At 61.1% G+C, this 110,823-nt stretch carries 113 protein-coding genes; 62 read left to right on the top strand and 51 right to left on the bottom strand.

The window, feature by feature from the left end; translation table 11 throughout:
* From WCT10_01875 to WCT10_01865, 3 genes are all read left to right on the top strand, one after another.
* Nucleotides 1-1,679 (top strand): hypothetical protein (locus WCT10_01875; protein MFA6603574.1); only part of this gene is annotated, 1,679 nt, incomplete at its 5' end.
* A gap of 14 nt (nt 1,680-1,693) precedes the next feature.
* Nucleotides 1,694-2,311 (top strand): hypothetical protein, encoded by a 618-nt coding sequence (locus WCT10_01870; GenBank protein ID MFA6603573.1) that lies wholly within the window; start codon nt 1,694-1,696, stop codon nt 2,309-2,311.
* Nucleotides 2,312-2,461: 150 nt separating this feature from the next.
* The gene (locus WCT10_01865; GenBank protein ID MFA6603572.1) at nt 2,462-2,806 is read left to right on the top strand and encodes a hypothetical protein; all 345 of its coding nucleotides are present in this window, start codon (nt 2,462-2,464) and stop codon (nt 2,804-2,806) included.
* Between the two features lie 114 nt (nt 2,807-2,920).
* Here WCT10_01865 and WCT10_01860 read toward each other — a convergent pair whose 3' ends face one another.
* On the bottom strand, nt 2,921-4,363 hold the full coding sequence (locus WCT10_01860; GenBank protein ID MFA6603571.1) for a hypothetical protein: 1,443 nt from the start codon (nt 4,361-4,363) through the stop codon (nt 2,921-2,923).
* A 109-nt stretch (nt 4,364-4,472) separates the two neighbouring features.
* Between WCT10_01860 and WCT10_01855 the strand changes: the two genes are divergently transcribed.
* Genes WCT10_01855 through WCT10_01820 form a run of 8 tightly spaced genes read left to right on the top strand, consistent with a single transcriptional unit; the run spans nt 4,473 to nt 10,668 of the window.
* The gene (locus WCT10_01855; protein ID MFA6603570.1) at nt 4,473-4,904 is read left to right on the top strand and encodes a cupin; all 432 of its coding nucleotides are present in this window, start codon (nt 4,473-4,475) and stop codon (nt 4,902-4,904) included.
* 49 nt (nt 4,905-4,953) lie between these two features.
* Nucleotides 4,954-5,370, top strand: a complete 417-nt coding sequence (locus tag WCT10_01850) for an Rrf2 family transcriptional regulator (protein ID MFA6603569.1) — start codon at nt 4,954-4,956, stop codon at nt 5,368-5,370.
* A gap of 4 nt (nt 5,371-5,374) precedes the next feature.
* Entirely contained in the window at nt 5,375-6,781 is a 1,407-nt protein-coding gene (gene sufB / locus WCT10_01845) for a Fe-S cluster assembly protein SufB (GenBank protein MFA6603568.1), read from the top strand.
* 3 nt (nt 6,782-6,784) lie between these two features.
* The gene (locus tag WCT10_01840; GenBank protein MFA6603567.1) at nt 6,785-7,936 is read left to right on the top strand and encodes a SufD family Fe-S cluster assembly protein; all 1,152 of its coding nucleotides are present in this window, start codon (nt 6,785-6,787) and stop codon (nt 7,934-7,936) included.
* Nucleotides 7,933-9,168: a cysteine desulfurase gene (locus WCT10_01835; protein ID MFA6603566.1), complete on the top strand. Its 1,236-nt coding sequence runs from the start codon at nt 7,933-7,935 to the stop codon at nt 9,166-9,168. Before WCT10_01840 ends, WCT10_01835 begins: the two co-directional genes overlap by 4 nt.
* Nucleotides 9,165-9,611 carry an iron-sulfur cluster assembly scaffold protein gene (locus tag WCT10_01830; protein ID MFA6603565.1) on the top strand — a complete coding sequence of 149 codons (447 nt, stop codon included), beginning with the start codon at nt 9,165-9,167 and terminating at the stop codon, nt 9,609-9,611. Before WCT10_01835 ends, WCT10_01830 begins: the two co-directional genes overlap by 4 nt.
* Nucleotides 9,608-10,375, top strand: a complete 768-nt coding sequence (gene sufC, locus WCT10_01825; GenBank protein ID MFA6603564.1) for a Fe-S cluster assembly ATPase SufC — start codon at nt 9,608-9,610, stop codon at nt 10,373-10,375. Before WCT10_01830 ends, sufC begins: the two co-directional genes overlap by 4 nt.
* A 2-nt stretch (nt 10,376-10,377) precedes the next feature.
* Nucleotides 10,378-10,668 carry a metal-sulfur cluster assembly factor gene (locus WCT10_01820; protein MFA6603563.1) on the top strand — a complete coding sequence of 97 codons (291 nt, stop codon included), beginning with the start codon at nt 10,378-10,380 and terminating at the stop codon, nt 10,666-10,668.
* 93 nt (nt 10,669-10,761) lie between these two features.
* On the opposite strand, the gene WCT10_01815 is transcribed toward WCT10_01820, so the two are convergent.
* On the bottom strand, nt 10,762-11,877 hold the full coding sequence (locus WCT10_01815) for an amylo-alpha-1,6-glucosidase (GenBank protein MFA6603562.1): 1,116 nt from the start codon (nt 11,875-11,877) through the stop codon (nt 10,762-10,764).
* Nucleotides 11,878-11,957: 80 nt separating this feature from the next.
* Here WCT10_01815 and WCT10_01810 point away from each other — a divergent pair, with 80 nt between their 5' ends.
* Nucleotides 11,958-13,466 carry a leucyl aminopeptidase gene (locus WCT10_01810; protein MFA6603561.1) on the top strand — a complete coding sequence of 503 codons (1,509 nt, stop codon included), beginning with the start codon at nt 11,958-11,960 and terminating at the stop codon, nt 13,464-13,466.
* A 19-nt stretch (nt 13,467-13,485) separates the two neighbouring features.
* A complete protein-coding gene (locus tag WCT10_01805) occupies nt 13,486-13,725 on the top strand; it encodes a glutaredoxin domain-containing protein (GenBank protein ID MFA6603560.1) in 240 nt (79 codons plus the stop codon).
* Between the two features lie 52 nt (nt 13,726-13,777).
* Here WCT10_01805 and WCT10_01800 read toward each other — a convergent pair whose 3' ends face one another.
* A complete protein-coding gene (locus tag WCT10_01800) occupies nt 13,778-14,368 on the bottom strand; it encodes a Fe-Mn family superoxide dismutase (protein ID MFA6603559.1) in 591 nt (196 codons plus the stop codon).
* Nucleotides 14,369-14,535: 167 nt separating this feature from the next.
* Between WCT10_01800 and WCT10_01795 the strand changes: the two genes are divergently transcribed.
* The 7 genes from WCT10_01795 to WCT10_01765 all read left to right on the top strand — a co-directional run bounded on the left by WCT10_01795 (nt 14,536) and on the right by WCT10_01765 (nt 21,440).
* A complete protein-coding gene (locus WCT10_01795; protein ID MFA6603558.1) occupies nt 14,536-15,531 on the top strand; it encodes an SPFH domain-containing protein in 996 nt (331 codons plus the stop codon).
* 116 nt (nt 15,532-15,647) lie between these two features.
* Nucleotides 15,648-16,862 (top strand): tRNA uracil 4-sulfurtransferase ThiI, encoded by a 1,215-nt coding sequence (gene thiI, locus WCT10_01790; GenBank protein ID MFA6603557.1) that lies wholly within the window; start codon nt 15,648-15,650, stop codon nt 16,860-16,862.
* 33 nt (nt 16,863-16,895) lie between these two features.
* Nucleotides 16,896-17,579 carry a 16S rRNA (cytidine(1402)-2'-O)-methyltransferase gene (gene rsmI / locus WCT10_01785; protein ID MFA6603556.1) on the top strand — a complete coding sequence of 228 codons (684 nt, stop codon included), beginning with the start codon at nt 16,896-16,898 and terminating at the stop codon, nt 17,577-17,579.
* Nucleotides 17,580-17,627: 48 nt separating this feature from the next.
* Nucleotides 17,628-19,172, top strand: coding sequence for a methionine--tRNA ligase (gene metG / locus WCT10_01780; GenBank protein ID MFA6603555.1), 1,545 nt, complete (start codon nt 17,628-17,630; stop codon nt 19,170-19,172).
* 10 nt (nt 19,173-19,182) lie between these two features.
* Entirely contained in the window at nt 19,183-19,695 is a 513-nt protein-coding gene (locus WCT10_01775; GenBank protein ID MFA6603554.1) for a CvpA family protein, read from the top strand.
* 31 nt (nt 19,696-19,726) lie between these two features.
* The gene (locus WCT10_01770) at nt 19,727-20,566 is read left to right on the top strand and encodes a TatD family hydrolase (GenBank protein MFA6603553.1); all 840 of its coding nucleotides are present in this window, start codon (nt 19,727-19,729) and stop codon (nt 20,564-20,566) included.
* A 1-nt stretch (nt 20,567) separates the two neighbouring features.
* Nucleotides 20,568-21,440 (top strand): TatD family hydrolase, encoded by an 873-nt coding sequence (locus WCT10_01765; protein MFA6603552.1) that lies wholly within the window; start codon nt 20,568-20,570, stop codon nt 21,438-21,440.
* A 137-nt stretch (nt 21,441-21,577) separates the two neighbouring features.
* Here WCT10_01765 and WCT10_01760 read toward each other — a convergent pair whose 3' ends face one another.
* Nucleotides 21,578-22,948: a J domain-containing protein gene (locus WCT10_01760; protein MFA6603551.1), complete on the bottom strand. Its 1,371-nt coding sequence runs from the start codon at nt 22,946-22,948 to the stop codon at nt 21,578-21,580.
* Nucleotides 22,949-23,275: 327 nt separating this feature from the next.
* On the opposite strand from WCT10_01760, the gene WCT10_01755 reads away from it, so the two are divergent.
* Both WCT10_01755 and WCT10_01750 read left to right on the top strand, forming a co-directional pair.
* A complete protein-coding gene (locus WCT10_01755; protein ID MFA6603550.1) occupies nt 23,276-25,075 on the top strand; it encodes a hypothetical protein in 1,800 nt (599 codons plus the stop codon).
* 128 nt (nt 25,076-25,203) lie between these two features.
* Entirely contained in the window at nt 25,204-25,674 is a 471-nt protein-coding gene (locus WCT10_01750; GenBank protein ID MFA6603549.1) for a hypothetical protein, read from the top strand.
* Nucleotides 25,675-25,986: 312 nt separating this feature from the next.
* Here the strand turns inward: WCT10_01750 and WCT10_01745 are convergent, their stop codons facing one another.
* Nucleotides 25,987-26,328: a response regulator gene (locus WCT10_01745; protein MFA6603548.1), complete on the bottom strand. Its 342-nt coding sequence runs from the start codon at nt 26,326-26,328 to the stop codon at nt 25,987-25,989.
* A gap of 76 nt (nt 26,329-26,404) precedes the next feature.
* Between WCT10_01745 and WCT10_01740 the strand changes: the two genes are divergently transcribed.
* From WCT10_01740 to WCT10_01660, 17 genes are all read left to right on the top strand, one after another.
* Nucleotides 26,405-29,380, top strand: coding sequence for a UvrD-helicase domain-containing protein (locus tag WCT10_01740; protein ID MFA6603547.1), 2,976 nt, complete (start codon nt 26,405-26,407; stop codon nt 29,378-29,380).
* Nucleotides 29,381-29,489: 109 nt separating this feature from the next.
* On the top strand, nt 29,490-29,873 hold the full coding sequence (locus WCT10_01735) for a hypothetical protein (GenBank protein ID MFA6603546.1): 384 nt from the start codon (nt 29,490-29,492) through the stop codon (nt 29,871-29,873).
* A 114-nt stretch (nt 29,874-29,987) separates the two neighbouring features.
* The gene (locus tag WCT10_01730; protein MFA6603545.1) at nt 29,988-31,046 is read left to right on the top strand and encodes a rod shape-determining protein; all 1,059 of its coding nucleotides are present in this window, start codon (nt 29,988-29,990) and stop codon (nt 31,044-31,046) included.
* 71 nt (nt 31,047-31,117) lie between these two features.
* On the top strand, nt 31,118-31,930 hold the full coding sequence (mreC, locus tag WCT10_01725; GenBank protein MFA6603544.1) for a rod shape-determining protein MreC: 813 nt from the start codon (nt 31,118-31,120) through the stop codon (nt 31,928-31,930).
* A 10-nt stretch (nt 31,931-31,940) separates the two neighbouring features.
* Nucleotides 31,941-32,468, top strand: a complete 528-nt coding sequence (locus WCT10_01720; GenBank protein MFA6603543.1) for a hypothetical protein — start codon at nt 31,941-31,943, stop codon at nt 32,466-32,468.
* Entirely contained in the window at nt 32,465-34,438 is a 1,974-nt protein-coding gene (gene mrdA / locus WCT10_01715) for a penicillin-binding protein 2 (protein MFA6603542.1), read from the top strand. The genes WCT10_01720 and mrdA overlap by 4 nt, the downstream gene beginning before the upstream one ends.
* Nucleotides 34,439-34,662: 224 nt before the next feature.
* Nucleotides 34,663-35,121, top strand: coding sequence for a transcription elongation factor GreA (gene greA, locus WCT10_01710; protein ID MFA6603541.1), 459 nt, complete (start codon nt 34,663-34,665; stop codon nt 35,119-35,121).
* 20 nt (nt 35,122-35,141) lie between these two features.
* Nucleotides 35,142-36,623: a lysine--tRNA ligase gene (gene lysS, locus WCT10_01705; protein ID MFA6603540.1), complete on the top strand. Its 1,482-nt coding sequence runs from the start codon at nt 35,142-35,144 to the stop codon at nt 36,621-36,623.
* A 392-nt stretch (nt 36,624-37,015) separates the two neighbouring features.
* Entirely contained in the window at nt 37,016-38,284 is a 1,269-nt protein-coding gene (gene serS / locus WCT10_01700) for a serine--tRNA ligase (protein ID MFA6603539.1), read from the top strand.
* 40 nt (nt 38,285-38,324) lie between these two features.
* Nucleotides 38,325-39,479: an alanine racemase gene (alr, locus tag WCT10_01695; protein ID MFA6603538.1), complete on the top strand. Its 1,155-nt coding sequence runs from the start codon at nt 38,325-38,327 to the stop codon at nt 39,477-39,479.
* Nucleotides 39,476-40,603: a D-alanine--D-alanine ligase family protein gene (locus tag WCT10_01690; protein ID MFA6603537.1), complete on the top strand. Its 1,128-nt coding sequence runs from the start codon at nt 39,476-39,478 to the stop codon at nt 40,601-40,603. The genes alr and WCT10_01690 overlap by 4 nt, the downstream gene beginning before the upstream one ends.
* Nucleotides 40,600-41,634 carry a hypothetical protein gene (locus WCT10_01685; GenBank protein ID MFA6603536.1) on the top strand — a complete coding sequence of 345 codons (1,035 nt, stop codon included), beginning with the start codon at nt 40,600-40,602 and terminating at the stop codon, nt 41,632-41,634. Before WCT10_01690 ends, WCT10_01685 begins: the two co-directional genes overlap by 4 nt.
* 120 nt (nt 41,635-41,754) lie before the next feature.
* Complete coding sequence (gene ftsH / locus WCT10_01680; protein MFA6603535.1) at nt 41,755-43,581, top strand: ATP-dependent zinc metalloprotease FtsH; 1,827 nt, start codon at nt 41,755-41,757, stop codon at nt 43,579-43,581.
* Nucleotides 43,582-43,848: 267 nt separating this feature from the next.
* Entirely contained in the window at nt 43,849-44,457 is a 609-nt protein-coding gene (locus WCT10_01675; protein MFA6603534.1) for a hypothetical protein, read from the top strand.
* A gap of 122 nt (nt 44,458-44,579) precedes the next feature.
* The gene (locus WCT10_01670) at nt 44,580-44,843 is read left to right on the top strand and encodes a hypothetical protein (GenBank protein MFA6603533.1); all 264 of its coding nucleotides are present in this window, start codon (nt 44,580-44,582) and stop codon (nt 44,841-44,843) included.
* A 135-nt stretch (nt 44,844-44,978) separates the two neighbouring features.
* Nucleotides 44,979-45,425, top strand: coding sequence for a hypothetical protein (locus WCT10_01665; protein ID MFA6603532.1), 447 nt, complete (start codon nt 44,979-44,981; stop codon nt 45,423-45,425).
* Between the two features lie 163 nt (nt 45,426-45,588).
* Nucleotides 45,589-46,458: a hypothetical protein gene (locus WCT10_01660; GenBank protein ID MFA6603531.1), complete on the top strand. Its 870-nt coding sequence runs from the start codon at nt 45,589-45,591 to the stop codon at nt 46,456-46,458.
* 133 nt (nt 46,459-46,591) lie between these two features.
* On the opposite strand, the gene WCT10_01655 is transcribed toward WCT10_01660, so the two are convergent.
* From WCT10_01655 to WCT10_01640, 4 genes are all read right to left on the bottom strand, one after another.
* Nucleotides 46,592-46,822: a hypothetical protein gene (locus tag WCT10_01655; protein ID MFA6603530.1), complete on the bottom strand. Its 231-nt coding sequence runs from the start codon at nt 46,820-46,822 to the stop codon at nt 46,592-46,594.
* A gap of 122 nt (nt 46,823-46,944) precedes the next feature.
* Nucleotides 46,945-48,228, bottom strand: a complete 1,284-nt coding sequence (locus tag WCT10_01650; GenBank protein ID MFA6603529.1) for a peptidoglycan DD-metalloendopeptidase family protein — start codon at nt 48,226-48,228, stop codon at nt 46,945-46,947.
* Complete coding sequence (gene gltX, locus WCT10_01645) at nt 48,225-49,724, bottom strand: glutamate--tRNA ligase (GenBank protein MFA6603528.1); 1,500 nt, start codon at nt 49,722-49,724, stop codon at nt 48,225-48,227. The genes WCT10_01650 and gltX overlap by 4 nt, the downstream gene beginning before the upstream one ends.
* Nucleotides 49,725-49,739: 15 nt before the next feature.
* Nucleotides 49,740-50,486, bottom strand: a complete 747-nt coding sequence (locus WCT10_01640; protein ID MFA6603527.1) for a WecB/TagA/CpsF family glycosyltransferase — start codon at nt 50,484-50,486, stop codon at nt 49,740-49,742.
* A gap of 196 nt (nt 50,487-50,682) precedes the next feature.
* Here WCT10_01640 and clpB point away from each other — a divergent pair, with 196 nt between their 5' ends.
* A complete protein-coding gene (clpB, locus tag WCT10_01635; GenBank protein MFA6603526.1) occupies nt 50,683-53,310 on the top strand; it encodes an ATP-dependent chaperone ClpB in 2,628 nt (875 codons plus the stop codon).
* 257 nt (nt 53,311-53,567) lie between these two features.
* Here clpB and WCT10_01630 read toward each other — a convergent pair whose 3' ends face one another.
* Together WCT10_01630 and lexA are read right to left on the bottom strand one after the other, a co-directional pair.
* A complete protein-coding gene (locus WCT10_01630) occupies nt 53,568-53,765 on the bottom strand; it encodes a hypothetical protein (protein MFA6603525.1) in 198 nt (65 codons plus the stop codon).
* Nucleotides 53,766-53,874: 109 nt separating this feature from the next.
* Entirely contained in the window at nt 53,875-54,510 is a 636-nt protein-coding gene (gene lexA / locus WCT10_01625; GenBank protein ID MFA6603524.1) for a transcriptional repressor LexA, read from the bottom strand.
* 174 nt (nt 54,511-54,684) lie between these two features.
* On the opposite strand from lexA, the gene amrB reads away from it, so the two are divergent.
* The 4 genes from amrB to fmt all read left to right on the top strand — a co-directional run bounded on the left by amrB (nt 54,685) and on the right by fmt (nt 57,354).
* On the top strand, nt 54,685-55,479 hold the full coding sequence (gene amrB / locus WCT10_01620; protein MFA6603523.1) for an AmmeMemoRadiSam system protein B: 795 nt from the start codon (nt 54,685-54,687) through the stop codon (nt 55,477-55,479).
* Nucleotides 55,480-55,550: 71 nt separating this feature from the next.
* Nucleotides 55,551-55,832, top strand: a complete 282-nt coding sequence (locus WCT10_01615; protein MFA6603522.1) for a hypothetical protein — start codon at nt 55,551-55,553, stop codon at nt 55,830-55,832.
* Nucleotides 55,833-55,929: 97 nt separating this feature from the next.
* Entirely contained in the window at nt 55,930-56,382 is a 453-nt protein-coding gene (gene def, locus WCT10_01610; GenBank protein MFA6603521.1) for a peptide deformylase, read from the top strand.
* A 6-nt stretch (nt 56,383-56,388) separates the two neighbouring features.
* On the top strand, nt 56,389-57,354 hold the full coding sequence (fmt, locus tag WCT10_01605; GenBank protein ID MFA6603520.1) for a methionyl-tRNA formyltransferase: 966 nt from the start codon (nt 56,389-56,391) through the stop codon (nt 57,352-57,354).
* Here the strand turns inward: fmt and WCT10_01600 are convergent.
* From WCT10_01600 to WCT10_01580, 5 genes are read right to left on the bottom strand one after another with little or no spacing between them, the layout of a single operon-like run.
* The gene (locus WCT10_01600) at nt 57,351-58,943 is read right to left on the bottom strand and encodes an O-antigen ligase family protein (GenBank protein ID MFA6603519.1); all 1,593 of its coding nucleotides are present in this window, start codon (nt 58,941-58,943) and stop codon (nt 57,351-57,353) included. The two genes, fmt and WCT10_01600, sit on opposite strands and share 4 nt — an antisense overlap.
* Entirely contained in the window at nt 58,940-59,797 is an 858-nt protein-coding gene (locus tag WCT10_01595; protein MFA6603518.1) for a glycosyltransferase family 2 protein, read from the bottom strand. The genes WCT10_01600 and WCT10_01595 overlap by 4 nt, the downstream gene beginning before the upstream one ends.
* Nucleotides 59,798-59,799: 2 nt before the next feature.
* Nucleotides 59,800-60,528 carry a glycosyltransferase family A protein gene (locus WCT10_01590; protein MFA6603517.1) on the bottom strand — a complete coding sequence of 243 codons (729 nt, stop codon included), beginning with the start codon at nt 60,526-60,528 and terminating at the stop codon, nt 59,800-59,802.
* A 4-nt stretch (nt 60,529-60,532) separates the two neighbouring features.
* A complete protein-coding gene (locus WCT10_01585) occupies nt 60,533-61,699 on the bottom strand; it encodes a glycosyltransferase family 4 protein (protein ID MFA6603516.1) in 1,167 nt (388 codons plus the stop codon).
* Nucleotides 61,696-63,162 carry a flippase gene (locus tag WCT10_01580; GenBank protein ID MFA6603515.1) on the bottom strand — a complete coding sequence of 489 codons (1,467 nt, stop codon included), beginning with the start codon at nt 63,160-63,162 and terminating at the stop codon, nt 61,696-61,698. Before WCT10_01580 ends, WCT10_01585 begins: the two co-directional genes overlap by 4 nt.
* A gap of 206 nt (nt 63,163-63,368) precedes the next feature.
* Here WCT10_01580 and WCT10_01575 point away from each other — a divergent pair, with 206 nt between their 5' ends.
* Nucleotides 63,369-63,869: a hypothetical protein gene (locus tag WCT10_01575; protein ID MFA6603514.1), complete on the top strand. Its 501-nt coding sequence runs from the start codon at nt 63,369-63,371 to the stop codon at nt 63,867-63,869.
* A complete protein-coding gene (locus WCT10_01570) occupies nt 63,866-64,351 on the top strand; it encodes a hypothetical protein (protein MFA6603513.1) in 486 nt (161 codons plus the stop codon). Before WCT10_01575 ends, WCT10_01570 begins: the two co-directional genes overlap by 4 nt.
* A 51-nt stretch (nt 64,352-64,402) precedes the next feature.
* On the opposite strand, the gene WCT10_01565 is transcribed toward WCT10_01570, so the two are convergent.
* Nucleotides 64,403-65,041 (bottom strand): NAD(P)H-dependent oxidoreductase, encoded by a 639-nt coding sequence (locus tag WCT10_01565; protein MFA6603512.1) that lies wholly within the window; start codon nt 65,039-65,041, stop codon nt 64,403-64,405.
* Between the two features lie 268 nt (nt 65,042-65,309).
* Between WCT10_01565 and WCT10_01560 the strand changes: the two genes are divergently transcribed.
* Together WCT10_01560 and WCT10_01555 are read left to right on the top strand one after the other, a co-directional pair.
* Nucleotides 65,310-65,843, top strand: a complete 534-nt coding sequence (locus tag WCT10_01560; protein MFA6603511.1) for a hypothetical protein — start codon at nt 65,310-65,312, stop codon at nt 65,841-65,843.
* Nucleotides 65,813-66,490, top strand: a complete 678-nt coding sequence (locus WCT10_01555) for a hypothetical protein (GenBank protein MFA6603510.1) — start codon at nt 65,813-65,815, stop codon at nt 66,488-66,490. Before WCT10_01560 ends, WCT10_01555 begins: the two co-directional genes overlap by 31 nt.
* Nucleotides 66,491-66,642: 152 nt before the next feature.
* Here the strand turns inward: WCT10_01555 and WCT10_01550 are convergent, their stop codons facing one another.
* Entirely contained in the window at nt 66,643-67,143 is a 501-nt protein-coding gene (locus WCT10_01550; protein MFA6603509.1) for a leucine-rich repeat domain-containing protein, read from the bottom strand.
* A 186-nt stretch (nt 67,144-67,329) separates the two neighbouring features.
* Between WCT10_01550 and WCT10_01545 the strand changes: the two genes are divergently transcribed.
* Entirely contained in the window at nt 67,330-67,896 is a 567-nt protein-coding gene (locus tag WCT10_01545; protein MFA6603508.1) for a hypothetical protein, read from the top strand.
* 117 nt (nt 67,897-68,013) lie between these two features.
* Entirely contained in the window at nt 68,014-68,340 is a 327-nt protein-coding gene (locus tag WCT10_01540) for a hypothetical protein (GenBank protein MFA6603507.1), read from the top strand.
* A gap of 175 nt (nt 68,341-68,515) precedes the next feature.
* On the opposite strand, the gene rpsI is transcribed toward WCT10_01540, so the two are convergent.
* From rpsI to secD, 23 genes are all read right to left on the bottom strand, one after another.
* Complete coding sequence (rpsI, locus tag WCT10_01535; protein MFA6603506.1) at nt 68,516-68,896, bottom strand: 30S ribosomal protein S9; 381 nt, start codon at nt 68,894-68,896, stop codon at nt 68,516-68,518.
* Nucleotides 68,897-69,096: 200 nt separating this feature from the next.
* On the bottom strand, nt 69,097-69,468 hold the full coding sequence (rplM, locus tag WCT10_01530; protein ID MFA6603505.1) for a 50S ribosomal protein L13: 372 nt from the start codon (nt 69,466-69,468) through the stop codon (nt 69,097-69,099).
* Nucleotides 69,469-69,479: 11 nt separating this feature from the next.
* Nucleotides 69,480-69,830: a 50S ribosomal protein L17 gene (gene rplQ / locus WCT10_01525; protein ID MFA6603504.1), complete on the bottom strand. Its 351-nt coding sequence runs from the start codon at nt 69,828-69,830 to the stop codon at nt 69,480-69,482.
* A gap of 41 nt (nt 69,831-69,871) precedes the next feature.
* Nucleotides 69,872-70,738 carry a DNA-directed RNA polymerase subunit alpha gene (locus WCT10_01520; protein MFA6603503.1) on the bottom strand — a complete coding sequence of 289 codons (867 nt, stop codon included), beginning with the start codon at nt 70,736-70,738 and terminating at the stop codon, nt 69,872-69,874.
* Between the two features lie 42 nt (nt 70,739-70,780).
* Nucleotides 70,781-71,410, bottom strand: coding sequence for a 30S ribosomal protein S4 (rpsD, locus tag WCT10_01515; protein MFA6603502.1), 630 nt, complete (start codon nt 71,408-71,410; stop codon nt 70,781-70,783).
* An 11-nt stretch (nt 71,411-71,421) separates the two neighbouring features.
* Nucleotides 71,422-71,889 carry a 30S ribosomal protein S11 gene (gene rpsK, locus WCT10_01510; protein ID MFA6603501.1) on the bottom strand — a complete coding sequence of 156 codons (468 nt, stop codon included), beginning with the start codon at nt 71,887-71,889 and terminating at the stop codon, nt 71,422-71,424.
* A 30-nt stretch (nt 71,890-71,919) separates the two neighbouring features.
* Nucleotides 71,920-72,306: a 30S ribosomal protein S13 gene (rpsM, locus tag WCT10_01505; GenBank protein ID MFA6603500.1), complete on the bottom strand. Its 387-nt coding sequence runs from the start codon at nt 72,304-72,306 to the stop codon at nt 71,920-71,922.
* 38 nt (nt 72,307-72,344) lie between these two features.
* Nucleotides 72,345-72,458, bottom strand: coding sequence for a 50S ribosomal protein L36 (rpmJ, locus tag WCT10_01500; GenBank protein ID MFA6603499.1), 114 nt, complete (start codon nt 72,456-72,458; stop codon nt 72,345-72,347).
* Between the two features lie 120 nt (nt 72,459-72,578).
* Nucleotides 72,579-72,770 carry a translation initiation factor IF-1 gene (gene infA / locus WCT10_01495; GenBank protein ID MFA6603498.1) on the bottom strand — a complete coding sequence of 64 codons (192 nt, stop codon included), beginning with the start codon at nt 72,768-72,770 and terminating at the stop codon, nt 72,579-72,581.
* Between the two features lie 228 nt (nt 72,771-72,998).
* Nucleotides 72,999-74,882 (bottom strand): alanine--tRNA ligase, encoded by a 1,884-nt coding sequence (locus WCT10_01490; GenBank protein ID MFA6603497.1) that lies wholly within the window; start codon nt 74,880-74,882, stop codon nt 72,999-73,001.
* 1 nt (nt 74,883) lies between these two features.
* On the bottom strand, nt 74,884-75,519 hold the full coding sequence (locus WCT10_01485; protein ID MFA6603496.1) for a hypothetical protein: 636 nt from the start codon (nt 75,517-75,519) through the stop codon (nt 74,884-74,886).
* Nucleotides 75,520-75,699: 180 nt separating this feature from the next.
* Nucleotides 75,700-75,978, bottom strand: a complete 279-nt coding sequence (locus WCT10_01480) for a hypothetical protein (protein ID MFA6603495.1) — start codon at nt 75,976-75,978, stop codon at nt 75,700-75,702.
* 52 nt (nt 75,979-76,030) lie between these two features.
* Nucleotides 76,031-77,131, bottom strand: coding sequence for a tRNA 2-thiouridine(34) synthase MnmA (gene mnmA, locus WCT10_01475; GenBank protein MFA6603494.1), 1,101 nt, complete (start codon nt 77,129-77,131; stop codon nt 76,031-76,033).
* 30 nt (nt 77,132-77,161) lie between these two features.
* Nucleotides 77,162-77,722 (bottom strand): hypothetical protein, encoded by a 561-nt coding sequence (locus tag WCT10_01470; GenBank protein MFA6603493.1) that lies wholly within the window; start codon nt 77,720-77,722, stop codon nt 77,162-77,164.
* A gap of 110 nt (nt 77,723-77,832) precedes the next feature.
* On the bottom strand, nt 77,833-78,549 hold the full coding sequence (locus WCT10_01465; protein ID MFA6603492.1) for a hypothetical protein: 717 nt from the start codon (nt 78,547-78,549) through the stop codon (nt 77,833-77,835).
* A gap of 89 nt (nt 78,550-78,638) precedes the next feature.
* The gene (locus WCT10_01460) at nt 78,639-79,688 is read right to left on the bottom strand and encodes a C45 family peptidase (GenBank protein MFA6603491.1); all 1,050 of its coding nucleotides are present in this window, start codon (nt 79,686-79,688) and stop codon (nt 78,639-78,641) included.
* A 5-nt stretch (nt 79,689-79,693) separates the two neighbouring features.
* Nucleotides 79,694-80,380: an alpha/beta fold hydrolase gene (locus tag WCT10_01455; protein ID MFA6603490.1), complete on the bottom strand. Its 687-nt coding sequence runs from the start codon at nt 80,378-80,380 to the stop codon at nt 79,694-79,696.
* Nucleotides 80,377-81,297: a serine protease gene (locus tag WCT10_01450; GenBank protein ID MFA6603489.1), complete on the bottom strand. Its 921-nt coding sequence runs from the start codon at nt 81,295-81,297 to the stop codon at nt 80,377-80,379. The genes WCT10_01455 and WCT10_01450 overlap by 4 nt, the downstream gene beginning before the upstream one ends.
* 62 nt (nt 81,298-81,359) lie before the next feature.
* On the bottom strand, nt 81,360-83,771 hold the full coding sequence (locus WCT10_01445; protein MFA6603488.1) for a type IV secretion system DNA-binding domain-containing protein: 2,412 nt from the start codon (nt 83,769-83,771) through the stop codon (nt 81,360-81,362).
* Nucleotides 83,772-83,776: 5 nt separating this feature from the next.
* On the bottom strand, nt 83,777-85,195 hold the full coding sequence (locus WCT10_01440; protein ID MFA6603487.1) for a hypothetical protein: 1,419 nt from the start codon (nt 85,193-85,195) through the stop codon (nt 83,777-83,779).
* A 155-nt stretch (nt 85,196-85,350) separates the two neighbouring features.
* The gene (locus WCT10_01435) at nt 85,351-85,680 is read right to left on the bottom strand and encodes a hypothetical protein (GenBank protein MFA6603486.1); all 330 of its coding nucleotides are present in this window, start codon (nt 85,678-85,680) and stop codon (nt 85,351-85,353) included.
* A gap of 117 nt (nt 85,681-85,797) precedes the next feature.
* Nucleotides 85,798-86,691 (bottom strand): protein translocase subunit SecF, encoded by an 894-nt coding sequence (gene secF, locus WCT10_01430; protein ID MFA6603485.1) that lies wholly within the window; start codon nt 86,689-86,691, stop codon nt 85,798-85,800.
* Between the two features lie 15 nt (nt 86,692-86,706).
* Nucleotides 86,707-88,833, bottom strand: coding sequence for a protein translocase subunit SecD (gene secD, locus WCT10_01425; GenBank protein MFA6603484.1), 2,127 nt, complete (start codon nt 88,831-88,833; stop codon nt 86,707-86,709).
* A gap of 249 nt (nt 88,834-89,082) precedes the next feature.
* Between secD and WCT10_01420 the strand changes: the two genes are divergently transcribed.
* On the top strand, nt 89,083-89,349 hold the full coding sequence (locus WCT10_01420) for a hypothetical protein (protein ID MFA6603483.1): 267 nt from the start codon (nt 89,083-89,085) through the stop codon (nt 89,347-89,349).
* 181 nt (nt 89,350-89,530) lie between these two features.
* Here WCT10_01420 and WCT10_01415 read toward each other — a convergent pair whose 3' ends face one another.
* From WCT10_01415 to WCT10_01400, 4 genes are all read right to left on the bottom strand, one after another.
* Nucleotides 89,531-91,429 (bottom strand): ABC transporter ATP-binding protein, encoded by a 1,899-nt coding sequence (locus WCT10_01415; GenBank protein ID MFA6603482.1) that lies wholly within the window; start codon nt 91,427-91,429, stop codon nt 89,531-89,533.
* Nucleotides 91,430-91,546: 117 nt separating this feature from the next.
* A complete protein-coding gene (locus WCT10_01410) occupies nt 91,547-91,951 on the bottom strand; it encodes a hypothetical protein (GenBank protein ID MFA6603481.1) in 405 nt (134 codons plus the stop codon).
* An 11-nt stretch (nt 91,952-91,962) separates the two neighbouring features.
* Nucleotides 91,963-92,538 carry a Maf family protein gene (locus tag WCT10_01405; protein ID MFA6603480.1) on the bottom strand — a complete coding sequence of 192 codons (576 nt, stop codon included), beginning with the start codon at nt 92,536-92,538 and terminating at the stop codon, nt 91,963-91,965.
* Nucleotides 92,539-92,916: 378 nt separating this feature from the next.
* Entirely contained in the window at nt 92,917-93,255 is a 339-nt protein-coding gene (locus WCT10_01400; protein MFA6603479.1) for a hypothetical protein, read from the bottom strand.
* Nucleotides 93,256-93,345: 90 nt separating this feature from the next.
* Between WCT10_01400 and WCT10_01395 the strand changes: the two genes are divergently transcribed.
* Entirely contained in the window at nt 93,346-93,576 is a 231-nt protein-coding gene (locus tag WCT10_01395; GenBank protein MFA6603478.1) for a hypothetical protein, read from the top strand.
* Between the two features lie 17 nt (nt 93,577-93,593).
* Here the strand turns inward: WCT10_01395 and secA are convergent, their stop codons facing one another.
* The 5 genes from secA to WCT10_01370 form a co-directional block, all read right to left on the bottom strand.
* Nucleotides 93,594-96,341, bottom strand: a complete 2,748-nt coding sequence (gene secA / locus WCT10_01390; protein MFA6603477.1) for a preprotein translocase subunit SecA — start codon at nt 96,339-96,341, stop codon at nt 93,594-93,596.
* Between the two features lie 27 nt (nt 96,342-96,368).
* Complete coding sequence (gene raiA / locus WCT10_01385; protein ID MFA6603476.1) at nt 96,369-96,695, bottom strand: ribosome-associated translation inhibitor RaiA; 327 nt, start codon at nt 96,693-96,695, stop codon at nt 96,369-96,371.
* A 284-nt stretch (nt 96,696-96,979) separates the two neighbouring features.
* On the bottom strand, nt 96,980-97,966 hold the full coding sequence (murB, locus tag WCT10_01380) for a UDP-N-acetylmuramate dehydrogenase (protein MFA6603475.1): 987 nt from the start codon (nt 97,964-97,966) through the stop codon (nt 96,980-96,982).
* Complete coding sequence (murC, locus tag WCT10_01375; protein ID MFA6603474.1) at nt 97,963-99,366, bottom strand: UDP-N-acetylmuramate--L-alanine ligase; 1,404 nt, start codon at nt 99,364-99,366, stop codon at nt 97,963-97,965. Before murC ends, murB begins: the two co-directional genes overlap by 4 nt.
* Nucleotides 99,367-99,471: 105 nt before the next feature.
* On the bottom strand, nt 99,472-100,227 hold the full coding sequence (locus WCT10_01370) for a class I SAM-dependent methyltransferase (protein ID MFA6603473.1): 756 nt from the start codon (nt 100,225-100,227) through the stop codon (nt 99,472-99,474).
* On the opposite strand from WCT10_01370, the gene WCT10_01365 reads away from it, so the two are divergent.
* The 5 genes from WCT10_01365 to WCT10_01345 all read left to right on the top strand — a co-directional run bounded on the left by WCT10_01365 (nt 100,196) and on the right by WCT10_01345 (nt 105,155).
* Entirely contained in the window at nt 100,196-101,875 is a 1,680-nt protein-coding gene (locus WCT10_01365; protein MFA6603472.1) for a tRNA uridine(34) 5-carboxymethylaminomethyl modification radical SAM/GNAT enzyme Elp3, read from the top strand. The two genes, WCT10_01370 and WCT10_01365, sit on opposite strands and share 32 nt — an antisense overlap.
* A 170-nt stretch (nt 101,876-102,045) precedes the next feature.
* Nucleotides 102,046-102,360: a hypothetical protein gene (locus WCT10_01360; GenBank protein ID MFA6603471.1), complete on the top strand. Its 315-nt coding sequence runs from the start codon at nt 102,046-102,048 to the stop codon at nt 102,358-102,360.
* A 154-nt stretch (nt 102,361-102,514) separates the two neighbouring features.
* The gene (locus tag WCT10_01355) at nt 102,515-102,880 is read left to right on the top strand and encodes a hypothetical protein (protein MFA6603470.1); all 366 of its coding nucleotides are present in this window, start codon (nt 102,515-102,517) and stop codon (nt 102,878-102,880) included.
* Nucleotides 102,881-103,024: 144 nt separating this feature from the next.
* Nucleotides 103,025-104,317 (top strand): serine hydroxymethyltransferase, encoded by a 1,293-nt coding sequence (gene glyA / locus WCT10_01350; GenBank protein MFA6603469.1) that lies wholly within the window; start codon nt 103,025-103,027, stop codon nt 104,315-104,317.
* Between the two features lies 1 nt (nt 104,318).
* The gene (locus WCT10_01345; protein ID MFA6603468.1) at nt 104,319-105,155 is read left to right on the top strand and encodes a bifunctional 5,10-methylenetetrahydrofolate dehydrogenase/5,10-methenyltetrahydrofolate cyclohydrolase; all 837 of its coding nucleotides are present in this window, start codon (nt 104,319-104,321) and stop codon (nt 105,153-105,155) included.
* A gap of 78 nt (nt 105,156-105,233) precedes the next feature.
* Here WCT10_01345 and WCT10_01340 read toward each other — a convergent pair whose 3' ends face one another.
* Nucleotides 105,234-106,394, bottom strand: coding sequence for an aromatic amino acid transport family protein (locus WCT10_01340; protein MFA6603467.1), 1,161 nt, complete (start codon nt 106,392-106,394; stop codon nt 105,234-105,236).
* A 115-nt stretch (nt 106,395-106,509) separates the two neighbouring features.
* On the opposite strand from WCT10_01340, the gene WCT10_01335 reads away from it, so the two are divergent.
* The 5 genes from WCT10_01335 to WCT10_01315 all read left to right on the top strand — a co-directional run bounded on the left by WCT10_01335 (nt 106,510) and on the right by WCT10_01315 (nt 110,711).
* Nucleotides 106,510-107,127, top strand: a complete 618-nt coding sequence (locus WCT10_01335; GenBank protein ID MFA6603466.1) for a hypothetical protein — start codon at nt 106,510-106,512, stop codon at nt 107,125-107,127.
* A gap of 250 nt (nt 107,128-107,377) precedes the next feature.
* Nucleotides 107,378-108,799: a replicative DNA helicase gene (gene dnaB, locus WCT10_01330; protein MFA6603465.1), complete on the top strand. Its 1,422-nt coding sequence runs from the start codon at nt 107,378-107,380 to the stop codon at nt 108,797-108,799.
* A 39-nt stretch (nt 108,800-108,838) separates the two neighbouring features.
* A complete protein-coding gene (locus WCT10_01325) occupies nt 108,839-109,141 on the top strand; it encodes a YbaB/EbfC family nucleoid-associated protein (GenBank protein ID MFA6603464.1) in 303 nt (100 codons plus the stop codon).
* Nucleotides 109,142-109,194: 53 nt separating this feature from the next.
* A complete protein-coding gene (recR, locus tag WCT10_01320) occupies nt 109,195-109,833 on the top strand; it encodes a recombination mediator RecR (protein ID MFA6603463.1) in 639 nt (212 codons plus the stop codon).
* A 146-nt stretch (nt 109,834-109,979) separates the two neighbouring features.
* Complete coding sequence (locus WCT10_01315) at nt 109,980-110,711, top strand: serine protease (GenBank protein ID MFA6603462.1); 732 nt, start codon at nt 109,980-109,982, stop codon at nt 110,709-110,711.
* Nucleotides 110,712-110,823 lie beyond the last annotated feature (112 nt).

Below are 110,823 nucleotides of genomic sequence, written 5' to 3'. Positions count from 1 at the left end.
CTTTGGAGGTCAAATTGACGGCCGCCATCGAGAATGACGATGAAGCCGCGATCCAGAAAGCGCTCAATGATTTCCGCCAGAAGTGGGAGGATTTCCGCGCCAACGCCGAGCGGGCCGCCACGGTCGGTCTGGCCAAAGGCTGCACCATCGCAAAGGAACAGTTCGCCATCGCCCGCGCCAAGATCCAGGAGAACAGCGCGAAGATCGCCGGAGTCGTGGCGCCCTGCGAAGCGAGCACTAGCGAAGAATGCCAGATCGTGAACGAGTTCGCCCCGCGCTTGGGCGAATTGGGCCAGAAACTGGACGATCTGCAGTTCGGGATGGAGATGGCGGAAAAGCTCTGCCAGGATCCGGAAAACACCGACCGCAACGAACTGATCGGCGTGCTGCAGCAGGTCAAGACTGACGCCGAGGACGTGAAGGTCTTCGGCGAGGCTTTGGAGGCCGACAAGAATAAAGTCCTGGCCGAGACCGGCGATCAGATCTGCCGGCAGGTCCTGCCTCAGCTCCAGGCCGCCGTCAAGGAGATCGCCGGCAGCGACATCGCCGCGCTTCGCAATAACATCTGGCGCTGCGGCGACCAGTACGGCGCGGTCAAGAAGAACATCGCTTTCTGCGCCGACGTCAAGGCTAACGAGAACAAGTTCAAGCGGGTCGAGGCCATGACCAGTAACTTCGTCAAGGACGTCGAATTGGTCGACAGCATCTGTCAGCAGGCCACGCCTGAGGACGGTCTTGAGCGGCTGACAGCGACCCTTAACCGGCTGAAGCAGTCCGGTGACGAGCTGCGCCGGGAGGCCAAGGAATTGCGCGCGGTCACGGAACAGAAATTGAGCTCCCAGGCTTTCTGCCGGTCCGTGAGCGGTCTGCTCGACGAGATGACGGCCGGGATCAGCGCTGGTCTCGCCGAACTCCGGTCCATCGACGAGAAGCTCATCAAGCCGGCTTGTAAGGACCAGATGGCGAACGATTGCAACCGGATCAACAGCGCGATCGGCAAGGATGTCTACATCACTTTCGAACATGATGCCAAGCCCGTGCTCGACAAGATTGCCGCGCTCCGGGCCGATTGCGCCCAGGCCGACGCCTCGCCGCCCAAGGGCTTCATGGTGACCAGTTTCGACGAGCTCATCCCGAAAGCCAAGGGACTCCAGGATCGCGCCGCCACAATTAAGAAGAACGCCTCCAAGCTGGCCGGGACTGGCAAGGTCGCGGTCTGGATCGAGGCCGAGGATGCCGCGAGATTCAACGTCCGGACCGGCGTGAGCGACCCGATGGCTCGCGAGGTCAATCCTTCTTGGCGGCCGCCGTACTTCGGCAATGGCAGCTGGTACATGGGCCGCGCCAAGGACTATCTCGAATACGACATCAAAGTTCCAGCCGCCGGCACCTACAAGGTCTGGGTCCGCGATCTGGCTTCGGCCATCTCGTCACAGTGGGGCGTCCGGCGCATCTACATCTACTTCGACGGCAAACGCTTCGGTCCGTTCGAGGAGAACGCCGCCGCCCGCTCGATCAAATATCCGCCGGGCGGATTCCGCTGGCACAAGGTCGTTGACGTGACACTGACCGCCGGCGACCACAAGATGCGCGTCGAGAAGGTCGAATCCAGCAACGGTGCCGCCGATCTCGACGCTTTCTACCTGACCACCGGCGCCGACACGCCGGCCGAGAAATAATTCCCGCCATCCCTATGAAATACCCTTACTCGAATGTCCGCCTGAATCGCGGGATCGCGCCGCTGATCATCCTGATCATTGCGGCCGCGCTGCTCGCCGCGGCTGGCGGCGGTTATGTCATCATGACCAAGACTGACGCGGGCAAGAAATTGATCGCGAAGATCGAACAGGTGAAATCGGGCGCGGAAAAGAAAGCCGACGGTTCCGCTGACACGGCGGCGACTGGCGTCGATTCCATCCAGATTGCCGCGCCGTCCTTTGATTTCTCCTTCTCGCCGGTCCCGTCGCTTGACGCCTCGGCCTTCAACGTCGGTTCGCCGTACGTCGCTTCGGCCGCCGGCGCTTTCACCGGCCTCAGCTTCAAGACCGATCTGTCGGTCGATACCGATCTGAATGTCGAACTGCCGGCGATCAACGCCGATGAGCTTAAGCCAAAAACATTGGCTCAGCCAGCCGCGCCGCCTGCCGCACAACCGCCCGCGGCCCAACCGCCGAGCGGTGACCAGGGTACCACCGTCAACCAAACCACTTGCGCACAATTCGCCAGCATGCCGAGCGCCCAATATTGCAGCCAGGTCGGCGATGCCAACGGCCGCACGCTTTGCGAACAGTGCAAAGCCGCTGGTTTCTAGCTAGCTGGAAAGAAAAGAATATCCCGAAAAGACCGCCTGAACGGGCGGTCTTTTCGTCAGTCATGAGCGCACACTGGAGGGGGATTGACCGGAACCGGAGTTTCTGCTACATTCCGCGAGCTCTTTCAGACGACCAGGAGGAAAGAAAGAATGAACACCAAGAAGCTGACCGCTTTGCAGGCTGACGCACTCGCTGACGATTGCATTACTTTCGCCGCCCAGCACGGCCGGACGGAAAGACGGGAGGATTCGCCGGTTCATTCCGTTCGGCAGTTGCGATATGACGGCGGCGGACTGACCATCAAGGTCTTGGTCTCGTCCAATGCCTGCGGCAACGGCGGGTTCACTGTCACAGTGAGCGAACGCCGACGGGTCTTGTTCGCGGCCAGCGGCAATTACAAGGTCAGGCCGTTCAAGACCGAGTGTCAGACCTTCGAACGCGGTCCATGGATCCGTATGATCCGGAACGGCGGAATCGGACAGACGGATCGTTGATCACGGAGATCAGGACTTTCTTCACGCGCCTATAACGGCGCGTTTTTTATTGTCCGTACGAAAAATCCGGGCGCCAGCCCGGATCGGATGAGTCCTCTCTCGTGAGCCGCCGGTTCACAGACCGACCATCGTCGCCGTGACCGTCTCGCTGACCAGCATCAGCGGTTCGCCGGTCTCATGGAGTTCCAGGACTCGCGCTGGCGCGGTGATGATATTCTCCCACTTATAACCGTAAGCGACGAAAACTTCTTCCGTGGGGATCGGCAGCTTTTTGCCGTTCGAAATGACGAAGACCGAGGGTTGGTCCGGAGTTTTGACCAGGACGCCGTCCGCCAGTCTGACCGGCTCGCCCAAGACCAGTTTTTCAAGTTCAGCGGGGGACAGCGCTTGGATCTTTCGGCCGGGGTAATTCGCCGCCAGCACGGCCTTATCCCAGATCGGATGTTTCACTCCGGCTTCGGCGTAATAGACGCCGCCGGTCTCGTTGTTCTGGACGAGCTGGCCGGTCGGATAGGCGGAAGCGAGCGTGATCGGTTCGGCGGTCAGATAATCTTCGAGATCCGCGGCGGCGGCCTCTTCGACCTCCTCCGGATTGAAACCGATCGCGGCGAACACCGCGGCCGAAGCGATCGGGCGTTTGGCGGCGCCCAGCAGCAGGTAGATCGTGCCGTCCTCGACGCGCAAGAGCGACAGATCGGCGAATTTGACCGGCTTGCCAGCGGCGTTATCCTGCAGGACCCCGAAATCGTATTCATTGAGATCGATCGCGATCGCGGCGTTGAACCGGGATTCGAGGACCGACCGGCTCGTGATCGGACGGAACTTGCCGTTCTGGATCAGCGCGACCGCGCCGGTCTTCTCGTTCCGCACGAGCGTACCATCCGGAAAACGCAGCCCCAGATTGTCGCCGAACCAGCGGTTCCAGATGCTCCACAGGAGCCGGTTGCCGTGCAGGTGCGGCGTGTAATTGTAAAGTGCGGCGGTCGTCAGATTGACCGGAGTGACCTTGGTGCGGCTGATGGTCACGGTCTCGCCCGGCTGGACCATGTGGCCGAGTTGTTCATGGTTGTCCATGAACCAATCCATCCAGCCGGCGCCGACATCGATCTGTTTGCCCAGACCCTTGTATTTGACGGCCAGCGGGCTGGTCTTTTTGCAGCCGTCGCAGAGGGCGTAGCCGGCCGCCCAGTCGAGCTGCTTCTGGTTCGGTTTGGTTGATTCGACAGCGCTCGATTCTTTCTGGATCAGCGCCAAAATATATTTGGGATTGATCTCGTAACGCTGGGCGGCGTCCGCCACGAGCTGAGCCGTCCCCTTGAGCAGGCCGTCGATCGCGTCGGCATCGAAACAGGATCCGAAACCACCCTTGGAATTCAAGAAATCCGCGATCTCGGAATAGGACAAAGCGTCAGCGTCGCGCATCTCCGCGTCCGTCAGGATCAGCTGGGGATTGAAGATCGAGGTCGCGAGCGCCGGTGCGGGCAGGACTAAAATCAGCGCAAATAGAGCGCTGGCAGCCTGAGATAAGCCTGATCTGCCTTGTTTTTCTTCTTGCATACTGAAAGATATTATAACCACACTGCCAGCGATTTCACAAACCGAAGAACATTTGGTTGGTCAAACTTTTGGCTGGGTTATGCTATCATTAGGCTTGATCCGCTAGCCTATGAATTACCCGAACAAGCCGTTCCAAAAACGCGTCGAGAAGCCGTGGGGCTTCGAAGTTATCTACACGCCGCCGGACCTGGAGCGGACCGGCAAGATCCTGTCCGTGCGCGGCGGCCAACGGCTGTCGCTCCAATATCACGATCAGAAAGAAGAGACCGTGTGCCTCATTTCCGGCCAGGGTGCGATCTGGCTGGAGAACGGGATTGGAGAGCTGGACCGGCTGCCGATGGAGCCGCTTCGGGGTTACACGGTCGCTGTCGGCCAAAAACATCGCCTCGAAGCCGTGACCGACGCCCTGTTCACCGAAGTTTCCGGTCCGGAAAAGGGCACTACGTTCAGGCTGGACGATGACTACGCGCGGCCGGATGAGACCGAGGCTGTCCGAGGGTCGGCTGGCCGCGGTTGGAACCAAAATAGCCGGCCACATTGACCAATTGAGGAAGAATTGTTAGAATCCTATCATCTAAATAGGATTCATCATGTTCCTGAAAGTTCCGCAAAAACTCCATCACGCTTTGCTTCTCGTGAGCGAACTGGCCGCTGCCGGCCGGTCTTCTTTGTCGTTGGCCGAGGTCGGGGAGCGGATCGGGGTGACGCAGGGGTATCTGGAACAGATCGCTGGACCGCTCCGCTCGGCGGGTCTGATCCGGGGCCAGCGCGGCGCGGGCGGCGGTTACCGGCTGGCGTTGCCGGCCGCGAAGATCAGCGTGGCGGCCGTCGTCCAGGCCATCGAAGGCCCGATCGCCGTGATCGGCTGTCTCCAGGGTCCGGGCACCTGTCTCCTGAGCCGCAATTGCCGCAGCCGCGACGTCTGGCAGGAAGTCCAGACGCTCATCCTCGGCTCGCTGAAAAAAGTGACCGTCAGACAATTGGTCGGACGCCGGCGCATTTGCTGACCCTATGGCCAAGACCAGTCGCCGTTCCAAAAATCTGATCTCTGAACTCGACCGCCCCGACCGCGTCACGGCCGGATATTCGGCCGGCCCCGGACTCAGCCAGCAGGTCGTCTTGGAGATCTCGCGGCAAAAAAATGAACCGCGCTGGATGCTCGAGAAGCGCCTGCAGGCGCTGGAACTTTACCAGCACACCCCGCTGCCGGCCTGGGGGCCGGATCTGGCCAGACTCGATCTTGAACATATCGTCTATTACAGCCGCCCGGACGCGACCGAGGCCCAGAACTGGAAAGACGTGCCCAGCGACATCCGCCGCACTTTCGATCTCCTAGGCATCCCTGAAGCCGAGCACCACGCCTTGTCCGGCGCCGGCGCGCAATACGATTCCGGCGTCATCTATCACCGGCTCAAGAAAGAGTGGGGGCGCCAGGGCGTCATTTTCGAGAACCTCGACGTCGCGGTGCGCAAATATCCCGAACTCGTCCGCCGTTATTTCATGACCGACTGCGTTCCCGTGAGCAATCATAAATTCACCATGCTGCACGCCGCGGTCTGGAGCGGCGGCACTTTCATCTATGTTCCGCCGCGCGTCAAAGTGACGCGGCCGCTGCAAGCCTACTTCCGGATGAATCTGGAGCGCGGCGGCCAGTTCGAACACACTCTGATCATCGCGGACGAAGGCAGTGAGGTCGAATATATCGAAGGCTGCAGCGCGCCGCGCTATGCCGCGAGTTCGCTGCATGCCGGCTGCGTCGAGCTGCACCTCAAGGCTGGCGCCCGGGTGAAATATTCCAGCGTCGAGAACTGGAGCAAGAACACCTACAACCTGAACACCAAGCGCGCCGTAGTCGACCGCGACGCTTCGATCGAATGGCTGAGCGGCAATCTCGGTTCCGGCGTCACCATGCTGTATCCGGCGTCCGTCCTCCGGGGCGACCGCGCCCGTTCCGATTCCCTGAGCGTGGCTTTCGCCGGCCCCGGCCAGGAACTCGACACTGGTTTCAAAGCCGTCCACGCCGCGCCCGGCACGATGTCGGTCTCGCGTTCGAAGAGCCTCTGCCGCGGCGGCGGCACGACCGTTTATCGCGGCTTGGTGCGCGTCACGGCGGCGGCCCGGGATTCCAAGGCTGCGGTGACCTGCGATTCGCTGCTGCTCGACCGGCGCTCGACCGCCAAGGCGTATCCGCGCGTCAGGGTCGACAACAACTCGAGCGAAGCGGTCCACGAGGCCACGGTCGGCCGGATCGGGGAAGAGGAGATCTTCTACCTGCGCAGCCGGGGGCTTTCCGAAGAACGGGCCCGCAAGATGATCGTCGGCGGTTTCGTCGAGCCACTGGTCAAGCGTTTGCCGCTCGAATACGCAGTCGAGATGAACAAACTGATCGAACTGGAAATGGACCGCAAGGTCGCCTGAGTTATGCTGATTCGCCATCAAGATGAAAATCCGATCGTCGGTCGACCAGAACCGCGCTGGCTCCGCGCCCGACGGCTGGCCGCCTGGCAGCGCTTCCAAAAGCTCGCTGACCCTGATTTCCGTTATGGCCAAGGGACCGGTTTCGACCCGAAAACCATCCGCCTGCCTTATCAAGCGATGACCCGCGGCGAAAAATTGCCCGCCATGGCCGGGTCAGTTCCGGCTGGACTGGAATCAGGACTGAAAGCGTTCCCGGTCAGCGAACTGGATCGGCTCTGGAGCTGGCACGCGGCGACCGCCTCGCGAATCCGCGTCATCACGGCTGCCAAGGATGAACATCTGAAAAGCCCGCTCCGTCTGGAGACCAAACTGCTCTCTAATAAGAGCGCGCAAGAACTGACGGTCGTGAATGCCGCGGCCGGCAGCGAACTGGCGATCATTGAACATGTTTCCGGCGCTGGCGAACGCGCCGCCGCGACGTTCGTGAACGCCGGCGACAACGCCAAGGTCACGATCATTTCGATCCGCGACCTGGAGCGCCACAGCACGGAATTCGTCCGGTGCGACGCCAAGCTTGGCCGGAATGCCAGGGTCGTCTGGCTGGAGTGCGTGCTGGGCGGATCTTTCGCCTCGAGCTCGATCACGAACCGCCTGCTCGGGCGGGGAGCGGCGGCCGTGGCCCGCACGATCTTCTGCGGCAGCGGCTCCTCGCGCTTCGAATTGACCCAAACGGCGCAGCATCAGGCCGACACCACCTCTTCGGACCTCCTGGCCCGCGGCGTGCTGGATGGCGCGGCCCGGTCGCTTTATCGCGGCCACATTTCCGTCGCGCGCGGCTGTCCGGGTTGCGAAGCACATCAAAAAGAGGATACACTACTCCTCGGCGAGCGCGCGGAAAGCAGTGCAATCCCTATTTTGGAGATCGAGACGGATGAGATCGAATGCGGCCACGGCTGCACGGTCGGCCGGCTCGAACGCGACCAGTTGTTCTACCTGATGTCCCGCGGCCTCGACGAACGGACCGCGACGAAACTGCTGGTCGAGGGTTTTTTTCAGCCAATCGTCTCCGGCATGCAGCATTTCGGGCTTGAAGAGATGGTCTCTTGTCTCATCGCCGGCCAACTGGCTCCAGCCACATCCTACCCATGCCTATGAAAGGAATGTTATCGAAAAAAGAGGTCCGGCAGTTGCGCCGGGAATTCCCGATGTTCGCGGCCCAGAGCCGCAAGCCTTTCGTATACCTGGATTCCGCGGCTTCGTCGCAGACCCCGCGTGCGGTCCTCGCGGCCATGGATGGTTTTTATAAGAAGTATCGGGCCAACGTCCATCGCGGCATGTATCCCGCTAGCCTTCGGGCCACGGAAACGTACGAAGCGGCCCGGATCCCGGTCGCCAAACTCATCGGCGCCGATCCCCGGGAGATCGTCTTCACCCGCGGCGCGACCGAATCCCTGAATCTGCTGGCCTACACGCTGAGCCGCAGACTCGGCCCGGGCGACGAGGTGGTCGTTTCGATCATGGAACATCACAGCAATCTGGTGCCGTGGCAGCAGCTCGCCCGCGAGCGCGGTTTTGCCGTGAAATTCATCGGGGTCACTCCCGACTTCCAGCTCGACCTCGCGGCGGCGGCCAAACTCATCACGCCCGCGACCAAAGTGGTCTCGGTGATGCACGTTTCGAACGCCCTGGGCACGGTGAATCCGGTCGAAAAACTCGCCGCTCTGGCCCACAAGCAGGGCGCGATCATGATCGTCGACGCCGCGCAATCGGCCGGCCATCGTCCGCTCGACGTCAAAAAAATGGATTGCGATTTCCTGGCTTTCTCCGGCCACAAGATGTTCGGGCCGACTGGCAGCGGCGTGCTTTACGGCAAGCGCAGCCGCCTCGAAGAACTGCCGCCGTTCCTTTATGGCGGCGACATGATCCTGGAAGTTACGCGGGAGAACGCCGTCTGGAACGAAGTGCCGTGGAAGTTCGAAGCCGGTACGCCGAACATCGCCGGCGGCATCGGTCTGGGCGCCGCCGCCGAGTTTGCGATCGCTCTGGATCCGGCCGTCATCCACGAGCATGAGCTGGCGCTGGCCAGGATCGCGATGGCGGAACTGTCCAAGATCCCCGGCGTCAAACTCTACGGCCCGCCGGCGGGATCCGAACGCGGCGGCGTGGTCTCGTTCACGCTCGGCGACATCCACGTCCACGACATGGCCAACATTCTCGGCGACCAGGGCGTCTGCGTGCGCGGCGGCCATCACTGCGCCATGCCGCTCATGCGGCAACTCGGCATCAATGGGACCACGCGCGCGAGTTTTTCGATCTACAACGATACCGACGATATCGCGGCGCTCGCCGCCGCTGTCCGTCGCGCCAAGAAGCTGTTCAAATTATGAGTCCGCGGGCCAAGAAAAAAACCGCCGCGCCGCCGCGAGCGACGGCGAACACCGACATCGAAGCGATGTACCGCGAGAACATCCTCGATCACTACCGGTCGCCGCGCAATTTTGGCGAACTGCCGCACCCCAGCTTCCGCCAGCGCGAGGCTAATTTCAGCTGCGGCGACGACGTGGATATCCAGGTGCTCGTCGATCAGAAACAGCGGATCTCCAAGGTCATGTTCAACGGCCGTGGCTGCGCCGTGAGCCAGGCCGCGGCTTCGCTGCTCACCGAGAACGCTGTCGGTCTGACGTTGGTCGAAGCCTCCAGACTCGGACTCAGCGACATCGCGGGCTGGCTGGGCGTTGACATCGGGCCGGCCCGGATCAAGTGCGCCACCCTTGCGCTCAAAGCGCTGCAGGCCGGCATCACGGACTACCAGAAGAACCACGGCTTATGAAGACCACCGCTCTCGAGATCAAAAAAATAACGGTCAGCCGCGAGGGGCGGGAGATCATCCGCGGCCTCGATCTGAAACTGCCGGCCGGCGAACTGCACGCGCTCATGGGACCGAACGGATCCGGCAAGAGCACGCTCGCGAACGCGCTCATGGGCCATCCGAAATACGCCGTGACCGCCGGCAAGCTCGCGCTGGATGGCCGGGACATCACCAAGCTCGCGGCTGATGAACGTTCGCTCGCCGGTCTCTTCCTGTCCGTCCAGAATCCGCCCGAGGTCGCCGGCGTGAGCGTCTCTTCGTTCCTGCGCGCGGCGGTGAACGTCCGGCGGACGAAGCCTTTAAGCGTCGTCGAGTTCCACGCCCTGCTGAAACAGAAGATGGCCGGACTGAACATGCCGGACAGTTTCGCGTCCCGCGGGGTCAACGAAGGTTTCTCCGGCGGCGAACGGAAGCGCCTGGAGATGCTGCAGCTCCTGCTGCTCGAACCGCGCTATGTACTGCTCGATGAGATCGATTCCGGACTCGACGTCGACACCCTGAAAATCATCGCTGCGACCATCGAGGCGCTGCGCCGCGCCGGCACCGGCGTGCTGCTCATCACGCATTCCACGCGCCTGCTCGAATATCTCAAACCTGATCGCGTCCACGTCCTGGCCGCCGGCCGGCTGGTCGCGAGCGGCGGAGCCGAGATCGCGGCTCAGATCGAAACAGCGGGATTCGAAGGTTTCACCAAGGCGCCGGTGAGCGGCCGCTGCAAAAAATGACCATGGTCACTGAAGCCCAGATCATCGAAGTCTTGAAGAGTCAGCTCGATCCTGAGCTGGGTATTGATATCTATACCCTCGGATTCATCTACAAGCTCGATTTCGATCAGAAAAAACAGGCTGTGGCGCTGACTATGACTTTCACGACGCCGCTGTGTCCGTTCGGGCCGGCGATGGTCAAGGAGATCACGAAAAAATTGAGCGCCCTGGGACTGAAAAAAGTCTCGATCCGGGTCGTCTTCGATCCGCCCTGGAAACCGAGCGCTGAGGTCAGACAGATGTTGGGGTTGTAGAAAGCTCAGAAGTCAGGGAGAGACGGAGCGAATAAAAATAGGGGACCGCGCGGTCCCCATTTTTGTTCACGGCTTCCTGATCGCCGCCGTTCCTTAATCTTCCAGCAGCCCCAAAAGCGCCGCCGACGCGCAAGCGTGCGGACATGGCACTTCCGGTATCTCGCTCAGCTGACCGGCGGGGCTCACGGCATAATATTCCGGCAGGCGGCCGAGTTCGCGATACGCGCGCAACAGCCCGGTCTTGATCAGCGTCTGTTCGCGCCGCCGGCCGGCGAGGCGCAGGCCCTCGCTGATGATCCAGTTGTCGAGCGGTCGGACCGCGCCCTGCTGGGGCAAGGATGCACCAAAAGACCGATCAGCGCTCGATCTGGTCCGGATGCCGTACGGCGTGAAGAGATCCGCGCGGAACAACCGGCGAATGATCTGCTCAGTCTGGACCTTGTTCAGGATTCCGGTGAACAGGAGCTGGCCCGGAAACGACGTGACCGCCGCGTCCATGTTCCGGCCTTTCATGGCCAGGGCGAAGTACCGGTCTTTTCTGATCCAAAAATCGCTGGATAATTTTTTTTGCAGACCGGCAGCCAGGCCGTTCCAAGTGTCCGCTGCGTCGGCTTCGCTGAACCGCTCAGCCAGGGCCGCGGCGCGCCGTAGAGCGGCGTAAGCATAACCCTGGATCTCCACCGCGGCGACGGTAGCGGGACGGATCTTCTTGCGGTGGTTCAGGACAAGCGTTCCTGGCTTGTCGCCAGCTCGGAAGAGCAGTCCGGAATCGCCGGTCCGGATATTCTCGTTGATCCAGCCGCAGGCGCGGCTGATCAGCGGCCATAACAGGTCTCGCAGCGTCCGATCTTTGGAATCGGCAAGCAGGCGGCAGGCGATCAGGATGAAAAGTGGCGTGGTCTCCAGGACCTGAAAATCCGAGGTCAGCCACGGCGACCAAGGCGTGAGTTGCGGCCGGCACGAAGACGGGATCATGCCCGGAGCTTCGCCATTCACCGGATCATGGACCTGCCCCTGAAAATCCTTGAGCGTCAGCAGGGCGAGGCGAGCCGATTCCGGTTCCCGCTCGAGCCTTTGCCAGGCCAAGAACAGCGAGTCCAGCGCGTTAAGGCGTCCGGGATCGGTCTCCGCGTGCAGACAACCCGAAGACGGGTCGCGCAAGCTGTCGACTTCGGTCCGGAGTCTGGCGGTGATCTCTTCGTACGCCATAGGTCAAGTGGCGTCATTGTAACACGTAATCGGTCGTATCTGTTATAATTCATTCATTAATAATCCGCCAACCCGAAATTATGCTATTAGAAACCAAGGTCGTGGCCTCGCTCGCCGCGCTCGAAACCGGGCTGCTCGTCATTCCGCTGCCGCTCGGCGCGAAAACATTGCCGCGAGCCGCCGTGGAGATCGACAAGCAGCTGCACGGCCGTTTGACCAAGCTGCTGGTCGAGGAAAAACTGACCGGCAAAGAAGGCGAGTCGGCCTGGCTCACCGCCGACGGCGCGTCGAAGATCAGGAAGATCCTGCTGCTCGGCACCGGGGTGAAAGCGTTCACTGCCGGCGCGGCCCGGCGTTTCGCCGCCACGGTCCTGGGACAGACCCGGGCGCTCAAAGCCGCCGATACAGCTCTGCTCCTGCCGGAGACGCTCGGTTCGCCGCTCCGCGAGGTGGCGGCCGCCGTGAGCGAAGGCGCGAGGTTAGGGGATTATCGTTTCCTCAAATACAAGGAGGTCGAAGCGAAAAAACGCGCCGACCGCGAACCCAAGATCCTGCAACTGCTGCTCGCAAACAAAAAATTGGTCCTGACCGCCGAGCGAGGCCTCGAAGACGGCGAACTGAACGCCCGCGCCACGATCTTCGCACGCGACCTGGTGAACGAACCGGCTTCCGTGACCACGCCGAAATATCTGGTCGGCGTCGCCGAGACGATCGCCGCCGCGGACCCGAAGCGCCTCAGCCTGAAGATCCTGGAGAAAGACCAGCTCCAGGAACTCGGTTTGGGCGGCCTCTTGGCCGTGGCCCGGGGCTCGGACGAACCGCCGTACCTGATCCATCTGACCTATAAACCGGCCGGTAAGCCGCGCAAACACCTGGCGCTCGTCGGCAAAGGCCTGACCTTCGACTCCGGCGGCTTGTCGCTCAAGCCGTCCGATTCCATGGAAGACATGAAGATCGACATGGCCGGAGCGGCCGCCATGCTCGGCGTCATGAGCGTCATCGCCGAGCTCGCGCCGGACATCGAGGTTCACGGCATCGCCGGCGTCTGCGAGAACATGCCTTCGGGCAAAGCCGTCCGTCCCGGCGACGTCGTGAAGACCATGTCCGGCAAGACGGTCGAGATCCTGAACACCGACGCCGAAGGCCGCGTGACGCTCGCGGACACGCTTCATTACGCGCTGCAGCTCAAGCCCGATCAGATCGTCGATCTCGCGACGCTCACCGGCGCCTGCATGACCGCCCTGGGTCAGGAAGTGGCCGGCGTGCTCGCGAATTCCAAACCGCTCGCGGCCAAGATCATGAATTGCGCCGCTGCCGCCGGCGAGCTCCTCTGGCAGCTGCCGCTGCAGCCGGAATACGCTGACAGCCTCAAGAGCCGGGTCGCGGACCTGAAGAACATCAGCGGCACCCGCTACGGCGGCGCGATCACGGCCGGGCTGTTCCTCAAGGAATTCGTCGGCGACGCACCCTGGGCGCACCTCGATATCGCCGGACCGGCCTGGGCCGAAAAAGAATCCGTCCCGCACCAACCGCTCGGCGGCACTGGTTTTGGAGTCCGGACCATGATAAAATTGATCCAGAGTCTCTAATCACTGAGCGACCAGACCTATGGCCAAAACCGTGACCGTTTATTCGACCCCGACCTGCCCCTACTGCAAGATGGCGAAAGCCTATCTCGAGGAGCATCAAGTGAGCTTCAAAAACATCGACGTTTCGACCGATCGCGAAGCCGCCGCGGTCATGGTCGAAAAGTCCGGCCAGATGGGCGTGCCGGTTCTCGACATCGAAGGCCAGATCATCGTCGGCTTCGACAAGGAAGCGATCGCTCAGGCGCTGGAACTTAAATGACAGCATTCAAAAATCCGCCCGGTTCAACTGGGCGGATTTTTTGCTGCTCCGGCTACAGGTTGAACTTGCCGAGCAGGCCGTTCGGCACCGACCAATCCAGGTTCGCAAGGAAAGTCTCGATATATTTCTTGCGCGCCGTGGCGTAATCCAGGAAGTAGGCGTGTTCGTAAACGTCGAGGACTAGGAGTGGAATAGCGCCCCAGACGCCGCCCTGGTTATGGACGTCGCAGACGTAATTGTGGAGCCGGCCGTCGTTCAGATCATAAGCCAGCACCACCCAGCCGCGCGCCGCGAGGCCGCAAGCCGCGACCTCGGCCGCCCATTTCTCATAGGACCCGAAATCGCGCGCCAGGAGTTCGGCGATGCGACCCTCGGGTTTCGAACCGCCGGCCTTGAGATTGTCGAAGTAGCGTTCATGCAGCACTGCGCCGTTCAGAGCGAAAGTCTCTTCAACCTTGAGTTCGCGCAGGTCACTGTGCGTGGCGTTGGCCTTGGCGAGGTCGACGGCGGCGAGCGCGGCGCGGATCTCACCGATCTTTTTGACGTAGCCGGCGTAGAGGACGTCGTGATGCTCGGCGAGCTGGCGTTCGGATAGGCCGGGCAATTCCTTGTATTTGAGCGGCTGCAGGACGATGTCGTTCATATGGTACCGATAAGGTTATTGATCTTCCGACGCCGGCATTTTAGCACATCCGCAGGGGAAAAGAACGGTTGACAAACGGCCGCGCTTGAAATAAGTTGCCGAGCATCACCGTCGACAGGCCGCATCACGCGGCCGGACGGCGACGATCCTTTCCAAAAGGAGGAGTCATGTCCGAGTGGTCAGCGTCCGATTACGTCCTGCTCGCCGCCGGCATCGTTGCCGGCATCTTTGCCCTCATCACTTTTCTCGGCTCGTTCTTCACCGTCCCGCAGCAAAGAGTGGCGATGGTCACCCGGTTCGGCAAGTTCGTCCGGGTCGCCCACGCCGGCCTCAACTTCAAGATCCCCTGGATCGAAAGCGTTGCCGGCTGGATGACCCTGCAGTACTGCGAACTGAAGGTCGAGGTCGAGACCAAGACCCAGGACAACGTCTTCGTCAAAGTGATCGTCGCTGTCCAGTACTATGTGCTGGAAGACCGCGTCTACCAGGCTTACTACAAGCTACGCGACGCGACGAAGCAGATCACTTCATTCGTCTACGACGTCGTCCGGGCGCGCGTGCCCAAGATGAAGCTCGATGACGTCTTCGAAAAGAAGGATGAGATCGCCGACGCGGTCAAGACCGAACTCGCCGAGATCATGGACGACTTCGGCTACGGCATCCTGAAGGCGCCGGTGACCGACATCGATCCGGACGCCAAGGTCAAGACGGCCATGAACGAGATCAACGCCGCCCAGCGCGAACGCGTCGCGGCCGCTGAGAAAGGCGAGGCGGAGAAGATCCTTCAGGTCAAGAAAGCCGAGGCCGAAGCCGAGAGCAAGAAGCTCCAGGGCGAAGGCATCGCCAATCAGCGCAAGGCCATCGTCAACGGCCTGCGCGAATCCGTGGAGGCTTTCACGCAGTCGGTCGACGGCACCACGGCGAAGGATGTCATGCAGCTCGTGCTCATGACCCAGTACTTCGACACCCTGAAGGATATCGGCGCGAGCGCCAAGACCAGCGCGGTCTTCGTGCCGCATTCGCCGGGCGCACTGGCGGATCTCTCGAGCCAGATGCGCGATGCCGTCATCGCCGGCAATCAGGTCGGCGGCGCGCCGAACGCTCCGGCTGCCGATCCGAAGAAGAAGTGCGGCGGCGATTGCGGCAACTCTTCCGGCTGCTGACCGGCGCCGAACGGATTCAAAGCTTACGTACGCTGGAGGCATTCGCGATGAATGCCTCTTTTTTTGATCAGCGCCGATTGCCAGATGCGGCGGCTTCTGCTAAATTAGGCGAAATTATGTTCGACACGATCATCATCCGCACCGCCGAGGTCTGTCTGAAGGGCGGCAATCGCGGTCTGTTCGAAAAACAGCTGCTTCGCAACCTGCGGGACCGGCTCGCGGGACTGGCCGAACTCCGCTGGCAGCGCTCTCAAGGACACATCGCCGCCACCGCGCCGGGCGGACTCAGCGCGGAGCTGGCTGCCAGACTCGGCGAGCGCATCCGCCAGGTCTTCGGCGTCGCGAATTATTCTTTCGCCGAGCGCTGTCCGGCCGACCTCGCGGCCATCGGGGCGCTTGCCGCCGCCAAACTCCAGGGCGCGAGCGGCACTTTCAAAGTGCGCGCCCGGCGTTCGGATAAATCCTTTCCGCTGGCCTCGCCCGAGATCGGCGCCCGCGTCGGCGCCGCGATCCTTGAAGCCCATCCCGAGCTCCGCGTGCAAATGGATGATCCCGATCATCTGGTCCAGGTCGATGTCGAACCCGGAGCTGCGTTGATCTCCGCCGGCCGCCTGTCGGGCCCGGGCGGCTTGCCGGTCGGCACGGCCGGCCGGGTCATGGCCCTACTTTCGGGCGGCATCGATTCGCCGGTCGCGGCCTGGAAAGTGATGCGCCGCGGCTGCCGCGTCGACCTCGTGCATTTCCACAGCTATCCCTACACCGGCCGCGAAGCCATCGACAAAGCACGCCGCCTCGCAGCGGTCCTCGCCGACTGGCAGGGCCCGACCGCGCTCTGGCTCGTGCCCATCGGCGACCTGCAGCGCGAGATCGCGGTCAAGACCGACCAGGCGCTCCGCATCATCCTGTACCGCCGGTCCATGATCCGCCTCGCGGAGCAAGCGGCCAAGCAGACCGGCGCGCTCGGCCTCGTCACCGGTGACAGCATCGGCCAGGTCGCTTCCCAGACGCTCGAGAATCTCGCCACGGTCTCGGCCGTGGCGTCGCTGCCGATCTACCGTCCGCTCGTCGGCGACGACAAGCAGGATATCAGCGACCAAGCGAAACGCATCGGCACTTTCGGCATCTCCATCGAACCGCACGCGGATTGCTGCAGCCTGTTCCAGCCGGACCGGCCGGCGACGCGAGCCAGCGCGGCGTTCGCCGCCGCTGAAGAAGCCAAGTTCGATCTGGCGAATCTGCTCGAGATCTCCTGGAAAGGCGCCGAGAAGATCATCGTTGACCCGACCTGGGCGCAGCCGAGGATCGATCGCCAGACGCCGCCGCGACAGTAGTTTTTCCGCCTTATTGATGTTATACTGGCCGCCATGGGCACGCTTTATCTCATCGCCACGCCAATCGGCAACCTGGAGGACGTGACCGTCCGCGCTTTGGCCGTGCTCGGCCAGCTCGACCTGCTGCTCTGCGAAGACACGCGCGTGACCGTGCGGCTTCTCGAACGCTATAACCTCTCGATCCCGCTTGAATCCTACCGCGACGAGGTCCACCGCCAGCGCATCGACCGCATCGCCGGAATGCTCCGCGAAGGCAAGAAGATCGGCTTCGCTTCGGACGCCGGCACGCCCGGCATTTCCGACCCCGGCGCCTGGCTCGTCCGCGACCTCTTGGCGCTCGCTCCGGAGACGCAGATGATCCCGATCCCCGGACCGTCCGCTGCGGCCGCCGCGCTGTCCATCGCCGGCTTCCCGGCCGACGAATTCGTCTTCTTCGGATTCCCGCCGCACAAGAAAGGCCGCCAGACGTTCCTGCGCGAGATCCTGGATCAGCCGCGCACGGCGGTCGTCTACGAATCCACGCACCGGATCGAAAAACTGCTCACCGCGTTCGCCGAACTCGATCCCGACCGCGATCTCTGCGTCTGCCGCGAACTCACCAAGATCCATGAGACCGTTTATCGCGGCAAAGCCGCCGAGGTCCTGGAGGCTCTGGCGAAGACCAGCACCAAAGGCGAATTTGTCATCGTCATCGACAAGAAAAGAGACCGGAAATGACCCGCTGCTCCCATGAGCTGCGTCCGCTCCGGCCAACTGACCGAACCTATGACCGCGAATAAAAAATTCTACATCACGACGCCGATCTACTACGTCAACGACCGGCCGCACATCGGCCATACTTACACGACCGTCGCGGCCGACGTGCTGGCGCGCTACCACCGGCTCCTGGGCGAGGAGGTTTTTTTGCTGACCGGCACGGATGAGAACAGCCAGAAGAACGTCGCAGCCGCGGCCAAGGCCGGCGAGAGCGACATCGGCAAATATCTCGACGAGATGAGCGGCGTCTGGCGGCAGACCTGGTCCGAGCTCGGACTGACCTTCGACGGCTTCATCCGCACGACCGAGCCGCGCCATATCGCCGCGGTCAACAAATTCTGGGAAGCGGTCAAGACCAACCAGCCGGACGACATCTACCGCGGCGAGTACAGCGGCTTCTACTGCGAAGGCTGCGAGGCGTTCGTCACGGAGACTGATCTCATCGACGGCGACTGTCCGATCCACAAGAAACCGCCGAAACAGATCCGGGAAAAGAACTGGTTCTTCCGCCTGTCCAGCTACCGCCAGAGGCTGCTCGACCACATCGACAGCCACCCGGATTTCATCCGGCCGGAATCGCGGCGCAACGAGGTCCGGAGCTACGTCGACAAGTTCATGGCTGACATCAGCATTTCCCGCGAATCGGTGAAGTGGGGGATCCCGGTTCCGGGCGATCCGAAGAGCGTCATCTACGTCTGGTTCGACGCGCTCATCAATTATCTCTCCGGCATCGGCTACGGCACGGACGACGCGCGCTTCGCCAACTTCTGGCCGTCCCAGGTCCATCTCGTCGGCAAGGACATCATCAAATTCCATTGCGCCCTCTGGCCGGCGATGCTTATGGCCGCCGGACTGCCGCTGCCCGAACAGGTTTTCGCCCACGGTTTCTTCACGATCAACGGCGACAAGATCTCCAAATCTCTGGGCAATGCCATCGACCCGCGCGAGCTGGTCAAGAAGTTCGGTTTCGATCCGATCCGCTACTTCCTGCTGCGCGAGATCAATTTCGGCCAGGACGGCGACTTCTCGTTCGAACGCCTGAGCGGCCGCTACCAAAACGATCTGGGCAACGAACTCGGCAACCTGCTCCACCGCGTCCTCTCCATGACCGAGAAATATTTCGACGGCCTCGTGCCCGCGGACGGCGGCGGCTGCGCCGAAGCTCCGATCGACCAGGCCAAAGACTGGGCGGACTACGAAGCCGCCCTAAGCCAGGCCGATTTCGGCGCCGCGCTCGAGGTCATCTGGGTCGGCCTGCGCTGGGACAACAAACACATCGACGAGACCAAGCCCTGGGCGCTCGCGAAGACCGACCGCCCGGCGCTCGCGAAGACCATCTACTACCTGCTCGAGCACCTGCGCCAGACCGCCTGGATGCTCCGGCCTTTCATGCCCGACGTTTCCGCCCGGATGCTCGAACAGCTGGGCGCGGCCGCCGCGGACGCCAAAAAATCCTGGTCCGAGGCCAAGGTCTGGGGCGGTTTGCCGGAAGGTGCTAAGATAGCGAAAGGCGAGCCGCTTTTCCCGCGGATCGAAAGCGAGAACAAGGCTTAACTCGACGCTTATGTCGGTGATCGATATCGCGATACTGGTCCTGCTCGGCGGGTTCATCCTGGCCGGCTTCTGGTTCGGTCTTATCCACATGGTCGGCGCCCTGGTCGGCCTGTTCGTCGGCGTGGCCGTGGCCGGGCATTATTACGCCGGCGTCGCCGCCTGGCTTTCGCCCCTCATCGGCGACAACCTCAGCCTGGCTTCGATCCTCTCGTTCCTGTTCCTCTTCCTGCTCACGGGAAAACTTTTCGGGCTGCTCCTCAGCCTCATCGACAAGGTCTTCAAGATCATCGCCATCATCCCGTTCACCAAGACCATCAACCGCCTGCTGGGCGCCGCCTTCGGTTTGCTCGAGGGCACCCTGTATCTCAGCGTCGCCGTCTACTTCATCAGCCGCTTCCCGGTGAGCGTGGCTTTCGATCTCCTGCTGCAGAATTCGCCGTTCATCCGGCCGCTCGCGCTCATCGGTTCGCTGTTCTCGCCGCTGCTGCCGGAAGCCGTCCGGCTCCTCAACTCCGTGATCTAACTTCGGACCGTTCCGCGCCGGCTCGCGCCTTATGCCCAAATACATCGACACTCACGCCCACCTGGATTCGGACATCTACGCCCAGGATCTCGACATCGTCGTGAAGCACGCCCAGCAGAACGAGGTCTGGGCGATCACGCTCGGCAGCGACTACGCTTCGTCGAAACGCGCGGTGGAGATCGCCGAGCGCTACCCGAACGGCGTCTACGCGGCCATCGGCCTGCATCCGCTCAAAGTGAGCGCCGAAGAACTGGCGGAGGACAAGCTGCTCGACCTGGAAAAATTCTCCGAGCTGGCCCGGCATCCGAAGGTCGTCGCGCTGGGCGAGTGCGGACTCGACTATCACGAACTGCCCGACGTGCCGCGCCGCCACCCGCAGGCGCACCTCGCGGAACTCATCAAAGCGAACCAGAAAAAGGTCCTCCGCAAATTCCTCCAGCTGTCGGAAGAGCTGCGGCTGCCGCTCCTTCTGCATTGCCGCGAGGCGCACGACGATCTGCTCGAACTCCTCGAGACCTGGGACAAGACCTCGCGCGGCTTCGACTGCCGCGGCATCGTCCACTGCTATTCCGGCAACTGGAAACAGGCGCGCCGCTATTTCAACGTCGATTTCATGCTGTCACTCACCGGACTGCTGACCCACGGTTCCTATCAGACCGAGATCATCAAGAAAGCGCCGCTCACTAGACTGGTGCTCGAAAGCGACTGTCCGCACCTGACGCCGGACCCGTTCAGCATCCGCCGCAACGAACCGAGTTATCTGCTCTCCGTGGCCGCCGCCGTGGCCGGGATCCGCGGCGCGAGCATCGAGGAGGTCTCCAGAACCACGACCGATAACGCGCTCAAGGTCCTGAATAAATTGCGTCCCTAGTATGGCCCCGGCCCAACTCAAACTCATCGACGCGCATTGCCACGTCAATTTCAACGCGTACCAGGACGACGCCGAAGCGGTCATCCGGCGTTCTTTGGAGCAGGGGATCGGCCTCATCACGGTCGGCACGCAGCGCGACACGAGCGCGGCGGCGGTCGACCTGGCGGAGAAATACGACGGCGTCTGGAGCATCATCGGCCTGCACCCCATTCATCTGTTCGAGCGGGAGGCCGACGAGGAAGAGACCTCCGCTCAGGGCAGCGAGGAGATTTTTGACGCCGCGCGTTACCGCGAACTCATCGGCCGCTCGTCGAAAGTCGTCGGCCTCGGCGAATGCGGCCTGGATTATTTTCATCGTCCCAAAAATGTCGCTGAAGCCGAATTCAAGGCCCGCCAGGCGCGGGTCTTCCGGTCGCATCTCGACCTGAGCCTCGAGACCGGGCTGCCGGTCATGATCCACTGCCGCGACGCGCACGACGACGTCATCGCCATCCTCGAAGAGTATCGCACCGCCGGCCGCCCGGTGCGCGGCGACATCCATTGTTTCACCGGCTCCTGGAAGGACGCGGCGCGCTATCTGGATCTCGGATTCTATATTTCTTTCACCGGCATCGTGACCTATCCGCCGCGGGCCGCGGACAAAGCCAAAGGCGAGGTGTTGGCCGACATCGCGCGGCAGGTACCGCTCGACCGACTGATCGTCGAGACCGACGCACCGTATCTCGCGCCTGTGCCGCATCGCGGCGAACGCAACGAGCCCGCGAACGTGAGATTCGTGGCGGCCGAGATCGCCAGGATCAGGCAGTTGCCGGTCGAGGAGGTCGCGGCGCGGACTTTGAAGAATACGGTGGGATTATTTGGGTTGAAAGTATGAACAGAGACGAAGTCATGGAGTTACGAAGAGACGAAGCCATCTGACTCCGCAACTTACCAAAATGTAAAAGCGGCCCGACGAGTGTCGGGCCGCTTTATTAGGCGAGAAAGAACTGGGTAGGATGATGATCGCTTCGGCTACTGGCCGAGTTTCAGGCTCTGAAGCTGCTCGGCGAGCGACTTCTGGCCATTCTCCTCGACCGGCTTGGCCTCGACCTTGGCCTGCTTGGAGGCTGCGGCCGTGGTCTTCGCCTTGTCGCCGTACTTGGCTTCGAACTTCTCCTTGGCGGTCATCGCGCTCATGTCCTTCTTGGCGGCTTCGGCCTTAGCTTTGGCTCTGGCCTTCTTGGCGGCTTCGGCCTTGGCCTTAGCCTTGGCTTCAGCAGCTTCCTTGACGGCGACGCGCTTGTCCCGCTCGACCTCATCAGCCAGGTCCTTGGTGGAACTCACGCCGCAGACAGCGGCGACGAGCATCTCAGCGATGTCCTCGACGCCGGGCTTCACGACGACCGACGATCTCGGCTTCGCCACGGGCTTCGGAGCTTCGGTCTTGACCACGGGGGTCGCGACCTTGGCTGTTTCGGCCTTGGGCTTGTTCGCCGCGACCGGCTTCTCTGCGCTCCGACCGCGCCGCTCGATGAGTTCGAGAGCCCGTTCGTGCGCCTCGGTGAGCGCCGCGAAGTAATTCTCGGCATTCTTGCGGACCAAGACCGGAGCCTTGTCCTTGCCTCCGAAAGCCTGGAGTACGCGATCCGGATGGACCGCTGGCGCCTTGGACTTGTACGCGCGCCGGATCTCATCGGCTGTCGCTGTTTCCGGAACCCCGAGGATCTCGTAGATGTTGCGATACCGCCGGACATCCTCGACATCGCTTTCGCTGCGCGGCGTGCCGAGCGTACCCAGCTTGGCCATCGTATCGCGAACGATGACGAAAGCCAGATCCTTGAGACTGAGCTCACCGGCCACTTCCGCCAACGTTACGAGACCGGTCTGTGAGGTTTGAGCCTCGATCGTGAGCGGCAGCGCGAACGCCACCGTTCCCGCCTCGCGCAACAGACAGGTAACCGGCTTCTCGACCGGCATCTCGACGCCGTCGTCGGGGAACACGGCCTGGCCGTTGTCCCAGGCGATCAGCCGCACGCTTTCCTGGCCGTTCCGGTCCTGACGATTCTGCTTGCGGAACGTCAGCGTGGCCACGAGGCAGGTGCGGAGCTCGCTGGCAGCGACCCACTCGCTGGGGGACAGCGTGTAGGGCAGCGCCGGCTTGGCAAGACCGACCTTGCCGCGACCGACGGATCTCACGGAGCAGAGATACTTGGTGCCGGCCTTGGGGTGGAACCGGCGCGTGCCGGGGTGGACCACCGTACCGTCGCCCAGGTAGCTGATCATCCGTTTGTGGCCGTCGAACGTCTGTTCGGCGAAGACGATCTCGATCTGCTGGCAGTTCTTGCCGTTACCGGCGTTGACTTGGGCGCGCTGCTGATTCTTCTGGTTGCGGTTCTGGCTCATCTGACTCTCCTTAGCGCCGAAGCGCTTCCGTGCCCTCCGTAGAGGGGTGAGTGGCGCCGCAGTTCCCGACGGGACCAGCGGCGTGAATCGCGCGACAGCCCCACCATGGAGCCGCCGCTTATCGCTATTGTGCTCTATGTGAAACGTCCTTGGCCGCCGCTTACGCGATGGCTCGGAACGCTTAGTGCGATCATCAATTATGAAGGAACGATAACGGCTTAATATAGCACAAAATACCTGTCTTGTCAAGACTCGCTGACAACTTTACGGATTGACGTCCAGGCTGAATTTTGGTAACCTATAGAGGTATATCCTTCAAGTATATCTATGGCCGACCCCAAACGGACACGACCGGATGAGCAGGCTGAACCCGGAACCGGAACCGCTATCGTTGAAGAAAGACTGAAGGTGGTCGCCGGGCTTTACGCTGCCGGCGGCGCTAAACCTGATTTTTCCTCGATCTGGCAAGACGAGGATTTTCTAAAACTAGACGAAACGGCGCAGGCTGATCTGAAGGCGCGCTACGCCGCCGACCAGACCGAACCGGAGACTTTTGAAGAGACCCGGCCGGAGAATGAGCCGGCACCTGAACCCCGGCAGCCGGAAAAAAGAGAGAACGTCGAAAGGACCCGCCAGCGGCCCAATAAATGGGTCTTCCAGAATTATCTGTTGAAACCCGACCGGGAAACGGGCGGCTTTCTGATTTTCGAGACCAAGCAGCGGCTGAACGAACAGACCGGCCAACCCGAGATCACCCGGCATCCTCAGCGGACCGCGATCCGGCTGCCCGAAGCCCTGGCCGCCCAGATCACTTCCGGCGAAGTGTCCCCGGAAGAAATGCTCGCTTACTGCGAAAAACTGCGCCGCAGCCTGGACGGCAAAGAGAATGAAGGCGGCCTCCGCCTGCATTTCGATCCGCAGCGCAGCCAGGATGACGCGCCTGATGTCTGGCTGCCCAAGTGGAAATACGGCCGCAAGGAAATTTCCGGTTCGAAGAGTCAGCTCGTGCCGCAATACCAGATGATCAACATTGGCGAAGAACCCTGGATCGAAAAGAAAAGCCGGTCAGCCGACCCGGATATCCTGCCGCCGAACCTGAACCAGATCGCCAATGATTATTGGCGCGAAGGCGGCCGGCAATATTGGAGAGAGAACCAGACCTGGAAAGACTGGTACGGCAAAGCGCTGCAGCGCAAACGGGAAGATATCATCACCGCGGAACTGAACCGCGGAGGTTTCGGCGTCGCGGCGGCCGCGGAAACCGACCGACCGGCGACTGAACGCCAGGAAAAGGCCGCGCCGAAAATTTTAGTGCCAGCGCCTGAACGCGAAGAACAGGCCGAACCGCCGATTCCGGCGCCGACCCTCAAAGCCGAGACCGCGCCAGTGGAACACCGCGACAAGCCGCCTCGGCCGCCAAGGATCGAAAATGCTCCGACGCAACCGGCCAAGGTTGAGAAAAAAGAATCCGCCCGGCCGCTGGAAGCGTCCCAAGTCGCCCGCGATGCCTCCGCGTTCATCCGCCATCTGCGCCTGGCTTACGAGCCGCTCTACGCGAATTCGCCGGACAGATCCGGCCTCGCCACCCGCCTCGTGGACGCGACCCTGACGCTGCTTGAGGAACAATACATCAACCGCGGCCAGCTCCGACCCAAGACCCGGCTCGACCGGGAGAACGACGGCGAATACCGGACGCTCGTGGCCCGACTCGTCAGCTTCGGATCGCGGCACCCGCGGCTGGAGCGCTTCCAGGAAGCCAAGATCGTCCCTCTCGACGACAATCGGGTGGTCTTCGAGCTCGACAATAGCGGCACCGAAGCGCTGGCGCGCACATTCATCCATTCCATCCGCGAACTGGTGGCCGATACTTTGGAACAGCGCGGAATGGAAGCGTCCGGGATTGAAACCGAGGCCGAGGAGATTGACGCTGACGCCAAAGAGGAAGCCGTCAAGGTCATGGTCAAAGTTCTCAACAAAGCCAAAGATCCGGCCGATGCGATCATCGGTTTCGACGCCGTGAAAGGCCTGTTGAACATCAACGATCACCGGAAACTGGGAGAAAAGATCCTCTTACTGTATTCAGCCAAGAAAAAGCCATCCGATCTGGCCCAGAAAGCCCAAAAATAAGCTCCGCCGATCAGGCGGTTGCCTGCCGGAAATGACGCCGTTTTAAGCGGCGTTATTTCATTTGACGCCAGCCAGCTGATATGTCAGGTTAGAAATACGCTCTTTCAACAACAGATCGGAGAGACGCAATGGCAGAACTGACTGACCTTGCTAATTGGGACGGCGTCATTCTGAAGAGCACAGATGTCGGCGGCTGCGGCAGGAAAAGCAAAGCCGACCTCATCTACAAGGGGATCCAATACGCCACGGAAGGGGAATTCCTCCTGGCTCAACTTCTCCATAAGATGAAGGTGGCGTTCACGCCGAACGTCAAATTCGTCCTGAGACGCCCGCCGCAGCGCACGGGACACACGGCCGTCATCTACGTGCCTGACTTCATCTTCGACAAGCAGGCTTTCGTCTGGCGCGACGAGACGACTGGCCAGGAAGAGGTCATCCACGGCCTCGAAGCCAAAGGGATGAATTCCGACTTCAAGGCCAAAGCCAAAGAAAAGGTCGCCCTGCTCAAGACGAACTACGGCATCAACGTGAAGCTCGTGGGCACCAAGCAGATCCGCGCCTGGCTTGCCGCCGGCACTCTGCCCATGCGGCCGCTCTGAGCGTTGCGCTCTCTAAGACCAGCCCCGCGTCGTCCTGACGCGGGGTTTTTCATAATTAATAACGAGAGAGTGAAGGAGTGTGGGAGTTGGGGAGTTATGATTGCTCCCTGACTCCACCACGTCGCTCGCGAGCGACATGACTCCGTCTCTCCCACACTCCTGCACTCCAGTACTTCAGCACTCCTGCACTCCAGTACTTCAGCACTCCTGCACTCTCCAACTTTTAATCCTGCCCCCATCCGGGTACAATGAACGCTGTCGTCAGTTTCCAGATATAAGAAAACCCCCTCCTGAAAGAGGGGGCTGAGACGTTCAGTCCGAACGTCTGACGGCGTCGATCAGCCGCTCCAGATGGAACGGCTTGGCGATGACATCATCGGCGCCTGGCACCACATCCAGCCAAGACTGGCCGGAAACGACGACCATCCGCTGGCGGAAGCCGCGCTGGCGCAGGCCGCCGATGAGCTCGGCGCCGCTCTGGCCAGGCATCTCCATGTCCGTGACCATGACGTCGAACTTGATGCCGGAAGCAATGAGCTTAAGCGCTTCTTCGGCGCTCGCGGCCTCGCAAACCTCGTGCCCTTCGGCCGACAGGCATTCGCGGAGCAGTTCCCTGATCACCTGATCGTCATCAACCACGAGTATCCTGGACATCTGATCCTCCTTTGGATTAGAAAGTACGAAATACGCGACATCCAATCTAATCACGAGTTAACCCCGCAGTCAAGGTGTGACCGTCAAAAAGAGCAAACCCGTGCCGACCGTCGAAACGCCGCCAGCCGCGGCCACTGATCCGTTGTTGGCCGATCTGAACGCCGCCCAGCAACAGGCGGTCGTCCACGGCGACGGACCGTTGTTGATCGTCGCTGGCGCCGGGACCGGCAAGACCATGGTCATCTCGCGCCGCATCGCCTGGCTGGTGCAGACCGCCCGCGCCAAACCGGAAGAGATCCTGGCGCTGACCTTCACCGACAAGGCCGCCGGCGAAATGGTGGAGCGGGTCGACGCGCTCCTGCCTTTGGGTTACACCGATCTTTGGATCTCGACTTTCCACGCTTTCTGCCAGCGGATCCTGCATGAGCACGCGCTCGAGATCGGCCTGCCGGACGACTTCCGGCTGCTTAACGAGACCGACGCCTATCTGCTCGTCCGCCGCAACCTCGACAAGTTCGATCTCGACTACTACCGGCCGCTCGGCAATCCGGCCAAGTTTATCCACGCGCTGCTCGGCCATTTCTCGCGCGCCAAAGACGAAGCCGTCTCGCCGGAGGAGTATCTTGAGTTCGTGAAGAACGCCGCGCTCGATCAGGACGTGGCGACCGAGGCCGAAGAACGGTCCCGGCTCGCCGAGATCGCCAACGCCTACCACGTCTACCAGAAACTACTGCTCGACAACGGCTGTCTCGATTTCGGCGACCTGCTGCTCTACACCTTGCGGCTCTTCAAGACGCGCCGCCGCTTGCTGGACAAATATCGTGCTCAGTTCAAACAGATCATCGTCGACGAATTCCAGGATACGAACTGGGCGCAGTACGAACTTCTGAAACTGCTCGTGCCTCAGGATGGCAACATCGTGGTGGTCGGCGACGACGACCAGGCCATCTACAAGTTCCGCGGCGCCTCCGTGGCCAACATCCTGCAGTTCAAGGATGATTTTCCGGACGCCGCCGAGATCCTGCTGACCCAGAACTACCGCTCGCGCCAGAATATCCTCGACCGAGCGCATGATTTCATCAAACAGAACGACCCCAACCGCCTTGAAGTCCGTCTGGGCGCGGCCGCGAGCAAACGACTGCTGGCCAACCGTCCGGGCGTCGCCCCGATCGAGCACCTGCATTTCGCCACCGCGGAGGATGAAGTGGCCGGCGTGGCCGATCGCATCACGGAGATCAAGAACGGCCTCCAAGACGGCCAGTGGAGCGACTTCTGCATCCTGGCGCGCTCGAACTCCAGCGCCGACGCCTTCTCCTATGAACTCCAGCGTCGCGGCATCCCGTACCAATTCCTGGCGCTCAAAGGCCTCTACGCCAAGCCGGTGGTGCTCGACTGCCTGGCCTATTTCAAACTGCTCGACAACTACCACGAGAGTCCGGCGCTCTACCGCGTCCTGTCCTCGCCGCCGTACCGCATCGACGGCGAAGACCTGGTCAATCTGACGCATCAGGCCCGCCGCAAGGCCGAGTCGCTCTACGAGACGCTCAAGAAACAAGAACTACTGCGGCTGAAACCGGAGACGAGCCGGACGATCGACCGCCTGCTCGGCCAGCTCGCCACACATTCCCAGCTCGCCGGCCGCAAGAACGTCTCCGAGATGCTGGTGCGCTTCCTTTATGATTCCGGCTACGCGGCCGAACTCAAACGCGACGACACCGCCGAGGCGCGCGAACGCTCGAGCCATCTGAACCAGTTCCTGTCGCGGCTGCGCCGGTTCGAAGCCGGCCACGACGAGCCGACGCTCCGCCACTTCATGGAAGAATTCGCCATCGAGCGCGATTCCGGCGACGAAGGCTCGCTCAGCTTCGACGTCGAGACCGGACCGGACATGGTCCGGCTCATGACCGTCCACGCGGCCAAAGGCCTCGAATTCCCGTATGTCTTCGTGGTCAACCTGGTCGACAAACGCTTCCCCTCGATCGAACGCGGCGGCGGCATCGAACTGCCGGACGCGCTCGCCAAAGAAAAGATCCCCGAAGGCGACATGCATCTCGAAGAGGAACGCCGCCTGTTCTACGTCGCCATGACCCGCGCCAAGGACGGCCTGTTCTTCACCTCGGCCGAGGATTACGGCGGCAAGACCAAGAAAAAACCGTCGCGCTTCATCGCCGAGCTCGGTTTTGAGCCGACATCCGCGGCCGCCCCGTCCGTAGAAACGCTGCCGGATCTCCCGGCCGCCAAGGGGCCGTCAGCCGCGCCCAAACTCGCGCCGCCCAATTACTTCAGTTTCACGCAGCTCGCGGCCTACGCCAAATGCCCGCTGCAATATAAATACGCCCACGTGCTGAAACTGCCGCTCTTCGGCAAGGGCCACTTCAGCTTCGGCAAGACCATCCACTCGACGCTCCAGAAATTCATGGAAGAATACGCCGACCGGCGGGGGATGGGCCAACAGCAGTTGTTCGGAGCCGCCGCCGCGGCGGACCAGGACGCGGTGCCGGTCTCGCGCGAAGAGCTCGAGAAGATGTACGAGGCCGCCTGGATCGACGACTGGTATCCGACCGCCCAGATCAAGGACAGCTACCGCAAGAAAGGCCGCGCCATCCTCGATTCGTTCTACAGACGCGTCACCGAACTGCATCCGGAGCCGCTCTTCCTTGAAAAAGACTTCAAGGTCAGGCTCGGTTCCTACTGGGTGCGCGGCAAGATCGACCGCATCGACAAGCTGCCGGGCGGCGAAGTCGAGATCATCGACTACAAGACCGGCCAGTCGAAAGGCGAGACCAAGGTCAAGGCCGAGGACAAGCGCCAGCTGATGCTTTATCAGATCGCCGCGGGCCGGCTCCTGGGCCTCAAACCCGGCCGCCTGACCTACGAATATCTGGAGGACGGCACCAAGGTCAGCTTCCTGGCCAAAGACGACGAGCTAGTCGCCTTCGAGGAGGGCGTGAGCGCGGAGATCGACCGGATCCGTGGCGGCGACTACACGCCGACGCCCGGTCGCCACTGCGATTTCTGCGACTTCGCGGATATCTGCGAGTTCAGGGGATGATTCGAAGTGACGGAGTCATGGAGTGACGGAGTCAAGATCTTTTCCGACTCCGCCTCTTCGTCTCTCCCTGACTCCGTCTCTTCGCAACTTATGATATAATTCGGCCATTATGACGTTGCGCCAATACGTCGGCTTCATGTCCGCGAGCACGGCCGCCACCTGGATCGGTGTCGGTCTGATCCTCCTAGCGGTCGATCCGGACCGAGCCCACGCCATTATCATCGCCATCTTTTACCTCTGCCTGTGGCTCGCGCTCGTCGGCACGCTTTCACTCGGCGGTTTTGCCGTCCGTTATCTGTTGCTTCGGAACGACCCGCTCATCACGCGCCAGGTATTGGTCTCCTTCCGCCAGGCGATCCTGCTCGCGCTGTTGCTCGTCGCCGCCTTATTCCTCCAGAGCCGAGCGCTCCTCACGACCTTCAACTCCATACTCATGATCGCCGCGCTGACACTCGTCGAATTCTTCTTCATATCGCTGTCCGTCCGCCGCTGATCATCGCGTCGTTTTAGGGCAAGCTCAGGCCTGAAGCCGGTCTTGCGCCATTGCGTCCGGGCGGCTATACTGCCTGCGGATCGAAAATGGCTTCAAGCCTAATGAACACGCAAAATGTTCAACAGTTTTTTCGGAAAATTCTCGACTGACCTGGGCATCGACCTCGGAACCGCCAACACTCTCGTCTATTGCAAGGACAAGGGCATCGTTGCCAATGAACCGTCGGTCGTCGCCGTGAACACCCGGACCGGACAGATCCTCGCGGTCGGCAACGCCGCCAAGGACATGATCGGTAAGACGCCAGCGCATATCGCGACCGTGAAACCGCTCGTCGCTGGCATCATCTCCGACTTCGAGGTCACGGAAAAAATGCTGCGTTACTTCATCGAGAAGATCAACTCGAATTCCTTCCTATTCGCGCCGCGGCCGCGCATCATCATTGGCGTGCCGCTCGATCTCACCGAAGTCGAACGCAAAGCCGTCGAGGACGCGGCGCTCAACGCCGGCGCCCGCGAGGTCTTTCTCGTCGAGGAACCCATGGCCGCCGCCATCGGAGCACGTCTCCCGATCACGGAACCGGTCGGCAATATGGTCATCGACATCGGCGGCGGCACCACCGAGATCGCCGTGATCTCGCTCGGCGGCGTCGTCACCTGGAAGTCCCTGCCGATCGCCGGCGAGGTCCTGAACAAGAACATCGTCCAGTACGCCCGCGAGAATTTCAACCTGCTCCTCGGCGAAAAAGTGGCGGAGAACATCAAGATGAAGATCGGTTCGGCCGCCGACACCGGCGAGCCCATGCAGATGGAGATGCGCGGCCGCGACATGATCACCGGCCTGCCGCGCGAGATCATCGTCACCGACGAACAGATCCGCGAAGCGCTCGCCAAATCGGTGCGGACCATGGTCGAGAACATCAAATCCACGCTCGAGGTCACGCCGCCGGAACTGGTCGCGGACATCTACGAGCGGGGGATCGTCATGACCGGCGGCGGCGCGCTGCTCCGGGCGCTCGACTCGGTCATCTCCAAGGCCGCCGAGATTCCGGTCCGGGTCGCCGACGATCCGCTGACTTGCGTCGTGCGCGGCACCGGCATCCTGCTCGACAATCCTGAACTGCTCCGGGATATCGCGCTACCATCCTCGCAGGAAGCCGAGAACAACAAACGCTAGATTTTGCCTAATTTATCAGGAATAAGACGGCCGAATGATCGGACACGAACGGCGTCGTGTCCGCTTTGAATATGAGAAGGCCCACCAACAACCGCAACCGGAACAAGCTCTGGCTGTTGCTCGCCGCCGGCGCGCTGCTTTTCGCTTTGTACGGCCTGGGCTGGCTTGACGGCGCTATCGGAACAACCTCGAAACTTTTGTCCGTCCCGGCCAACGCCGTGCGTTCCGCTTCGACCGGCTGGCTCGGTTCCCTGCGTTCGTCGGCCGATGATGCCGCGCTGACCCGGACCGCGACGCCGGAAGAACTCGAGGCCTTGCAGCTTGAACTCTCGCGCCTCCGGACCGCTGCCGAAGAAGCTCGGGAATTGCGCGAGGCCCTGGATTACCGCGATGGCGCCGCCGCCGAACTGCTCGCTGCCCGGGTCATCTATGAACATGACGACGGCTTCACCCGCTACCTGGTCATCGATCGCGGCTCGGATCACGACCTCAGAAACGGCCAGGCGGTCGTGACGCATGACGGGATCCTCGTCGGCAAGATCGCCGCCGTCCGCCGCGCCACCGCGCTCGTCCTGCCGCTCACCGCGAGCCAGAGCCGGGTCGCCGTCGCGATCCAGAATACCGCGAACACTCTCGGCGTCCTCGAAGGCGACCGCGGACTCGGACTCGCTATCAATCTGATCCCGGACACCGAAAAGGTCCTGCCGGGCGACACAATCGTGACCTCGGGCCTCGAGTCCGGCATCCGCCGCGGCCTGCTGGTCGGCACCGTCGAACGCGTGAGCCGCAACGCCCAAGATCCGTTCCAGTCCGCCGAGATCGCGCCGGTCCGCGCTGCTCTGCATCCGCTCATTGTCCAGGTCGAGCTGGACGCGGCCGAGTGACGCCCGCGCTATGTCTGCCTGGTATCTGCTGATCATCGGCGTGCCGATCCTCACCCTGGCACAAACCACCGGGAGTGCGTTCTTGCCGCCGCCCTGGTCGACCGCCGACCCGACACTAATCCTCGCGGTCGGGTTGGTCGCGAATTTTCGAAATCGCCAGGCTCTGGCCGTCGCCGTAATCTCCGGCTTCATCCTGGACATCCTGCTCGCCGCTCCGCCGGGAGCTGAAATTTTCGCGCGGACAACCGCGATCCTCGCCACGATCCTGGCTTTCAACCTGATCTTCACGAACCTGTCCTACCTGTCGTTCGCCGCGCTGAACGCTCTGACCTATCTCGCGAGCCGCCTGATCTTCACACTGATCGGCCTCGCCGCGGGCTGGCCCGGCATCCTAAGGTTAGCCGACCAGGCCTGGACGGACTGGCTTGGCTGGTTCGCGGCCGATCTCGCCGTCCAGCTCGCCGCCGCGCTCGTCCTGATGTTCCTAGCCAGAAGGACCGGCCGTTTTTTCCTCAACCGTTTCCGCCGCGCAACATGAACTTCTTCGGATCCAACATGCCACAGCCGCAGATCAACAATCCGTTCCCGGACTACGAGACCGGAGCGTCCTTGAATTTGACCGGAGCCGGCAGCAAGACCGCAATTGATGATATGCCGACCGACGTCAGCGCCGGCTCCAGCGACGAGCTCGCCATAACCGGCAATTATCTAGGGCTTACCGTGCCGCCACGAAAGATCCTGCTGATCTTTATGATCCTGCTCGCCAGCCTCGCGGCTATCGTGCTCCGGTCGGCGCAGCTCCAACTCGCCAGCGGCGCGAAGTACCGCGAACGCGCCGAAGGCAACCGCATCCGCACCGAATGGTCGGCGGCGGAGCGGGGGATCATCTACGACCGCAACGGCTCGCCGCTCGTCAAGAACGTTCCGGATCTGTCCGTGACCATCACTCCGGCCGACCTGCCGGCCGACCAGGAAGCCAGGCGCGACCTGGTCCTTCAACTGGCGGAAATCCTGGGGATCGGCCCGGTCGAAATCGAGGAACGGCTCGCCGAACGCGGCGCTTCGTCGCTGGGCCAAGTCGTGATCGCCGAGCATCTAACGCACGAACAAGCGGTTAAGATCGAGATCGAGGCCGGCTCTCAACCCGCCCTGCAGCTCAAGATTGGCACGCGGCGCGATTACCTGGCGGCGACCGGCGCTTCATCACTGGCGCACGTTCTCGGCTATCAGGGGCGGCCGACGACTGCCGAATTAAGCTCCCAGACCGGCGCTTTCACTCCTGATCTGGTGGGCAAAAGCGGCCTAGAGAGATCCTATGACGCGGTCATGAGCGGTCAGCCGTCCCGACGGACGATCGAGGTGGATGCTCTGCGCCGCTCGCGCGAAGTGGTCGCGGAAGACGCCGGCGCTCCGGGCAGCAATCTGGTGCTCTCGCTCGATCTCGAGGTTCAGCGGGAAGCCGAGAACATCCTCGTCTCCGAGATGAAAGCCTGGCACAAGACCCGCGGCAGCCTGATCGCGCTCGATCCGCGCACCGGCGAACTCCTGGCGCTCGTCAGCCTCCCGGCTTTCGACAACAACAAGTTTGCGAGCGGCATCTCGACCGAAGACTACCGCGCTCTGGCCGGCGACACCGACAATCCGATGTTCAGCCGTGCCATCGCCGCGTCCCTGCCGTCAGGTTCGGTCTTCAAACTGGTCATCGCCGCGGCCGCTCTCGAAGAGAAACTCATCACCGCCAACACGACCGTGCTGTCGACCGGCGGCATCCGCATCGACAAATGGTATTTTCCGGACTGGAAAGCCGGCGGCCACGGACCGACCAACGTCGCCAAGGCGCTCGCCGAATCGGTCAACACTTTCTTCTATGCCATCGGCGGCGGCTACGACCGAATCGAAGGCCTCGGCGTCAATCGCATCAACGCTTACGCCCGGCGTTTCGGCCTCGGCGACCGGCTGGGACTCGACCTCGCCGGCGAAGGCGACGGCTTCCTGCCGACCAAGGAATGGAAAGAGACGGTCAAGGGCGAACAGTGGTACATCGGCGATACCTATCATCTCGCCATCGGCCAGGGCGACATCCTCGTGACGCCGCTGCAGATCACCGCCATGACTTCGGTCTTTGCGAACGGCGGCAAGCTTTTCCAGCCGCGCCTCGTGAACGCCGTGACCTCGAGCGACGGCACGCGCCAGGTCGTCGAACCTAAACTGCTCAACGCCCAAGTGGTCAGCCCCCAGACGATCAACATCGTCCGCCGCGGCCTCCGGCAAGCGGTCACGACCGGATCCGCCCGCTCGCTCGCCGCGCTGCCTGTGGCCGTCGCGGCCAAGACTGGCACGGCCCAATGGAGCCAGACCAAGAATACCCACGCCTGGTTCACGTCCTTCGCGCCTTACGAAAATCCGGAGATCGTCGTGACCGTGATCGTCGAAGAGGGCGGCGAAGGTTCGCAAATAGGCGCGGCCGTGGCCCGGCGCTTTTACGAGTGGTATTTCAGCAGGAAGTGACGCAGTCATGGAGTAACGAAGATGCGGAGTCAATCAAGGTTAATTCTCCCTGACTCCGTCTCTCCCTGACTCCTGCACTTCCCACGTCTTGACACCTCCCACCCGCGCCGTTACTCTGGACTTTATGCCAAGACGAGCTTGAAAAACTTTGACTCGCCGGTCAATTGACCGCTATTATTGAATCACCCGGCGCCGCGATGAACGGCCGAACCGCGTCTCGAACTATGAACGGACCATTGTACGTGTCGAAGGCAAAACTGGAAGCGATGAAACTGGAACTGCACTTTCTCAAGACCGAGAAACGGCAGGAGATCGCGGCTCGCATCGAGAAAGCCAAGGAGCTTGGCGACCTCAGCGAGAATGCTGATTACACGGAGGCCAAGGAAGAATACAGTTTCACCGAGGGCCATATCATCGACCTTGCGGATCAGATCATGCGCGCCGAGATCATTGAAGTGACCAAAAAAGATGTCGTGAGCATTGGCGCCCGGGTCAAAGTGAACGTGAATGGCAAAGAGAAGGATCTCACCATCGTCGGCTCGACCGAAGCTTCGCCGCTCCAAGGTCTCATCTCCAATGAATCGCCGATCGGCAAGGCGCTCATCGGCAAACGCGCCGGCGACGAGGTCGAAGTGGCGGCGCCATCCGGACCGGTCAGATATCGCATCATTTCCATCGGCTAGGAACCCAGCCGCTGACTTTTATGGATCAAAATCCTCTCGAGGAATCAGCCGTCCGGCTCGAAAAGATGCGCAACATGATCGCTGCGGGCGTGGACCCGTATCCGGCGATCTCGAAACGTTCGCACGCCATCGCCCAGGTCCTGTCCGATTTTGAAGCGCTCGCTTCCGCCGGCACGCCGATTGCGGTCGTGGGACGCCTTCGCGCGGTCCGCGGCCATGGCGGCGCCTGTTTCGCCGACCTTGAGGACGGTACCGGCAAGATCCAGCTGCACCTGAAGCGCGACCTTTTAGGCGCGTCGGTCTTTGATTTTTTCCAGGCCAACGTCGACCACGGCGATTTCATCGGCGTCGAGGGCAAAGCCTTCCTGACCAAAAGAGGGGAGCGCTCCGTCGAAGCGACGGCCCTCACGATCCTCGCCAAGGCCCTGCGCCCGCTGCCGGACAAGTGGCATGGTCTCTCGGACACCGAGATCCGCTACCGCAAGCGCTATCTCGACCTCGTCGCCAATCCCGAGGTCCGCGCCATTTTCGTGAAACGCAGCGCCATCGTGAGCACTATCCGCGAATTCTTCACGCGGGAAGGCTTCATGGAAGTGGAGACGCCGATCCTGCAGCCTTTGGCCGGCGGCGCCACGGCGGAACCGTTCATCACGCATCACAACGCCCTAGATACGGACCTATACCTCCGCATCGCGCCGGAACTCTATCTCAAGCGCCTGATCGTCGGCGGCTACGAGCGCGTCTTCGAGATCGCCCGCTGCTTCCGCAACGAAGGCATCGACCACCTGCACAATCCCGAATTCACCCAGATCGAATTCTACCAGGCCTACGCCGACTACAACGACCTGATGAAGCTCACGGAGCGGCTGCTGCCACAGATCGTCGACCGAGCCTGCGGCAAGCTACAGGTCGAGCATGACGGGCAGGTCATTGATTTCACGCCGCCGTATCCACGCCTCACGTTCCGCGACGCGCTCATCAAGTTCGGCGGACCGGATCTGGAAAAATATCCCGATCGCCATTCGCTTGCGGACGTCGCCGCCCAGTGCGGCGTCAAAGTCGAGGATTCCGACGGCCGCGGCAAGCTCATGGATAACCTTTACAAGAAATTCGTCCGCCCGAAGATCGTCAACCCGACCTTCATCACCAACCACCCGCTCGAACTCTCGCCGCTCGCGAAAAAGATGCCGTCGGATGGCCGCTACGTCGAACGCTTCCAGCTCGTCCTCGGACAGGGGACTGAGCTCTGCAACGCTTTCTCCGAGTTGAACGATCCGATCGACCAGCGGGCGCGCTTCATGGAGCAAGAAAAGGCCCGCGAGGCCGGAGACGCCGAGGCGCAGCGGCTGGATGAAGATTACATCGAGGCCCTGGAGGTCGGCATGCCGCCCACCGCGGGCTTCGGCATGGGCATCGACCGCCTGGCCGCGCTGCTCGCCGGCTCGCACAACCTCAAAGAAGTCATCCTGTTCCCGACGCTACGGCCGGAGGAAAAAGACTAGAATGTCATTCCCGCGCAGGCGGGAATCCAGAAATACCAATGAGAGGAGCCACAAGGCTCCTCTTTTGATACATGAAACTATTCATGTCATCACCGCAACCCGTCCCTCGCAGTCCATTGGATGAAAGGGGAAAGCGCGTACCTAGCCCCGCCGTCATTGCGAGGCGTGCAGCGCCGAAGCAATCCCGCCGAGTTAGTAGGCTGCAGAGAGAGACTTAAGCACACCTCATTCTTGCGGCTCGGGCTTAAAAGTGGCATCATATTAAGGCTGATCACTGCCTTATTTTTTTATCCCACTCCGCAGAAAATGCGGCGGCTAGCTGCCGCGCTGAAAACGCGGGGATAAACCTTCCGGCCTCAAGAACGCCGGGGGTTGTCCCATGACTGATTCATATGCTCGACATCAAATTCATTCGCGAAAATCCGGAAGCCGTGAGGACTGGCGCCAAGGCTAAGAATATCGACGTTGACGTGGACGCCATCCTTAAATTGGACGCCGAACGCCGAACGCTCATCGGCGAATCCGAGACGATCAAGGCCCAGCAGAACCGCGAATCCGAGGCGCTGGCCAAAGAAAAGGATGTCGAGGTCAAGAAAGCCAAAGCCGTCGGACTCAAGAAACTCAAGGACCAATTCAAGGAGATCGAAGCCCGGCTCGAGACCGCGGCCGCCGAACTCGACAAACTGCTCCGCCTCATCCCGAATCTGCCGCGGCCGGACGTCGTCATTGCCAAGGACGATTCCGAGAACTACAGCATCCGCACCGTCGGCCAGACCACCAGCTTCGGTTTCAAGCCGCGCGACTACATGACGCTCGGCGAGGAACTCGACCTCATCGACACCGAACGCGCCGCCAAGGTCGCCGCCGCCCGCTTCGGTTTCCTGAAGAACGAGGCGGTGCTGCTCGAGTTCGCGCTCATCCAGTACGCCTGGAACATCCTGCTCGCCGAAAAATTCGTCCCGCTCGTGACCCCGGTCATGATCAACGAAAAATCGCTCGGCGCCATGGGCTACCTCGAACGCGGCCGCGACGAGATCTACCATCTGGAAAAAGACGACCTCTTCCTCATCGGCACCTCGGAACATGTCATCGGTCCGATGCATGCCGACGAGATCTTCATGGAGACCGAACTCCCGAAGCGCTACGCCGCTTTCTCGACCTGCTTCCGCCGCGAGGCCGGCTCTTATGGCAAAGACGTCCGCGGCATCCTGCGCGTCCACCAGTTCGACAAGATCGAGATGTTCTCCTTCACGCTGCCGGAGCACTCCGACGCCGAACATGAATTCCTACTCTCTATCGAGGAGCGCCTGATGAAAGGCCTCGGCCTCCCGTACCGCGTGCTCGGCATCGTCTCGGGCGACCTCGGCGACCCGGCCGCGCGCAAGTTCGACATCGAGACCTGGATCCCGTCGCAAAACACCTATCGCGAGACGCACTCCACCTCGACCTGCACCGACTGGCAGGCGCGCCGTCTGAACATCCGCGTCAAACGCAAGAGCGGGGAACTGCAATTCGCCCACACCTTGAACGGCACCGCTTTCGCCATCGGCCGCATGCTCATCGCCATCATGGAGAACTTCCAGCAGGAGGACGGCTCCATCGCGATCCCGCCGGCGCTCGTCCCGTACATGGGCGGCCGCACGGTCATCGGCGCGAAATGATGACCCGCGATCCGGTGTCAGGCACCCGATCCGCCCTAACATGAAGACGCCCCCCGGCAAAACCTGGCTCGAGATATCGACCTCGGCGCTCGCGCATAACGCGCGGGAGCTGAAGCGGCTCATCGGCCGCGAGGTCAGACTCATCGCCGTGGTCAAATCGAACGCCTACGGCCATGGCCTGGCCCTGGTCGCCCGCGCCGTGAAAAACGCCGTCGATGTTTTTGCCGTTGATCAGTTATCCGAGGCTCAAACGATCCGCGCCGCCGACGTCCGCCGACCCGTCATCATCCTCGGTTACACCCCGAATTTTTCGCTGGCAGAAACGATAAAGTCCGGCTTCAGCTTCACGGTTTATAATCCTGAAACCATCAGAGCCGCCGGTCGTCTGGCGACCAAAAAACACCCGGCCAGAATCCATCTGAAGATCGAGACCGGCACCTCGCGCCAGGGCGTACTGGCCGCTGATCTGCCCGCGATCCTCAAGCTCGTCAGACGCCAGCCGCACGTCATTCTCGAAGGCGTTTCCACCCACTACGCCAACATCGAGGACACGACCGATCCGACCTACGCCCGGCTGCAGCTCAAGCGTTTCCACAGCGCGCTCGCTGCCATCGCTGACGCCGGCCTGAAACCGAAATTCATCCACACTGCCTGCAGCGCCGCCGCCATCCTGTACCCGGAATCGCGCTTCAACGCCGTGCGCGTCGGCATCGCGCTCTACGGCCTCTGGCCGTCGCCCGAGACCAAAGCTTCGACCAAAGCTTCGACCAAAGCTTTCGGCCGCCGACTCGACCTGCGCCCGGCTCTCGCCTGGAAGACCGTCGTCGCCCAGGTCAAAAAAATGCCAGCCGGCGCGCCAGTGAGCTACGGACTCACCGAACGCCTGAAACAAGACGCGCAGCTGGCCGTCCTGCCCGTCGGCTACTGGGACGGTTTCGGCAGGGGATTGTCCTCGGTCGGCGAAGTCCTGATCCGCGGCCGGCGCTGCCGCGTCGTGGGCCGCGTCTGCATGAACATGTGCGTGGTCGACGCGAGCGCCGTGCCGGATCTCAGACCCGGCGAGATCGCCACCCTCATCGGTTCCCAGGGCCGCGACCGCGTTTCCGCCGAGGAACTCGCCGCCCGGCTTTCAACGATCAATTACGAAGCGGTCACGCGGATCAATCCGCTGACGCCGCGAATTCCGTCCAAATGAGAAAGAAACTGAACATCGCCGTCATCTGCGGCGGACGCTCGGGCGAGCACGAAGTCTCGCTCCAGTCCGCCGCCTCGGTCATCGCCGCGCTGGATCCGGCGAAATATTCGATTTTGCCCGTGCGCATCGATCGCGCCGGCCGCTGGCTGCGCGACCAGTCGCTGTTGCCGGCGGGACAGGCCAAAACCCTAATGTCCGGAAAAAGATCCGGGGCGGTTCTGGCGCAACCGGGGTCAAGCTGGCTCAACGGCGCCAACCGCCGCGCCGTCGGCATCGACGTCGCCATTCCGCTCGTCCACGGCACGGGCGGCGAAGACGGTTGTCTCCAGGGTCTTCTGGAACTCGCGAGTATCCCTTACGTCGGCAGCGGCGTGCTAGGTTCAGCCGTCGGCATGGACAAGGCCGTACAAAAAAAGATCCTTGAACGCGAAAAGCTGCCGGTCGTGCCCTGGCTGGATTTCACTGATGAAGCCTGGCAACGGAACCAAGAAGGAATCGTCCGCGATATCATCAATCGCTTCGGTTTCCCGGTCTTCGTCAAACCGGCCAATCTCGGCTCCTCGGTCGGCATCAGCAAAGCACATCACCTCAAAGAACTGCTCGCCGCCATCCGGCTCGCCCTGAGTTATGATCTCAAGGTCGTGGTCGAGAAGTCGGTCGAGCGGGCGCGAGAGATCGAATGCGCGGTCCTCGGCAGCACGGATGCGCCCGAAACCTCGGTCCTGGGCGAGATCGTACCCTCCAACGAATTTTACGATTACGAAGCCAAATATATCGACGGCCGCTCCCAAGCGCTGATCCCGGCGCCGCTACCACCGGCTCTCGCCGCCTTCATCCGCCAGCTGGCCGCCCGGACTTTCACCGCACTCGAAGCCTACGGTCTGGCTCGCGTTGATTTTCTGCTCAGCCGCGACAAACAGCCGAAAGTATACCTGAACGAGATCAACACACTGCCGGGCTTCACGAGCATCAGCATGTTCCCCAAGCTGTGGGCGGCCTCCGGCCTGTCCTATGGCCGGCTCATTGATAAACTCATCGCCCTGGCCCTGAAACGCGGGCGCCGAAACGGCCGTCTGACGCGGATCTACGCGCCCGGACAGAGTGGGGGAAAGAAAAACTTATGAGACGCATTCAACGCGGACGCCCCATCTCCATCGCCGGATCCTGGCAGCGCCGCCGCTCGAGCAGTGGCTGGTCCGCGCCGCGCCGGGCGGGACAAAATAACCACCGCCCTTTCTGGCCCTCGCGCCTGTTCCTGACTACAGCCACGACCGGCGCCGTCCTGATCATCGCTTTCTGGGCGGCGTTCTGGGCGCCCTGGTTCCGCATCACCGACGTCCGCATCGAGAACGCCTCGCCGTCGACGGTCGACTCCGTAAAAGAACTTATCTACGGCCAATTCCGCCGGATGAGTTGGCTGATCCTGCCGCAGGACAACATCCTGATCTTCGACGTCGATTCGGCCGCGCGGATGATCAGCGATAATTTCATCTTCGACGACCTGAAGATCGAAAAGAAACTACCGAACCAGCTCACTATTTCCGTCAGGGAAAAAACCGTCCGCGCCGTTTACTGGGACAACGAACGTTTCTGGGCGCTCGATGGGACCGGTTTCGTGATACGTGAAACCAACGACCGCGAAATCAAGACCATCACGCGGTTGCCGCCTGAGATCAGCGCCATGGAAACGCCGGCCGACGCCGCCACCACCGCCGCCGCCGAAACCGCGGCCGCGCCATTATCGCCACCATCAACCAAACCACCGGCCATCCAGACCAAAACACCCTCCGACCGGCTAGACGGCGGCTATCCCTTGATCATCGGCGCGGCTGACAAAAAAACCGCTGCGCCCGGCGATGTCGTGGTTCCGCCGGCGCTCCTGTCGCTCATCCTGCAGGCGCATGCCCGGCTGCCGGACCTGGCCGAACAATCAGTCTGGTTCAGACTCATGAACGGCAAAGACTCGGTCGAAGCCGTCATGGAGTCCGGCTGGCGCGTCTACCTGACCTCGAACACGCCTTTTGACGTCCAGGCCTCGCGTCTGGCTGTAGTCCTTCGCGACAAGATTGGCGACCGGCGGTCGGAATTGGATTATATCGACCTGCGCTACGATGAACGGATCTTCATCCGTTTCAAGGACGGATCGACCAAATAAGGCGGCAGCGAGGCGACACTTCCCTTATCTCGGGCCTTTTGCTAAGGTCATTTTTGGCTTAGAAATAAGCCTGTTTGGATCTTTGACAACCACTGCAACCTGGACCAAGGAGGTCTGCCCATGGACCAGATAAACAGTAACCGTATCCGATCATTCTTGCTCTGGATTGCGCTCGTCACTCTTGCCATCCTGGTCTTCAATTACATGAAGCGTGGCGACGCGGCGCGCCCTGAACGTACCGTCGGCATCAGCGAATTCCTCGATCTCGTCGAGAGGGGAGAGATCGTTGAAGCCACGATCGACCAGGGCCGGATCCACAGCCGGACCAAATCGAACGAGATCGTGCGCAGCTACTCCACCAATACCGAACTGGTCTACCGCGAACTTGAAGAACACGACGTCAAATTCGCGGAGAACCCGGCATCGGGTAAAGGCAACTGGGGCTGGATACTGATCCTGAAGCTCGTACTGCCAATCGCTCTTCTTTGGGGCTTCTTACAATGGAACAAAAAAACGAGCGGTAATTTCGACAAAGCTCAGGATCATAGAAAGTCCCAATTCGAACTCATCCGAAGCAAGGACATCAAAACGCGCTTTACCGATGTGGCCGGGGTCGATGAGGCAGTCGACGAGGTCAAAGATCTCGTAACCTTCCTCAAGAACCCGTCGCGATTCACGACGCTGGGCGGGCGGGCGCCTAAAGGCATCATGCTCGTCGGCCCTTCCGGCACCGGCAAAACGCTTCTCGCGCGCGCCATGGCCGGCGAGGCTGGCGTGGCGTTCATTTCAGCGAGCGCCTCCGGCTTCATCGAGATGTTCGTCGGCGTCGGCGCCGCGCGCGTCCGTGACCTCTTCACGCAAGCGAGACGCCACGCACCCTGCATCATCTTCATCGACGAGATCGATGCGATCGGGCGCAAACGCGGAGGCGCTGGTTTCTCGAGCGGCGGCCACAACGAAAGCGAACAGACCCTGAACGAACTCCTGGTCCAGATGGATGGTTTTTCCAACAACGCCGGCGTCATCATCATCGCCGCCACGAACCGCCCCGAGATCCTCGATCAGGCGCTGACCCGCGCTGGCCGCTTCGACCGCCAGGTGGTCCTCCCGAAGCCGGATCTCGTCGGCCGGGAAGCCATTCTCAAAGTCCACGCTCGCGGCGTCAAACTGGCAACTGACGTCGACCTTAGCGTCATCGCCCGTGGTACGCCCGGCATGACCGGCGCCGACCTCGAGGAACTCTTGAATGAAGCCGCTCTGCGCGCCGCCAAGGCCGACAAGAAAAGCGTCGACCACCAAGACGTTGCGTACGCCTTCGAAAAAGTGATCATGGGGCCGGAGCGCAAAAGCTCTTTCCTCACTCCCGAGACCAAACGGACGATCGCTTTTCATGAGGCCGGACACGCGCTTGTCGGGTGGTTCACTCCCGGCTGCGACCCGGTCCACATGGTCTCGATCATCCCGCGTGGCCTCGCTCTCGGCGTCACGCTCAGCCTGCCCGAACGCGACATGCCGCTCTACCGCAGGTCCGAACTCCTCGCCCAGATCAAGATACTCCTGGGCGGCCGCATGGCCGAAAATCTCGTCTTTGGCGATGTCACCACCGGAGTGTCGAACGACCTTGAGCGAGCCACCAATCTCGCTCATCACATGATCTGCGACTATGCGATGACCGACGAGCCGGCCTTGGGACTGCGGACGTTCGGAGCCAAGAACAGGGCAGCCTTCCTTGATTCTGGCTACGGCGACCGCGACTTCAGTGAGACGACGGCGACGCTCATCGACGGACAGATCGTCAAGATGATCGCCGACTGCAACACCGAAGTGGAGAAGCTCCTCTCCGAAAAACGCGAGCTTCTCAACGCTCTGGCCCAGGTCTTACTGGAGCGTGAAACGATCTATACCCCCGAGATCACCCAGATCCTCGGTCCGCGCCGAACGCTCTGATCCGGCCCCCGTTCTTTCTCTCCACACCCGACCCCTTTTCCAAGGGGTCGTTTTTTTTTCGCCACTATCAGAGAACCTCGGCGTCAGCCGAGGTTGAAAAGAGAGGTTACGCCGTAAGTTTTCCGCTCCTCACGACCCCAAACAAAGCCCCGCACCCCGCCTTAACCGAGCCTCACACCACTGCCACCAACCACCTCCCACCGTTGACAAAACGATCAAAACGTGCTAGTCTGCTCGGTTGGGTCTCCAAACGGCCCTCCAAAATATATGCATAAATTAGCCAAAAAATTGATCGCGCCAGCCTCCTGGTGGACCTTAAGACGGGCTTATATCGCCGTCTTTATGGTCGGTTTCGCCTGGTCGGCCGTACCAGCCGCCGCGACGGGTGGCGCCTCCTTGCTCGACCTCTACACCGGCCAAACCCTGACCGCTGATCTGAATTACCAGGGAGCGGAGCCACTGTCGGCTGAACCGGTCGTCTATGGCCCCGAGCAGCCCCCAACCATCAAACAGATCCTGCTGGAGGTCTGCCAAGCCAGCGGCTACGACGAGGATTGCGCCCAAACCCTCCTGGGCATGGCCTGGAAGGAATCGCGTTTCTACGGCCTGGCTATCGGCGACAACGGCCGCGCGCATGGGTATTTTCAGATCCATTACAGACTTCACAAGATCACGCTCGAATGCACGCGAGACCTGAAATGCTCGGCCGAATGGACGCTGAATTATCTGGAACGCAACGGCTATCCCGAACATCCCGTCTATGCGACGCAGTGCCATAACGGCTGCAACGCTGGCAACGGCTATGCCGCCTCGGCCATCCGCGCCGGCAAACGCCTTTGGGCGGAGGACAAGGATATCTTCATCGCCGTCAAATAAGGACTGAAAACCAAAAATGCGCCGCTCGTCGGCGCGTTTTTTGTTCCTCCGCCCCGCTGGCGCCAACCCAGTCAGAGAGGACCTCGCGCGGCGAACGCGTAAAAATGCTATACTTATTCCATATGCGCTGGCTCATCATCATGTCCGGACTCCTGGCCCCGCGAGGCGTCTTCATCTACCTGATCCTGAACGACTGGTTCGAGGGCCTGCTTCGGGACTGGTGGATCCCGCTCCTGGGTTTCATTTTCGCCCCGTACACGCTGGTCTGGTATGTCGCGGTCCTGCACTGGTATCACGGCGTCTGGGGCCGCGACCAGATCATCGGACTCGTCCTCGCGATCCTGCTCGATCTGTTTTTCTGGAAACAGGCGGCGGCTGACAACTAAAGCCTATCACCTAAACACCTCCCGAGGCGGTGATAGGGGATAAACCACCTTGACTTTTTCGCGAAAAAGACTATATTTTTGACGTTCCCGCAGCCAAACAGAAACGGTTCTTTCAACAACCAAGGAGCGTATCACATGAACGCAGGTCTGTTCGATCAAATGCTGCGACAAGCGTTTGCCGCCATCGACTGGAGTCGCATCTCCATCGCGCTGATCGCATTGGTCTTTCTCGCGATCCTGAGCTCCGCGCTCATCGCCGGCATCATCCACGCCATGGACAACTGGTGGCTTCTGGAGACCAAGACGCGAGCCAGGGTTCTCGCCAAGCACTACGTACCCGAGCACATGACCGAGGACTGGCAGTTCCAGCCGATGGGTCAGCTGCCCATGATGTACGAGGTCTGCCAGCCGGAATTCCACACCCTGTCCGTTGATGCGGGTTGGGGACCGGTCGAGATCGAGGTTCCGCGCCATCTCTATCTCCAAGTCGAACCCGGCGACGTGGTGCAGGTCGCCTGCATCCGCAGCCGGATCAAGTCCATGCCGCGCCTGACGCGCGTGGTTGAGAAACTCGACAGTTAAGACGCCCGCCTGAGGGCGTCTTTTTTTATTCAAAAATAAGGCTGACTTTTCATGCGTCCGAGGGTTGACAAAACGGCTTTTTTATGATAAAAAACGAGGTCCGTATCTTATGCGGATATCGCACCTTACAAATCACCATCAGTCTTTGATCAAGGAGGACATCATGAACGGCGTTTCTTTGCGAACTGCTGACTTCCGAACATCGCTGAATGAACATCTGTCGCGGATCAAGTCTGGCGCAACCGCCAAATTCAACCGCGCGGCTGAAGTCGCCCGGTTCGCTGTCCGAAAGATGTCCGCGCTCCTCGCGAGCGGCTTCGCCCTACTGTCGCGGCTGCGGCCTCCGGTCCGGTATGCCGCTCACGCCGAGGTCATCGCTTGTCTGCGCCAGGTCGAAGAGCAAGCGCTCATCATAGCACACGACATCGAAAGCCAGGCCAAGCGCCTGCAGGCTTTCGTGGATCTCGCCGCGACCGCTTCTCGCCTGAACCGCAATACGCGGCCGGCGCTGGTCGCTGCGCTCGAGGTGCTGGACAATGACCGCTACTGGACGCCGAGCAAACAGAACCGCGTGTTCCTGGCGACGCGCCAGGCTTGCGCCATGGCCAAGCTCGCATATTCCAGCGGCCAGCCTGCGCTCGCCACGGCCGCGTACCTCAAGGCCCAGCAATTCAACCACCTGATCACGGACACGGATTGCCGGATCGGACTCGCGATCGCGCTCGCCGACGTCGCGGCTCACCTCCAGGTGAACTTCGATCAATCGGCCTGGCTCACGGTCGCCATGGAACTCGCTTCCGGCATCCAGGAACGAAGATCGCGCCTGGGCGCCGTGAACTACGTGGCCCGTCAGATGGTCCGGTCGCAAGTTCCGCCCACGGACAACGCCTCAGCCGACCGGCGATTCGCCGCCGCCAGCCAGGCTCCGAAGCGGACCTCAAAGACCGTCTCGATCGAAAATGGGACAAAGATCTCCGGCGCCGTCTCCGCAACCGCAGCCGAAGACGAACTCCAGTTCAATCTCATCGGCTGATCGCCGATCCGCTCTCAAGCGCCACCGCTCTGCCGGTGGTGCTTTTTTGTAATGATCGTGTCGGCGTAAAGATCGGAGATGGGTGAGTGGGCCGATCACAATTCCCTGTCGCGTTTGAAGATCAAAAAATGGCTTAAATAAGCCAAAAAACAAGCTTATAAGTCAATAATTTAGCTAAAGTTAGCCAAATAATGGAGTTAAAGAATTTGCGACCGGCCAGTAAAGACATCGTGACCGATTGACGTGCAAAGTCGGCCAACAAGACCAGTGAGCCCAGCAGGCGACCCAGCGGCGCGAAAATAATGATGTGATGATCGGATACAAAATCCTGACCACAGACGTCAGGAATCAGAGGTGCGTCCAAACCACACGCCAGCCTTATAATTAAGATACATGTGTCGTCTAAGATATATTGTGAGACACTAGATGGCCTTAAAATACCCGCCTCCCCTAGAGGTCGGAGGCGGGTATTTTTGATGTTCTGAGCTAGTAAGCCGCGACCAGGTAATTCATCGGGTCGACCGGGATGCCGCCGCGGCGAGTCTCGAAGTGCAAGTGTGGTCCGGTGGTCATGCGCCCGGCACCTGGCGTACCCGGCATGCCGCCGGAATAGCCGATGATCTCTCCCCTTTCCACAAAAGTGTCTTCCTTGGCCGTGATCTTGGAAAGGTGGCCGTAAACAGTCGCCAGGTCGTTGTTGTGGATGATCATGACGTAGCTATAGCCCATGCCGGCGTTCTTGGCCCTGGTGACGATGCCGGCGGCTGATGACCGCACTGGCGTGCCCTGATACGCGCGGATATCGATCGCCGGATGCTCGAAAACGTACCGGAACGGATAATCCGGATCATGGTAGATCGAAGACAGGCCCCGGGCCGGCACGACCGGCCAGGACAGGACCGCGCTCGAATTGCCCAGGCGATCGGCGATGTTCATCTTCTGGCGCAGCGTCTTCTCGAGATAAATGATCTCGGAATCAGCTTCGCTCTGCTCATGCTTCAGGTCCGCGAGCAGATAGCGATATTCTAGTTCGGACGATTTGGTCTTGGTGAGCAGTTCGTCCTTGAGGGCTTTCTCGTCCTCGAGTTCCATCTTGGCCACCTCGAGGGCGCGCTTCCGGGCCAGGCTGTCCTGGCGAGCGGTCTCGCGCCCGGCTTTTTCCGTCTGCAGATCGTCGAATAATACCTTTAGTTTGCCCAGGGTCGAATCCACCGCGAGCTGCAGCCGCGTGATCGAATGTAAGGCGTCGAAGAAATCCGAGAAATTCTTGTTCGCGAGCAGGATCTCGAACGTGCCACGATTCATCTGCGTGCGATAAAGTTTGCGCGCCAGTCCGCCCAGAAGTTTCCTCTCCTCGGCGATCTGTTCCTCATCCGCCGCGATGCGCTTGTTCAGCGTGTCGATCTCCAGTTCCAAACTGCGGATCTCGCTCCGCGCGATATCGATGGACAGCTCCTCTTTGGCGACCTTGTTGTCGATCAGGGCCAATTCATCCTCGAGCGAAGCCGACTCGATCTGTTTCTTCGCCACGAGCGCACGGTACTCCTCGATCTTGCGATTCAGATTTTCGAGATCAGTCTTCTTCTGTTTGACATCGCTGTTGATCTCATTGATCTGATCGCGCAGATCGGAACCCTCCGCGACAGCGCTGGTGGACGCCGCGTCTTCCACCGCACTGACCGGCAACGACATGGACGCGAAACTCAAGCCGGCGACAAGCAAGGCCGCGGCCGCGATCTTCGCCTTCGATGTTAAATCAAAACGCTTCATTTCAACGCGTTTAAGGCGGAATTCAGACGTTCCAGAGTGAGTTTTTTCCCGAGTGCCCAAGCCACTTCGAACGGGCTGGGCGAAGCCGCCCGCGCGGTGAGCGCCACCCGCATCGGCCACAAGGTCTCGGCGTTGGTCCAGCCGCGATCGGCAATGAACCTGATGACTTCCTGCTCGATGGCCTTGGCGTCGTCGAAAGACGTTTCCGGAATATTCTCCAACAAGTCGATGATCCCCCGCAGGCGTTCGACGGCCACGGCGGCGGTCGATTTCTTCCAGGGCAGGATCGCCTTGTCGTAGACGAGCGAACTCTGAAAAAGATATTCCGTACCGGCCACGAGTTCGGACAGGACGGCCACGCGCGAACGTTCGAGAGCGACGGCCCGGCGGAAGACCTGGCTCAACACCCCGCTCGTCAGGGCTTCGGCCGCATAGCCAGCCGCGACGTAATACGGCAGGACGGCGGCCAACAGATCCTCTTCGCTCATCTGTTTGATGTATTCCCGGTTCAGCCAATCAAGCTTTTCTTTATTGAAGACCGCGCCGCCTTTGTTGATCTTGCCGAGTTCGAATTTGTCGCACAGTTCCTGTTTCGCGTAGATCTCCTGGGTGCCGGAAGGATTCCAGCCGAGCAGCGCGACGAAATTGATGATGGCCTGCGGCAAATAGCCCTTGTTGCGGTAATCCTCGACCGCCACGTCGCCCTGCCGTTTCGAAAGTTTCGAGCGATCGGGGTTCAAGAGCAGCGGCACGTGAGCGAAAACTGGAACGATCCAGCCGAAAGCCTGATAAAGCAGCACGTGCTTCGGCGTCGACGGCAGCCACTCCTCGCCGCGGATGACGTGTGTGATGCCCATCAGGTGATCATCAACGACATTGGCCAGATGATAGGTCGGAAAACCATCGGACTTGATCAGGACCTGATCGTCGACCACGGAATTATCGAAACTGACGGTGCCGCGGATGGCGTCTTCGACCACGGTGTGGCCGACAGCCGGCACGAGCAGGCGGATCACGTGTTTCTCGCCGGCCGCCGCGCGCGCCGCCGCGTCCTCCGGCTTGATTGACCGACAGCGGCGATCGTACATGACTGGACGGCCGGAAACCTCCTGATTCTTGCGCATCTCATCAAGTGTTTCAGACGTGCAAAAACAGCGGTAAGCGCGGCCTTTTTCAAGCAATTCCGCGATATACTGGCGATAAATCTCCAGACGCTGGGATTGGATATAAGGTCCGTGTTCCCCTCTTTCCTGGATCTGGCCGGCCGCGTCCAAATACGGACCCTCATCAGGCTTGATTCCGGACCATTCCAAGGTGCGCAACAGGTTTTCCACGGCTCCGGGCACATATCTGGTCTGATCGGTATCCTCGATACGCAAAAGAAACGTTCCGCCATGGCGCCGGGCAAAAAACTCGTTATAGAGAGCGGTGCGGAGTCCGCCGATATGCAAAAAACCCGTCGGAGATGGCGCAAAGCGTACTCGAACAGTATTCATAACCTATACATTATATCAGCGTTCCGATTTTAACACCAAATAAGGGAAAACGACGACCGCGGTCCAGATGCGGCGCCAGCGCCAGGGTTCGGCCGCGAGGCGCCACAGCCACTCCAAACCGCTTTGCCGGAAGAACCGAGGAGCTCGAAGCGACCGGCCGGCGATAAAATTAAAGGCGCCGCCGATACCCATGGCCACGCGCACGGATGATAGTTCAGCCAAATTATCAGCGATCCATTTCTCCTGCCGACCATGGCCCAGCGCCACGAACAGGATCTCCGGCGCCGCGGCCTTGATCTTATCCAAAACAGCCGCCTGGAGCCTGACCCGGCCACTCGCGTCCGTGAACGCCCGTCCGCCTTCGTCATGGCCGACAATCTTGATGTCCGGATGGCGTTCTTTGAGCGCCGCGGCCGCCGCCGCTGCTTCGCCATTCTCGCCGCCCAACAGGAAGATTTTCCACCCGCGAGACGCGGCTGCGGCACAAAGATCCTGCATCAGGTCCGTGCCGGTCACCCGCTCGGGCAAAGACCGCCCGCCGTAGCGAGCCGCCAATAGCAAGCCGATCCCGTCCGGAATGGCCAGGTCGGCCGTATTCAGGATCTTTTTGAAATCAGCGTCGCGGGACGCCAGCACCAGCATTTCCGGGTTCGGCGTAAAGACCCGAAAACCCCTGGAACCAGCCAAAAAATCGACCGCCCGCTGTCGGGCTTCGGCCCTCGTCACCGCATCTATCTTGACCCCTAAGATATCCACTTTCATAAGACGCTGCGCGGTCAGTTTACCTCATCATTCCGACGCTGAGAATAGCCGCAGATTTACCATTAAACCAGTGCTTGCCTGGAGCTTGATCACGCTCCCCCACCCTGACGATCCGGCTATCCGCCAGCTTGACAACCGCGCCGGCGCGGGTAAAATACGGATTAGCACTCAAGCATTGAGAGTGCTAATCTATAATATGTTGCCACAAAATTTCACTACTAAAGCCCGCGAAGCCATCGAAGCCGCCTACACCCTCGCCATGGAGGCGCAAAATCCGGAACTCCAACCGTTGCATCTGCTGCTGGCGCTGCTGCACCAGAAAGACGGCGTCGTCCTTTCAGTCCTGAAAAAACTCGGCGCGGACATCGGCGCGCTCATCGCAGCCGCCGAAACGTCCCGGAAGCAGCTGCCGACCGCCGAACACGGCGGCGAGACCGTCCAACTGCTCGTCTCGCAGGCTGTGGCCAAGATCCTCGCGATCGCGGAAAAAGAAGCCTCGCGTTTCGGCGACGAATACATCTCCACGGAGCACCTGCTCCTGGGGCTGCTACAATCCCCTTCTCCGATCAAAACCCTGCTCGAACGCTCCAGCGTCGCCCACGAACCGGTCCTGAAGGTCCTGGCCGAGATCCGCGGCACCCAAAAAGTGGATTCGCCGGAGCCGGAACAGAAGTATCAGGCTCTGGAAAAATATTCCCGCAACCTGACCAAGCTCGCGCGCCAGGAAAAACTCGACCCGGTCATCGGCCGCGACGAGGAGATCCGCCGCGTGATGCAGGTCCTCTCGCGCCGCACCAAGAACAATCCGGTGCTCATCGGCGAGGCCGGCACCGGCAAGACCGCCATCGTCGAAGGCCTGGCCCAGCGCATCGTCTCGGGCGACGTGCCGGAGACGCTCAAGGATAAGGAGGTCGTCGCCATCGATCTCGGCTCCATGGTGGCCGGTTCGAAATTCCGCGGTGAATTCGAGGATCGGCTGAAAGCCGTCGTCAAAGAAGTGGAACAGTCCGCCGGCCGCATCATCCTGTTCATCGACGAACTGCACACGCTCGTGGGCGCCGGTTCCGCCGACGGCTCCTCGCTCGACGCCTCGAACATGCTGAAGCCGGCTCTCGCGCGCGGCGAACTGCGGGCCATCGGCGCGACCACGCTCAAGGAATACCAGAAACACATCGAGAAGGACCAGGCGCTCGAACGCCGCTTCCAGCCGGTCCTGGTCAACGAACCGTCGGTCGAGGACGCCACTGCCATCCTGCGCGGCATCAAGGACCGCTACGAGCTGCATCATGGCGTCCGCATCACCGACCCAGCCATCGTCGCGGCGGTCAAACTGACCGCGCGCTACATCCAGGATCGCTTCCTGCCGGACAAGGCCGTCGATGTCATCGACGAAGCCGCCTCGGCGCTCCGGATGGAGATCGACTCCGAACCCGAGGAACTCGACCGACTCAAGCGCGACATCATGCGTCTGGAGATCGAGAAGCGCGCCCTGCAGAAAGAGTCGGACAAAGAATCGCTCGCCCGGCTCAAAGAACTGGAAAAGGAACTGACCGATCTCAAGGAAAAGTATGGCGGCCTGGAATTGGCTTGGAAGAGCGAAAAAGAGGTCATCGGCTCCATCCGCGGCGGCAAGAAAGAGATCGAAAAACTGAAACAGGAAGCGGAGATCGCCGAACGGCAATCCGACCTGAACAAGGTCGCCGAGATCCGCTACGGCCGCATCCCGGAAGCGGAAAAGAAGATGGCCGCCGCCGAGATCAAACTCAAGAAACTCCAGAAAGACAAACGCTATCTGAAAGAAGAAGTGACCGAAGAGGACATCGCGGCCGTCGTGTCGCGCTGGTCGAACGTCCCGGTGAGCAAGATGCTCGAGGAGGAAGCGGCCAAGCTGGCGCAGCTTGAGACCGTGCTCACCCGTCGCGTCATCGGCCAGGACGAAGCGGTCCGAGCCATCGCGAACGCCGTGCGCCGGTCGCGCGCCGGCATCGCCGAAGAAAACCGGCCGATCGGTTCGTTCCTGTTCCTCGGTCCCACCGGCGTCGGCAAGACCGAGCTCGCCCGGGCGCTCGCCGAATACCTGTTCAACGACGAGAGCGCCATGATCCGCCTCGACATGTCCGAGTACGGCGAGAAGCACACGGTCTCGCGCATGCTCGGCTCGCCTCCCGGCTACGTCGGCCACGAAGAGGGCGGCCAGCTGACCGAGCTCGTCCGGCGCAAGCCGTATTCGGTGGTGCTCTTCGACGAGATCGAAAAGGCGCACCCCGACGTCTGGAACACTCTCTTGCAGATCCTCGATGACGGCCGCCTCACGGACGCCAAAGGCCGACGCGTCAACTTCAAGAACACCATCATCATCATGACCTCGAACGTCGGGTCCGACGTCATCCTCGAGGCCGGCACCAGACTCGACACCATCGGCTTCGGCGACCGCGACTCCGCGCCCAAAGATTCGACCAAAAGCCGGATCTTGGGCCTGCTCCAGGACCGCTTCAAACCGGAATTCCTGAACCGCCTCGACGAGATCATCGTCTTCAAGTCGCTCTCGCCGGAGAATATCGCCGAGATCGTGAACATCCAGATCGAGCGCGTCGCCAAGCGCCTGGCCGCCAAGCGTATCAAGCTTAAGGTGACGCCGAAAGCGGCCAAAGTATTGGCCCAGAAAGGCTATGACCCGGTCTTCGGCGCGCGGCCGCTGAAGCGCGCGCTGCAGCGCGAGATCCTGGATCCACTGGCGCTCAAGATCATCAACGGCGAGGTCCGCGACGAAGCCACGGTCTCGATCGACGCCAAGGGCGAAGAACTGACCATCTCGGTCAAGTGACCAACAAAAAAAAGAACGGCTCCTCATGCGAGGAGTCGTTCTTTTCAAGACAAGCAATGGGGGTTACGCCAGGGACAGGACGTCCAGCAGGGATCCGAAGAGCTGACGATAGAACGCCCTTAATTTACGATGCGCCATACAGATGATACGATGACGGTGCCACTCCGCGTGGCTGAGCTTCCGGCTTAGGCCGGCCGCTCGCCGGAGACGCCGCTTTCCTTTCCACGGGGGCGGCGTTTCCATTTTATTAATGAAAATTAGGGTGTTGAATTGATCTCCTCCAGTCGCTTCTTCAAAGCGCTGTCTATATCATCGATCCCAGCAGATTTGACGGCCAACAGCGCTCCGTAAATCAGGTTGGCGGCGCGCCTACCCATTGTTTCCCGGGTCCCATGCCGACAATCAGCCCACATTTTAACGACGGCTTCTTGAACACCGAGAAGCGTTTCTTCCATCGCGGCCGCCGTCATATTATTGTCTCTGCGAAACACCTCGTCCGAAGCGACAACTGACCGTAAATTCTCGTTAAGTGAGGACATAAAATCGGGTCCAAAATATCAATTATTATAATGAAGCGGCGTTGAAATCTCTGATCAGCCCGCGCACCACGCCCTGGATCGCGACATCGGTGGCGTAGATCGGCGACATCGTGCTATTGGCCGGCTGCAGCCGCACGCGACCCTTCTCCTTATAGAACCGTTTCAGCGTGGCGTACATGTTCTCGAGCAAGGCCACGACCACCTCGCCGTCGCGGGCAGTGTTGCGCCGCTCGACGATGACGTAATCGCCGGAATTGATGCCGTCCTCGATCATGGAATTGCCTTTGACCTTCAAGACATAGGTATTGGCCGGATCGGAGACCAGCTGCGCCGGCACGTCGATCTGCTCCTGCTCCTCGATCGCTTCGATCGGCTCGCCGGCCGTGATAAGTCCGGCAAGCTGCAGACTGACGCCGCGCGTCTCGCGCATGACCGCCGGAGCGACCTGAATCGAACGCGCCGCCCGCCAATCGCGCTCCAACAGACCCTTCTCCTCCAGGTTCTTGATGTGCTCATGGATCGTCGCAGTCGAGCTCACGCCCAGGCTCTCGCCGATCTCGCGGTAGGACGGCGCATAACCATCGTCCCGGATCCGGTCCACGATGAACTTCATGATCTGGGCCTGCCGCTTGGTGAGTTTGGCCGGTTCTTTGGTGGTCATATGTCTGAAAGACTTATCCACAAGGTTGACTTCACGCTTTCATCATACCCGAACAGAAACCGAACGTCAACTGGCGGCTGATGAATGTGGAAACGACAGCGCCAAACTAGACCTGACCGCTCGCCCGTCGCGGCTCTCCCTTGAAATTTAACGATGTGCTAAAATATCATCGTTATGTCGCTGGTCTTCACCTGCATCACCGCGCACACTCCCCTGCTCATGCCCACCGTGAGCAAGGAAAATTTGGCGTTGCTCGAGCAGACCAAAAAAGCCATGGAAAAACTGGAGCAGGACCTGTACCTGGCCCAGCCGGAGACGGTCCTCATCATCTCGCCGCACGGCGACATCCTGCCGGACGCCATCACGCTGAACGCCAACCCCGAGTACGTCACCAATTTCGAAGAGTTCGGCGACCTCGTGACCAAGCAGCGCTGGAAGTCCGACTTCATGCTCATCGACCGCATCCGCGAGGATTTCAAGATCAAGCACCTGCCGCTCGCGCTCATGAGTTCCGAAGCGCTGGATTACGGTATGAGCGTCCCCTTGTGCTACCTCACGGCCCATCTGCCGCAGATCAAGATCGCCCCGCTCCTGACTTCGCAGCTCGACCTCAAGACCCACTACGAACTGGGCCGGCAATTGAAGGACGAACTCATGAGCTCGACCAAACGCATCGCGGTCATCGCTTCGGCCGACCTGTCGCATCGCGTGGGTCCGCAGTCACCAGCCGGTTATTCGCCGCGCGGCGAAGAGTTGGACGCCAAGATCCGCGAACTCGTCGAAAAGGATCAGCTCCGCGGATTGCTCGACATCGACGCGGCCTGGAGCGACGAAGCCAAAGCCTGCGGCATGAACGTCCTCGCGGTGCTGGCCGGCATCATGGACGACGTCAAACACCAGACCGAGATCATCTCTTACGAAAAACCGTTCGGCGTGGGCTACCTCGTGGCCGGCATGCGCATCACCTGAGTGCGTCCGGTCCGCAGCGCTGCCGCCGACGGCCCGTCCCGGGCTTTTTTACAATGGATCTCTCACGGGATATGGAAGGCATCAAGCAGACCCTCGAGGCCAGACTGAAGCAGAAGGCCAACACCAACATCCATTCGGACATTCACGCGCTGACCGACGAGGTCAGCTCGTATTTCGGCGAACGCAAAAAATTCGGGATGTATCTGGGCGTCATCAAGCGCGTCGGCGCGGCGCGGGCGCGAGTGATCTTCTCCGAGGTCAGGGACAGCAACGCCAAAGACCCGGCGAAACTTTTCTTCTGGAAATGCCGCAAGACCAGCTTGGCGGCGCCGCCGGGCCTGCCCAAGCGCTGAGTCTTTACAAACGCGCCTGAAAATGCTATCCTGCGATGACGTTCTGGCGAAAACCGATACCCTTTTCTGAGCCAGAACAAGCTAAAATACGACAACTATGGCGATAAGAAAAGTAGTCGTTGAAGGCGATCCGGTGCTCCGGGTACGGGCCGAAGAAGTGCCGCCGGAGTCTTTTGGTACCGCAGACCTGGCTCAACTCGTCGACGACCTCATCGAGACCATGCGTTCCGCGAACGGCGTCGGCATCGCCGCGCCGCAGATCGGCGTCAGCCTCCGGGTCTTCATCGCCGACAGCTCCGACGGACCGGTGGCGCTCGCGAATCCCGTCATCACCGGACACTCCGCGAAGACCGTGACCGAAGAGGAAGGCTGTCTGTCCGTGCCCGGCCAATTCGGCCAGGTGCCGCGCTACCGCTCGCTCGAGGTCGAAGCCCGGGCCATCGACGGTAGCAGACTGAAATTCACGGCCGAAGGTTTTTTCGCCCGCGTGCTGCAGCATGAGAACGACCACCTCGACGGCGTCCTCTTCATCGACCGCCTGAAAAAATAGTTTCCTATGATCGAGCCTCTGGGTATCGTCTATTTCGGCAGCAGCGAATTCGCCGTGCCGCCGCTCGAGGCCCTGGCCGCGGCTCCGGACCGCTACCGGCTGCTCGCCGTCGTGACCCAGCCCGACCGCCCGGCCGGACGCTCCGGAATGCTCAAGCCCAGCCCGATCAAGACCTTCGCCGAGAGCCGCGGCTGGACCATCCTCCAGCCGGAGAAGGTCCGGCGCGACCAGGCTTTCAGCGACCGCCTCGCCGGACTCCGGCCGGATCTTTTTGTCGTGGCCGCCTACGGCCAGATCCTGCCGGTCGCGTTGCTCGCGATCCCGCGTCTCGGCGCGCTCAACCTGCACGGGTCCCTCCTGCCCAAATATCGCGGCGCCTCGCCGATCCAAGCCGCCATCATGGCCGGCGAAAAAAAGACCGGCGTGAGCCTCATGGTCATGGATGAGCTGATGGACCATGGTCCGGTCGTCGCGACCGCCGAGGTCGACATCGGACCAGAGACCACTTTCCGCTCCCTGCAGGCCGATCTCGCGACTGTGGCGTCCAGACTGCTCATCGACAAGATCGACTTATACGCGGATGGCGCGCTCCCGGCCCTAGCCCAAGATCACGCGGCGGCCACCGCCACCAAGATCATCACCAAAGAGAATGGACTGATCGCCTGGAAAGACGAGACCGCCGCGGAGATCGAACGGAAGATCCGGGCGTTCGCGACCTGGCCGCAGGCATACGCCGTCTGGCAGCGCCGCGGCAAACCGCTCAGATTCAAGATTCTCTGGGGCGAAGTGGCGGACGAGTCAGCCGGCGTAGCGCCGGGCGTTGTCTTCCGCGCCGCTTCCGGTTATCCGGCCGTGAACGCCAAAAAACAGGCCTTGGTGCTGCTCAAGGTCCAATTTGAGGGCAAGACTGCGGTCGACGGACGCGCGATCCTGAACGGCTATCCGGACCTGATCGGCTCGAGACTGGACTAGAGGATCTCCGGCCGGATTTCCGCGTCCGCGGAAATGGACTTCTGGGAATTTTGCGCTCCGAAACCCGCGAGCAGCATCAGGATGCCGATGCCCAGAGGATGATTCAGATACGGGCTGAAGACGTTGGTCGCGAGGATGGCGGCCATGGCAGTGAGCAGCGCGACGGCCAGCAGGGCCGTTTTTTGTTGCACTTCATCCGGCACCGCTTCCTGGACCGTCCGGTCGAGCGGCGCGGCGAGCAAGCGCATGATCCGCCAGAGCCACCAGCCGTAGACCGCGAGCCCCAAGAGGCCGAACTTGATCCAGAGATCGTGGTAACCCCACTCGAAAGCGAACGTCGTGTAAGCGCCGGTCGGATTGGTCGAGAGCAGGCGCGGATCGCTGGTCGTATAAGTGACGGTCGTGCCGAAGCCCGAACCCGCGAACGGATGGCGCAGGCCGGCTTTCATGAGTTCCGGCAGCAGCACCCAGCGGCTGTTCGCCGCGGCTTCGCCGCTCACGGAGAAGGCACGGCCGCCGAGGAACGACGCCCAGGCCACGTCCGCGCCCTTGCGCGGGAACGGGATCGAGTAGACCGCGACGATGAGCGCGACGGCGGCGATCGCGGTCCCGGCCGAGATCAGCGCAAGGCGTTTCCAGAAAGCCGTCGGCAGCCGCAGCCGCGCCAGGAGGATGGCCAGCGCGATGACCGCGACGAAACCGCCGAACCAAAAACTGCGCGACAGACTCATCACGAGCCCGGTCGCCGCGAAAACCCCCAGGATCAGGGATTCGGTTCGGCCGCTGTCTTTCTCTTTGCCGGCCGCCGCCGCGAAGAGCAGGAGGCCGAAGATCGCCGCGAGCGAAAAGACGAACGACTGGAAAAATATCCGGTAGAAGTCCCCCGTCATGATGGTGATCTCGCCCACGCGCGTGTCGCGGACCCAGGTGTAGAGCGGCGAAGCGACGACAAAGATCCGGTGCGAAAAGAAATACAGCACCGCCAGGGCTTTGATGATCGAAGTCGTCACGGCCGCCGCCAGGAGACCCGCGATCCGCGCCGGCAGTTCGCGGTCGCGCAGCTGCTCGATGAAGAGCGGGAACAGCGCGAAATAGGCGTAACCGTTGGCATCGAAAAAGACGTCATCGAACTGATTGCCGCGCAAGATGCCGTTCACGGCGCTCGCCGCGAAGACGGCTAAAAGCGCGAGATAAGGCCAAAATAAGCCCGCTCGGCGCATATCCGTAAGCCATTCCAGGGACTTCAGGTCGCCGCGCCGCCGCACGAGCGTCGCCACGGTCCGCGCCAGCCAGGCGCCGAACACGACCAGAAACAACCCGATGCGCAAGGAAACGTACAGCCCGGAACCGGCGCCGAACGAAAAAAGATAACCGCCCTGCGAACCGATGAATAGTTCCGCGAGCAGGATCAGGAAAGCCAGGCCTGGGCGCAGCAGGGCCAGGACAGCGACGAGACCGATGATGATGAAGAAACCGCTGTCCGCGAACGGCGGCAAAAGCAGGCCGCAGAACGACAGGATCTCCGCGAGGACCAGGAGCGGGACCGCGGCACGGAAAGTCTGACGGATGACGGTCAGGCGTTCGTTCATAACTTTTTGGCGGCAACGCGCGCTCCGGCGACGGCCAGCAGCATGGAGAGCGGATGCAGCAGGAGCAGGACCAGCCAAGCCGGACGCCCGTGGTGTTTCAGGAAATAGCGGCGGCCGCTCGCGTTGAAGATCCGCTGCTTGCGCGGCGCCAGCAGCTGACCGAAACTCTCGCCGCCGTGATGCAGCACGGACGCTTCGGGCGTATACCAGGTCTGATGACCTCTCTCGGCCGCCGTCTTGCAGAAATCCACTTCCTCGAACCAGATGAAATAACCGGCGTCGAGCGGACCGATGTCCTCGAGCAGCGACCGGCGGAACATCAAAGCCGCGCCCATCACCTGATCGCAGGCCGACGCCCGGGAATAATCAAAATCCGCGGCCAGATAACGCTTCACGCCCGGCAGCCCAGGCCACAGCCGATGTAATTTCAAAGTGATTGCCGCCTGGACCCCGAGCGTCGGGAAATGCCGGACCGAAGGCTGAAGCGAGCCGTCGGCGTTCACGAGTTTTGGGCCGCAGATGGCCGCCTGCCGCTCGCGCCGCATGAAGGTGACCAGCTTCTGGAGCGCGCCGTCCCGGATCTCCGTGTCGGGATTCAGAAGCAGGATGAACTCGCCGCGGCTGCGGGCGATCGCCTCGTTATTGGCGGCCGCGAAACCGAGATTGCGGTTGCTGGCGATGAGATCCGCCTGCGGAAACTTTTTCGCGACCATCTCGACCGAGCCGTCGCGCGAATCGTTGTCCACGATCAGGACCTCGAACTCGATCCCGGAAGTCTCCAGGTAAACCGAAGCCAGGCACTTCTCGAGCAGATCGCGGACCTTCCAGTTCACGATGACGATGCTCAGATCCATAACTACGGCAGCTTATGTTTGGCCCGCATGATGCGCTCGGCTTCCAGGAACTTCTCCACGGTCGCGATGCGGATGCCGAATTTCCGCCAAGGTATGCGATAAAAAATACCCGGCACCCAGGTGCTGATGCCGCCCTGGTGCGGGATGGCCTTGAACAGGATCTCCGGAATCCAGACGCCGACATGGCCCTGTTCGAGCATGGTGAGCCACAGATCCCAGTCCTGCAGCCGCCGGATCTTCTCGTCGAAACGCGGAAAATGTCCGCGGCGCAAGAGCGAGGTCGTGTGAATGTAATTCATCTGCCGCAGTTTGGCGGCGTCGAACGACCAGAGCCGGAAGACCTTCCAGCCGAAACGGAACGACGAGTAGACGTAGGAAGCGCCGGGATTCGCGCGCAAGGTCCGGAGCATTGTTTCGAGCATGTCCGGCCGCATGACGATGTCCGCGTCGCAGAACAGCACGAAGTCGCCGACCGACGCGTCGAAGCCGCGATTCCGCGCCGCGTTGCCGCCGCGGTTCTCCTGATTGATGAGCTGGATCCGGTCGAGAAACGGCCGTAGCTCCTCCAGAGTGTTGTCCGTCGAACCGTCGTTCACGACGATGATCTCGTGATCCTTGAATGTCTGATCAAGAATGCTCCGCAGGCACTCGGCGATCTCGCCGCCGTGCTGATAGGACGGGATCACGATACTGACGGTCGGACGCGCTGTATTCGGTTTCAGCTCGGTCATAGGATCATTGTTTAACGTCAGCCGTCCCGAGGGCCGTTTCCAGAGCCCGAGTAAATTTGGCCGCCTGTTTTTCCCAGGTGAATTCCTCGCGCACGCGCGCCCGGCCGCGGTCGCCCAGACGCCGGCGCAGTCCGGGATCGTCCATCAGCCGGCCGACGGCGTAAGCGGCTCCGGAATGGTCGTCAGGCTCCACGAGCAGGCCAGTCTCGCCGTCGAGCACAGCGTCAGGCACGCCGGCCGTCCTGGACGCGATCGCCGGCAAGCCGAACAAGTTGGCTTCCAGATAGACGATGCCGAACCCCTCGATGTCCGGCCCGAGGCTTCGCGGCAGCAGCATGAAAGCGTGGGCGGCGGCATAGAGCTCGGCGAGTTCCTCGTCGCTCACGATGCCAGTGAAGACCACCCGGTCGGCCGCGTCGAGCTCGACGCTCAAGGCCTGCAACGTCGGTTTTTCCGGACCGTCGCCGACGATCACCAACCGCACCTGCCGGCCGGACCGCTTCAGCTCAGCGACCGCCTTGATTGCCGTATCAAAACCTTTGCGTTTCACCAGCCGCCCGACCGAGATCAGGGTGAAATCCTTGCTCAAGCCGTATTTGACGCGGATTGCGGCGACTCGGGACTCGACGACGTCGGTCTGGGGCTGGAATTGCGGGCACGGATGGACGATGGTAATCCTGCTTTTGGCCGCGCCCAAAGTCTCGGCAAGTCGGGCTGTGTACGAGCTGTTCGCGACCACGAGCGCGGCATTAGCGACGACACGGCTCGCGGAGCGGCGTTTGGAGCCGCGGGCGGCGAGCGCTAAAGCGGCGTCCATGCCGTGGATGATGACCGCGTACGGGACGCGCCGAAAACGCCGCATCAGATCGGCGACGAGTCCCATGGGCAGCAGATGGCTCACGATGATGGCTTCCGGCCGGCCTTCTTTACGGCAGAACCAGTCGGTCCAATAAAGAGCGCCGAGCCAGCGCGGCCGAATCCAGCCCGGCAACAGCTGACGGCGATAGATCGGAGCCTGGCATCGCATATCGGTCTCGTGCGTCTTGGGACAAACGTCCGCCATGACCTGCGTCCGACCGGCCGGCAGACTCTCCACGAGCCGCGACAGATAGACCGCAATGCCGCCGATCTGCGGCGGATATTCCAGAGTGACGAAAAGAAGCGGCTTCATGAGACGATGTCGGACACCCCTCCCCTGCCCCGGCGCAGGAAAAGATTCATGATGTTCTTCGCTTCGGTCCAGGTGATGATGCGGAGCTGGAAGACCAGGGCGGCGTAGACCAGGGCGCCGAGTGGCACCATGAACGCCAAGGACGCCGCGCCATCGAGCAACTCGACGATGATCCCCATGGCGGCGCCGGCGATGGCGATCCGGCCGATGATGGAGAGGAGCCGCTGCTTATCGATGACCACGACGCGCGAGGCGAAATAGAACGCCAGGCCGAAGAGGGCGGCGTTGCCGATGAGGGCCGACCAGGCGGCGCCCACGGCCTCGAACCGCGGGATCAGGAAGACGTTCAGGATAATGTTGCCGATCATGGTCACGCCCATGACCGTCGTGTTCTGGGACTGGCGGTCGCAAGCGTTGAGCAGCGAGCCGCAGGGCCAGTACAGGAAAGCGAAGACGAGCGAGAAGATGAGGATCTGGAGCGGCAGGACCGATTTGTCATAGGCCGGACCGTAGACCAGGTGGATGATGGGGCCGGCAAGCACGAACGTACCGACCGTGAGCGGCACGACCACGAGCAGCAGATATTTGATGGCGGTCATGAAAACAGCGGCCAGTTTGGCGCGATCTTTGACGTAATATTCGCTCATGGCCGGATAGATCGCGGCGGCGAAAGCCATGGGCAGGAATTGGAAAGCGAACGTGAGCTTGTAGCCGACCGAATAGTAGCCGACCGCTTCCTCGGAAACGAGGCGTGAGAGCATCACGGAATCGATGTAGGAGTAGACGCGCGAGAAGATGCCGGCGAACGCAAAAGGCAAAGCGACCTGCCCGAAGAATCTGATGACCGCCTCGTCGAAGCGCAGGATCGGCTTCACGCCGAACTGCCGGTTGAGGATCCAGGCGGCCCAAGCCACGTTCCAGATGCTGCCACAGAGGAGGGCGATGACGAGCGACACGAGCGGCAGTTTCAGTAGGACGAAGACGATGCCGGTCGTGATGATCACGGCTTGGCCGGTCACGACGCCGATGGCCTCGTAGCGCAGGTTCTGGAAGCCGCGCATGACCGCGTAGAGCACGAGGTGGATCGAGTCGAGCACCATGACGCCGGCGGCGACGGTGATGAGGAGCCGGGTCTCGGCCGGATAGCCGATGAGCCGCGAGACCAGGAGGACCGCCGCGACCGTGAGCACGCCCAGGACAGCCTTGAGGCCGAGGACGTTGGCGAGGAGTTTCTGGGCGTTCTCCGGAACCTTGGCGACCTCGCGGACGAGGACGTTGGCGAGGCCGAGATCGACGAAGATCGAAAAGATGGTGGTGAAGGAGACGGCGACGAAATAGCGGCCGGTCCCCTCGACGCCGACCGAGCGCGCGACGATGGTGAAATAGATGAACGCCAAGATCTTCTGCCCGACGGAAGCAGATAACAAATAGGCCGTATTTTTTGCAACACGCCCCTCAGCCATACGCAGGAATTGTAGTCGTTTCAGCCTGATCCGGCAACCCTGGCGGCTGTGGGTGATTCAGACGAAAATATGGCCTGGTTGGGCCGGATTTTACCGACCGCTAAATACTTGAATCAACCCACATTGACACCCGGCGGTCGCGGCCTTAATATGCGGGGGCTGTCCGAAAAATCGGGCAACATACAGACAACCGACAGGAGGAACGCATGAAACGAACCGCTCTTTACATCCTCGCTCTGACTCTGGCGGTCATCGGCGCCGCGCCCGCGCGGGCTCAGGCTCCGACCACCATGGACGAGTTCAAGGCCGTGGTCCTGGACTCGATCCAAACCGGCCAAGCGCTGGCCGTGGTCGAATCGAACATCGTCGACGTCACGATCCGCTGGGACCACTTCCTGAAGCGGGTCGAGGCGCACCAGACCAACCGGTGCTACTTCGAACCCGGCCACCCGGAACAATGCGCCGCCTACGATCAAGAAGCCCGCAATCTTCAAACCGAGGGCCAAAATCTGATCACCGAACACGACGGCTACGTGGCCCAGCGAGGCTTCCTGACCACCCACTTCGGCGTCAACATGGCGCGGTTGCGGCTGGCCGAGTTCTTCGGAACGTTCGGGCCTTGGGTGGAGCGCGTCAAGAACTGTTCGTTCCAGCAATGGGAGGTCGCCACCAAGTGTCTGATCGACGCCTGGGAGGAACACCCGTGAAACTACTGATCCGGACCCAGTGCTTCGCCGTCGCCGCCGCGCTCGGCGGGTATGCGATCGCCTGCATGTGCGGCGCCCGACCGATCATGGCGCTCATCGCGGCACTTCTGCCGATCTTCGCGGTCGTCGGCATCTCGGCCAAGCCGACCCAGCTCTGGGCGGTCACGGCCACAGCCTTCGTCGCCTGGCTGAACGGCGCTTACGGCCTCACCGGCCACAACGTCACGACCGATGTCGTCCTCATCATGGCGGCGGTCTCGGCCGCGATCGTCGCGATCTTCTTCGCGCCGATCATGAAGAGCGACCTGAAGCTCGGCTACCTCTGGGTGCTGGCTTCCCTGCTCCTCGAAGGCGCGGCCATCGGGTGCTCGTTCGGCTTCGACTCACCTCTTCCGACTCTCGCCGGCCTCGCGGCTCTCTATGGCCTTTATCGGCTCCACGCTGCGGCGGCCAAAACCGCCGGCTCCGACGCCGACGGCTGACCGACCGATCGATCGGCCCATCTCCTGGGCCGGTTTTTTTAATATGCCGTTTCAACCATTGATCTCGATGACGACCTTTTCCTTCGGGAAACGGACTTTGGCCTCGGCCGCGTGTTTATCCTCCGGCGAACGGTAGCCCAAAGCGACCGCGAGCCGCGACTCGAGGTCCAGCTCCTTGAATCCGAGGATCTCGTCGAATTTCTTGGCGTCGAAGCCCTCTAGCGGGGTCGCGTCAATCTGTTCATGACCGGCCGCAGTCAGAAGGACGCCGAGGGCGACGTAGACCTGGCGGGTGGACCATTCCAGGATCGACTCCGGAGAGCGGCCCCGTAGGATGTCTCGTATCTGATTGCGTGGACCCTTCAAGGCTTCGGGCGCGAGTCCGCGAGCGACGGCCATGGAACGGATGTATTCCTCGACGTACGCACCATCGAGATCGCGGCGGACCGCCAGGATGACCAAATGCGAGGCATCCGTGAACGACGACTGGTCATATCCGGCCACGCGAAGCCTAGCCCGGACGGCCGGATCGCGTACGACGACGAACTTCCAGGGCTGGAGGCCGTACGATGACGGGGACAATCGCAAGGCTTCGAGCAGTATCTCGAACTTTTCAGTCGACAACTTCTTCTTAGGATCGTAGATCTTGGTCGCGTAGCGCCAGTTCAGCGCTTCGATGATGTCATGCATAAGATATTAGATGAGATGACTGGAATCGTCCCATTAATATAGCAGAGATCGCCGCTATGAACACCCAAGCCTCGGCGTAGGGTCGCTTTCAGGGAGTACTAAAATTAAAAAGGGATGCTTACCCAACAATAAAAAGGCGTTTTGACGACCCGAAATGGCGAGCTGTCGACCATTGACTTTTGAGCTTAAATCTGGTAAAGAGAATGCGGACATGATCCTTAACAATCCGTTGAACCGTTGTACGGTGGCGGGTAGGGGGCACGGTGCCATGAAAACCTCGACTCTGCTCGTTGTACTGGGTTTAGGGACGGCCTGGACCGCTCCGGCGGCAGCTTATGAGAACAGTTCGCTTTTTGACAAGCGGGCTGTGGCCGCCGCTGGCGGCAGTTACGCCGCCATGAACGGCGGAGCCTTCCTCGCCGCGCGCGTGCGCTACATCCCGAACGTGCCGTTCGCGCTGGAAGCGAATCTCTACGCGCCCTACGGACTCGGTCTGGGTCTGCTCCTGGACGTCTATCGCGGCGAAGAATTGCGCGTCCACGCTTTCGACCTGGGCGTGTTCGGAAACCTACCCTGGGCAAAAGTGAATCATCCCAAGATCGACCGACTCTTCGACCTGACCATCGGCTGCGGGATCGAATGGAAGATCAGCGGGCGCCACATCATCTCCGTGGACTGGCGCGCCTTTCTGGCTGATCCGACCTCTGTGCCGCTCTACTACGGCAATTACGCCCTGTCCATCTACAAAGACGCACTGATCGGAGGCCAGCTATGGCTCGGTTACGTTTTCGACCTGAATTGAACAGCGCGCTCCGGCTGATCCTGCCGCTCGCGGCCGTCCTGTCCGCCTGCGGCCGGGACCTGCCGCTCGAAATCGTGATCGAAGACGCCTGGACCGGAATGGAACTCGAGAGCATCGAGCAAGCGATCGCCGAATGGAATTCGGCGGCCGGCTCAAGACTGAGCCGGCCCGGACCAGTGCTCGTCGTCACCGGCCGGACCGCGGACACTTTCCACCTTCACGATCTGGAGGACGATCAGCACGTCATCTACCGCATCAGCGAGACGACGCCGGATTTTCTGGAGCTCGAATCGGTGACCGGCGAAGGACGCGGCTATGGGACCTACGGCGACGTCCTGATCTCCGCCAACCACGGACCTCTGCTGCCTTGGTACTGCGCCGAGGATACGTACTACCAGGAAAGGCCGGATGGCGACTACGAGGCCTATCTCCTCGAATACGGCGCTGACCGGCTCCACGCGGACTGCGTCGCGTTCCTGCGCCCGCTCGTGCTCCACGAATTGGGACATTTCATCGGCCTGGCCCACTTCGAAAACCGGCCCGGCATCATGAACAGCGGCGAGTATGTCACGGGCATAGCCGTGCTCGAGACCCACCTGACCGAGGCTGACCTGGATGAATTCTGCCTCGTCTACGACTGCGACTGACTCCCAGCGCCCGCACTTCTGCGGGCGTTTTTTTATCCCCTTCCCCCGCTGGTGCCTGACACCAAAACATGTCATTCGCGAACGACGCGGCTCCGCCGAAAACCCCGGGGTTTCAGCCCGGGGAGTCTTCATTTCATTTCGTCAGCGCCGCTTCACTTGATGATGATCACGGCGTTCGGCAAGCCTTGCCGGATGTACTCGAGATCAGCCGCGGAATAAGGATTTCCGGCGAGATTCAAGGTCCGCAGTTTCGACAGGTTGCGGAGTTCGTTCGGCAAACCCGTCAACTGGTTATTGGACAGATCCAGCACCTCTAGGTCGCGCAATTGTCCGACTTCGGCCGGTAGGCCGGTCATCTCATTGTTGCTCAGATTCAGCGTCTTCAATTTTTGCAGCAGCCTGATCTCCGCGGGAATGGCCCCGGTCAGACGATTATTCGACAGGTCGAGCACCTCCAACCCGGTCCGACCGAAGACATCGGCCGGCACCTTGGTCAGGCCCTGATTGCTCAGATCCAGAAAAGCGGCGGTCCGGACGACCTGGTCTCTTGACGCGGCCTGGTCGCCGGAAATCATCGTCGTCGTCTTGCCGCACCCGGCTCCCACGAGCACCAAAGCCGCGGCCATGACCAGGAGCGCGATATTCTTATTCATATATCCGTTTGAACATTTATTAGATGAACCGAACGTGATCCATTTTACCATAGTTTAAGTATATCCGGAGGCACCCAGCGGTTCCGACTGAGCGATAACTTGACCTCTAGCCGTATTTTAGCTATATATTTGTTCATCCTGACCGTAAACACCAAGTACTTTCACAACCCAACGAAAGGTCAGATCATGACAACGAAACCGTACGATACCGCCGAAGGGATAGCCAAATACCTGACCGACCTCGAGGGTCTCAACCGGCTCATCGACGACCGCTTCCGGGCCGGCTACAAGCGGCATGAGCGGCTGAACGACTTCGTGATCCTCGGGCGCTGGACCACCGACTCCTGCGGTAACTTCAGCCGGATCACCGGCAAGAATATCCCTAAAGAGATGGTCCTGGGTCTGCCCGATGTCCTGCCGCAAAAGGAACTCTGGAACTACTTGCCGGCCAATACGTGGATCGAGGTCGCCCTCGAGGTCCCCGCGCCGCCGCGATCCATTTGCTGTGCGCACTGCGGCGAATACTGGAGTCTGGCCGATTGCCACGACTTCCACGCCACCTGCGACACCAAGGTCGTCGACCTCACCCGATTCGTCGGCCAGACGCTCGGCGAGGTCAAAATAGTCTTCGCCCGCCGGCGCGCTGCCGAGTACTTCATCCAATCGGGCGGCAGTTCGATCCGCAACGATCGCTTCATCGATATGCGGTCGGATCCGAAGTATCCGGATGCGAAGATCAACAAACTCGGCTAGGTCGGCGAACGCGAGGGTATCGACGACGACTACGTCATTCAGCCCGGCGACGAAGCACTCTTCAACGTTCGGCGCTACTATCACCGCAAGTGCAATCGCCAGCACCGCGAGCAGGAGATGCGACAATATTTTAGCGAGATCCTCCAAGCCGCCGGTTACGGCGACGCCAAGCTCGAAGCCATCCCCAACGGCTACTGCGACTGCGAGCGCTGCGCCCCGTGGTTCAAGTTCCGGATGCACCTGGGCGAGATCACCATCGGCTGGCGCAAGAGCGTCATCAGCATCGACTGGTCGGACACGCGCCAGAATCTGCACCGGCTGTTCTATGGCGAGAACGTGACCAAGGGCGAGTACTACATCCACGCCCACGGCAAGGAAAAGGCCGTCGACTACCTCATGCGCATCTGGCTGGTCTTCTTCCGACGCGAAGCACCCACCGAATAGTTCCTTTCCTCGATATCGATCCCGACGACGCCTCGGCCGTCGGGATTTTTATTTCGGTGTCTTTTTTTGATCAGGTGCCAGGCATCCGCGGGGAGCCAGACACCCGATCGATGCCAGGCACCTGATCGATATATCAAAACTCCCGGCCTCACGGCCGGGAATTTCAGTTCTGCTGTTAGCGCTTGGCCCACTGCGGTCCTTTGCGCGCTTTCTTCAAACCGTACTTCTTGCGCTCCTTCTCGCGCGGATCGCGAGTCATGAAGCCCATCGGTTTCAGGGTCTTGCGGAACTCCTCGTTCATCTTCACGAGCGTCCGCGAAATGCCGTGCCGGGCGGCTCCGGCCTGGGCGGCCATGCCGCCGCCGATGGCCTTGAGATCGATATTGACCTTGTCATCAAGGCCGACAGCCTTGAGCGGGGCCATGACCGTGCTCTGCAGAACGTCGGTGGTGAAATATTCCTTCAAAGGTTTGCCGTTCACTTTGATCTCGCCCTTGCCGTTCGAATACAGTCTAGCCTGAACGGTGGCGCGCTTGCGGCGACCCAGGGCGTAGATGTAACCGGAAGCTCCAGCGACGGCAGCGGCCGGTTTCTCAACGACGACCGGAGCAGCGATCTTCACCGCGACCTCGGCTTCGACGACGACTTCCGGCTTCTTGACGGCCGGTTTCTTGGCGGCGGCCGGTTTCTTCGGAGCGGCTTTCTTGACAGCCGGTTTGGCGGTCTCGGGTTTCTTGGTGGCAGTCATAGGTGGTACTACTCTTTAGCGACCGTGAGCCGCTTCATCCGGTCCTTGCGCTGGCGATTCTTCGGCAGCATGTTCCAGACGGTCCGGCGCAGCACCTCGGCCGGGCTCCTGGCGAGCACATCCTTGAGCTGACGCTCCCGCATGCCGCCCGGGTAGCCGGAGTAATGATAATAGATCTTCTGGTCCAGCTTCTTGCCGGTGAACTTCAGCTTGCTGATATTCTTGACCTCGACCGCGACGCCGGAATCGATCCGCGGCTCGTAGCCCGGATCCCGCTTACCCTGAAGCAGCTGCGAAACTTCGGTCGCGAGGCGGCCGACGCTCTGGCCGGCGGCGTCGAGGGTGACGGTCTTGCTCTTTTTGACGGTAGTGCGTGCCATATCTTTATCAGCTAGACGAGTTCGATCTGGACCATCTCGGCCGCGTCGCCCTGGCGGCGACCCAGCGTCGTGATGCGCAGATAACCGCCCTTGCGGTCCTTATAGCGCGGAGCGAGCTCTTCGACGACCTTCTTAGCGGCGTTCTCGCTCGTGAGCGACTGTTGCAGGGCGCGCCGCGCGGCCACGCCGCCGACTTTGCCCGAGGTGATCAGCTTCTCCACGAGAGGTCGGACCGCTTTGGCTTTGGCCTTGGTGGTCTTGATCTTTTCGTACAGGATCAAACTGGTCGCCAAGCCCTTCAGCAACGCTTTGCGCGGCCCGATCTTCCTGTCGAGGATCTTTCCGGTATTCCGATGACGCATATTCTTCCAGTGACTTAAGCTTGGCGATTATGATCCAGCGCCTATTTTTTCTTGGCGGCCTTCTTGGCCTTCTTGGGGGCCTTGGCCTTCTTATCTTTCTTATCCTCATCCGACTCCTCGGTCTCTTCGACCTCGGCCGGAGCGGCGACCTCGACCGCTTCCGCGGCTTCGATCGGCGCAACCTCGGCGGCGAGTTCCGGCAGAGCCGGCTCAACGACCGTACCGCGGTTCAGGATCAGGGTGAAATGGTCGATCAGGATGCGCACCGAGCGATCGACGGCCTCGGACGGCATCATCGTACCGTCAGTCTCGATGTCCATGACCAGCTTGTCGAAGTTGGTGATGCGGCCGACGCGGACGTTCTCCACGCGATAGCCGACCTCGCGCACCGGCGAGAAGATGGAATCGATGGCGATGACGCCGAGCTCGGCCTTCTCCTTGCTGCGCTCCTCGGTGGTGGTGTAGCCGCGGCCCTTGCCGACGATGATCTCCATCTCGAACTCGGACTTCTTGTCGGTCAGGGTGGCGATGTGCAGATCAGGATTGACGATCTCGACGTCGGAATTGCCTTCGATGTCGGCGGCCGTGACTTCGGTCGCGCCCTTGGCGTAGAGGCGCAGACGGACCGGGCCCTCGCCGAACAGGCGCAAACGCAGAGCCTTCATGTTCAGGACGACCTCGAGCGTGTCCTCTTTGACGCCGGGAATGGACGAAAACTCGTGCTGGACGCCCTTGATCTTGATGGCGGTGACGGCGGCGCCCGGGAGTGACGACAGCATCACGCGGCGCAGAGCGTTGCCGATGGTGGTGCCGTAACCGTGGAAACACGGCTCGACGACGAGCACGGCTTCGCGTTCGGTCTTGCCGGGGATGATCTCGACCTTAGAAGGAAGCAATAAGTCTTCCATAATTTTGATGCATGGTTCCGACCCGCGAACGGGCCGGCTTGGTTATCTGGAGTAGAACTCGACTATCTTGGTCGGGTCGAAATTCTGCTTCAAATCCTCGCCTTCCGGGCGGTTCAGGACCTTGCCAGTCAGTTCTTTGGCGTCGAGATTGAGCCAACCCGGCGTCTGATGCTTCTCGATGCGGGCCAGATCAGCGCTCACGAGCTTGCTCTTCTTGATGCGGTCGCCGTAAGTGATGACGTCGCCGGGCTTCACCTGATAGGAGGCCACGGTGACGCGCTTGTTGTTGACCCGGATGTGGCCATGGCTCACGAGCTGACGAGCCAGCGAACGGGCGCGGCCGAAACCAAGGCGGAAAACGACGTTGTCCAACCGCATCTCGAGCATCTGGACCATGAAACTGGCCGTGTTGCCGATCTTGCGCTTGGCCTTGAGGAAATAATTCCGGAACTGGCGCTCCTGGATGCCGTAGATCTCCTTGACCTTCTGCTTCTCGCGCAGCTGGATGCCGTACGGAGTCGGCCGCGGGCGCGAGGTCGGGCCATGAACGCCCGGCTTGAAATTGCGCCGCACGATCGGACAGTGCGCCGTGTTACATTTGTCGCCGCGAAGGAAAAGCTTCTCGCCCTCCCGCCGGCACATCTTGCATTTGGATTCGAGTCTCCTAGACATAGTCAGTGGCGCTAGATGCGGCGCGGCTTAGGCGCGCGGCAGCCGTTATGTGGGATCGGGGTCATATCCTTGATCGCGAGCACGTTGATGCCGTTGGCATGCAGCGCGCGGACCGAGGCTTCGCGGCCGGAACCGATGCCGCAGACGAAGACGTTGACTTCCTTGAGGCCGGTGTCGCGGATGCGGTCGATGAGATCCTTGACGATCACGCTCGCGGCGTACGGGGTCGCCTTCTTGGGACCCTTGAAACCGACCTTGCCAGCGCTCGACCAGCCGAGGACATTGCCGTTCGCATCGGTCACGGTAACGATGGTGTTGTTGTAAGAAGCGTGGACGTAGGCGCGGCCGCTCGAGACCTGACGCACAGCCTTGCGGCGGCGGCTCCGGCCTTTCGTCTTGGCGGCATCAGCGGCCTTGTCGGCTCCGGCCGGGGCGGCAGTCTCCGCAGCCTTGGGATCGTTTTTCTTGACGTCTTCCATAGTGATTGATGATCAGTTCAGCCTGCGGCTTTAGGTCTTGGTGAGTTTGGAGCGGCCCGAACCCATCGTCCGGCGGACATTGCCGCGCACGGTGCGGGAGTTGGTCTTGGTGCGCTGGCCGCGAGCGGGCAGACCCTTGGCGTGGCGGCTGCCGCGGTAGGAATTGATCTCTTTCAGGCGCTTGACGTTGGCCTGGACATCGCGGCGCAACTCGCCCTCGATCTTGTAGTTCTTCTCGATCTCCTCGCGCAGCCGGTTGACCTCGTCGGCGGTCAGATCGTTGGCGCGGGTGGTCAACTTGATCTTCATCTGTTTCAGGATCTTCTGAGCGCGAGAACGGCCGATACCATAAATGTAGGTCAGCGCGATCTCGATGTGTTTGTTGGGCAGAGTGATGCCGGCGATACGAGCAGCCATAGTTTGCTATTAGCTATCAGCTATTGGCGATCAGCCAATTAGCCCTGACGTTGCTTATGCTTCGCGGTTTTACAAATGACGTAAAGGCGATTGAACCTTCGGATGACCTTGCAGTTGCGGCAGATTTTCTTGACAGAAGCCCTGACTTTCATGTTGCTGGGGCGCCAGGCGCCTTAACTGAATAAAATAAGCTTGCTTTGAGCGAAGCGGAAACAGTGTACAGCACGGCCTTTTTTCTGTCCACTGCCCCCTGTCCGCAACGTTGCACCGGATCAATACCGGTAAACGATCCGACCCTTGGTGAGGTCGTAGGGAGTCATTTCGACCTTGACCTCGTCGCCAGGAAGCAGACGGATGCGGTTCATTCTCATTTTGCCCGACAGATGTCCGAGGATCACTTGGCCGTTGTCCAGGCGGACCCGGAAAGAAGCGGCCGGGAGACACTCCTCGATCACCCCGTGCATTTCGATGAACTTTTTCGAGACATCCTCCGCGACGGAAGCGGCTGGATCGACTGTGGTATTCTCAGCCATAGCGGCTGGGCGGTGCGAAATAAAAAATTTATGCAGAAACCGCGCCCCGGCCGGTAAGCCGATAGGTGCGCTTTCTTAAGCCTGGATATTGTAGCAGTGTGACGCCGCTTGTCAAGCGCTTGAGCCTGAGGACCGAATTGAGCTTATCCAGCCTTAAGCTCAAGCGGCTTGGCCGACGACGGCTTTGATGCGGCGGATGCCGGCCGAAGAAGCTTCTTCTTTGAGGATCTTGAAAGAGACGAGCTGGCTCGTGCGCTCGGCGTGCGGGCCGCCGCAGATCTCGCGCGAATAGACGCCATGGGCATCGTCGCCGACGGTGTAGACTTTCACTTTGTTGCCGAGCTTGGAATATTTGTCTTCGAAGAGGCCGATCGAACCCGCGGCTTTGGCTTCATCGACCGTCATCATGGCGAACGTCACCGGCAGGTCGGCGGCGATCTTCTCGTTGACGATCGCTTCAACTTTTTTCAATTCGTCGGGCGTCAGCTTCTGCGGGTGCGAAAAATCGAAACGCAGACGTTCGGCGGTGATGTTCGAACCGCGCTGCTCGACATGATCGCCGAGCACCTGGCGGAGCGCGGCGTGCAGCATGTGGGTCGCGGTATGCAGCCGAACGACATCCTCGGAGTGGTCCGCGAGGCCGCCGGAGAATTTCTGTTCGGCGCCGGCGCGAGAGAGGTCCTGATGTTTCTTCATCTCAGCGTCCCATTCGTTCTGATCGATCTTATCGCCGATGATCTCTTCAGTGATCTCTTTCGGGAAACCGAATGATTCGTACAAATAAAACGCTTCTTTACCGGTAATCGAAGTCGACTGAACGCCGGGAGACCCCATATTCTTGAGGTTGTGCCTGACCATCAATCTAGTCACTTCTTCGGCGCCGCGCTGAAGCGTGTGGCTGAACTTCTCCTCCTCGGCGGAAAGCTCCTGAATGACGCGGTCGGAATTCGTCGCCAGTTCGGAATAGGCCCCGGCGTACAACTCGATGACCTTGCGAGCGAGATCGGTCACGAAGTATCCCTCGATGCCGAGACTGCGGCCGAAACGCACGGCGCGGCGGATGAGCCGACGCACGATGTAGCCCTGGTCGACGTTCGAGGGACCGACGCCGCGCGGGTCGCCGATGATGAAGGTCGCGGCTTTGGCGTGGTCGGCGATGATGCGCATCATGCGCGTGGTTTCGGCGTCACTGCCGTACTTCTTACCGCAACGGGACTCGATCTCGGCGAACAACGGCTGGAACATTTCCGTATCGAAGACCGTCGGCACGCTCTGCAGGATCATCGTCGTGCGCTCCAGGCCCATGCCGGTATCGACATTCGGTTTCGCGAGCGGCTCGAATTTACCCTCCGCATTCTTGTTGAACTGCATGAAGACATCGTTCCAGATCTCGACGTAGCGGCCGCAGTCGCAGTTCGGGTGGCAGGGTTCTTTGCTAGCCCAGCCCAGCGCGTGCTCCTTGGGATCGGCGAGGTTCAGCGTGTCGTAGAACATCTCGGTGTCCGGACCGCACGGACCGGTCTGACCGGCCGGACCCCACCAATTCTTGGCTTTGGGATAGGCAAAAATGCGCTCGCCGATCCTGGCGTCGATGCCGGCCGTGGCGAATTGCTGGCACCAGATCTCCGCCGACTCGTCGTCGCGCGGCGCCACGGCGTCGCCTTCGAAAAAACTGACGTAAAGACGCTGCGGATCAAGCTTGAGCCAGTCCGAACCCGTCAGGAACTCGAAGCTCCAGGCAATGGCTTCTTTCTTGAAATAGTCGCCTAAGGACCAGTTGCCGAGCATCTCGAAGAAGGTCAGATGGCGATTATCCCCCACTTCGTCGATGTCGCCGGTGCGGATGCACTTCTGCGCGTCCGTGAGGCGTTTGCCCATGGGGTGCGGTTCGCCCAAAAGATACGGGACGAGCGGGTGCATGCCGGCGGTCGTGAAGAGCACTGTCGGATCATTCTCCGGGATGAGCGACGCGGACGGAATCACGGCATGGCCGCGCTGGCGGAAGAAATCCAGATATTTTTCGCGGATCTCGTTGGCGGTCATATTATTTCGGCTGGGCGCAATCGCCGCTCTGGTTGCCGATGCAGCGGTAGTTCTTTTCCGAACCGTTGAGAAAAATCTTGAAGTCGGGCTTCAGGCGCCGGACCGTGGCTTCGATCTGTTCCTTGATGCGCGGGTCATCGCAGGTGCCACTCGAGACGATCTGACCCTTGAGCCAGACCTCAGTCGTGACGCCGTCCCGGCTCTGGATCTTGTCGACCGCGAGCGAGGACGAGGCTAGGCTGTTATAGAGGCCGTCGTAGTTGGTGTCGCGGACCGCGAACAGGCTCTGGAGCGCGTCGCGCAGGACATCGCCGGAATCGGACTCGCGCGCGACCTTGGTGTAAGCCGAGCGGTCGCTGCAGCCGAAAGTCGCGCCTGGCTCGATGCCTGGCGGAACGGCCGCGTTCTCGGTGATCACCATGGCGACCGTCATTTCGTTGGCGATGCTGTCGGCCTCGGCGTTGGCGCGCGCCTGTTCCTGAGCCGTGAGCTGCTTGGCCAGGTTCAAAGCGGATAATGGAACCGCCGTTGGTTTCAGGGCGTCGCCCGCGAGTTCGTCGGCCGCGCCGGCGCAACCGGCTCCGGCGAGAACGAGGCCGATGAGCAGCAAGGACGGGGCTAGAAAGTGATGTTTCATATGATCAAAAAGGTGGCTGATATTAAGAAAGAATAACCGACGACGGTAAAACTGACAACTTTGCGGTGGACGTTGGCGCCGGTCAGGCCGCGTTCCGGAGCAAAGAAAAAGCGCGCCCAGGACGGGTGCGCTTGGTGATTGGAGTCAGACCCGATAGAGGTCGCTGGCCGGCCAGGAGCCTCAGCCGCCGAGCCGCTTGAGGATCTGCTGGTCGCGCCAGGCGAAATATGCCCAGATGGCGGCCATGAAGAGCGACATGCCGTCGCGGGCCACGAAGCCGACGACGCCGTTCGTCACGGCGAGGACGGCGGCGCACCAGAACGACACGACGAGGATCTTCTTGCCTCGAGCGAAATTACCCTGCTGGAAGAGTTGTTGGGACCAAATGCTCGTGACGAGCGCGACCACGAAAAGAACCCAGCTGTATTGCAGAACCAACCCGATAATCATCATCGGCACACCTCCTGTGCGAGTTGATAAAAAGGCAGCTGCAGACCGAACGCAATTTAACTCATCGCGCGGGCGCGGTCAATGATGAATTGATGACGGCGCCGCCGAGACAGATCTCGCCGCGATAGAATGCGACGAACTGGCCGGGCGTGACCGCGCGCTGCGGGGCCGCGAATCTGACGAGCAAGCCGCCGGATTCGACGCGCCGGACTTCGGCCCGCTGCAGCGGCTGGCGGTAACGGATGCGGGCTTCGCAGCGCAAAGGCAGACGCGGCGCGCGGCCAGAGATCCAATGTTCGTCGCCGGCCAAGAGCAGCTTGGCGAACAGCGCCGGATGTGCCGCGCCGCGGGCGACGACGACGGTGTTGCGGAGCGGATCCTTCTCGACGACGAAATATGGATCGCCGCCACCGAGATCCAGCCCGTGGCGCTGGCCGATGGTGAAAGGCGCCATGCCTTTATGCCGCCCGACGACCTCGCCCTCCATGGTGATGATGACACCCGGGCGTTCCGGCAACCGGCGGCCAAGAAAGGTCTTGAGATCGACCTTGCCGACGAAACAGATGCCCTGGCTGTCTTTTTTGTCAGCCGTGGGCAGACCGAACTCGCGCGCCAAGCGGCGCACTTCCGGTTTCAGGATGCCGCCGACCGGAAAGACGACGCGCTCCAATTGCTCCTGGCTCAGCTGATGCAAAAAATATGATTGATCTTTATTGGGATCCGATCCGGCCAGGAGTTCGACCCGGCCGGCACGCTGCCGCACGCGGGCGTAATGACCGGTAGCGATGAGATCCGCGCCGAGCTTCAGCGCTTCCTTCAGGAAAAAATTGAACTTGACGTACTTGTTACAGAGGACGTCGGGATTCGGCGTGCGGCCGGCGGCGTATTCGCGGAACAGATATTCGACCACGGCCTCGCGATATTCGCGCTCGAAATCAAAAGTGTGGAACGGGATGCCGAGATGCGCGGCCACGGCTTCGGCGTCGCGGCGTTCGGTCCGCCAGGCGCAAGCGCCGGTCAGCGGATCCTTGGTGTCGGACCAATTCTTCATGAACGCGCCGATGACATTATGACCCGCGGCCACGAGCAAAGCGGCGGCGACGCTGGAATCAACGCCGCCGGACATACCGACCACTATGGTTTTGCGCTGTTTCTTGTTCATGCGATCAGGATTGGAAGCGCTGTTTTCAGATCAACCGCGCCGCAGCAGCTCGCCGAATTCCACCCACGTGCGGACGATCTTGATATCCGCCGTCGGCGACAAAGCATCGGCCAGACCGTGTTCGTCGAACCAGACCTTGGCCACGCCGGACGACAATTTCTGCAGCACGCCGACCTTGTCGTCCAGATACAGGCCGACGCCGAGACGATCGCAGTGTCCCCGCTTCTCGGCGCCGCTGCCGCAGAAGATCGTCCGCTCCGGCGGCAGGATGTCGCGGACCAACCACTTGTCGATCCAAGCCTGGGCGAACGGGATAGTTTCCGGCCGCCGCGCCGAGATCAGGAAGAATGGGCGGCCGAGTCGGCTCAAGACCTCGAGCGCGCCCCGGACCGGCGGAGCCTCAAGCGTCATTTCCTTATATAGACGCTCTTGCAGCTCCTCGTAATGCCGCTCCGACATGAACCGGCTCATGATATTGGAATTCGTCTCGCAGGACGTCAACCGATAACCCAAGTCCGCGGCCAGCCGCTGTTTGTTGGCGGTATGGTCGATGATGGTGCCGTCGAGATCGATGCCGATGGGCAATTCCATAGTCAGGAAACATCATAGCTAGCCGTCAGCCGTTAGCCAAGAGCGCCGCTGTCCGGGCGATCGGCAGATAAGAAAAACCGTCGAGCTCAGCTCGACGGCTAAAAGACGGATCAGCGGGACTGCTGCAGGCGGCGTTCGAACGCCGCGAACAGGTTTTCCAGGATCGCTTTGGCGGTCTCCGCTTCGCGCTCCTTGGAGGAATCATGCCAGCACATGGCCGGGTTTGCGGCGCAGCCGAGACGGTCCCACATGGACTGGTGGGCGGCCAGAAGATCGCTGAGCGTCTGCGGATTCATCGTCTCGCCGTGTTTCTTGGTGAGCGCCCGGGCCAGCTCGCGCTTGATGGCGGTCTCCACGTCGGCGACGAGACAGATGTGCATATCGAACATCCCGGCGTTCCAGGGCAACAGGTAGTAGCCCTCGATCAGGGCCTGCTGCTCCGCGGTGATGATACCCTTGCGGCGGTACAGCTCCATACGGGTCACGCCGTCATAGATGGCCCGGTCGAAGATGACCAGATGGAACCGCTTGTTGTAGAAGCGTTCTCGGGCGTTCGACAGCGCATACTCCGCGGTCTGAAAGTTGTACTGCGGCTCGGCGCGCGGCAGTTCGACGGCCTCGGCGCCTTCGAGCGGCGACGATACCGACCAACCGTTGCGTTTGAAGAAATGCTTGATCATCTCCCTCATCGTGCTCTTGCCGGACTTGGGGGTTCCGAAGAGCTCCAACATGAACGGGCGATCGAGCAGCCGCTTGCGTTCGGACGCGGGGTCGAAACGCCGGAGCAGCTCCTGCGCCTGGCGCTCAAATGTCTGGGTGCGGCTCATTTTTCACCTCCGGATTTGGAAAGAACCAAAAAAAGATTAGCGCTCTGGCCGAGAATTGTCCAATGCGTCCCGACCGGAAGCTGGCTAATCTAGGAATGCGCCCGCGGGACTGAATAGCTGATGAATTTCCGCCTTTTCCCGTCGCGTTTAGCGATCTGCATTTCCAGCCGCGCCGGATCCATGATTACCGAAGCCAGAGTCGTCGGTTCAGCCGCGGATCGGCCGAAATAAAGGTAGCGCCGGTCCGGAGCCGACAGCACTTCGCGGAAACCGCTGAGACCACGGCTGGCCCGGTCGGACAGAGCGGCTTCGATCTCCGCCAGGCGCAATCGCGAACTCAGGGTCGCTCGTTCGTCGCGGGTATCGATCTCCAGGGAACGCACGTGATTGGTGTGCGCCCAGACGTCACGGCGGTCCGGCCGGATGACGGCCACGCGGTCTGGCACCGCTTCCACGCAGACGATCCGCCGGCTGCGCCCGGCGACCAGCGTCGCGCTGCTCGCGAGGATGCGCGGGCCAACCGAGAACTTCGCGACGGCATCCGCGAGGCTGCGGGCCGCCAGCAGATCGCGCAGGAGAAAATTCTTCGGCAAGCCGCAACGGCGCACCGGAAAACGCAAAGAATTGCCCTCGAAAGCGATCTGCCGGGAGTTGAGTCCGCAGGCTGAGCCGGCCAGCGTTCCCGGATAGGCCAAACTGACGAAAGCCGGCTGACGTTCGGGTTCGGCCTCGATCACGATCAACCGACCGTGATAGCGGCCGATGTAATCTTCGTTATGCAAAAGATAGACGCCGGTCGGAGTCCGCACGGCGGCGCTGGTGCATTTTTCCCAGCCGCCGCACGCGTCAATCAGGTCTTCCTCGGCGGAAAAAAGCGCGATCTTCTCGAAAGGCAGACGCGCGCCCTCGGCGATCCCCGCGAGTTCAGCCGCGTAGTCCGGATAGCGACGCGCGATGAGCGGCAGCTGGTCCCGGAAAAAAATGCGCCGCAGGGCCTCAAGAGAACGGCCGGTCAGGCGGCGATAAAAAGCGCGGTCCGTGGCGACCAATTCGCGGATGATGTCGCGCGAGGCGGCGCCGATGTCATGACCCATATCCCGCGGTGACCCGCCCGTCTGCACCCTCAAAAAACCTTCCATAATCATCACGGCTTCGGAGCGGCGCGGTTTGCCAGCCAAGCCGCGAGTTCGCCGGCCAGCTCCGGCCGGGACGAGAACATCGCCGTACCGTGGCCGGCTCCCTGATATTCCCTGATGACCGCGTCGGGTTTGAGCCGCGCGAGTTCGCAGTCGGTCTTGAAAGACAGTTCATCCTCCACGCTCGCCGCCAGGAACAAGCCCTGCGCCAGGCCGAATCTGCGGACCTGGTCCGGGGTCGTGACACCGCGGTAATCAAGTCCGGGCGACAACGCCGCTGCGGCCGGGATCTCCGGATGAGCGGCAGCGAAAGCGATGGCCAGGTTCGCCCCGATCGAAGCGCCGACAACCACAAGCCGGCTTTTCCCGATCCCCCGCTCGCGCTCGAGCCAGGCCGCCGCAGCTTCGACGTCGATGATCTTGGCCTGGTGATCGGTATCCTCGAATAATTTATAATCTAGCTTTCGTCCGTCCGCGCCGCGCGTGCTGCGGCCATGGCCGCGCAGATCGATCGCGAGCGTCGAAAATCCGCGCGCCGCCAGGACAGCGGCGAACTCCGCCCAGCTTTCCTTGGTCGCCGGCATCATATGCAGCAAAAGCGCCGCCGGACCTCCGAGCGGACCGGCTGAATATGAACCCGAAAGCAAGATACCGTCGGATGTCTCGATCACGATCTCTTGGCTGACAGACCTCATTCTGGAAGCGTTTCCGGCAGATGGTTCAAACCGGAATAATAATCTTTCATGAAATCATCGATGATGTCAGCTCCGATGAGATAACCCAAGCTGCCGCCGATATCGCCCCTGGCCGCAGCCATCGGCATGCCGACATATAAACCCTTCGAGTCGAAAGCCGCGCCGCCCGACGTGCCCGTATCGATGAAAGCCGAGGTTTTGATGAGATCTTCTCCAACCCGGCCGCTCACGACCCCTTGGGTGAAAGTAAAAGTATCCGCGCCGACCCCGGGATAACCGCCGATGAAGATGGCGTCGCCAAGAGCGAGATCAAGCGAGGTGGCGGCGGAATCAGCCAACGAAACAGCCTGAAATCTAGCCGGCAAATCCTGACCATCGAGACGTTCGCTGATGCGCATAATGGCGAGGTCGGCCGATTTATGGATCGCTGCGGTCGTGGCCACAAATTCAATCTGCGGAGGCTTATGCAAATCGCGCGTAAAACCGACGCCGCAAAAACCGATCAACGATCCGTCGCCGCTCTTGAGGATATGTTCATTAGTGACAATTAGTCCGCTGCGATCGACTACTGTGCCAGAACCGGTGTAGTAGACCTCTCGGTCAACATTGTCGATGCAGACCAGTTCGACGATCGAGGCTATGGCATCCTCCATGGAAAAATTAAGGCCCGCGGTATCCGAAACGCTGGCAACGGGAGCTGTGGTTTTCTGCTTTTCAGCCAGACGCTTGATCTGTTCCTCCAGGGAAAAAATATTGTCAGCATTCCGCGATTCGACTTTCCGGATCCGCTTCTCCAACAAGGTCTGGCGGTCAGTGAGATATTGTTCAGCTTGCTGGCGATCAATAGTGTACTGCCGGTCAATTTCCCCGCGCCAAAGCAAAATACCACTGAAGATGGCGCAACTTACGCCCAACATGAAAATCAACAAACGACGCCGTTCGTATTTTACCGGCGGAACACAAGGAGGACAGGACTGGCTCATGAAAATTTAATTACTTCCCCAGGACGCATCGGCTGGCCGTCGGAATCGGATTTCACGGCCGGCGGCGGCACAGCCGGTTTAGGAGTTGTCGGCGCGGCTGGCTGGATCGGAGCCGGTGCTTGCGGCGCGGCACCGATCTTCGATTCGCTGCTCGCCGCGGCCGGCGGTCGGATAATCGATTGGGGTTTCTTCTGTTCGACGACTGGCTGAACCGAAACAGATGGCTTGACGACATCAGCCGCCGACTTATCCGAATGGCGTTCAGGCTCGCGCGGATTGACCTGAATATTCGCTTTCGGAGCCGCGAACTGGCGCTTCGGATCAGACATGACGATGCGCGGACGATTCGGTTTATTCTTCTCGCGATTCGGAGCGGCCGGTCTGGGCGCAGCCGAGCGGGTAGAATTGGGGGCGATCGGAGCCGGCTTCGCTGCCGGTCTGGGCGCAACTGGCGTGGCGACGGCGCGCGGTTTCGGACGATCGACCGATTTGGCGCTGACGCTCACCAGACCGACGCCTCCCGGAGTCGCGGAGGCGAGCGGCGTCTCGACGATCTTTTCGACGATCTTCGGCGATCCGGTTCCGTCGCCGGCGTCCTCATCATCAACTTCTTCAATGACCTCCATTTCTTCTTTAGCCGTCAAATCTTTGCCCAGCAATGCCGCTAACGAAACGCTCGGAGCGGCTGGGGCGGCAGCCTGCGGCTCGATCTTCTTGGGCGGTGGAGCCGCTTGCAATGGTTTGGCGGCAACCGGCGGGCGCGGCGGAACCACGATTATCTTCGGCGGTTGGACGGCTGGCGGTCGTGGAGCTGCAACAGCAACGGGAGTTGCGGATGCGGCTGGACGATCGCCTTCACCGGACAATTTCCGCTTCTCCAGATCTTCCTTGCAAAACCACGGCCGCGACCAGTCGGGTTCGAACGATAATTGCTGGATCTTGCCGCAGACTGAGCACGCGATCTCGAACATCTTCTTCGGTTTCTTGTCCGGCACGACCAATCCCGCGATCTTGGGCGACGTGGCCTGTAATTCCTTGAGCTTTTCTTCGGAAGCCAAAGCCTCATCATCATCCTCAACATCGATCACGGCACCCTCGTCGGACGTCCCCATACCGCTCCAGCGCAAAACCTTGCTCTCGATATCGGCTCGCGGACGCGCGTTCCGTTCACGCGAGACCTTGATCACTTTTTCCGCCGAACCAGTCCGTTGAGCGATCGGCGGCAAGGTCGTCGCCGAGAAAGGCTCGGAGGATGCGCCGTCGATCATGAGCTTCAGATACGTATCGTACTTGCCGAGATTGACCAGGTCCTCCGGTGTGAATCGCGGCGTGAACTCGGTCTCCATGAACTGGGCGTCGGCGGCGCCGACCCGGAAACTGATGATGGTGCCGACGTTGCCGAAGATGGCGTCACGGACCTCCTCCTCGAGCTGTTCGATGTACTGGTGGGCGACGATCAGGTTCAGGCGGTACTTGCGCGCCTCGGACAAAATGTTCGCGAACGAAGTCGTGGCGAAATTCTGGAACTCGTCGACGTAGAGGTAGAAATCCTGCCGCTCTTTCTCCGGCATATCCACGCGCTCCATGGCCGCGAGCTGCAACCGCGTCACGATCATACCGCCCAAGAGCCGCGAGTTTTCCTCGCCGATGAGGCCCTTGGCCAGATTCAGGATGAAGATCTTACGCTTGTCCATGATCTCGCGGACATCGATGGTCGATTTCACCTGAGCGACGATATTGCGGATGATGGACGCGGACAGGAACTGGCCGACCTTGTTCTGGACCGGCGCGATAGCCTCGGTGCGGTACTTCTCCGAAAAAGCGGCGAACTCCTTGACCCAGAAAGTCTTCACGACCGGGTCCTGACAGAGCGAGACGACGCGCTTGCGATAATCCTCGTCCACGAGCAGGCGGTTGATGCCGAGCAATGTCGAACCCGGCGCGTCGAGAAGCGCGAGGATGGTGTTGAGCAGGATGTACTCCATACGGGCCGACCAGACGTCGGGCCAGATCTTCTTGAAGACACCCATGAGCCCGGCGGCGACCAGGTGTTTCTTGCTCGGGTCGACGGTCTCGAGAATGTTGAACCCGATGGGAAAATCCATATCCCCCGGATTGAAATACACCACGTCGTTGATGCGGTTCGAGGGAATGTAGTCCAGCAGTTTCTGGGCGGTGTCGCCGTGCGGATCGACGTAAGCGAGACCATGCCCGGCGTAGATGTCGTTCAGGACGAAATTCTCGAGCAGCGTGGTCTTGCCCATGCCGGTCTTACCGATGACGTAAACATGCCGGCGGCGGTCATCGGTCTTGATGCCGAACTTGGTCCGGTTATTCCGATAGTTGGTCTCCGCGAAAAGCGAGACTTCGTTCTCATGATCGTGATCGTAGGGCGTGAGTTCCGGCATAGGCGTCAGATCTTGAGCAAGTCATCGCCGTCGTCGCCGGCGTCGCCCTCGGCGTCCTCAGGTTCCGGCGGCGGGGCCGGCAAATGCGACGGCGGCGGAGCCGCTTTCTTGCGCTTGAAAGGCCTGATTGCATCGATGTCGGCCGTCGGCAGATGCGACGGCGGCTCGGCGCGCTTCGCCTCAGTGCGCTTGATGAGCGGCGCCTTCACGGTCTTGTACGGGAAATGATAAAGAGTCGCCAGCTCCTCGACGTTCAGCACGAAGAAATTGCCGCCGCGACCGCTGCGATTCTTGTAGTTGCGGATGATGTTGTTGGTCTTCTCTGGCACGCTCCATTTCTCCCAGAAGTAATCCCCTTTCGGCGCGACCTTGCCGTAGACCTTGATGGCATTAGAATCCAGCGCCGCGAATTGGCCGAAAGCGCCTTTCATGGGCGAGACGACCTTGCCGCGGTTGGCGATCGTTTTCTTGGCCACATAAACCATGCGGATCTTGGTCAGAAAACCATGTTTCGCCGCTTTGAGCTGGATGGTCTCGAGAACGTTCCTTTCGCCGGGCGAAAGCTGCAGCATCTTCGGCGTAGCGTCCTTCTTTTCCGACGGCGCTGAACCGCCCAAACCAGCAACCTCGTTCACGACCGCGAGCGGCCAGGCGACCAGATCATCGGCGAGCGTCTTCGGCGCCGGTTTTTTCCGGCCAAGGATCTTATCGGCGATGGCCGCGCTCGCATCCTTCCAGGAATCATCGCAGGGCATGATGATGTACTGCAGCCACAACTGCTCGCCTTTTTTCATCGAGCTGAAGATCTCAAGCATCGGACCGAGCGGATCCTTGAAATATTCTTCCGAAAGATTGTGCTCGAACTGCAGGTGCGTCCGGATCGGAAAAGCCGCCGGCTTCTTCAGGGCGAACTCCGTGCCCCAACAATCCCATTCGTCATCCGGATATTTGAGCGGCACTTTATCAGCGTAATCCTCGACCTCGATGATCTCGGCGTCAGGATACTGCGCGTAGACGGCCGCTTCGATCAGGTCGCGGAACTTGGCCGGAGTATGCACGAGGAATTGGACGTAACCATCGACCGACACCAGCTCGAAACTGAAGACGGACTGGGTCTTGCCGATCCAGTACTTCTCATAATTGTCCGCTCCGGAATAGGCGCCGGCGAGCTGGCTGAAGATCTGTTCGACGGCCTTCGGCGTCTGCTCGTTCTCTTTCGGCACGTCGATCGCGAGCAGGATGTATCTGACGCCTTTGTTGAACTTGACCTGACGCGACTGCACCCACATGATCCAGCCGAACTGGACGAAAATGACGAGAATGAAGATCCAGCCGCCGTCCAAAAAAAGACGCGCTAACATGAGCGGCAAAGGCAGGCTTCCCAGCTGAAGGAAATAATCGAAATTAATGGTTATCGTGGGCATGAAGCTTAATTAAGCTTGGTCTGGCACAAAAAATCACGCTACTGCCAGCCTAAATTAATCATAGCCTATTTTAAGCTGAATTTCAATCAGCTGACAGCCCAATACTCACCTATTTTTTGACCGACGTCGCGCGAACAAAAAAAGCCCCCTGAAGATCAGGGGGCCGAACCGCGAAGAACGAGCCGACGGCCGGGGCAGTCGAGGCGGTACAGAATGAGGATGTAGGTCTCCACGAGCAGTTCTTGAGGCAGCTTGTCGTCGCAAATGACAACTGGCCTGTGGCAATTGCCGCACTCCACGAAAAGCCAGGGAACGGCGTTCCCGTTGTCAGTAGGGACCTCGGCCAGCTGGATATCATCGATGGTGACCTCGAGCTTCGAGTCGCACCATTCGCAGTCCAGCGAATCAGCATGAGGATTCCTGCTGTCGTCATCCGAGAAAAGAACTACCGTTGACTGGCTTTTGCCGCGTTCCAGCATTCTCATCGTTCACCTCCTGATAAAGAACGCGCTGATCTTACTGAATGCCGGCACTGCCGTCAACACGACCAAAAAGCCGCCAGACACGTGTCTGGCGGCACTAGTGGCTATTCGCTTGGCTGACTAGCGGCTCGATTTCTTCTGCATGACGACCAGAAGCGGCGCACACAGAAAGACTGAGGAATAGGTGCCGGCGATGAGGCCGATGATGAGCACCATCGAGAACCATTTCAGCGTCTCGCCGCCGAAGAGGAAGATGGACAGGAGCGGGAAGAAAATGGTCAGCGAAGTGTTGATCGAGCGGGCCAGAGTCTCGTTGACGCTACGCTCGACGATCTCCTCGAACGTGCCGTTCGTCTTGAGCAAGTTCTCGCGGATCCGGTCGAAGACGACGATGGTGTCATGGACCGAGAAACCGAGAATGGTCAGCAAGGCGGCGATGAAAGCCGAGTTGATCTCGGCCATGAAGTAGTGGCCGACGACGGCGAAGACGCCGATCGGCAGGAGCACATCATGGAAGATGGCCGGAATCAGGGTGATGATGCCGTATTTCCAGGAAGCCACCGGCTTCGAGACCTTGCGGAAAGCGAACGCGATGTACGAACAGATGCCGAGGAGGACGAGAGTGAGCGACCAGACGGCGTTCTTGCGGAGCTCGTTGCCGACGGTCGGACCGACCGACTCGAACCGGTGCTCCACGAGGCCTCCCAGCTTCTCTTTCATCGCGACGAGGATCTGCTGATGAGTCGGCTCGTCGACGCCGGGCAGGCGGATGATCATCCCCTTCTCGCCGAGCGGCTGGATGACGATATCCTTGTAGCCAGCCTCGTTCAGCAGGCCGCTGATAGCAGAAACCTGCGGGATCTGGGCGGTGAACTCCACTTCCATCATGGAACCACCGGTGAAATCGATGCCGTAGCGCAGCGGAAACAGGAGGAGCGCCGCGATGCTGCCGATGACGAGCAGGACGGAAATGGTGAACCAAACGTTCCGGTATTTGATGATGGGCAATCTCATAGGAGTGGCGCCGGGTTAGGCTTCGTCGTCCGATTTAGACACGGCCGGCGCGCGGTTGAGGCCCGGCATGTAGAACCAGGAATTGTGGAATACGCGCCAACCGGAGACCAGGCGCAGCAAGGTGCGGCTCACGGTGATGGCGGAGAACAAGGACACGACGACGCCGAGTCCGAGCGTCAGGGCGAAACCCTTGATCAGGCTGGAGCTCGTGTAGAACAGGATGGTGCAGGAGATGAGCGTGGTGAAGTTCGAGTCGCGGATGGACAGCCAGGCGCGCTTGAAGCCCTCGTCGATGGCCGAGCCGAGAGTGCGGCCGCGTTTCAGCTCTTCTTTCGTGCGCTCGAAGATCAGGACGTTGGCGTCGACAGCCATGCCGATGGACAGGATGAAACCGGCGATGCCCGAGAGCGTCAGCGTGACCGGGATGAGTTTGTAAAGCGCCAGGTTGATGCCGGTGTAGAGCAGCAGCGCCACGATGGCGACGATGCCCGGCAGCCGGTAATACAGCAGCATGAAAGCCGCGATGATCAGGAAGCCGATGATCCCGGCGAACAGGCTCTTGTCGAGCGAATCCTTGCCGAGCGAGGCGCCGACCGTGGACTGGCTTTCGAGAGTGATCGGGACTGGCAGGGCGCCGGCGTTCAGGCGGCGGGACAACAGCTTAGCCTCCTGGATCGTGAACTTGCCGGTGATGACCGCGCTGCCATCGAGGATCGGCTCGTTGACCGTCGGCACCGAGAGCGGCTGGTTATCGAGGAAGATCGCCACGGGCTTGCCGACGTTGCGCTGGGTGATCTCCGCGAACAATTTCTTGCCGTTATCATTGAACTCCAAACCGACCTGCGGCTCGCCGGTCTGCGGGCTGAACTGCAGCGAGGAGGACTTCAGGTCCTTGCCGGAAAGCTCGGTGTTCTTCCAAGGCGAAGCCGGCGGCAGGATGTCGGCCGAGGTCTTCTTCGTGAACAGGATCTGGGCGAGCTGATACTCGTAGAGCGGCCGCTCGTCGGTCTTGCGGATGAGATGGAAACCGAAGGGGCTCTCGACGACGGCCGAGATACCGCCCTTTTCCAGGGCGAAAACGGCGTCCTCGAAAGGCTTGACCATGGCGCCGGCGCCGAACCAGCCGAGGTCGCCGTTCGAAGCGGCGCTGCCGGCGTCATCGGAATTGCTCTTGGCCAGGCTGCCGAAATTGGCGGCCGTGGCGCGCGAAGCCAGGTTGGCGATGAGCGCCTGAGCCTGCTCTTTGGTGCGCGTCTGTTCGCTGCGCTCGGCTCCCTGCCAGCTGATCAGGATGTGCTGGGCCCGGACTTCTTTGCCAGCCTCCTGATTGGCGACGTACTTGACGATGCGGATGGCGGCGTCATCGCTAACGGTCTCGGCGAGCACCGCTCCAGGCTTCAGTCTCTTGGCCACGATCTTGTCGATCGCGGCGGCGAACTCGCCCTGGGAGCTGACGAAACCGAGATCGCCGCCTTTGTCCTTGGTCGCGGCGTCATCGGAATATTCAGCGGCGAGCGCGCCGAAGTCAGCGCCCGCTTTCACAGCCTTGGCCAAAACCTCCCTGGACCGCAGGGTCACGGCGGCGTTGAAATCAGCGAGCTGTTTCTGTTCGTCGGCGGTCAGCGCCCGCGGCGGATCAGTGTTCTCTTCCTTGAACTCCAGGATCGGCGTCTCGCCGATGAGTTTGATCGCCTCGCTGATATCCTTGACGCCGGCCAGATCGACGGTCACGCGCCAGTCGCTGCCGGACTTATTGGTCTGGACGACCGGTTCGGAGATGCCGAAAGCGTTCACGCGGCGCTCGATGACGTCGCGCACGCCCGACATCGCGTCCGGCTTTTCAGATTCCGCGATATTGCGGACATCGGCCGTGTAGACGAGATGGGCGCCGCCCTGCAGATCAAGTCCGAGGCGGTAAGGCACGTTCCAGAAATGCGGGATCTTCATCCCCGTCTTGCCGTTCACCCAATCAGCGGCGTCATCCCAATACTTGGGGTGGCTGAGGTTGCCGGCGACGACCATGAGCAGTAACACGAAAACAACTGCCTGACGGACGCGGCCGCGCGGAGTTTTCGGGACGACCAAAGAGGCCAGTCCTCCCAGGATGGCGGAAAAAAACGACTTAACGGAGATCTTAGCCATAGCGGCAGAACAAAAAGAGGGCTTGCGCCTCGCTTTAAAGTTAAACGCAGTCGCGAATCATCTTAATTCAGGCGCTGAGTTTTGGCAACAAGTAACGACGTTACGGAACACATTCCCTGGCAATCAGACGGCCTCAGCCTCCAAAAATCGCCGTTCCAACGGCTTAAACAGCGCTTGCCCGAAGCCCGGAGGCGTGATAATGAATAAGCAGACACGCAACCCGCAATCAGATCGCGGAAGGAGACAATCATGTCCTATCGTTCTTTGGGTGTCAGCGCGGAACTGATCGCCTCGGAGATCGGCGCCTTGTCCCGGAACAAAGAAGGCTCCCTCTGTATCGACGAAAAAAAGTTAGTCGACGGACTCGCGCACCGCATCGGTTATACCGATGAAGAGATCCTGCGGCAGTATCACCAAGAGAAGCTGAACGCCATCCGCGAGGGTCTGAACGAAGCTTTGCGGCTCGGACACATCGAACGGACGGCCGATGGCAAGATCCGCGTCGTCAGGCGATGATCCGGAACAACTCGCGTCCGTCTCGCCGACGGAAAAACAATCGCTCTCTGCGCCCGGTCAAAAACTGCCGGGCGTTTTTTTATCCGGCGCACCGCCAAACCACGACCCGGACCGGCGGTTCATGATCATGATATAAGAAAAGCCGCTCCCGAAGGAGCGGCTGAAAGAAAGAACGGGGCGATCAGAGCTTCAGGCCCTGGTCGTCGGCCAGACGGCGGAAGGTCGGCGACAGCCGGTAGAGTTCCTCGAACGAACCGGCTGACGCTTCGATCTGCGGTCCGCTCTCCGCCGTTTCACCGCTGCTCCGGAGCACCAGGAATTTGGTGCACAGGTTGCGGACGGTGCTCAGGCGATGAGCGATGACCAGAGCGCTCATGTCGCCGGCGAGGACCTCGGCCAAGCCGCGCTGGACCTCTTTTTCGGTCGAAGAATCCAGGCTGCTCGTGGCCTCGTCGATGATCATGAATCTCGGCCGACGCATGGCCGCTGCGCCGATCATCAGACGCTGGGCTTCGCCGCCCGAGAGTTTGAGTCCGTTCCGTCCGACCCGGGTTTCCAAGCCTTCGGTCAGACGATCGCCGAAGTCGATCTTCAGCCGGCGGATCAGATTCCAAAGATCGGCATCCGTCGCTTTCTCCCGCTCCCCTGGATCCAGACCGTAAAGCAGGTTGGAACGGATGGTGCCGTCGAGCACCTGAGGCTGCTGGGCGATGTAACCCAGCGCCGCGGTCCAGGAACCCAGGCGATAGTCGCGCAGATCGCGGCCGCCAACGAGGATACTCCCCTGCTCCGGGTCCATGTAACGCTGCAGGAGCCGCATGATCGTCGTCTTGCCGGCGCCGCTCGAACCGATGAGCGCCACTTTCTCGCCGGGACCGACCGCGAAGCTGACGTCGTTCAACACCGCCTTCTTGATCCGGCCGGAAGCGACGGCGGCTGCCGAGGACGCGGCATCCTCGTCGAGTCCGGTCGCGACGTAAGTATGATCAACGCCACGGAACTCGACGCTGAACCCGGACGCCGGCAGATCGATCGCATCCGGACGATCGACGATATCGGACGGCGCGGTCAGCGCTTCCATCATCGACTTGATCGAAGGCATCGCCGCGTTCAGCTGGTGCTCCATCTGCGAGACCACCCCGAGATTGTCGGTGAAAGCGCGGCTCCAGCTGAACAGCGGATACAGCAGTCCGACCGTCCAGACGCCTTCCCAGGCGCGCCAGACGCCGTAGACCATGATCAGCGCCAGAACGGCGACGTCGATGAGCGAGCGGAGATTGATCATCCGGATGAACCAGAGCCAGAAGCCCCGGTCGCGGACGAAGATCTCCCGCAGCCAACCGGCGATGCGTTCGGTCTCCTCGCGCTCCTTACCGCAGGTCTTGACCCGTTCGATCTTGTCCCAGCGTTCGACCCGGTAGCGGTTGTGCTTCCGGAATTCGGCGTCAACGGGCACGCAAAGCTCCAGGCAGCGGCGATTGAGGAAGACCGTCCAGACGAAATAATTGACCGTGAGCAACGTGGCCGCGAAGCCGACCAGGAGCGACAGATACCAGAGGAAGACGAAGGCGAGCGCCAGGTTGAGCAGGACGGACAGCCAATTGAAGATGACCATCTCCTGGATATGCATGACCCGGCCGCGCCCCTTCTCCATGTTGCCGACCGACAGCGTGCTGTTGTCGCGCAGGTGCTGGCCGAGCGACTTGGCGAAGAAGAGTTCACTGAGGCGTTCGTCAATGCGGACGTGGTTCGCGCCGAACATGTATTCCCGGCAGTACTGCGTCAGGAAATGGAACAGCTGGCGCATGAGCAGGCAGGCCAGGAAACCAGCCAGCCCCAGGACGATCAGGCGCTGGTCCCTGGCGATGACGCCGTCGAAGATCCACTTGACGAGCCAGGGCTGGGCCATGGCGAAAACGGAACTCGCCACGGAGAGCGCCAGCATCAGCCGCGCCAGGCGCCTGCTTGCGGGATCGATCAGATCCCGCCAGACCCAACGGAAGACCTTCAGACTTTCCCCGGTCTCAGCCAGGTACTCGCGCCAATTCTTGGCGATCTTGCGCTTGTCGTTGATATCCATCGCCGACCCCTTTTTTGTCGATTGTCAAAAAACAGGTCCAGCCGCAGCGCGGCTGACCTGCCAAATTGACACAAAAACGCGTTCCCGTCAATGCGGCCGCTGGCGGGCCGGAATGGCTTATTTCGGCTGCAATCGGTCCTCGATCAGCTTGATATCTTCGAGATCTTTCGGGCGGCCCATGAGCCGCTTCCATTTGATGACGTTCTCGAGCGACACGAAACGCACGCCGTCGATCAGCTCCGCCCCGTCGATGAGTTCGTTCACGTCCCACTGGCCCGGAGCCCAGGAATCGAAGACCTCGATCGGTCCGATCACGTATTTCACCGCGCCGTCAGCGGTGAAGCTTTCGACGCCGACCTGTCTGGCCTTGTCCCAGGCCGCGCCGCGCGCGACGATATCGAGATCCCGGCTGTCGCGCCAGCCGCGAGCCATCATGGGACCGCTGCCGAACACGGCAAAATCAGCGGTCGGCAATTCGAGTTCGAGCAAACGACAGACGAGCGGATTGGATTTGAGGACCATAGTGTTCCGCATTATACACCAGACTTCGCCTCTTCTAGCAACTGCCGGGTCAATTTGAGCGGCAGACCGATCACGGAATCGAGATCGCCTTCGATCTTTTTGATGTACGGCTGGACGAGCGGATCCTCGATGTCGATGCCGCCGGCGCAGGTGAAAACGTCGCCCTTGGCGATGAGCGCGTCAATCACGGCGTCTGGAAGACCGGTCATGAAGATCCGGACCGCGTCGACGCCCTGGACCGACCGGCCGGTCTCCGTATTGAAGATGTTGATCGAGGTGATCGTCTCCGCCGGATGGTCGCCGGCGCGGCGCATGAACTCGCGCGCCTCGGCCTCGTCGCGCGGTTTTTCGAGGACGCGGCCGCCGACCGCGACGACCTGGTCCGAAGTGATGAGGAGCGCCGGTCCTTGGATCCGGTCCCGAAGCGCCCGGCTTTTGGCCTCGGCGATGGCCAGCACCAGCTCCTGGGGATCGTCCCGGCGGATGGCTTTTTCGTCGATCTCCGGGGCCATGGTCTCGAATTCTAGCCCTAATTGAGCAAAGATCTTCGCCCGCCACTTCGAACCGGAACCAAGGATGATCTTCATGATTTTGCGCCTGATTAGCCTTAAGTAGGTCGCTAGGTTGACAATTTCTTCAGGATATGCTATCTTAAAGTCTAGTGCAATTGAGACGGACAAATTGGTTGCCTATTGGCAGGGTCTGAGGACCTTGAAGCCAGACAGGATTCAGTAACATTGTTATCAGCCTGACACCGAACTTCCACCTATCGTCCGTACAAAACCTCGCGCGTCGTCATACGACAGGATGCACTCAGTCCCGAAGATCAGCAGGATCTAGCAACATTGTTTAGCCTGATACCGAACTTCGACCGCGAGACCCTCTCCGAACACATGCTATCGAAGAGACGTAAAAACCCCGGCTTTGGCTGGGGTTTTTGCTATCCTATTGATCACTGCTCGCTTTCAGATCTTTTCCAGCAGACGCGTCAGATTATAGCTCACGGTCCAGTCGTACGCCTGGAAAAATCGCAGCGCCGTTCCGTACAACGACTTTTTCTGTCCGTCCTGCGCGTGGAGCAGCAGATTCTCCAACGCCTGGCCGCTGCGTTCGTGATTCGCATTGAAAAGGTTGTGCAGCTCCGCGATGGCCAGGTCTTTCGGAAAAGCCGCCAATTCCTCGACCAGGGGTAAGTCCTCCGGTCGGATCTGCCGCTCCCGGATGAAATCCTGAAACTCCGGCCGATCAAGGATGGCTGGTTCGCTCTCGGCGAATGTTGATGTCGGTTCAAATTTCTCGCTCATATCGCATATCACAGCATAGTCGGCGTCTCTTGACCGGCCGCCGCGGCCGCGTTATCTTTCTGTCGTTCCTTGCATCAACAGGAGGCCTGAATGAAGAAAGTTGCGAAAAAAACCGCAAAGAAAGCCAAACTGGTCCTGCACCACGACGACCCGCCCTGCGACGAACGCCTGGACAAAGATGGTTTCTGCCCGATCTGCCTGTTCTTTCCGGATATACAGGACACCTGTTTTCGCTTCTACTGCCCGTCCTGCAAAGTTCTTCTGCCGAAGGGCCGGAAATGCCCCAAGTGCGGACAGACCTTCAAACGCTCCGGCGCCTGAACCGCCCGGGGCTTTTTTTATTGCCCGTGGCACTTCTTGAATTTCTTCCCCGAGCCGCACGGGCATGGATCGTTGCGGCCGACCTTGTCTTCCTTGTGGGATGAAGAACCGTTCTCCCCGCCTTTGGACGGCGCCGATAACTGGACGCCTTTGCGCTCCATGAGCGAACCGGCGATCTCCCGGGCCGTGGCGATCTTGTAGAGCGAATAGACCGTCTGCTTGTTGATGGCCGTGACGAGTTCGTTGAACATGCTGTAAGCCTGGCGCTTGTACTCGACGAGCGGATCGCGCTGGCCATAGCCCTGCAGACCGATGCCGGTGCGCATATGCTCCATGGCGTCGAGGTGCTCCACCCACATCACGTCGATGGCGCGCAGCATCAATCCCTTGACCGCTTCGGCGAATGAACCGAAACCTTGCGCAGCTTCGTTGAAGCGCTTCTCGAGATCGTCGTAGGCCGCGCCGGCGAGCGCCATCAGATGTTCGATGATCCTGGTCCGGGCTTCGGCGTCCTGCAATTTCGAACCGGCCGTCTCGCGCAACCGGCCGAGGTCGACGCGCAAAGATTCCGGCACCGGGAAAACGGTACCGGCCACCTCGTAGATCTCTTTCAGATTCCAGGATTTCTCGTCCTCGCTCGAAGTGTGGAACAGCACCACCTGTTCGATCTCCGTTTCGACCAGGGCAAGCGCCCGGGCGCGGATGGCGGCGGTGTCGGCGGGCGGCGTATCCATGATCTCGCGGCGCTTGCGGTAGATGACCTCGCGGTGCTTGTTCAGGACGTCGTCGTATTCGATGAGATGCTTGCGCATGTCGAAGTGGTGGCCCTCGACCTTGCGCTGGGCGGCGGCGATGGAGTTCGAGACCATCTTGTTCTCGATCGGCATGTCTTCGGGAATGCCCATGCGTTCCATGAGGCCTTTCATCCGATCGGAACCGAAGATGCGCATGAGATCGTCCTCCATGGACACGAAGAACTGGGTGGCGCCGGGGTCGCCCTGGCGGCCGCAGCGGCCGCGCAGCTGGTTGTCGATGCGCCGGGATTCGTGGCGTTCGGTGCCGAGGACCATGAGGCCGCCGAGGTCGCGGATCTTCGCGGCCGCGGTCGGGTCCGGCGGATTGCCGCCGAGGATGATGTCCACGCCGCGGCCGGCCATGTTGGTGGCGACCGTCACGGCGCCGGCGCGGCCGGCTTGCGCGATGATCTGCGCCTCGCGTTCGTGGTTCTTGGCGTTCAGGAGTTCGTGCGGGATGCCCTCGCTGCGCAGGAACTCGCCCAGGATCTCGTTCTTCTCGATGGAAATGGTGCCCACAAGCACCGGCTGGCCTTTCTCGTGGCGCTCCTTGATCTCGCGGACCACGGCCGTGAACTTGCCGGTCTCATTCTTATAGACGCGATCCGGCAGGTCGGCGCGGCGCGACTCCCGGTTCGGCGGCACCACGACGACGTCGAGGTTGTAGATCTTGGAGAACTCTTCGGCTTCCGTCGCGGCCGTGCCGGTCATTCCCGCGAGCTTCTTGTACATGCGGAAAAGATTCTGGAACGTAACAGTGGCCAAGGTCTGGCTCTCGCGCTGGATGTTCGCGCCTTCCTTGGCCTCGATGGCCTGGTGCAGACCCTCGGAATAGCGCCGGCCGTACATCAGCCGCCCAGTGAACTCATCAACGATGATGACCTCGCCGTCCTTGACGACGTAATCGCGGTCGAGCTTATAGAGCGTCTCGGCCTTGAGCGCGGACTCGATGTGGTGGACCGTCGAGACGCCGCCGGCTTCGTAGATATTCTCCACGTTCAGCCATTTCTCCAGCTTGGAGATGCCGGCTTCGGTGAGCGTCGCCGCGCGCATCTTCTCGTCAACGTTATAGTCCTCGTTGGCCTGGAGCCGCTTCACAAGCTCGGCGAAACGGTAATAGATCTCCGCGGCCTCTTCGGCCGGGGCGGAGATGATGAGCGGCGTGCGCGCTTCGTCGATCAGGATGGAATCGACCTCGTCGATGATGGCGAAATTCAGGTCGCGCTGGACGCGGGACTCCGGCCGCATGACCATATTGTCGCGCAAGAAATCAAAACCGTACTCGTTGTTGGTGCCGTAGGTGATGTCGGCCTGGTAAGCCTCGCGACGCGGCACCGGCCGCATGTAATCCATCTGCACGAGGAACGAGCCGGTCTCGTCGCGCTTCTTGTCGGTCGCGCCCTCTTGTTCCTTGGCGGCCGCGGCTTCAAGGTCGGCGCCGGTGAGTTCCGTCTCCTTGGGCGGCGCTTTCCAGGTCGGATCGTAGATGAAAGCGGAATCATGATTGATGCAGCCGACGGTCAGTCCCAAAAAGTCGTAGATCTGCCCCATCCAGACCGCGTCGCGGCGGGCGAGATAATCATTGACCGTGACGACGTGCGTGCCGAGACCGGTGAGCGCATTCAGGTAGATCGGCAAGGTCGAAGTGAGCGTCTTGCCTTCGCCGGTGCGCATCTCGGCGATCTGGCCGCGGTGCAGGACGATGCCGCCGATGAGCTGGACGTCGAAATGGCGCTGGCCGAGCGTGCGCTTGGCCCCCTCGCGGCAGAGCGCGAAAGCCTCGGGCAGGATCTGATCGGTGCTCTCGCCGGCGGCAAGCCGCGCGCGCAACGCCAAACTCGCCTCCCGGAGCCGGTCCGGAGACAACTGAGAATATTCGGCCTCAAGCGCGTTGATCTTATCGATGATCGGGGCGTAAGAACGCAGAACACGCTCGTTGGGGTCGCCGAAGATCTTGGTCAGCAAGGACATGCGGATAGATGTGCGCCGGATTTAGTTTCAGCGGCCTTTCTTCTGGCTGTCGTGGATATCCTTGTATTCGATGATCTCGCGTTCCGCTTCTTTGCGGGCCTGATTGATGGCGACGTAGAGATCCTCATCGGACGACTCGACGTAAACGACCTTGCCCGGCAGGCGGACGTGGATCTCGGCGCGATAGACCTCGCCGTTCTTGTGATGAGCAGTGGTCCGGCCGACCTCGACCTCGGCGCGGACGACGTCGCCGAAACGGACGGTCTTGGCGTCAAGCATGTCAATTTTCTCCTGGACGAAAGCGCGAAGAGCATCTGTGAGCTCCATCCCCGTGGCTTTGATATCGACCTGCATAATGATTTTCGGTCAGTGTTTATTGATGAATTTTCGAAGTATTAAGCCCAACCATATTACCGGATACGGCGGGAAAGGACCAGAGGGGGTTGGGGGAATGGGAGAGTGCGGGAGTGCAGGAGTGCTGAAGTGTAGGAGTGCGGGAGAGACGGAGTCAGGGAGAGACGAAGATGCGGAGCCATGTCGTTCGCGAGCGACGTGGCGGAGTCAAGGAACAGTCATGACTACCAAGCTCCGTCTCTTCGCCACTTCCTGACTCCGTCTCTCCCTGACTCCCCAACTCCCTAAAACCCCGCGTATTCGATCTCATCCAAAAGTTCGATCACGCCCTCGGTCAGATCGCGGATCTTCATTTTAATAGCGGACGTGAGCGCGATGATCTCGGAAGCGTTCGCCTGGCCGTCGCTCACGATGAAGTTGGCGTGTTTTTCCGAGACCGCGGCATGGCCGACTTTCAAGCCCTTGAGCTGGGCGCGGTCAATGATCCAGCCAGCGGGGATGCCGCCGTCTTTGGTGAAAGGGATCGACTCGTCCTTGTTGAGATCGAGCGTCTTGCGGATGATCGGCAGTTCAGTCTCGGGATCCCGCGGCTTCCAGTTCTTGAACGCACAGCCGGCGCTGTATTTGTCGAGCGGTTGTTTGGCCGCCTTGTCGGCCAGATACTGGCGCATCTTCGCCTGGGCCGCGGCCGGATCAGCGCCGGGCTGCAGCGCCAGGATTGCAGACAGGATCGTCGCGCCCGACAGAGTCTTGAAGATGCTCTCGCGATAAGCGAACCCGCACTCGGCCTTGGTCATGATCCGGTCCTGGCCGTCGGCCAGAAGAACGCGCACTGCTTCGACGGAATCCTTCATCTCGCCGCCGAACATTCCCGCGTTGCCGCGGATCGCGCCGCCGATCGTTCCCGGCAGACCGACCGCCCATTCGAAACCAACGAGTCCGGCCGCGGCGGTCTTCACGGCGACGAAACCGGCCGGCGTCCCGGCTTCCACAGCAACCTTGTCACCCTCGATGACGAGGCCGCGATTCACGAGACGGATGACCAGGCCTTTGATGCCCTCATCGCTCACGAGCAGATTGGAGCCGCCTCCGAGGACATAATAAGGAAGGCGCAGTTCCCGACAGGTTCGGACAGCCAGGATTGCGTCGTCGGCGCGCTGCGCTTCGAAATAATATTCCGCCGGACCGCCGATCCGGAAAGTAGTGAATGGCGCGAGCGGCACGCCCGCGCGGACCAGTGGCGAGATCTTTTGCCGGAGCTGTTCGATCATAAGCGAGGATCAGCGAGTTCCGCGGCGATCTTGTAGATATCGCCGGCGCCCATCACGAGACAGACGTCCGCTGGGCGCAGAAGTTCAATGAGGATCCGCTTGGCCGCCGCCGGATCCGCGGCATGGAAGACCGGCCGCACGCGGCCGTTCACGGCGTCGCGCCGGAGCACGGCTTCGACGAGCTTGGCGGAACTGACATCACTGTCCGCAGACTCTTCCCGGCCGGCCACGTCGAAGATCTCGGCGAGCACCAGGACGTCGGCGCCATCGAAGGAAGCGACGAATTCTTCAAAAAGTTTTTTCGTGCGGCTGTGCTGATGCGGCTGGAAACAAAGCACGACGCGGCGATCCGAATGGAATTCATGCGCGGCCTGAACGGTGCCGGCGACCGCGGTCGGATGATGGCCGTAATCGGAATAGATCGGCGCGCCGCCGCGCTCCCCCGCTTTTTCGAAACGGCGCCAGAGTCCGGGGAAGCCCGCGAGCGACCGCCTGATGATCTCGTCCGGAACGCCGAGTTCGCTGGCGGCAGCGATGGCTGCGAGCGCGTTCATGATGTTGAAGCTGCCGGGCAACGGCAATTCGAAGCGTCCGAGCCCGCCGCCGGGACCGGAGACCACGAAGCTCTGGCGGCCGCCGCCGACACGCGTGTCCGCGGCGCGATAATCCGCCGCGCCGGCGAAACCATAGGTCCGCGGCGCGACCGGCGGCTGAAGGCCGTCGCAGCTCACCGGATCATCGGCGTTCAGGATCAGCGCGCCGTCAGTCGGCAGCGACCCGACGTACTTCTGGAAAGTGGCGCGGATATGTTCGAGGTCGCGATAATAATCCAGATGATCCTCCTCGATATTGGTGAGCACGATCATCCGCGGCACGAGCTCCAGCATGTGCGCCTGATGTTCGCAGGCTTCGACGACGAAATATTTCCCGCGGCCCAGGCGCAGGTTCTGATCGGGAAACGACCGGACCTTGGAGCCGACGATGACCGTCGGATCGAGGCCCGCGGCTTCGAGGATGAGTCCCAGAATGGCCGTGGTCGTGCTCTTGCCATTCGTGCCCGAGACCGCGATCGTCCATTTGGTCCGCGAATACTCGCCGAGGAATTCGAAGTAACTCAATTGGCGGATGCCCCGGCGCGCGGCTTCGGCCCGTTCAGGATTGGCCGCCGAGACGGCGGACGAATAGACGAGCAGGTCGGCGTCAGCCGGCAGATTCTCCGCCGCGTGGCCGAGGCTCACGCGGATGCCGGCCGCTTCGAGTTCGCCGACGGCCTCGTTGCGCCCGAGATCGGATCCAGTGACAATCTTGCCCTCGTGCGCCAAAAGCTTGGCCGCGGCGGAAACGCCGATGCCGCCCGCGCCGACCATGTGGACCTTTTTGACGCCCTCGAATAACGACATATGGAGCTCAGTTTACCACGGTTAAAGCAAAAGAAAAAAGCGACAAAATGATCTATGGAGCAACAAAAGACCGGTCCTGTCAAATCAGGGACCGGCCGGACCGGTTCAGCCGAGCGGTTTGCGGCAGACGGTCTTCAGATTCGCGGCGCCGCCGCGCCGGCGCTCGCCGACCCGGACGTTCTCCTCGACCTCGAGACCAGCGGCGCGGCAGAGCCGGCGCAGTTCGGCCAGGGTGAAAAGATGATAATAACGCCAGACCGTTTCCGCGACGCCGCGGACCCAGGGCACGAGCACGTCGTTCCAGTCGAGATCCGAGCGGCCGGTCGCTTTCCGCCACAGGTTGCGCCCGAGCCAGCGCCAGCGCTTGGGGTGGCTCCACAGGTCCCAGTTGGTCAGGAGCAGCAGCCCGCCGGGCCGAAGAACGCGCGCTGCTTCGCGCACGGCCTGCAGACGGAAACGCCGCGAGGGAACATGATGCAGCGCAGCGATCATGAGCACGACATCGAAAGACGCGTCGTCATACGGCAGCGCGAGCATCGAACCGACGCGGAAGGTCGCGAGCAGATCCTGATTCTCGCGCCGGGCGATCGCCACGAGTTCCGGAGAAACGTCCAACCCTTCATATTCGATGGCTGCGCCGGCGAACAGCTTGAAGACGCGGCCGCTACCGCAGCCGAGATCAAGGATGCGGTCGCCGCTCTTCACCCGCCGGCGGAAATCATCGAGTTCCAGCCACTGCAGATCGCTGCGACTAGCCGCAAACTCCCCGGCAATGGTATCGTAGCCGCTGCGGACCGAATCCATTATTTTTTTGGCTGTTTCTTCGCGCATGAAAAAAGTCTCGGAATTGGCACTAGCCATAATTAAAACATCTCTGGCGCGCGGCGTCCAAGACAAGGACGCTCTTTCGGCGTTGAAACGGGAGCTGACCCGCGGTTCCGGGCGCGGTTTGCCGACCACGACCGAACTCCGTCAAGCCTATGAGACCATCATCGCGGCCGACCCCGCCGCCGCGAACGCCGGCCTCGATCGCCTCCTCCGCCGCCGCGACGTCCGCTCGCTCTCCGGCGTCGCGATCATCACCGTCCTAACCAAACCCTATCCCTGCCCGGGCCGCTGCCTGTACTGCCCGACCGAGCGGAATATGCCGAAAAGCTACCTGGCCAACGAACCGGCCGCCATGCGCGCGGTCGACGCCGGTTTCGATCCCTGGCGGCAAGTGTCGCGCCGACTGCGGGCGCTCCAGGGTAACGGCCACCCGTCCGACAAGATCGAACTCATCGTCAAAGGCGGCACCTGGTCGGCGTATCCTTGGCAGTACCAGCAATGGTTCATCAAGAGATGTTTCGACGCCTGCAATAATTTCGGCGGGACCGTCCGGCGCTCGCCGCGGACGCTCGCCGCCGCGCAGGTGATCAACGAGACCGCCACCCATCGCGTCATCGGACTCACGCTCGAAACGCGTCCGGACCGGATCACGCCGACCGAGATCGTCCGGCTGCGCGAGCTCGGCTGCACCCGCGTCGAACTCGGCGTGCAGAGCGTCAACGACCGGCTGCTGCTCCGCGTCCAGCGCGGCCACGACGCCGCCGCCGTCATCCGGGCCACACGGCTCCTCAAGGACGCCGGCTACAAGACCGACTTCCACCTGATGCCGCAGCTCCCCGGCGCGACCCCGGCCTCGGATCTACGCGACCTGCGGACGATCTTCAGCGACCCCGGCTACCGGCCGGACATGATCAAGGTCTATCCCTGCGTGGTGCTGGAATCAGCGGCGCTGTACCAGGAATGGAAGCGCGGCGCTTACGTCCCCTACTCCGACCGCAAACTCCTGGAGCTGCTGATCGAATTCAAGACCGGCGTGCCGCCCTACTGCCGCATCTCGCGGCTCATCCGCGACATCCCTTCCACTTCCATCAAAGCCGGCAACCCCGTGACCAACCTCCGCCAGGACATCGCTCGGATCATGGCCGAGCGCGGTCTGCGCTGCCGCTGCCTCCGCTGCCGCGAGATCGGCCACGCCGCGAAAGACCGCCCGGCGCTCCTCGCCGCCGCGCCGAAACTGTTCGACCTGAAATACGAAGCCTCGGGCGGCCTCGAGCATTTCCTGAGTTTCGAAGACCGGAGCCGGCGCGGGGTCTTCGCTTTCTGCCGGTTGAGGTTGCCAGGGAGAGACGGAGTCAGGGAGAGACGGAGTCAGGGAGAGACGGAGTCAGGGAGAGACGGAGTTGATCGCAAAAAATTGTACGGACTGCTGCCGGAGATCCGCGGCGCCGCTTTTCTTCGCGAACTTCACACCTATGGCCATCTGGTACCGATCGCTGCACACGATCCGCGAGCCTCGCAGCACAAAGGCCTCGGCCGGCGCCTCATGGCCGAAGCGGAACGACTCGCGAAAAAAGCCGGTTACAAGAAACTGGCGGTCATCTCCGGCGTCGGCGTCCGCGGCTACTACCGCAAGCTCGGCTATCGGCGGCAAGGCACTTACATGCTGAAAAGACTGGCCTGAAAGTCTGCGCCGATAAATGACGATGTTTCAACCGCGCCGCGCGTCTGTTTCTGGCCGCCGCGCGCCCTGACCCAGCCGGCGCAGTTGCCGGAATTTTCCTGAAATGATAAATTGCGGCCGGTCCTTGGGATCGTTCTTTTTCTTACCGCAACCGCGAAAAGGAGTCGCTCATGAGCGGCGAACACACCCGAGTCTACTTCGAGAACCGCACGATGGACACTTTGTACCTTTCGATCAAAGCCAAATCCGGCACGCTGGAGATCAACGTCTACCACGATCCGACCCCCGGCGCCCGGGAGTTCAAACCGCGGCACATCACGAGCTACGTGATCGACGACCGCATCAGGTCCTGCATCACGAACAACAAGCTGAGCTTCGAGGTCATCAACCATGGCCAGACGATCTGCTTCACACCCGGACGCTTCAAGATGCCGGACGGACAGATCCTCACGTTCTGCTCGCCCGACGACCCGCTGGACGACTGAACCGACCGACCACGCGACCGCGGCCCTTGAGTCCGCGGTTTTTTATTGCGCCGGCGAGGCCGGCCGGATTGACAGGACCAGACTGAGATGTTAAGTAACAAGCAGATATCCTGATCGTCCTTTGAAACATTTTTCAGACGAGGAGAGATCATCCATGTCGAAAAACCCGGTCACGAAACTCGTTTTCGAAAACCACACGGAGGACAAGCTGTATCTTTGCCTCGGAACCGACAATGGCCGGCTCCAGATCTATGTCTTCGCCAACCCCGTGGATCTGCCAAGGATAGAGAAGATCGATCTTGAGCCGCGTAGCGTCGCCAACTATGAGATCAACGATCTCATCAGATCCTGCATCGCCGCTGGCGAGCTGAAATTCGCCATCATCAACCGCAGCGGCCGCGCCCTCAGATTAGAGCAATGTCAGGGCATTGCGGACAATGTCCCCTGTTTCGTCTTCGCCGACCGCAGTCCAACCGAAAAATGGATAGAACTTTGCTCGCATCGCCTCGAAGAGAGGTAACGACGAGGCCGCGATCCTGGCGATCGCGGTTTTTTTATTGCGCGCGCCGCCGGCCCCGCAAAGCAAGCTGTCTTATACGGTTCGCCATGACGCCGCCGAGCCTGTTCAAACCGCGCCATTTATGCGATGATGCCAGCAACCTCTATGCCCAAATATCTCGAAAATCTGAACGCTGCTGATCCGGAGGTCGCCGCGGCCGTCGCGGGCGAGATCCGCCGCCAGCGCGAAGGCCTGGAAATGATCGCCTCCGAGAATATCGTCTCGCTGCCGGTCCTCGAGGCGCTCGGCACGCCGCTCACCAACAAATATTCCGAGGGCTATCCGGGCAAGCGCTACTACGGCGGCAACCAGCATATCGACGTGATCGAGAACCTGGCCATCGAGCGCGCCCGGCAGCTTTTCGGCGCCGAGCACGCCAATGTCCAGCCGCACGCCGGTTCGCAGGCGAATCTGGCCGCCTACTTCGCGCTCGCCGAACTCGGCGACACCGTGCTGGCGCTCGATCTCGCGCACGGCGGCCACCTGACGCACGGCAGCAAGGTCAATTTCTCCGGCCGTTTCTACAAGATCGCGTCCTATGGCGTCCGGCGCGACACGGAACGGATCGACATGGACGAGGTCCGCGCCATCGCCAAGCGCGAAAAACCGAAGATCATCGTCGCTGGTTTCACCGCCTATCCGCGGCATCTTGATTTCGAAGCATTCCGCGCCATCGCCGACGAGGTCGGCGCTTACCTGATGGTCGACATGGCGCATTTCGCCGGCCTCGTGGCCGCGCACGTCCATCCTGATCCCGTCCCCTTCGCCGACGTCGTCACGACGACCACGCACAAGACGCTGCGCGGACCGCGCGGCGCGATGATCCTGTGCCGGCGCGAGGATCGCCTGCGGCCGGACGACAAAAAAGATCTGGCCCGGCGCGTCGACTCCGCGGTCTTCCCGGGGATCCAGGGCGGCCCGCTCGACCACGCGGTCGCGGCCAAGGCCGTGGCGTTCAAGGAAGCGCTGGAGCCGTCTTTCGTTGATTATCAAAAACAGGTCCTGGCGAACGCTAAAACGCTCGCCGCCGGACTCGCCGCCGAAGGACTGCGGATCGTGAGCGGCGGCACGGACAATCATCTGGTGCTCGTCGACCTCTCGCCTCTGGGCCTGGGCGGCCAAGCCGCCGAAGCCGCGCTGGATGCCGTCGGCATCTACACGAACAAGAACCTGATCCCCTTCGATACCCGCAAGCCGCTCGACCCGTCCGGTCTCCGCATCGGCACGCCGGCCCTCACGACGCGCGGTTTCGGCTCGGAAGAGCTCGCCGAAGTGGCCAAACTCATCGGCCGGGTGCTGAAGTCGCCCGAGGACGGTTTCGCCAAAGAAACGGCCGCCAAGCGCGTCCGCGAACTCGCCGCCGCCCACCCGATCTACGGCGAACTGATCCTGGACTGATATGCCGGCCGAAATGATCGACGGCAAAGCCGTGGCGCGAAAACTCGACCGAGAGACGGCTGAACTGCTGGCGGGTCTGAAATTCCGGCCCGGCCTCGCCGCGGTCCTCGTCGGCGACGATCCGGCCTCGCATCTTTACGTCTCGCTGAAAGAAAAGGCGTGCGCGAAACTCGGGATCGACTTCCGCCGAGTGCTGCTGCCGGCCGCAGCCGGACAAGACGAGGTCCTCGCGGCGGTCAGGTCCCTGAATGCCGATCCCGGCATCGACGGCATTATCGTCCAGCTGCCGCTGCCCGCCGGACTCGACGCGGACGCGATCATCGGCGCCATCGACCCGGCCAAAGACGCCGACGGCTTCCATCCCGCCAACCTGGAGCTGCTCGACGCCGGCCGGCCGCGCCTGACGCCAGGACTCGCCGCCGGGATCATCGAGCTCGCGAGATCGACCGGCGCGGACCTCGCCGGACTGAACGCTCTCGTCATCGCCAACAGCCGGATCTTTTTCCGCCCGCTGACCCGCACTCTGAGCGACGCCGGCGCCAGACCTTCATACCTCCATCCCGACGACCCCAAGCTGGCTGAACACTGCCGCGAGGCTGATTTCGTGATCATCGCCGTCGGGCGCGCGAACTTCCTGACCGGCGCGCTGATCAAACCCGGAGCGATCATCATTGACGTCGGCACGAATCGCGTCGACGGCAGACTCACAGGCGACGTCGAAGCTGTTTCCGCGCGCGAAGCCGCGGGCTGGCTCACGCCCGTCCCGGGCGGCGTCGGCCCGGTCACGGTCGCGATGCTCGTCCGGAACACCGTCGAGCTGGCGATCAAAAGACGCTGATTCCGGATTCCCGGATGATTCCCATCAACAAAACCGCCCCCGGAAGGGCGGTTTTTCGATCAATGATGAAGCAACGATTCAACCTCGCAGCAAGCCGGCCGCGTCGTGCGCGATGGTGATCGCCGCGCCGGCGGCCAGAAGGATAATCGAGGCGTAAGCGATCCAGAGGGGCACACGCAATGGCGGCCGGTCCGACGACAGATGGTGTTTGGTCACGGCGATATACAGGATTGCGAGCAGGATGGCCGTGACGCCGCCGAAGACCGCGCCGCTGAAACTGACCAGCGCCGTGAAGCTCTTGCTCCCGGACAGGAAGATCGCGAACGGCACGCCGACCGTTAACGCCCAGGCGGCGAGACGCGGCATCTTATAATCATACTGGAACGTGTGGCGCAGATTGACGCCGATGTCCAGGAAACAATTGACGATGGCCAGGAACCCGAGAAGCGCCGCGAGCGTGGCGATATTGCCGCCGAGCACGGCTTTGAGCCCTGACACAGCGTCCTCTGTGGTGGCCGCGCCTGTGACGCCGTAGACCACGAGGCCGAACGCAATGGTGAGCGCCGCGCCGACGAGCGTCCCGATGACGACGGCCGAGCGATAATTCTTGTGCCGGCCTTCAAGCACATCTTCCATCTCGAGGATCGCGGGATAACCGCTGAGCGAGAACAGGAAAATGCCGTACGGCAGGAACAGGTCCTTGATGTCCACCAGCGCGAAATTCGCCGCGCGGACCGCCGGGATCGCCCGCAGGAAGATCAGGATGAACGCGAAGATCAGCGCCGAGATGGTGAGCAGGCCGAGCCGGGAGATCGCCTTGAGGCTGAAGTAGACCGCCGCCGCGCCGAGCACGCCCCAGACGACCTGATACTGAAAGGTCTCGCCGCCCAGAAACGGCTTCAGGAGCACGCTCAGGAACTCGCCGCCGACGATGACGTAGGCGACCATGCCGACCCACAGGCCGCAGATGTTAGCCACGCCGCCGACAGCCCGGGCCCGCGGCCCGACGTACCGGCCGAGGAGTCCGGGAAAACGCAGCTTGTCCGGGCAGATCATGGCGACCTCGGCGAGATACAGATGCTGCAAGAGCTGGATGCCGCCGAGCACGACAAAAAACGCCAGCGCCGGCAGGACGCCGACCACGCTCACGGCGTAAGGCACGCCGAAGATGCCGACGCCGATGATCGTGCCGGTGAGCGACGCCGCCGCCAGCCAGTGGTCCTTCGTTTCTTTGGTCATAACCGGATGATTATACCATGAACCGCCGACCGAGACGTTGACAATCGGACCAGACGGTATTGAAATGATGTCAGGCAGTTCTTTGGACAAAACTCGATGATCCTGGAGGTTAGCCATGACCGACACATCGGTCCGATCCGAAATTCTTCCGCCGCTCGTAATCGTCGGCGGATTCTTTCCTCTCCCGATCCCGATGCCGCTCGGAAAAGCCGAACGTTTTTTCCGTCAGCGCGGCCGCGAAGTCTGGATCGTCCCACACAGCTTCCGCAGCATGCGCGATATCCGACGACGGTCGGATCTGACCGAAAAAACGCTGCGCGAAGTCCTGGAACGGACCGGTAACGACAAGGTCGACATCCTAGCCTATAGCATGGGTGGAATCGCCGCGCTTCGTGTCTTGCAGCGCTCCGACCTCGCGGCCAAGATCCGGACCTTCGTCACCTACAGCACGCCATACCTTGGCACAATCACCCCGCTCGGCTTCCTGCTCACCGGCTATTTCGCCAACATGGCGATCCAACTGCTTCCGGGCAGCGAGATCCTGACCGAAGTCACAGCCGCGGGACTACCCGCCGGTCCGCGCTACGTTTCCGTGGGCGGCACCAAGGATTGGACCTGCCCGGCGAAACATGCGTTATTTCCGGGCGCCGAACACGCTCTTTGCGCGCACGACCACCTGGATTTCCTCACGAACGAACACGTCTGTGCGTTCCTGGAGTCTTATCTCCGCTGAACGCCCTCGCCGCTTGATCCTCAGGGATAAGGCGGTTTTTTTATAAGAGAGTGCAGGAGTGCGGGAGTGCGGGAGTGCGGGAGTGCGGGAGTGCGGGAGAACGACCTTATAACTCCATCACTCCTTCATTTCCGCACTCCTTTCCCCACCTGTCCACATTTTTATCACCAGTTTGACCCCAGCCAGACCTCTTTTCAGCATTGCCTCTTCGGGCCTCATCGAGTAAAGTTGACCTTGTTAAACGATACCTATGGCTGAAAAAATCCCGCCGCAGAACCTGGAGGCCGAGCAATCGCTCCTGGGTTCGCTCCTCATCGACAAGGACGCCGCCATCAAGATCGCCGACCTGGTCAGGCCGGAAGATTTTTATCGGCAGGTGCACGCCGACATCTACGAGGCCATCCTCGACCTGTTCGCCAAGCGCGAACCGATCGACATCCTGTCGCTCTCCAATCGCCTGAACGACAAGGGCCAGCTCGAGGCGATCGGCGGCCGCGCCTACCTGATCGAACTCACGAGCATCGTCCCGACCGCGGCCCATCTGCACCACTACGCCGCCATCATCCAGAAGAAAGCGACCCTGCGCCGCCTGCTGCAAGCCGCCACGGAAATCACCGGACTCGGCCACGAAGAGGACGGCGAGATCGACGCGGTCCTCGACAAAGCGGAACAGAAACTTTTCGGCGTCTCACAGAAATACCTGAAGACCAACTTCACCTCGCTCAAGGACGCACTGGATTCGGCTTTCGAACGCATCGATGAACTGCACCGCGAGCGCGGCAAATTGCGCGGCGTCCCGACCGGCTTCACCGACCTCGACGCCAAACTCGGCGGCCTCCAGCGCTCCGACCTCGTCGTCCTCGCCGCACGCCCGTCGGTCGGCAAGACCAGCTTGGCGCTCGACATCGCTCGTATGGCCGCGACCAAGCACAAGGTCCCGGTCGGTATCTTCTCGCTCGAAATGTCCAAGGATCAGCTCGTCGACCGCCTCATCTGCGCCGAAGCCGGCGTCGATCTCTGGCGCATGCGCACAGGCAACCTGAACGACAAGGGTTCGAGCGGCGACTTCGAACGCATCGGCCACGCCCTTGGCAACCTATCCGAAGCCCCGATCTACATCGACGACACGGCCAACGTGAACATCATGGAGATCCGCACCAAAGCGCGCCGCCTGCAGATCGAGCATGGCCTCGGACTCATCGTCATCGACTACATCCAGCTCATGGAATCGCGCGGCGGCAAATCCGATAACCGCGTTCAGGAAGTCGCCGAGATCACCCGCGCCCTCAAAGGCATCGCCCGCGAACTGAACGTCCCGGTGCTCGCGCTCTCCCAGCTCTCCCGCGCCACGGAAAACGAAAAACCAGCCATCCCGAAACTGTCCCACCTGCGCGAATCCGGTTCCATCGAACAGGATGCCGACGTCGTGCTCTTCATCTACCGCAAATCGGCCGACCGCAACTACAAGGCCGAAGACGTGCCGCTCGACGAGAAATACCTCGCGGAGATCCACGTCGCCAAACACCGCAATGGCCCGACCGGCGTCGTGAAGATGTTCTTCGACGAAGCCCGCGTCAGCTTCCGCAATCTCGACCAGCGGCAAATCGCGACTCCGACCCCGGCCGCAACCCCGGCCAGCGCGAAAGTCGCGGAAAAAATGCCCCAATTCTGATCACTTTACCGGTCCGGCGCCCTGTGCCGGCCCAAGCTTATGTTCAGCAAACTCAAACAGTTCAAGGATCTGCGCGACAAGGCCAAGACCCTGCAGACTGCTCTCGCTTCCGAAGCCGTCGAGGGATCGGCGGCCTGGGGCAAGGTCAAGATTGGCATGGACGGCAATCAGTCCGTGACCTCGGTCTCGATCGGCGACGAGATGCTCCAGCCGGGCGGCAAGGATAAACTGGAGACCGCCATCAAAGAAGCCCTGAACGACGCCCTGAAAAAAGCCCAGCGCAAGATGATCGACAAGATGAAAGAATCCGGCGACTTCAAGATGCCCGGACTTTCTAGCTGATTAGGCTGATAGCTAATAGCTGCTGGCCATTGGACCGATCGGTCCAATGGCCAATGGCTAATAGCAAACTGCAGATGGCCAAATTTCCCCAACCGATCGAGAACCTGATGCGCGAGCTCGGGCAGCTGCCCGGCGTCGGCCCCAAAACGGCCGAACGCTACGCTTTCGCGCTGCTCAAATCCAACGCGCACGAACGGGAACGGCTGGCCCAGGCCATCAGCGGCATCGGCCGGAACCTGCGGGCCTGCTCGATCTGCCGTAACTACACCGAGACCGACCCCTGCCCGATCTGTTCCGATCCGGCCCGCGACAAGGAACTGATCTGCGTCGTGGCCAACGAGCAGGATCTCCTGGCCATCGACCACACCGGCGATTACCGCGGCCGCTATCACATCCTTGGCGGCACGCTGTCGCCGGCCGACGGCATCACGCCGAACGAACTCACCGTCAACGAACTGGTGCGGCGCGTCAGCGCGACCCGGCCACGCGAGATCATCCTGGCTTTCGATCCGACGATCGAAGGCGAGACGACCATGCTCTACCTGTCGCGGCTGCTGCAGCCGCTCGGCGCCAAGCTGACCCGGCTCGCGCGCGGGCTACCCATCGGCAGCGAACTCGGCTATGCCGACGAGGTCACCCTGAGCGACGCGCTCAAAGGACGCCGGGAGCTGGCTCCCAGCCCCAGCCGTTAGCCGCCGATCCGATCAAACGATGCAGCCGCCAGCCCAAAAGCCGGCGGTTTTGCTTTTATCCGGAAAATATTATAAGAAACCAGTAGGCGGGAGATCATCCTGATCGCCGTCTGGCTCTTTTTACCGCAACCACGCGGAGGCGCACCATGACCGACGATCGCAAAGATGACGGTCAAAACCACGGCCGACCGCTGATCATCAACGCGGCCAACGAGGAGATCTGCGGCAAAAACGGGACCGACGTCTGCCTACCGAAAGCCCAGTGGCCGCTGTTCAAAAAAGCGGTCGACGTAACCGTTGAGATCGACGTGAACGGAAGCGAAAAACACTGGATCGGCGCCGGCGTCGTCATCTCGAAAAGCGGACTCGTGATCACCGCCTGGCACGTCGTGCGGGGCGCGAAGAAGATCCGTGTCCGCCGGCTGAGACTCGACCGCGAGACCAGCAAGCTCGTCGTGGCCAGAAAGCGGCACGTCTGCGACCTGGTCTATGCCGATCACAAGGCTGACATCGCGGTCCTCAAACTGCGCCGTCCGCCGCTGAATCTGCCGGTCGCCGCGCTCGGCGACTCCGACGATCTCGAGAAGGACGATCCGCTCTACCGCGTCGGCTGCGACGACACCCCGATCGCCTCGGGCTATCTCCTGTCTTTCGGCAAAGAGAATCGCCTCGATGAGATCACTGTCGGCATGCCGTCCCAGTCCGGTTCGAGCGGCGGACCGATCTTCGGCATCTACGGCCGCGTCGTCGCGATCGCGCTCCGCACCAACGCCGACGAAAAGCTGCCGCCCTGTTCCTACGCCGTCCCGATCAACGTGATCAAAAGGCGCGTGCTCCGGCGTCGCGTCATCCGGGAACTCCTGGAGCCGCCGACCTGAGCCGTCGCCAACGCGCCGCCAGTCCGACCGACAACGCTTGTTGTCGGTTCTTTTTTAAGAGACGGGATTGAGGAGAGACGGAGTTTGGGAGAGACGGAGTCAGGGAGAGATG

It is taken from the genome of Patescibacteria group bacterium (assembly GCA_041667185.1).
Taxonomy (GTDB): Bacteria; Patescibacteriota; Patescibacteriia; order SG8-24; family SG8-24; genus JBAYFM01.
The sequence above is the reverse complement of the archived record's forward strand: the minus strand, read 5'-3'. Positions and strand labels throughout refer to the sequence as shown.

What these genes read in the sequence shown, in the direction of transcription:
- mreC (MFA6603544.1), top strand. Translation starts at nt 31,118, where the DNA reads ATGAGAAGGCCCACCAACAACCGCAACCGGAACAAGCTCTGGCTGTTG.
- WCT10_01405 (MFA6603480.1), bottom strand. Translation starts at nt 92,538, where the DNA reads ATGAAGATCATCCTTGGTTCCGGTTCGAAGTGGCGGGCGAAGATCTTT.
- WCT10_01870 (MFA6603573.1), top strand. Translation starts at nt 1,694, where the DNA reads ATGAAATACCCTTACTCGAATGTCCGCCTGAATCGCGGGATCGCGCCG.
- WCT10_01410 (MFA6603481.1), bottom strand. Translation starts at nt 91,951, where the DNA reads ATGGTCCTCAAATCCAATCCGCTCGTCTGTCGTTTGCTCGAACTCGAA.
- WCT10_01815 (MFA6603562.1), bottom strand. Translation starts at nt 11,877, where the DNA reads ATGGCGTACGAAGAGATCACCGCCAGACTCCGGACCGAAGTCGACAGC.
- WCT10_01600 (MFA6603519.1), bottom strand. Translation starts at nt 58,943, where the DNA reads ATGAACGAACGCCTGACCGTCATCCGTCAGACTTTCCGTGCCGCGGTC.
- WCT10_01565 (MFA6603512.1), bottom strand. Translation starts at nt 65,041, where the DNA reads ATGCATGACATCATCGAAGCGCTGAACTGGCGCTACGCGACCAAGATC.
- WCT10_01835 (MFA6603566.1), top strand. Translation starts at nt 7,933, where the DNA reads ATGAAAGGAATGTTATCGAAAAAAGAGGTCCGGCAGTTGCGCCGGGAA.
- ftsH (MFA6603535.1), top strand. Translation starts at nt 41,755, where the DNA reads ATGGACCAGATAAACAGTAACCGTATCCGATCATTCTTGCTCTGGATT.
- murB (MFA6603475.1), bottom strand. Translation starts at nt 97,966, where the DNA reads ATGATCGAACAGCTCCGGCAAAAGATCTCGCCACTGGTCCGCGCGGGC.
- metG (MFA6603555.1), top strand. Translation starts at nt 17,628, where the DNA reads ATGACCGCGAATAAAAAATTCTACATCACGACGCCGATCTACTACGTC.
- WCT10_01855 (MFA6603570.1), top strand. Translation starts at nt 4,473, where the DNA reads ATGAATTACCCGAACAAGCCGTTCCAAAAACGCGTCGAGAAGCCGTGG.
- WCT10_01325 (MFA6603464.1), top strand. Translation starts at nt 108,839, where the DNA reads ATGTTCAGCAAACTCAAACAGTTCAAGGATCTGCGCGACAAGGCCAAG.
- WCT10_01685 (MFA6603536.1), top strand. Translation starts at nt 40,600, where the DNA reads ATGAGACGCATTCAACGCGGACGCCCCATCTCCATCGCCGGATCCTGG.
- alr (MFA6603538.1), top strand. Translation starts at nt 38,325, where the DNA reads ATGAAGACGCCCCCCGGCAAAACCTGGCTCGAGATATCGACCTCGGCG.
- amrB (MFA6603523.1), top strand. Translation starts at nt 54,685, where the DNA reads ATGTCGCTGGTCTTCACCTGCATCACCGCGCACACTCCCCTGCTCATG.
- def (MFA6603521.1), top strand. Translation starts at nt 55,930, where the DNA reads ATGGCGATAAGAAAAGTAGTCGTTGAAGGCGATCCGGTGCTCCGGGTA.
- WCT10_01560 (MFA6603511.1), top strand. Translation starts at nt 65,310, where the DNA reads ATGAAAACCTCGACTCTGCTCGTTGTACTGGGTTTAGGGACGGCCTGG.
- WCT10_01820 (MFA6603563.1), top strand. Translation starts at nt 10,378, where the DNA reads ATGGTCACTGAAGCCCAGATCATCGAAGTCTTGAAGAGTCAGCTCGAT.
- WCT10_01720 (MFA6603543.1), top strand. Translation starts at nt 31,941, where the DNA reads ATGTCTGCCTGGTATCTGCTGATCATCGGCGTGCCGATCCTCACCCTG.
- mrdA (MFA6603542.1), top strand. Translation starts at nt 32,465, where the DNA reads ATGAACTTCTTCGGATCCAACATGCCACAGCCGCAGATCAACAATCCG.
- rplQ (MFA6603504.1), bottom strand. Translation starts at nt 69,830, where the DNA reads ATGCGTCATCGGAATACCGGAAAGATCCTCGACAGGAAGATCGGGCCG.
- WCT10_01735 (MFA6603546.1), top strand. Translation starts at nt 29,490, where the DNA reads ATGACGTTGCGCCAATACGTCGGCTTCATGTCCGCGAGCACGGCCGCC.
- WCT10_01435 (MFA6603486.1), bottom strand. Translation starts at nt 85,680, where the DNA reads ATGAGAATGCTGGAACGCGGCAAAAGCCAGTCAACGGTAGTTCTTTTC.
- WCT10_01365 (MFA6603472.1), top strand. Translation starts at nt 100,196, where the DNA reads ATGAAAAAAGTCTCGGAATTGGCACTAGCCATAATTAAAACATCTCTG.
- WCT10_01730 (MFA6603545.1), top strand. Translation starts at nt 29,988, where the DNA reads ATGTTCAACAGTTTTTTCGGAAAATTCTCGACTGACCTGGGCATCGAC.
- WCT10_01805 (MFA6603560.1), top strand. Translation starts at nt 13,486, where the DNA reads ATGGCCAAAACCGTGACCGTTTATTCGACCCCGACCTGCCCCTACTGC.
- WCT10_01550 (MFA6603509.1), bottom strand. Translation starts at nt 67,143, where the DNA reads ATGAATAAGAATATCGCGCTCCTGGTCATGGCCGCGGCTTTGGTGCTC.
- WCT10_01865 (MFA6603572.1), top strand. Translation starts at nt 2,462, where the DNA reads ATGAACACCAAGAAGCTGACCGCTTTGCAGGCTGACGCACTCGCTGAC.
- WCT10_01490 (MFA6603497.1), bottom strand. Translation starts at nt 74,882, where the DNA reads ATGACCGCCAACGAGATCCGCGAAAAATATCTGGATTTCTTCCGCCAG.
- WCT10_01455 (MFA6603490.1), bottom strand. Translation starts at nt 80,380, where the DNA reads ATGAGGTCTGTCAGCCAAGAGATCGTGATCGAGACATCCGACGGTATC.
- WCT10_01595 (MFA6603518.1), bottom strand. Translation starts at nt 59,797, where the DNA reads ATGGATCTGAGCATCGTCATCGTGAACTGGAAGGTCCGCGATCTGCTC.
- WCT10_01660 (MFA6603531.1), top strand. Translation starts at nt 45,589, where the DNA reads ATGAACGGCGTTTCTTTGCGAACTGCTGACTTCCGAACATCGCTGAAT.
- WCT10_01460 (MFA6603491.1), bottom strand. Translation starts at nt 79,688, where the DNA reads ATGGAAGGTTTTTTGAGGGTGCAGACGGGCGGGTCACCGCGGGATATG.
- secA (MFA6603477.1), bottom strand. Translation starts at nt 96,341, where the DNA reads ATGTCCTTGCTGACCAAGATCTTCGGCGACCCCAACGAGCGTGTTCTG.
- WCT10_01860 (MFA6603571.1), bottom strand. Translation starts at nt 4,363, where the DNA reads ATGCAAGAAGAAAAACAAGGCAGATCAGGCTTATCTCAGGCTGCCAGC.
- WCT10_01850 (MFA6603569.1), top strand. Translation starts at nt 4,954, where the DNA reads ATGTTCCTGAAAGTTCCGCAAAAACTCCATCACGCTTTGCTTCTCGTG.
- WCT10_01540 (MFA6603507.1), top strand. Translation starts at nt 68,014, where the DNA reads ATGCGACAATATTTTAGCGAGATCCTCCAAGCCGCCGGTTACGGCGAC.
- raiA (MFA6603476.1), bottom strand. Translation starts at nt 96,695, where the DNA reads ATGCAGGTCGATATCAAAGCCACGGGGATGGAGCTCACAGATGCTCTT.
- WCT10_01370 (MFA6603473.1), bottom strand. Translation starts at nt 100,227, where the DNA reads ATGGCTAGTGCCAATTCCGAGACTTTTTTCATGCGCGAAGAAACAGCC.
- WCT10_01630 (MFA6603525.1), bottom strand. Translation starts at nt 53,765, where the DNA reads ATGGAAGAAACGCTTCTCGGTGTTCAAGAAGCCGTCGTTAAAATGTGG.
- WCT10_01415 (MFA6603482.1), bottom strand. Translation starts at nt 91,429, where the DNA reads ATGGATATCAACGACAAGCGCAAGATCGCCAAGAATTGGCGCGAGTAC.
- WCT10_01395 (MFA6603478.1), top strand. Translation starts at nt 93,346, where the DNA reads ATGAAGAAAGTTGCGAAAAAAACCGCAAAGAAAGCCAAACTGGTCCTG.
- WCT10_01830 (MFA6603565.1), top strand. Translation starts at nt 9,165, where the DNA reads ATGAGTCCGCGGGCCAAGAAAAAAACCGCCGCGCCGCCGCGAGCGACG.
- WCT10_01470 (MFA6603493.1), bottom strand. Translation starts at nt 77,722, where the DNA reads ATGGAATTGCCCATCGGCATCGATCTCGACGGCACCATCATCGACCAT.
- clpB (MFA6603526.1), top strand. Translation starts at nt 50,683, where the DNA reads ATGTTGCCACAAAATTTCACTACTAAAGCCCGCGAAGCCATCGAAGCC.
- thiI (MFA6603557.1), top strand. Translation starts at nt 15,648, where the DNA reads ATGTTCGACACGATCATCATCCGCACCGCCGAGGTCTGTCTGAAGGGC.
- gltX (MFA6603528.1), bottom strand. Translation starts at nt 49,724, where the DNA reads ATGAATACTGTTCGAGTACGCTTTGCGCCATCTCCGACGGGTTTTTTG.
- WCT10_01545 (MFA6603508.1), top strand. Translation starts at nt 67,330, where the DNA reads ATGACAACGAAACCGTACGATACCGCCGAAGGGATAGCCAAATACCTG.
- WCT10_01420 (MFA6603483.1), top strand. Translation starts at nt 89,083, where the DNA reads ATGTCCTATCGTTCTTTGGGTGTCAGCGCGGAACTGATCGCCTCGGAG.
- WCT10_01765 (MFA6603552.1), top strand. Translation starts at nt 20,568, where the DNA reads ATGGCCCCGGCCCAACTCAAACTCATCGACGCGCATTGCCACGTCAAT.
- WCT10_01690 (MFA6603537.1), top strand. Translation starts at nt 39,476, where the DNA reads ATGAGAAAGAAACTGAACATCGCCGTCATCTGCGGCGGACGCTCGGGC.
- WCT10_01520 (MFA6603503.1), bottom strand. Translation starts at nt 70,738, where the DNA reads ATGGAAGACTTATTGCTTCCTTCTAAGGTCGAGATCATCCCCGGCAAG.
- fmt (MFA6603520.1), top strand. Translation starts at nt 56,389, where the DNA reads ATGATCGAGCCTCTGGGTATCGTCTATTTCGGCAGCAGCGAATTCGCC.
- WCT10_01755 (MFA6603550.1), top strand. Translation starts at nt 23,276, where the DNA reads ATGGCCGACCCCAAACGGACACGACCGGATGAGCAGGCTGAACCCGGA.
- secD (MFA6603484.1), bottom strand. Translation starts at nt 88,833, where the DNA reads ATGGCTAAGATCTCCGTTAAGTCGTTTTTTTCCGCCATCCTGGGAGGA.
- recR (MFA6603463.1), top strand. Translation starts at nt 109,195, where the DNA reads ATGGCTAATAGCAAACTGCAGATGGCCAAATTTCCCCAACCGATCGAG.
- rpsK (MFA6603501.1), bottom strand. Translation starts at nt 71,889, where the DNA reads ATGGAAGACGTCAAGAAAAACGATCCCAAGGCTGCGGAGACTGCCGCC.
- WCT10_01340 (MFA6603467.1), bottom strand. Translation starts at nt 106,394, where the DNA reads ATGACCAAAGAAACGAAGGACCACTGGCTGGCGGCGGCGTCGCTCACC.
- glyA (MFA6603469.1), top strand. Translation starts at nt 103,025, where the DNA reads ATGCCCAAATATCTCGAAAATCTGAACGCTGCTGATCCGGAGGTCGCC.
- WCT10_01770 (MFA6603553.1), top strand. Translation starts at nt 19,727, where the DNA reads ATGCCCAAATACATCGACACTCACGCCCACCTGGATTCGGACATCTAC.
- WCT10_01615 (MFA6603522.1), top strand. Translation starts at nt 55,551, where the DNA reads ATGGAAGGCATCAAGCAGACCCTCGAGGCCAGACTGAAGCAGAAGGCC.
- serS (MFA6603539.1), top strand. Translation starts at nt 37,016, where the DNA reads ATGCTCGACATCAAATTCATTCGCGAAAATCCGGAAGCCGTGAGGACT.
- dnaB (MFA6603465.1), top strand. Translation starts at nt 107,378, where the DNA reads ATGGCTGAAAAAATCCCGCCGCAGAACCTGGAGGCCGAGCAATCGCTC.
- rpsD (MFA6603502.1), bottom strand. Translation starts at nt 71,410, where the DNA reads ATGTCTAGGAGACTCGAATCCAAATGCAAGATGTGCCGGCGGGAGGGC.
- WCT10_01760 (MFA6603551.1), bottom strand. Translation starts at nt 22,948, where the DNA reads ATGAGCCAGAACCGCAACCAGAAGAATCAGCAGCGCGCCCAAGTCAAC.
- WCT10_01465 (MFA6603492.1), bottom strand. Translation starts at nt 78,549, where the DNA reads ATGAGCCGCACCCAGACATTTGAGCGCCAGGCGCAGGAGCTGCTCCGG.
- WCT10_01555 (MFA6603510.1), top strand. Translation starts at nt 65,813, where the DNA reads ATGGCTCGGTTACGTTTTCGACCTGAATTGAACAGCGCGCTCCGGCTG.
- WCT10_01670 (MFA6603533.1), top strand. Translation starts at nt 44,580, where the DNA reads ATGCGCTGGCTCATCATCATGTCCGGACTCCTGGCCCCGCGAGGCGTC.
- greA (MFA6603541.1), top strand. Translation starts at nt 34,663, where the DNA reads ATGAACGGACCATTGTACGTGTCGAAGGCAAAACTGGAAGCGATGAAA.
- WCT10_01640 (MFA6603527.1), bottom strand. Translation starts at nt 50,486, where the DNA reads ATGAAAGTGGATATCTTAGGGGTCAAGATAGATGCGGTGACGAGGGCC.
- WCT10_01400 (MFA6603479.1), bottom strand. Translation starts at nt 93,255, where the DNA reads ATGAGCGAGAAATTTGAACCGACATCAACATTCGCCGAGAGCGAACCA.
- WCT10_01840 (MFA6603567.1), top strand. Translation starts at nt 6,785, where the DNA reads ATGCTGATTCGCCATCAAGATGAAAATCCGATCGTCGGTCGACCAGAA.
- WCT10_01335 (MFA6603466.1), top strand. Translation starts at nt 106,510, where the DNA reads ATGACCGACACATCGGTCCGATCCGAAATTCTTCCGCCGCTCGTAATC.
- WCT10_01750 (MFA6603549.1), top strand. Translation starts at nt 25,204, where the DNA reads ATGGCAGAACTGACTGACCTTGCTAATTGGGACGGCGTCATTCTGAAG.
- WCT10_01675 (MFA6603534.1), top strand. Translation starts at nt 43,849, where the DNA reads ATGCATAAATTAGCCAAAAAATTGATCGCGCCAGCCTCCTGGTGGACC.
- mnmA (MFA6603494.1), bottom strand. Translation starts at nt 77,131, where the DNA reads ATGAACAAGAAACAGCGCAAAACCATAGTGGTCGGTATGTCCGGCGGC.
- WCT10_01590 (MFA6603517.1), bottom strand. Translation starts at nt 60,528, where the DNA reads ATGACCGAGCTGAAACCGAATACAGCGCGTCCGACCGTCAGTATCGTG.
- secF (MFA6603485.1), bottom strand. Translation starts at nt 86,691, where the DNA reads ATGAGATTGCCCATCATCAAATACCGGAACGTTTGGTTCACCATTTCC.
- sufC (MFA6603564.1), top strand. Translation starts at nt 9,608, where the DNA reads ATGAAGACCACCGCTCTCGAGATCAAAAAAATAACGGTCAGCCGCGAG.
- WCT10_01800 (MFA6603559.1), bottom strand. Translation starts at nt 14,368, where the DNA reads ATGAACGACATCGTCCTGCAGCCGCTCAAATACAAGGAATTGCCCGGC.
- rpsM (MFA6603500.1), bottom strand. Translation starts at nt 72,306, where the DNA reads ATGGCTGCTCGTATCGCCGGCATCACTCTGCCCAACAAACACATCGAG.
- WCT10_01575 (MFA6603514.1), top strand. Translation starts at nt 63,369, where the DNA reads ATGAAACGAACCGCTCTTTACATCCTCGCTCTGACTCTGGCGGTCATC.
- WCT10_01485 (MFA6603496.1), bottom strand. Translation starts at nt 75,519, where the DNA reads ATGAAACATCACTTTCTAGCCCCGTCCTTGCTGCTCATCGGCCTCGTT.
- WCT10_01585 (MFA6603516.1), bottom strand. Translation starts at nt 61,699, where the DNA reads ATGAAGCCGCTTCTTTTCGTCACTCTGGAATATCCGCCGCAGATCGGC.
- WCT10_01775 (MFA6603554.1), top strand. Translation starts at nt 19,183, where the DNA reads ATGTCGGTGATCGATATCGCGATACTGGTCCTGCTCGGCGGGTTCATC.
- WCT10_01345 (MFA6603468.1), top strand. Translation starts at nt 104,319, where the DNA reads ATGCCGGCCGAAATGATCGACGGCAAAGCCGTGGCGCGAAAACTCGAC.
- rsmI (MFA6603556.1), top strand. Translation starts at nt 16,896, where the DNA reads ATGGGCACGCTTTATCTCATCGCCACGCCAATCGGCAACCTGGAGGAC.
- lexA (MFA6603524.1), bottom strand. Translation starts at nt 54,510, where the DNA reads ATGACCACCAAAGAACCGGCCAAACTCACCAAGCGGCAGGCCCAGATC.
- WCT10_01440 (MFA6603487.1), bottom strand. Translation starts at nt 85,195, where the DNA reads ATGCCCACGATAACCATTAATTTCGATTATTTCCTTCAGCTGGGAAGC.
- WCT10_01665 (MFA6603532.1), top strand. Translation starts at nt 44,979, where the DNA reads ATGAACGCAGGTCTGTTCGATCAAATGCTGCGACAAGCGTTTGCCGCC.
- infA (MFA6603498.1), bottom strand. Translation starts at nt 72,770, where the DNA reads ATGCACGGGGTGATCGAGGAGTGTCTCCCGGCCGCTTCTTTCCGGGTC.
- WCT10_01450 (MFA6603489.1), bottom strand. Translation starts at nt 81,297, where the DNA reads ATGTTGGGCGTAAGTTGCGCCATCTTCAGTGGTATTTTGCTTTGGCGC.
- WCT10_01745 (MFA6603548.1), bottom strand. Translation starts at nt 26,328, where the DNA reads ATGTCCAGGATACTCGTGGTTGATGACGATCAGGTGATCAGGGAACTG.
- WCT10_01580 (MFA6603515.1), bottom strand. Translation starts at nt 63,162, where the DNA reads ATGGCTGAGGGGCGTGTTGCAAAAAATACGGCCTATTTGTTATCTGCT.
- sufB (MFA6603568.1), top strand. Translation starts at nt 5,375, where the DNA reads ATGGCCAAGACCAGTCGCCGTTCCAAAAATCTGATCTCTGAACTCGAC.
- WCT10_01315 (MFA6603462.1), top strand. Translation starts at nt 109,980, where the DNA reads ATGACCGACGATCGCAAAGATGACGGTCAAAACCACGGCCGACCGCTG.
- WCT10_01355 (MFA6603470.1), top strand. Translation starts at nt 102,515, where the DNA reads ATGTCGAAAAACCCGGTCACGAAACTCGTTTTCGAAAACCACACGGAG.
- rplM (MFA6603505.1), bottom strand. Translation starts at nt 69,468, where the DNA reads ATGGCACGCACTACCGTCAAAAAGAGCAAGACCGTCACCCTCGACGCC.
- WCT10_01795 (MFA6603558.1), top strand. Translation starts at nt 14,536, where the DNA reads ATGTCCGAGTGGTCAGCGTCCGATTACGTCCTGCTCGCCGCCGGCATC.
- WCT10_01810 (MFA6603561.1), top strand. Translation starts at nt 11,958, where the DNA reads ATGCTATTAGAAACCAAGGTCGTGGCCTCGCTCGCCGCGCTCGAAACC.
- rpmJ (MFA6603499.1), bottom strand. Translation starts at nt 72,458, where the DNA reads ATGAAAGTCAGGGCTTCTGTCAAGAAAATCTGCCGCAACTGCAAGGTC.
- murC (MFA6603474.1), bottom strand. Translation starts at nt 99,366, where the DNA reads ATGTCGTTATTCGAGGGCGTCAAAAAGGTCCACATGGTCGGCGCGGGC.
- WCT10_01445 (MFA6603488.1), bottom strand. Translation starts at nt 83,771, where the DNA reads ATGCCGGAACTCACGCCCTACGATCACGATCATGAGAACGAAGTCTCG.
- WCT10_01650 (MFA6603529.1), bottom strand. Translation starts at nt 48,228, where the DNA reads ATGAAGCGTTTTGATTTAACATCGAAGGCGAAGATCGCGGCCGCGGCC.
- WCT10_01360 (MFA6603471.1), top strand. Translation starts at nt 102,046, where the DNA reads ATGAGCGGCGAACACACCCGAGTCTACTTCGAGAACCGCACGATGGAC.
- lysS (MFA6603540.1), top strand. Translation starts at nt 35,142, where the DNA reads ATGGATCAAAATCCTCTCGAGGAATCAGCCGTCCGGCTCGAAAAGATG.